Origin of the sequence: Noviherbaspirillum massiliense JC206, from assembly GCF_000312045.1 — a bacterium.
Lineage (GTDB): Bacteria > Pseudomonadota > Gammaproteobacteria > Burkholderiales > Burkholderiaceae_D > Noviherbaspirillum > Noviherbaspirillum massiliense.
On sequence record NZ_HE978635.1, the window covers coordinates 349,111 to 464,453 of the forward strand.

88 protein-coding genes (2 of these 88 only partly in view) are annotated in these 115,343 nt (G+C 61.6%); 53 read left to right on the forward strand and 35 right to left on the reverse strand.

Annotated elements, in window-relative coordinates:
- The 6 genes from HGHM_RS17270 to HGHM_RS22405 all read right to left on the reverse strand — a co-directional run.
- Window positions 1-44, reverse strand: partial view of an acyl-CoA dehydrogenase family protein gene (locus tag HGHM_RS17270; protein WP_019142815.1) — the beginning only. Its footprint begins 1,180 nt before the window's first position; only the first 44 of its 1,224 coding nucleotides appear in the window; it begins with the start codon at window positions 42-44; the stop codon falls past the left edge of the window.
- Between the two features lie 14 nt (window positions 45-58).
- A complete protein-coding gene (locus tag HGHM_RS17275; protein WP_019142816.1) occupies window positions 59-1,138 on the reverse strand; it encodes a phosphotransferase in 1,080 nt (359 codons plus the stop codon).
- 64 nt (window positions 1,139-1,202) lie between these two features.
- Window positions 1,203-1,976 (reverse strand): SDR family oxidoreductase, encoded by a 774-nt coding sequence (locus tag HGHM_RS17280; RefSeq protein WP_019142817.1) that lies wholly within the window; start codon window positions 1,974-1,976, stop codon window positions 1,203-1,205.
- A gap of 27 nt (window positions 1,977-2,003) precedes the next feature.
- A complete protein-coding gene (locus HGHM_RS17285; protein ID WP_019142818.1) occupies window positions 2,004-4,094 on the reverse strand; it encodes a 3-hydroxyacyl-CoA dehydrogenase NAD-binding domain-containing protein in 2,091 nt (696 codons plus the stop codon).
- Between the two features lie 530 nt (window positions 4,095-4,624).
- Complete coding sequence (locus HGHM_RS17295) at window positions 4,625-5,440, reverse strand: IclR family transcriptional regulator (protein WP_019142820.1); 816 nt, start codon at window positions 5,438-5,440, stop codon at window positions 4,625-4,627.
- Between the two features lie 196 nt (window positions 5,441-5,636).
- Window positions 5,637-6,350: a class I SAM-dependent methyltransferase gene (locus tag HGHM_RS22405; RefSeq protein ID WP_019142821.1), complete on the reverse strand. Its 714-nt coding sequence runs from the start codon at window positions 6,348-6,350 to the stop codon at window positions 5,637-5,639.
- Between the two features lie 446 nt (window positions 6,351-6,796).
- Between HGHM_RS22405 and HGHM_RS17305 the strand changes: the two genes are divergently transcribed.
- The 3 genes from HGHM_RS17305 (at window position 6,797) to HGHM_RS17320 (ending at window position 12,051) form a co-directional block, all read left to right on the forward strand.
- Window positions 6,797-8,917: an Ig-like domain-containing protein gene (locus HGHM_RS17305; RefSeq protein ID WP_019142822.1), complete on the forward strand. Its 2,121-nt coding sequence runs from the start codon at window positions 6,797-6,799 to the stop codon at window positions 8,915-8,917.
- 369 nt (window positions 8,918-9,286) lie between these two features.
- The gene (locus tag HGHM_RS17315) at window positions 9,287-10,876 is read left to right on the forward strand and encodes a GGDEF domain-containing protein (RefSeq protein ID WP_019142824.1); all 1,590 of its coding nucleotides are present in this window, start codon (window positions 9,287-9,289) and stop codon (window positions 10,874-10,876) included.
- A gap of 116 nt (window positions 10,877-10,992) precedes the next feature.
- Window positions 10,993-12,051, forward strand: a complete 1,059-nt coding sequence (locus HGHM_RS17320; protein ID WP_019142825.1) for an AI-2E family transporter — start codon at window positions 10,993-10,995, stop codon at window positions 12,049-12,051.
- 10 nt (window positions 12,052-12,061) lie between these two features.
- On the opposite strand, the gene HGHM_RS17325 is transcribed toward HGHM_RS17320, so the two are convergent.
- The 3 genes from HGHM_RS17325 to HGHM_RS23275 form a co-directional block, all read right to left on the reverse strand.
- Window positions 12,062-12,682, reverse strand: coding sequence for an LON peptidase substrate-binding domain-containing protein (locus HGHM_RS17325; protein WP_019142826.1), 621 nt, complete (start codon window positions 12,680-12,682; stop codon window positions 12,062-12,064).
- A 45-nt stretch (window positions 12,683-12,727) separates the two neighbouring features.
- A complete protein-coding gene (locus HGHM_RS17330) occupies window positions 12,728-13,957 on the reverse strand; it encodes a nucleoside recognition domain-containing protein (protein WP_019142827.1) in 1,230 nt (409 codons plus the stop codon).
- 140 nt (window positions 13,958-14,097) lie between these two features.
- Window positions 14,098-14,520, reverse strand: a complete 423-nt coding sequence (locus tag HGHM_RS23275) for a MerR family transcriptional regulator (protein ID WP_148415746.1) — start codon at window positions 14,518-14,520, stop codon at window positions 14,098-14,100.
- A gap of 367 nt (window positions 14,521-14,887) precedes the next feature.
- Between HGHM_RS23275 and HGHM_RS17340 the strand changes: the two genes are divergently transcribed.
- Window positions 14,888-15,175 carry a DUF378 domain-containing protein gene (locus HGHM_RS17340; RefSeq protein WP_019142829.1) on the forward strand — a complete coding sequence of 96 codons (288 nt, stop codon included), beginning with the start codon at window positions 14,888-14,890 and terminating at the stop codon, window positions 15,173-15,175.
- A 69-nt stretch (window positions 15,176-15,244) separates the two neighbouring features.
- Here HGHM_RS17340 and HGHM_RS17345 read toward each other — a convergent pair whose 3' ends face one another.
- On the reverse strand, window positions 15,245-16,114 hold the full coding sequence (locus tag HGHM_RS17345; RefSeq protein WP_019142830.1) for a LysR family transcriptional regulator: 870 nt from the start codon (window positions 16,112-16,114) through the stop codon (window positions 15,245-15,247).
- 131 nt (window positions 16,115-16,245) lie between these two features.
- Here HGHM_RS17345 and HGHM_RS17350 point away from each other — a divergent pair, with 131 nt between their 5' ends.
- The 7 genes from HGHM_RS17350 (at window position 16,246) to sorU (ending at window position 23,034) form a co-directional block, all read left to right on the forward strand.
- Window positions 16,246-16,860, forward strand: coding sequence for a glutathione S-transferase family protein (locus HGHM_RS17350; protein ID WP_019142831.1), 615 nt, complete (start codon window positions 16,246-16,248; stop codon window positions 16,858-16,860).
- A gap of 24 nt (window positions 16,861-16,884) precedes the next feature.
- The gene (locus HGHM_RS17355) at window positions 16,885-17,514 is read left to right on the forward strand and encodes a cysteine hydrolase family protein (RefSeq protein ID WP_019142832.1); all 630 of its coding nucleotides are present in this window, start codon (window positions 16,885-16,887) and stop codon (window positions 17,512-17,514) included.
- 88 nt (window positions 17,515-17,602) lie between these two features.
- Window positions 17,603-18,544, forward strand: coding sequence for a DMT family transporter (locus HGHM_RS17360; RefSeq protein WP_085940194.1), 942 nt, complete (start codon window positions 17,603-17,605; stop codon window positions 18,542-18,544).
- Between the two features lie 156 nt (window positions 18,545-18,700).
- Window positions 18,701-19,687, forward strand: coding sequence for a quinone oxidoreductase family protein (locus HGHM_RS17365; protein WP_026076154.1), 987 nt, complete (start codon window positions 18,701-18,703; stop codon window positions 19,685-19,687).
- Between the two features lie 239 nt (window positions 19,688-19,926).
- Window positions 19,927-21,141, forward strand: a complete 1,215-nt coding sequence (locus HGHM_RS22410; RefSeq protein ID WP_161603792.1) for a rhodanese-like domain-containing protein — start codon at window positions 19,927-19,929, stop codon at window positions 21,139-21,141.
- Between the two features lie 306 nt (window positions 21,142-21,447).
- Window positions 21,448-22,689, forward strand: coding sequence for a SorT family sulfite dehydrogenase catalytic subunit (gene sorT, locus HGHM_RS17380; RefSeq protein WP_019142837.1), 1,242 nt, complete (start codon window positions 21,448-21,450; stop codon window positions 22,687-22,689).
- 42 nt (window positions 22,690-22,731) lie between these two features.
- Window positions 22,732-23,034 (forward strand): SorU family sulfite dehydrogenase c-type cytochrome subunit, encoded by a 303-nt coding sequence (gene sorU, locus HGHM_RS17385; RefSeq protein ID WP_019142838.1) that lies wholly within the window; start codon window positions 22,732-22,734, stop codon window positions 23,032-23,034.
- A gap of 220 nt (window positions 23,035-23,254) precedes the next feature.
- Here the strand turns inward: sorU and HGHM_RS17390 are convergent, their stop codons facing one another.
- From HGHM_RS17390 to HGHM_RS17415, 6 genes are all read right to left on the reverse strand, one after another.
- Complete coding sequence (locus tag HGHM_RS17390) at window positions 23,255-24,421, reverse strand: M48 family metallopeptidase (protein ID WP_148415748.1); 1,167 nt, start codon at window positions 24,419-24,421, stop codon at window positions 23,255-23,257.
- 178 nt (window positions 24,422-24,599) lie between these two features.
- Window positions 24,600-25,115, reverse strand: a complete 516-nt coding sequence (gene pal / locus HGHM_RS17395) for a peptidoglycan-associated lipoprotein Pal (protein WP_019142840.1) — start codon at window positions 25,113-25,115, stop codon at window positions 24,600-24,602.
- A gap of 83 nt (window positions 25,116-25,198) precedes the next feature.
- The gene (locus HGHM_RS17400) at window positions 25,199-25,453 is read right to left on the reverse strand and encodes a DUF5985 family protein (protein ID WP_019142841.1); all 255 of its coding nucleotides are present in this window, start codon (window positions 25,451-25,453) and stop codon (window positions 25,199-25,201) included.
- A gap of 16 nt (window positions 25,454-25,469) precedes the next feature.
- Window positions 25,470-25,727, reverse strand: a complete 258-nt coding sequence (locus HGHM_RS17405) for a DUF5985 family protein (protein ID WP_019142842.1) — start codon at window positions 25,725-25,727, stop codon at window positions 25,470-25,472.
- Between the two features lies 1 nt (window position 25,728).
- On the reverse strand, window positions 25,729-26,118 hold the full coding sequence (locus tag HGHM_RS17410) for a hypothetical protein (protein ID WP_019142843.1): 390 nt from the start codon (window positions 26,116-26,118) through the stop codon (window positions 25,729-25,731).
- 103 nt (window positions 26,119-26,221) lie between these two features.
- On the reverse strand, window positions 26,222-26,632 hold the full coding sequence (locus HGHM_RS17415) for a hypothetical protein (RefSeq protein WP_148415752.1): 411 nt from the start codon (window positions 26,630-26,632) through the stop codon (window positions 26,222-26,224).
- A gap of 204 nt (window positions 26,633-26,836) precedes the next feature.
- Between HGHM_RS17415 and HGHM_RS17420 the strand changes: the two genes are divergently transcribed.
- The 7 genes from HGHM_RS17420 (at window position 26,837) to HGHM_RS17455 (ending at window position 40,186) form a co-directional block, all read left to right on the forward strand.
- Window positions 26,837-27,325 carry a MarR family winged helix-turn-helix transcriptional regulator gene (locus HGHM_RS17420; RefSeq protein ID WP_019142845.1) on the forward strand — a complete coding sequence of 163 codons (489 nt, stop codon included), beginning with the start codon at window positions 26,837-26,839 and terminating at the stop codon, window positions 27,323-27,325.
- Between the two features lie 314 nt (window positions 27,326-27,639).
- A complete protein-coding gene (locus tag HGHM_RS17425; RefSeq protein WP_218918058.1) occupies window positions 27,640-28,716 on the forward strand; it encodes a mechanosensitive ion channel family protein in 1,077 nt (358 codons plus the stop codon).
- 18 nt (window positions 28,717-28,734) lie between these two features.
- A complete protein-coding gene (locus HGHM_RS17430; RefSeq protein WP_019142847.1) occupies window positions 28,735-30,987 on the forward strand; it encodes an alpha,alpha-trehalose-phosphate synthase (UDP-forming) in 2,253 nt (750 codons plus the stop codon).
- A gap of 86 nt (window positions 30,988-31,073) precedes the next feature.
- Window positions 31,074-32,153 carry a hypothetical protein gene (locus tag HGHM_RS17435; protein WP_019142848.1) on the forward strand — a complete coding sequence of 360 codons (1,080 nt, stop codon included), beginning with the start codon at window positions 31,074-31,076 and terminating at the stop codon, window positions 32,151-32,153.
- A gap of 182 nt (window positions 32,154-32,335) precedes the next feature.
- Complete coding sequence (locus tag HGHM_RS17440; protein ID WP_019142849.1) at window positions 32,336-34,072, forward strand: ClcB-like voltage-gated chloride channel protein; 1,737 nt, start codon at window positions 32,336-32,338, stop codon at window positions 34,070-34,072.
- Window positions 34,073-34,445: 373 nt separating this feature from the next.
- Entirely contained in the window at window positions 34,446-37,136 is a 2,691-nt protein-coding gene (locus tag HGHM_RS17450; protein ID WP_081583605.1) for an AMP-binding protein, read from the forward strand.
- 197 nt (window positions 37,137-37,333) lie between these two features.
- Window positions 37,334-40,186, forward strand: a complete 2,853-nt coding sequence (locus HGHM_RS17455; protein WP_019142852.1) for an insulinase family protein — start codon at window positions 37,334-37,336, stop codon at window positions 40,184-40,186.
- A gap of 397 nt (window positions 40,187-40,583) precedes the next feature.
- Here HGHM_RS17455 and HGHM_RS17465 read toward each other — a convergent pair whose 3' ends face one another.
- Together HGHM_RS17465 and uraH are read right to left on the reverse strand one after the other, a co-directional pair.
- Window positions 40,584-41,771 carry a urate hydroxylase PuuD gene (locus HGHM_RS17465; RefSeq protein ID WP_019142854.1) on the reverse strand — a complete coding sequence of 396 codons (1,188 nt, stop codon included), beginning with the start codon at window positions 41,769-41,771 and terminating at the stop codon, window positions 40,584-40,586.
- A 69-nt stretch (window positions 41,772-41,840) separates the two neighbouring features.
- Window positions 41,841-42,194, reverse strand: coding sequence for a hydroxyisourate hydrolase (gene uraH / locus HGHM_RS17470; protein WP_019142855.1), 354 nt, complete (start codon window positions 42,192-42,194; stop codon window positions 41,841-41,843).
- Window positions 42,195-42,435: 241 nt separating this feature from the next.
- Between uraH and HGHM_RS17475 the strand changes: the two genes are divergently transcribed.
- The 6 genes from HGHM_RS17475 to HGHM_RS21745 all read left to right on the forward strand — a co-directional run bounded on the left by HGHM_RS17475 (window position 42,436) and on the right by HGHM_RS21745 (window position 49,197).
- Window positions 42,436-43,158 carry a GntR family transcriptional regulator gene (locus tag HGHM_RS17475; protein WP_019142856.1) on the forward strand — a complete coding sequence of 241 codons (723 nt, stop codon included), beginning with the start codon at window positions 42,436-42,438 and terminating at the stop codon, window positions 43,156-43,158.
- A 55-nt stretch (window positions 43,159-43,213) separates the two neighbouring features.
- The gene (locus HGHM_RS17480) at window positions 43,214-44,737 is read left to right on the forward strand and encodes a nucleobase:cation symporter-2 family protein (RefSeq protein WP_019142857.1); all 1,524 of its coding nucleotides are present in this window, start codon (window positions 43,214-43,216) and stop codon (window positions 44,735-44,737) included.
- Between the two features lie 19 nt (window positions 44,738-44,756).
- Window positions 44,757-45,701, forward strand: coding sequence for an allantoinase PuuE (puuE, locus tag HGHM_RS17485; protein ID WP_019142858.1), 945 nt, complete (start codon window positions 44,757-44,759; stop codon window positions 45,699-45,701).
- A complete protein-coding gene (gene uraD, locus HGHM_RS17490; RefSeq protein ID WP_019142859.1) occupies window positions 45,701-46,216 on the forward strand; it encodes a 2-oxo-4-hydroxy-4-carboxy-5-ureidoimidazoline decarboxylase in 516 nt (171 codons plus the stop codon). The genes puuE and uraD overlap by 1 nt, the downstream gene beginning before the upstream one ends.
- Window positions 46,217-46,315: 99 nt before the next feature.
- On the forward strand, window positions 46,316-47,425 hold the full coding sequence (locus HGHM_RS17495; protein ID WP_026076158.1) for a porin: 1,110 nt from the start codon (window positions 46,316-46,318) through the stop codon (window positions 47,423-47,425).
- Between the two features lie 173 nt (window positions 47,426-47,598).
- Window positions 47,599-49,197: a methyl-accepting chemotaxis protein gene (locus tag HGHM_RS21745; RefSeq protein ID WP_019142861.1), complete on the forward strand. Its 1,599-nt coding sequence runs from the start codon at window positions 47,599-47,601 to the stop codon at window positions 49,195-49,197.
- Between the two features lie 42 nt (window positions 49,198-49,239).
- Here the strand turns inward: HGHM_RS21745 and HGHM_RS22415 are convergent, their stop codons facing one another.
- On the reverse strand, window positions 49,240-51,423 hold the full coding sequence (locus tag HGHM_RS22415) for a hypothetical protein (protein ID WP_019142862.1): 2,184 nt from the start codon (window positions 51,421-51,423) through the stop codon (window positions 49,240-49,242).
- 168 nt (window positions 51,424-51,591) lie between these two features.
- Between HGHM_RS22415 and HGHM_RS17510 the strand changes: the two genes are divergently transcribed.
- The 5 genes from HGHM_RS17510 (at window position 51,592) to HGHM_RS17530 (ending at window position 62,495) form a co-directional block, all read left to right on the forward strand.
- Window positions 51,592-52,845: a type II asparaginase gene (locus HGHM_RS17510; protein ID WP_019142863.1), complete on the forward strand. Its 1,254-nt coding sequence runs from the start codon at window positions 51,592-51,594 to the stop codon at window positions 52,843-52,845.
- Between the two features lie 390 nt (window positions 52,846-53,235).
- Entirely contained in the window at window positions 53,236-54,600 is a 1,365-nt protein-coding gene (locus HGHM_RS17515) for an efflux RND transporter periplasmic adaptor subunit (protein ID WP_026076159.1), read from the forward strand.
- Between the two features lie 31 nt (window positions 54,601-54,631).
- Window positions 54,632-57,715, forward strand: a complete 3,084-nt coding sequence (locus tag HGHM_RS17520; protein ID WP_019142865.1) for an efflux RND transporter permease subunit — start codon at window positions 54,632-54,634, stop codon at window positions 57,713-57,715.
- The gene (locus tag HGHM_RS17525; RefSeq protein ID WP_019142866.1) at window positions 57,712-61,056 is read left to right on the forward strand and encodes an efflux RND transporter permease subunit; all 3,345 of its coding nucleotides are present in this window, start codon (window positions 57,712-57,714) and stop codon (window positions 61,054-61,056) included. Before HGHM_RS17520 ends, HGHM_RS17525 begins: the two co-directional genes overlap by 4 nt.
- Window positions 61,053-62,495 carry an efflux transporter outer membrane subunit gene (locus tag HGHM_RS17530; RefSeq protein WP_020693864.1) on the forward strand — a complete coding sequence of 481 codons (1,443 nt, stop codon included), beginning with the start codon at window positions 61,053-61,055 and terminating at the stop codon, window positions 62,493-62,495. The genes HGHM_RS17525 and HGHM_RS17530 overlap by 4 nt, the downstream gene beginning before the upstream one ends.
- Window positions 62,496-62,617: 122 nt before the next feature.
- Here HGHM_RS17530 and blaOXA read toward each other — a convergent pair whose 3' ends face one another.
- Window positions 62,618-63,451 carry a class D beta-lactamase gene (blaOXA, locus tag HGHM_RS17535; RefSeq protein ID WP_026076160.1) on the reverse strand — a complete coding sequence of 278 codons (834 nt, stop codon included), beginning with the start codon at window positions 63,449-63,451 and terminating at the stop codon, window positions 62,618-62,620.
- 155 nt (window positions 63,452-63,606) lie between these two features.
- Between blaOXA and HGHM_RS17540 the strand changes: the two genes are divergently transcribed.
- Window positions 63,607-65,223, forward strand: a complete 1,617-nt coding sequence (locus HGHM_RS17540; protein ID WP_019142869.1) for a hypothetical protein — start codon at window positions 63,607-63,609, stop codon at window positions 65,221-65,223.
- Between the two features lie 185 nt (window positions 65,224-65,408).
- Here HGHM_RS17540 and HGHM_RS17545 read toward each other — a convergent pair whose 3' ends face one another.
- Both HGHM_RS17545 and HGHM_RS17550 read right to left on the reverse strand, forming a co-directional pair.
- Entirely contained in the window at window positions 65,409-67,034 is a 1,626-nt protein-coding gene (locus HGHM_RS17545; RefSeq protein ID WP_019142870.1) for an HAL/PAL/TAL family ammonia-lyase, read from the reverse strand.
- Window positions 67,035-67,085: 51 nt separating this feature from the next.
- Entirely contained in the window at window positions 67,086-68,327 is a 1,242-nt protein-coding gene (locus HGHM_RS17550; RefSeq protein ID WP_019142871.1) for an allantoate amidohydrolase, read from the reverse strand.
- Between the two features lie 174 nt (window positions 68,328-68,501).
- Between HGHM_RS17550 and HGHM_RS17555 the strand changes: the two genes are divergently transcribed.
- The 4 genes from HGHM_RS17555 to HGHM_RS23280 all read left to right on the forward strand — a co-directional run bounded on the left by HGHM_RS17555 (window position 68,502) and on the right by HGHM_RS23280 (window position 73,088).
- Window positions 68,502-69,197 carry a GntR family transcriptional regulator gene (locus HGHM_RS17555; protein ID WP_019142872.1) on the forward strand — a complete coding sequence of 232 codons (696 nt, stop codon included), beginning with the start codon at window positions 68,502-68,504 and terminating at the stop codon, window positions 69,195-69,197.
- Between the two features lie 449 nt (window positions 69,198-69,646).
- The gene (locus HGHM_RS17560; protein WP_026076161.1) at window positions 69,647-71,380 is read left to right on the forward strand and encodes an ABC transporter permease; all 1,734 of its coding nucleotides are present in this window, start codon (window positions 69,647-69,649) and stop codon (window positions 71,378-71,380) included.
- Window positions 71,381-71,389: 9 nt separating this feature from the next.
- Window positions 71,390-72,691 carry an ABC transporter ATP-binding protein gene (locus HGHM_RS17565; RefSeq protein ID WP_019142874.1) on the forward strand — a complete coding sequence of 434 codons (1,302 nt, stop codon included), beginning with the start codon at window positions 71,390-71,392 and terminating at the stop codon, window positions 72,689-72,691.
- 256 nt (window positions 72,692-72,947) lie between these two features.
- Complete coding sequence (locus HGHM_RS23280; RefSeq protein ID WP_019142875.1) at window positions 72,948-73,088, forward strand: hypothetical protein; 141 nt, start codon at window positions 72,948-72,950, stop codon at window positions 73,086-73,088.
- Between the two features lie 53 nt (window positions 73,089-73,141).
- On the opposite strand, the gene HGHM_RS17575 is transcribed toward HGHM_RS23280, so the two are convergent.
- Window positions 73,142-73,474, reverse strand: a complete 333-nt coding sequence (locus tag HGHM_RS17575) for a hypothetical protein (RefSeq protein WP_019142876.1) — start codon at window positions 73,472-73,474, stop codon at window positions 73,142-73,144.
- Between the two features lie 645 nt (window positions 73,475-74,119).
- Here HGHM_RS17575 and HGHM_RS17580 point away from each other — a divergent pair.
- From HGHM_RS17580 to HGHM_RS17595, 4 genes are all read left to right on the forward strand, one after another.
- Window positions 74,120-74,872 (forward strand): peptidylprolyl isomerase, encoded by a 753-nt coding sequence (locus tag HGHM_RS17580; RefSeq protein WP_026076163.1) that lies wholly within the window; start codon window positions 74,120-74,122, stop codon window positions 74,870-74,872.
- A gap of 219 nt (window positions 74,873-75,091) precedes the next feature.
- Window positions 75,092-78,151 carry a peptidase domain-containing ABC transporter gene (locus tag HGHM_RS17585; protein ID WP_019142878.1) on the forward strand — a complete coding sequence of 1,020 codons (3,060 nt, stop codon included), beginning with the start codon at window positions 75,092-75,094 and terminating at the stop codon, window positions 78,149-78,151.
- On the forward strand, window positions 78,148-79,446 hold the full coding sequence (locus HGHM_RS17590) for a sigma-54 interaction domain-containing protein (RefSeq protein WP_019142879.1): 1,299 nt from the start codon (window positions 78,148-78,150) through the stop codon (window positions 79,444-79,446). The genes HGHM_RS17585 and HGHM_RS17590 overlap by 4 nt, the downstream gene beginning before the upstream one ends.
- 270 nt (window positions 79,447-79,716) lie before the next feature.
- The gene (locus HGHM_RS17595) at window positions 79,717-80,535 is read left to right on the forward strand and encodes a class I SAM-dependent methyltransferase (RefSeq protein ID WP_019142880.1); all 819 of its coding nucleotides are present in this window, start codon (window positions 79,717-79,719) and stop codon (window positions 80,533-80,535) included.
- A gap of 540 nt (window positions 80,536-81,075) precedes the next feature.
- On the opposite strand, the gene HGHM_RS17605 is transcribed toward HGHM_RS17595, so the two are convergent.
- Together HGHM_RS17605 and HGHM_RS17610 are read right to left on the reverse strand one after the other, a co-directional pair.
- Window positions 81,076-82,788 carry a methyl-accepting chemotaxis protein gene (locus HGHM_RS17605; RefSeq protein ID WP_019142882.1) on the reverse strand — a complete coding sequence of 571 codons (1,713 nt, stop codon included), beginning with the start codon at window positions 82,786-82,788 and terminating at the stop codon, window positions 81,076-81,078.
- A 76-nt stretch (window positions 82,789-82,864) separates the two neighbouring features.
- Window positions 82,865-83,341: a chemotaxis protein CheW gene (locus tag HGHM_RS17610; RefSeq protein WP_019142883.1), complete on the reverse strand. Its 477-nt coding sequence runs from the start codon at window positions 83,339-83,341 to the stop codon at window positions 82,865-82,867.
- Between the two features lie 550 nt (window positions 83,342-83,891).
- Here HGHM_RS17610 and ggt point away from each other — a divergent pair.
- A complete protein-coding gene (gene ggt, locus HGHM_RS17615; RefSeq protein ID WP_019142884.1) occupies window positions 83,892-85,517 on the forward strand; it encodes a gamma-glutamyltransferase in 1,626 nt (541 codons plus the stop codon).
- A 1,008-nt stretch (window positions 85,518-86,525) separates the two neighbouring features.
- On the forward strand, window positions 86,526-86,957 hold the full coding sequence (locus HGHM_RS17625) for a DUF3806 domain-containing protein (RefSeq protein WP_019142886.1): 432 nt from the start codon (window positions 86,526-86,528) through the stop codon (window positions 86,955-86,957).
- A gap of 90 nt (window positions 86,958-87,047) precedes the next feature.
- On the opposite strand, the gene HGHM_RS17630 is transcribed toward HGHM_RS17625, so the two are convergent.
- Window positions 87,048-87,806 (reverse strand): PP2C family protein-serine/threonine phosphatase, encoded by a 759-nt coding sequence (locus HGHM_RS17630; protein ID WP_019142887.1) that lies wholly within the window; start codon window positions 87,804-87,806, stop codon window positions 87,048-87,050.
- Window positions 87,807-88,179: 373 nt separating this feature from the next.
- Window positions 88,180-88,383: a hypothetical protein gene (locus HGHM_RS21755; RefSeq protein ID WP_019142888.1), complete on the reverse strand. Its 204-nt coding sequence runs from the start codon at window positions 88,381-88,383 to the stop codon at window positions 88,180-88,182.
- 393 nt (window positions 88,384-88,776) lie between these two features.
- Between HGHM_RS21755 and chrA the strand changes: the two genes are divergently transcribed.
- Window positions 88,777-90,030, forward strand: coding sequence for a chromate efflux transporter (gene chrA / locus HGHM_RS17640; protein ID WP_019142889.1), 1,254 nt, complete (start codon window positions 88,777-88,779; stop codon window positions 90,028-90,030).
- Between the two features lie 49 nt (window positions 90,031-90,079).
- Window positions 90,080-90,847: a hemerythrin domain-containing protein gene (locus tag HGHM_RS21760; protein WP_245549291.1), complete on the forward strand. Its 768-nt coding sequence runs from the start codon at window positions 90,080-90,082 to the stop codon at window positions 90,845-90,847.
- Between the two features lie 226 nt (window positions 90,848-91,073).
- On the opposite strand, the gene HGHM_RS17650 is transcribed toward HGHM_RS21760, so the two are convergent.
- The 3 genes from HGHM_RS17650 to HGHM_RS21765 form a co-directional block, all read right to left on the reverse strand.
- Window positions 91,074-91,361 carry a hypothetical protein gene (locus HGHM_RS17650; RefSeq protein ID WP_407635411.1) on the reverse strand — a complete coding sequence of 96 codons (288 nt, stop codon included), beginning with the start codon at window positions 91,359-91,361 and terminating at the stop codon, window positions 91,074-91,076.
- A gap of 101 nt (window positions 91,362-91,462) precedes the next feature.
- The gene (locus HGHM_RS17655; protein ID WP_019142892.1) at window positions 91,463-91,669 is read right to left on the reverse strand and encodes a hypothetical protein; all 207 of its coding nucleotides are present in this window, start codon (window positions 91,667-91,669) and stop codon (window positions 91,463-91,465) included.
- Window positions 91,670-91,732: 63 nt separating this feature from the next.
- Entirely contained in the window at window positions 91,733-91,933 is a 201-nt protein-coding gene (locus HGHM_RS21765; RefSeq protein ID WP_019142893.1) for a hypothetical protein, read from the reverse strand.
- A 543-nt stretch (window positions 91,934-92,476) separates the two neighbouring features.
- Between HGHM_RS21765 and HGHM_RS17670 the strand changes: the two genes are divergently transcribed.
- Entirely contained in the window at window positions 92,477-94,525 is a 2,049-nt protein-coding gene (locus HGHM_RS17670; protein WP_019142895.1) for a serine/threonine protein kinase, read from the forward strand.
- Window positions 94,526-94,530: 5 nt separating this feature from the next.
- On the opposite strand, the gene HGHM_RS17675 is transcribed toward HGHM_RS17670, so the two are convergent.
- Window positions 94,531-96,450, reverse strand: coding sequence for an SUMF1/EgtB/PvdO family nonheme iron enzyme (locus HGHM_RS17675; protein ID WP_245549292.1), 1,920 nt, complete (start codon window positions 96,448-96,450; stop codon window positions 94,531-94,533).
- A 407-nt stretch (window positions 96,451-96,857) separates the two neighbouring features.
- Between HGHM_RS17675 and HGHM_RS17680 the strand changes: the two genes are divergently transcribed.
- The 8 genes from HGHM_RS17680 to HGHM_RS17720 all read left to right on the forward strand — a co-directional run bounded on the left by HGHM_RS17680 (window position 96,858) and on the right by HGHM_RS17720 (window position 107,764).
- Window positions 96,858-97,277: a DUF4399 domain-containing protein gene (locus tag HGHM_RS17680; RefSeq protein WP_026076168.1), complete on the forward strand. Its 420-nt coding sequence runs from the start codon at window positions 96,858-96,860 to the stop codon at window positions 97,275-97,277.
- Window positions 97,278-97,297: 20 nt separating this feature from the next.
- Window positions 97,298-97,717: a DUF4399 domain-containing protein gene (locus tag HGHM_RS17685; protein WP_019142898.1), complete on the forward strand. Its 420-nt coding sequence runs from the start codon at window positions 97,298-97,300 to the stop codon at window positions 97,715-97,717.
- Window positions 97,718-97,941: 224 nt separating this feature from the next.
- Window positions 97,942-99,564 carry a hypothetical protein gene (locus tag HGHM_RS22960; protein ID WP_148415754.1) on the forward strand — a complete coding sequence of 541 codons (1,623 nt, stop codon included), beginning with the start codon at window positions 97,942-97,944 and terminating at the stop codon, window positions 99,562-99,564.
- Window positions 99,536-100,261 (forward strand): NHL repeat-containing protein, encoded by a 726-nt coding sequence (locus tag HGHM_RS17700; protein WP_026076170.1) that lies wholly within the window; start codon window positions 99,536-99,538, stop codon window positions 100,259-100,261. Before HGHM_RS22960 ends, HGHM_RS17700 begins: the two co-directional genes overlap by 29 nt.
- 190 nt (window positions 100,262-100,451) lie before the next feature.
- Window positions 100,452-102,389 carry an HD domain-containing phosphohydrolase gene (locus HGHM_RS17705; protein WP_051155359.1) on the forward strand — a complete coding sequence of 646 codons (1,938 nt, stop codon included), beginning with the start codon at window positions 100,452-100,454 and terminating at the stop codon, window positions 102,387-102,389.
- Between the two features lie 43 nt (window positions 102,390-102,432).
- On the forward strand, window positions 102,433-103,884 hold the full coding sequence (locus tag HGHM_RS17710; protein WP_019142901.1) for an efflux transporter outer membrane subunit: 1,452 nt from the start codon (window positions 102,433-102,435) through the stop codon (window positions 103,882-103,884).
- A gap of 6 nt (window positions 103,885-103,890) precedes the next feature.
- Complete coding sequence (locus tag HGHM_RS17715; RefSeq protein WP_019142902.1) at window positions 103,891-106,425, forward strand: FHA domain-containing protein; 2,535 nt, start codon at window positions 103,891-103,893, stop codon at window positions 106,423-106,425.
- Window positions 106,391-107,764: an HlyD family efflux transporter periplasmic adaptor subunit gene (locus HGHM_RS17720; RefSeq protein WP_019142903.1), complete on the forward strand. Its 1,374-nt coding sequence runs from the start codon at window positions 106,391-106,393 to the stop codon at window positions 107,762-107,764. Before HGHM_RS17715 ends, HGHM_RS17720 begins: the two co-directional genes overlap by 35 nt.
- Window positions 107,765-107,803: 39 nt before the next feature.
- Here HGHM_RS17720 and HGHM_RS17725 read toward each other — a convergent pair whose 3' ends face one another.
- From HGHM_RS17725 to HGHM_RS17740, 4 genes are all read right to left on the reverse strand, one after another.
- Window positions 107,804-109,219: a hypothetical protein gene (locus tag HGHM_RS17725; RefSeq protein ID WP_019142904.1), complete on the reverse strand. Its 1,416-nt coding sequence runs from the start codon at window positions 109,217-109,219 to the stop codon at window positions 107,804-107,806.
- Window positions 109,220-109,262: 43 nt separating this feature from the next.
- Entirely contained in the window at window positions 109,263-110,300 is a 1,038-nt protein-coding gene (locus tag HGHM_RS17730; RefSeq protein ID WP_019142905.1) for a hypothetical protein, read from the reverse strand.
- Window positions 110,290-113,181 carry a hypothetical protein gene (locus tag HGHM_RS17735; protein WP_019142906.1) on the reverse strand — a complete coding sequence of 964 codons (2,892 nt, stop codon included), beginning with the start codon at window positions 113,179-113,181 and terminating at the stop codon, window positions 110,290-110,292. Before HGHM_RS17735 ends, HGHM_RS17730 begins: the two co-directional genes overlap by 11 nt.
- A gap of 225 nt (window positions 113,182-113,406) precedes the next feature.
- Window positions 113,407-113,778 carry a CzcE family metal-binding protein gene (locus tag HGHM_RS17740; RefSeq protein ID WP_245549294.1) on the reverse strand — a complete coding sequence of 124 codons (372 nt, stop codon included), beginning with the start codon at window positions 113,776-113,778 and terminating at the stop codon, window positions 113,407-113,409.
- 394 nt (window positions 113,779-114,172) lie between these two features.
- On the opposite strand from HGHM_RS17740, the gene HGHM_RS17745 reads away from it, so the two are divergent.
- Both HGHM_RS17745 and HGHM_RS17750 read left to right on the forward strand, forming a co-directional pair.
- On the forward strand, window positions 114,173-114,697 hold the full coding sequence (locus HGHM_RS17745; RefSeq protein WP_019142908.1) for a superoxide dismutase family protein: 525 nt from the start codon (window positions 114,173-114,175) through the stop codon (window positions 114,695-114,697).
- A gap of 251 nt (window positions 114,698-114,948) precedes the next feature.
- Window positions 114,949-115,343, forward strand: partial view of an ATP-grasp domain-containing protein gene (locus tag HGHM_RS17750; protein WP_019142909.1) — the 5' portion only. 556 nt of this gene lie beyond the right edge of the window; 395 of the gene's 951 nt are visible here — the first part of the coding sequence; it begins with the start codon at window positions 114,949-114,951; its stop codon lies beyond the right edge, outside the window.

The window sequence follows — 115,343 nt, forward strand, 5'->3', positions numbered from 1 at the left end:
CGTTTCTGCAGGTCCTGGACCTTGTCGGAGTATTCGAATGCCATGGCTAGCCTTTCGTTCAAGTGTGGGATTCAATGCGTTCGACCAGCTGCCACGCCATCTCGGCGAGAGGGCGGGTGCGCTTGCCGGTTTCGACCGCATCGGCGCTGGCGGCATTGCCGAGCAACGCGCGCTTGGTGATGCCTTGCAGGATGCCGACCAGGCGGAACATGTTGAAGACCATGTAGTACTCCCAGTCGCTTTTCGAGATGTCGCTGCGGCCGGTGTGCTCGCAATACATGGCCAGGTATTCCTCCTCCGTCGGGATGCCGAGCTCGTTCAGGGGCAAGCCCGCCATGCCGCGCGAGGCACCCGGCAGCATGCGCCAGGTCATGCAGTGATAGGCGAAATCGGCGAGCGGATGGCCGAGCGTCGATAACTCCCAGTCGAGCACCGCAAGGATACGCGGCTCGGTCGGATGGAAGATCACATTGTCGATGCGGTAGTCGCCATGCACGATGCGGGTCTCGTCGCCTGCGGGAATGTTTTTCGGCAGCCAGTCGATCAGGTTCTCGACCGCCTCGATCCGTTCCGTTTCGGACGCCCGGTACTGCTTGGTCCAGCGCGCCACCTGGCGTTCGATGTAATTGCCGGGCTTGCCGTAGTCGCCAAGGCCGACTGCCTGGTAATCGACGCTGTGCAGGGCGGCGATCACGCGGTTCATTTCCCTGAACAGGGCGGCGCGCTCCCCCGGATTGAAGCCGGGCAGGGCGGAATTCCAGAGGATGCGGCCCTGGACGTAATCCATGATGTAGAACGCGCTGCCGATCACCGAATCGTCTTCACACAGCACATGAGTCCTGGCGACCGGCACATCGGTGTGCGCAAGCGCGGTGATGACTCGGTATTCGCGGTCCACCGCGTGCGCGGAAGGCAGCAGGGTGCCGGGCGGCTTGCGCCGCATGACATATTGCTTGCCGCCGGCGGTCAGAAGGAAGGTCGGGTTCGACTGGCCGCCCTTGAATTGCTCGACCTGCAGCGCACCGCGGAAGTCATCCACGTGCTGACGCGTGAAGGCGGCCAGGCGGTCGATATCGAAGGCATGCTGGGGAGCGACCGGCCGCGTGCCGGCAAATCTTTCTTGAGGATCCTGGGTCATGATGCGGTAATCGGGTTGCGAAAAGGGCCCTGACTTGCGTACGTTGATTTGCGTTGGCTGACGTTCAGACGGCGCTGACGCCGCCGTCCACTGCAATCGCTTGCCCGGTGATGTGGCGCGACGCTTCCGAAGCTAGGAACACCACCGTACCCTTCAGGTCTTCGTCACCGCCGATGCGATGCAAGGGGGCCCGCGCAATGACCGCTTCGCCGACCTTTTCCAGCAGGCCGGCCGACATCCTGGACGGGAAAAAGCCAGGGCAGATCGCATTGACATTGATGTTGTACTTGCCCCATTCGGACGCCAGCGCACGGGTAAGGTTCACCGCTGCCGCCTTCGAGGTATGGTAGGCGACAGTGGTGACGTTGACTGCGCTGCCGCGCAGGCCGGCAACAGAGGCGATGTTGATGATCTTGCCCGACTTGTTCGGAATCATGCAGCGGCGCGCGACTTCGCGCGACAGGAAAAACAGGGAATCCACATTCAGTCCCAATACCTTGCGCCATGCCTCGTCCGGATATTCTTCCGCCGGCGCGCTCCAGGTGGCGCCCGCATTGTTGACGAGAATGTCGATGGTGCCGAAGCGCTGCAGCACCTGCTCGACCATGCCCGGAATCTGCTCCGGCTTGGAGAGGTCGTTGACGACCGTCAGCACCTCGAAGCCCATTTTTTCCAGGTGGGCCTGCGCTTCCTTCAATTCATCCGCCTTGCGCGCGGTGATCGCAAGCTTGCAACCCATCTCGCCCAGCGCTTCCGCCATCTGCAGGCCGAGCCCGCGCGAACCGCCGGTGACCAGCGCAACCCGGCCATCCAGCTTGAACAAATCCCTGACGCTCATGATCGGTCTCCTCCGAGGATTGGAATATCAGTTGAAGGTTTTGCCTGCTTCGGCCAGGCGCACCAGCAATCGCGCCGGTTCCCAGAATGCCGCATCGGCGCTGGGCTGCGCGGCGAAGCCGCGCATCTTCGCCACCACATTCGGCAAGCCGGCCAGGTCGGCAACCAGCATCGGCCCGCCGCGATGCGCCGGGAAACCATAGCCATGCAGGTACACCATGTCGATATCGGAGGCGCGCGCGGCGATGCCTTCTTCCAGGATGCGCGCACCTTCATTGACCAGCGCATAGATGCAGCGTTCGATGATTTCCTCATCGCTCACTTCGCGCGGCGTGATGCCGGCTTCCTTGCGGGCGGCGGCGATGATGGCGTCGACTTCCGGGTCCGGCAGCGCATCGCGCCTGCCTGCTTCATAGCGATACCAGCCCTTGCCGGTCTTCTGGCCGAAGCGGCCGAGTCCGCACAGGCGGTCGGCGATGACCGAACGCTTCATGCCCGGGTTTTCCGCATAGAGCCGCTTGCGGATGGCCCAGCCGATGTCCAGGCCGGCCAGGTCACCCATGCGGAACGGCCCCATCGCCATGCCCCAGTTTTCCAGCGCGCGGTCGATTTGCTGCGGCGACGCGCCTTCCTCGAGCAATGCATTGGCCTGGTTGCGGTAAAACTTGAGCATGCGGTTGCCGATGAAACCGTCGCACACGCCGGAGACCACGGCGACCTTCTTGATCTTTTTCGCCAGCTGCATCACAGTAGCCAGCACGTCTTTCGCCGTCTTCTCGGCGCGCACGACTTCCAGCAGGCGCATCACGTTCGCCGGACTGAAGAAATGCAGGCCGATCACATCCTGCGGACGTTTGGTGAAGCCGGCGATCCGGTTCATGTCCAGCGTCGAAGTGTTGGAAGCGAGGATCGCGCCCGGCTTCATCACTTCATCGATTTTGCCGAACACCTGTTCCTTGACGCCGATATCCTCGAACACTGCCTCTATCACCAGGTCGGCATCCTTGATGTCGTCATAGGACAGGGTAGGTTGGAGCAGGGCCATGCGCGCTTCCAGCTGGTCGGCGCTGAGCTTGCCCCTCTTCATCGAGTTTTCGTAATTCCTGCGGATGGTCGCGAGGCCGCGATCGAGTGCTTCCTGCTTCATTTCCAGCAGCGTCACCGGAATGCCGGCATTCAGGAAATTCATCGCGATTCCGCCACCCATGGTGCCGGCGCCGATCACGGCCACGCGGCCGATGTGGCGGGTCGGTGTATCGGCGGGCACGTCGGGAATTTTCGCTGCGGCGCGTTCGGCCGTGAAGGCATGGCGCAGGGCGCGCGATTCGGGCGTGGTCATCAGCGCCAGGAAGGCTTCGCGCTCGATCTTCATGCCTTCGTCAAAAGGCTTCGTGTAGGCGGCAGCCACCGCATCCACGCATTTGAGCGGCGCCGGAAAATGCTTGCTGGAAGCAGCCACCTTGTCGCGGGCGGACTGCAGGAAGGCTTCGCCGCCCGCGTCCTTGATCTGCAGATCGCGCACCCGCCTGAGCGGACGGTTTTCGGCGACGACGCGTTGCGCGAATCTGATTGCGGCAGAGCGCACGTCGCTGTCCACGATTTCGTCGAACAGCGAGCTTGCCTTCAATTGCGCCGCCGGCACGATGCTGCCGGAGACGATCATGTTCAATGCGGTTCCCAGTCCCACCAGGCGCGGCAGGCGTTGGGTGCCGCCGGCGCCCGGCAGCAGGCCGAGCTTCACTTCCGGAAGCGCGATCTGCGCATCCGCTTTCGCGACGCGGAAATGGCAGCCGAGCGCAAGTTCCAGCCCGCCGCCCATGCACGCCCCCGCAATGGCGGCGACCACCGGCTTGTCCGAGGATTCGACGGTGCGGATCACCGACAGCAGGTTGGGTTCCGTGCTGGATTTCGGCGTGCCGAACTCCTTCACGTCGGCGCCGCCGGAAAAGGCCCGATCGGAACCGGCGAGGACGATCGCGTGCACCGCCGGGTCCTGGCCGGCACGGTCGATCGAGGCAATGACGGCCTTGCGCAAATCGAGCCCAAGGCCATTGATCGGAGGATTGTTGAGAGTGATGACGGCGATGTTGCCGGTGACTTCGTACAGTGCGCTTTCCATGAATGGTTCTCGGACCTGGGTGGCAAAGAGTGCTTAGAGCGGAATGGCTTGAAGGCGGCGCATCGATGCGCCGCCGCAGTTTTGCAGAGTGAAACTAGGTTCTGAAAAAGTGCAGGGAATGGTAGCAGTCACACTACACCCTGTAAAGCGCGCAGCAATGAATGGCATGAGGCCGATCAATCGATGCAGCAAGGCGACGGGACGAAGTGGAATCGGGTCAAATGACTGCTTCCGGGACCGCGTGTTCATCCAGATGAAATGTTTCGCCGTGCGGAACAAGATGGGATCGCAAAGGTCGGCGCATCGGAATTCCTGTACGTCCGCGGGACATGCGCTCTATCCGAACACATGCCGGCTATCGCCCGTAAAGGCGTTGATCCGGTGGACGGGAGCGCTCTGTTCCTGCCACTGTCAGTATCGACCGGCTGCAGGAAGGGCATTGAGCGCCGCCTCGTCATCGGCATGCGAATCCAGCGGAAGCACAACAATGCAAAAGAAACCGTGCGGCGGATCTTGCAAGCGGGGTGTGATTAACCCAGAGCCGATGACTCGAGTTTTTTGGCAAGCGCAAGCAGGCGTGGCCTGACTTCGCCCAGCAGGAAATCCTTGGGCAGGCTCGAAGACGGGCCGCCGCAGTTCATCACCATCAGGGGGATGGTGCCGCTCGACCGGAAGGCAATGGCGATCCCGTTGACATCCTTCTGCCATTCGCCGAAGGACGTGCTGCAGCCATATTCCTGGTAGTCCTGCTGTCCGCGCGCGATTCCGGTGCGGATCGCGTCGGCAGCCGAATCATCCAGTTCGGTTGCCAGCTTCAGGATGGCTGCGCGCTCGTGTTCGGTCGCGCTGGCAAGATAGGCACGGCCGATCGCCGAGGTCGCAAGCGAAATGCGCGAACCGATCTGCAAGGTCAGGGCCAGGGTGGCAGTGCTGCGTGCAACTTCCGTGTAGATGACGGACAGCTTTTCGCGTACGCCCAACGCCAGCGTCGCGCCGGCAAAATCGGCCAGGTCCTGCATCAGGGGCCGCGCCATCTGGCGGATATCCATGCGTGCCAGCATGGAGCTGCCCAAAGCCAGCGTGGCGGTTCCCAGGGCATAACGGCCGCCGGGCTCGAGCTGAATCAGGTAGCCGCGCTTGAGGAGCGTATAGACAATGCGGGTGACGGTCGACTTGGGCAAGCCGCAGCGTTCCGAAATTTGCTGATTGCTGAGCGAGACATCTCCCGAGCGGAAGCAGGCCAGCACATCGAGCCCGCGCGACAGCGCCGTGATGAAATAGCGGTCCTCCCCGGTCCTGTATTCGCCGGAAGACGTGTCCTTCATCTCGCTGTCGGAACCTATCATGTGGGCACCATGGCTAAGGCGGGGATGGTCGCGACCGGCAGCTACCCGGAGTGGCCGCATGCAGGCAAGGGCTGCTTCATCCTGCAGTCGCGATGCGGAACTTTACAGGATCTGCCTGTGCGTATCAAATCAAAAGGGATTGCGACATGCACAGGCCAGCCATGTGATGAGCGAAGTCGTTCGTCCCGCAACGCGCTCAGCTTGCCGCAGGCTTCTTTTCTATCATCAGGAAGAAATGAGCCTTGATGCCGAATACCCGCTTGTGGCCGACATCATGTTGCGGCTTGCCGGGCAGCCTGGACGCGAACTCATACAACGCGCGGGAATCGAGCAGCCGCAGCCCCGGGGCCGCAGCCCATGCGCCTTTGCCCATCAGTTTCAGGAAGCGCCGCCACCACATGGCAGGCAGCCAGTGGAGGAAGGGCAGGCCGGTATGGAACTCAAGCGGGTGACGCCGGTTGGAGGTGGTGACGAACACGCCCTTACGCGCCACCCGCGTCAGTTCTTCCAGCAGGAGATATTGCTGTTCCGCGCTCCCCATGTGCTCGATGATTTCATCGCAAAACACCCAGTCGAAGGAAGCATCGGCAAACGGCAAGCGCAAGTCCTCGCTGCGCGGCTTCCCAGTCGCGGCAGCCGAATGCGCGCGATGCTTGCCAAAGCCGGGGCGTTCGATTTCATAGGAGAGGATGCGCGCTCTTTCCTGCGCATCCGACCAGGCCATCAGGTAATCACCGTTGTCGGAGAATGGTGCAGGCAGCATGCCGACATTGAGCACCGTATCGTTCGCACCGCCGCGCCGGAAGGCGGTGAAGGCATCGAACAGCCGGCGGCGCTGGGCGTGCAGAATCCTGTCGATCCAGCCCTCGGCGGGCGCGATGCGGTAATCGGTGCTGGCGGCGTTTTTCAATTTGCCCCTCCTGTCTGAGCTAAGGCATTCCGACCGGTTCGCCCTTGCAGCCTTGCTTCCATGAGAGGAAACGAGAGGGCGTTTTTCTTGCAATGCGTATTATTCCTGTGCCGGTCAGCATGCCAATTGTGAAAAAACAAGGCGAGAGTATGACCGGGAACAAAAATTACTTCGAATCAATATTCTGTTCTCCAGATACTCCAACAAATTGCGACACGGAAACTTTGTTGAGATGGATCAACTCTTAACAACTAACAAGCTTTCCCGAGGAAAAATGCATTAGGCTACCGGAGCATCGCTACTGCACGATCGTTCCCTGTCAGGAGCACCCGTGCGCGGGCGAATCGCGAACTGCGATTGCACAAAGGTGCAGCATGCGAGGCGATGCGGAAAGCTTTTTCCAACAGCCCGAACAACATCACAACAACTCAATCGAGGAGACCCACATGCCCGGATTCCATGGCCGCCGCCTGGCGACAGCCCTTGTCTTCATGAGCGCTCCGCTCGTCGTGCTGGCGGCTGGCGTCAGCGTGAAGTTCGATCTGTCCAATCCCGACGGAAGTCCTTTTCCCACTGACCGCTTCACCGTGAGGGACTGGTCGCAAAACACTTATCGCCGCGTCAACCTGCCCAAGCCCAACTGCGCCGCGCGCCCGAGCGACTGCGCCGACATTGAGGTGCTGAATACCCTGGACGGCTTTTCCACGCAGCCGCGCATCACGGTGCCGTTCACCGGCGACATCGATGTCGGCAGCGTCAACAGCGACACGGTGTACCTGGTGAACCTGGGTGACACCCAGACCTTCGAAGGCATAGGACAGAAGGTCGGCATCAACCAGATCCTGTGGGACCCGGCCACCCGCACCCTCGTGTTCGAGCCGGATGCCTTGCTCAACCAGCATTCGCGCTATGTGCTGATCATTACTGACGGCGTGCGTGATGCGAGCGGCAAACCGATCAAGTCGGATGGCTTCGGCGAGGAGTTCGGCGTCGGCCAGGACCGCGACACCAGCGAATACCGGCGCGAGCTGCGCGACGCGATGCGCACGCGCCAGGGCAGCAAGTACCGGCCGGTGGCTGCGAGCCTGTTCAGCACCCAAAGCATCACCGCAGACCTGTACAAGATCATGCGGCAAATCAAGCAGAGCAGACCGGCGCCGGCGAATTTCATCGTCGGCAACAATGGCACGGTGCGCGCAGTGTTCCCGGCTGCCGGCACCAATATCCAGTTCAATCGCCAGACCGGCAGTGCGCCGAGCTTCACGTCATCCTTCCTGCCAACCCCGGCGCTGAATGTCATTCCCGGTGCAGTAGGTCAGATCGCTTACGGCAAATTCAGCTCGCCGGATTACCAGACGCCCGAGAAATACATTCCCGCGACTGCCACCCTGAACGGGCAGCCGCGACCACAGGGCAGCAGTGAACTGGTCTTCCAGCTGTTCCTCCCCGCAGGCCCCAAGCCCGCCACAGGCTGGCCGGTAGCGATCTTCGGTCACGGCTTCACTGACAGCATGTATGGTGCGCCATGGACGGTGGCTTCGGTATTTGCGGCGCGCGGCATCGCGACGCTGTCGATCAATGTGGTCGGCCATGGCGGCGGACCGCTCGGCAGCCTGACAGTATTGCGCTCCGGTACTGCGCCGGTGGTGATCAATGCCGGTGGTCGTGGATATGACCAGGATGGCAACGGCTCCATCGATTCCACCGAAGGTGTGAATGCCATGCCGCCGCGTTCCGTGCTCAACAACCGCGACGGCCTGCGCCAGACCGTGGTCGACTTGATGCAACTGGTGCGGGAAGTGGAAGTTGGGATGGATGTCGATGGCGATGGCAGCGCCGATCTCGATGCGCAGCGCATCTACTACGCGGGCCAGTCCTTCGGCGGCATCTACGGCACCATGCTGCTCGGCGTCGAACCAAACATCCAGGCTGGCGTGCCGAACGTGGGAGGCGGTTCGATCACCGAAGTCGCAAGGCTGGGCGGATTCCGGCCGCTGACCGGCATTTCCCTGGCATCGCGCGTGCCCTCGCTGATCAACGTCGCCGATTCGAGCGGCATCGCGTTCAATGAAAACATCCCGTTGCGCAACCAGCCGCCAGTCATCAACAACGTGCCGGGCGCAATGGAAATCGCCAAGGTGCTGGACCGTTCCGAATGGGCACAGCAATCAGCCAATCCCGTTGCCTATGCCGCCTTCATCCGCAAGCAGCCGTTGCCGGGCAATGCCGCCAAGCCGGTGCTGTTCCAGTTCGGTAAAGGCGACCAGACGGTGCCGAATCCGACCACCACGGCCATCCTGCGCGCCGGCGACCTGGCGGACCGCGCGGTACTCTACCGCAATGACCTTGCGTATGCCGCCAATCCGGCCGTACCGAAGAATCCGCACACCTTCCTGACCAACATCAGTGTACCGGCGGCAGCGCCGTATGCCATCGGTGCCCAGCAGCAGATCGCGGAATTCTTCGCCTCGCATGGCACCAACATCATCGACCCCGACGGTCCTGGTCCGATCTTCGAAGTGCCGGTGAAATTGCCGCTGCCGGAAGAATTGAACTTCATCCCCTGACGGGAAGTACGGCATCAGTGCAGCGAAAGGCGCGGCCCGGCCGCGCCTTTTTTCATGGCATTTTTTGGGGCGTGCTTGGAACGCATTTCAATATGCCATGAGCAAGAAGGGCGCGCAGCGCGCGCCATGCGATCCCGGTGCGCATGGCGCACGCTACCTTCTTTTCTTTCAGGCCTGTGGAACCCGCTTTCCCGCTTGCCGGATGGGGTTGATGCCTTCCTGTCTGCTCAAGCCCCTGATCCAAACGATACCCTGCAAGCGTGTGGCAGGCAGCAACACCCCTGTGGATTTTTTCATCCGAAATGCCTTCCGTACGCTGGGCGCCGGCGGCCTGCGGCTATAATCGCGCAGGTTCTCGGAACATCTCGCATGCCATTTTTCCGCACACCTGACCCATCCCCTACCACGCTGGACGGCAAGAAGCGACCCATCCTGGCTCGCGCCGTCGCGTTCGTCATCCTCGTCTGCGTCTCGCTGGTCGCGGTGGAGGCATGGACTAGCTGGCGTGCCCGCGACAACTGGCTGCGTGAAACGGCCAGCATAACCTCCAACATGGCGCGCGCGCTTGCGCAGCATGCGGATGATACGATACGCACGGCCGACACCATTCTCGTCGGCCTGGTGGACAGGCTCGAAGTCGAGGGCATGGATGCCGCTTCCCTCGGGCGTCTGCACAGCTTCCTCCGCTTGCAGGTTGCGCAACTGCCGCAACTGCACGGCTTGTTCGTGTACGACGAGAGCGGGCGCTGGCTGGTGAATTCCCGCGAAACGGTCGCGAAGGGCCTCAACAATGCGGATCGCGAGTATTTCGTCTACCACCGCACTCATGCCGACCGCGGACCGCATATCGGAACGCCGGTGCGCAGCCGTTCCACCGGCGACTGGATCCTCCCGGTATCGCGCCGGCTGAACCATCCTGATGGCAGCTTTGCCGGCGTCGCGCTTGCCACCATCCGCTTGGCGTATTTCAAGGATTTCTATGACAGCTTCGACATCGGTCGCGCCGGCGCAATCCTCCTGATGACGGAAGACGGCTTCCTGGTCATGCGCCGCCCCTTCAACGAGGCCGTGCTGGGAATGAGTGCTGCAAACGGTCCGGTATACCTGGAATACCGCACCAAGGGGCCGGCCGGCACCGCCATGCTCAAGGGCCGCGTGGACAACGTGGAGCGCCTGTATTCCTACCGTCACCTGGAGAACTATCCTCTGATCGTCGCCACCGCACTGTCCAGGGAAGAAATTCTCGGCAAGTGGCGAACGGACACTTACCGGATTTTCATCGCCATCGCCTGCCTGAGTGGCATGCTTGGCTTGATGGGATTGCGCCTCATTCGCCAGATCAGGATCCGCGAGAAAATGGGGGTTGAACTGCGCGAATCGAAAGCTGCCCTCGAGAGCCTTAACCGGTCGCTGGAGCAGCTGGCATTGCACGATGTCCTTACCGGGCTTGCCAACCGGAGGCATTTCGAAGTCGCGCTGGAGAATGAATTCGCCCGGGCGAGGCGGCAGCAAAGCCGGCTTGGGCTGGTGATGTTCGATGTCGACCGTTTCAAGCAGTACAACGATCGCTATGGCCATCCTGCGGGCGATGAATGCCTGCGCAGGATAGGGCAGGCGATCAAAGGAGTGCTCAATCGCTCCGGTGACCTTGCGGCACGCTATGGCGGGGAAGAGTTCGTGGTACTGCTTCCGGCTACCGACCTGGCTGGCGCACAGGCGGTCGCCGAACGAATCCGCGCCGCAGTGCAGGACCTCGGCATTGCGCATACCGCGAATGAAGGAAATGTCGTGACCATTAGCGCCGGAGTCGAGGCTTGCGTGCCGGACAGGGAAGGGATGCTGCCTTTCGGCCTGGTCGAAGCCGCGGACCGTGCTCTGTACCAGGCGAAATCCCGAGGTCGCAACCGTGTCTGCAGCGCCGGCGCGACATCCGGGGAGCGTATCCTGCCTGTCGCCTGAACGGGCAAGGGCAGGCAGGACGGGGCCTTGCCGTTCCGCCTATCCGGCTGCCTGAAGCAAGTTCGGGTAGCATTGCCTTGCCAACCTCATACCTTATCTTGCCACCTGGATTGCCGATGAATCATCCCGAGCTTCAACAAAAAACATTCCTGCTTCTGCTGATCGTGGTCACCATCGCATTCGGATGGATCCTGCTGCCGTTTTACGGTTCCGTGTTCTGGGGAGGGGTGCTGGCCATGCTGTTTACGCCCTTCTATCGGCGGCTGCTGGCCGGTATGAACCAAAGGCGCAACCTTGCTGCGCTGACCACGCTGGTAATTTGCCTGGTGTTGGTGATTTTTCCCTTGACCGTGATCGCGGCCTCCCTGCTGCAGGATGGGGCGGTCATCTACCAGAGGATACGGTCCGGCGAACTGAATTTCGGTGCCTATTTTCAGCAGGTAATCGATGCCTTGCCGCCATCTGTGGTGCGCGTGCTCGATCGCTTCGGCTTCAGCGACTTCGCCTCGCTGCAGGACAAGCTCTCCGCCGGAGCCTTGCAGGGCAGCCAGGTCGTCGCGAAGCAGGCTGTCAATATCGGACAAAATACATTCCAGTTCCTGGTCAGCTTCGGCATCATGCTCTACCTGCTGTTTTTCCTGCTGCGTGATGGTGCCGGCCTGGCAGCAAGAATCCGGGAAGCGATCCCGCTCAGCGCAGAGCATAAGCGCCATTTGTTCGGCAAGTTCACTACGGTCGTGCGCGCTACCGTGAAAGGCAATATCGTGGTGGCCGCAACCCAGGGTGCGCTCGGCGGCGTGATGTTCTGGATCCTCGGCATCCAGGGAGCCCTGCTGTGGGGCGTGCTGATGGCTTTCCTGTCGCTATTGCCGGCCGTCGGCGCCGCCCTGATCTGGGCGCCGGTTGCCATCTACTTCCTGCTGACCGGCGCCGTCTGGCAAGGCGTCACCCTGATCCTGTTCGGTGTGCTGGTGATCGGCCTGGTCGATAACCTGCTGCGTCCCATCCTTGTCGGCAAGGACACGCAGATGCCGGATTACGTGGTATTCATTTCAACGCTGGGCGGCATGGCCTTGTTCGGCCTGAACGGATTCGTCATCGGGCCGGCGATTGCTGCCCTGTTCATCGCTGCATGGGACCTGTTTTCATCGGCGCCGGAGACACACATCAAGTGATGCCGCGGAATTACAGGCCGCGCTCCGCGAGCAGATCCTGAATCAATTCCAGCCGCAGCATGGGGTTGTCGAGTTCCAGCAGCCGCAGCTTCTGCGCGAGCGGCATGGGTAGCAGTTCCGCCCAGCGGTTTGCGACCCAGCCGCAGTCGTCGAGCTGAAATGGGGGAATGACCGGCATCTCGTGCGGCTGCATGCCTTCCTTCTGCAGGGAATCGAGCAGTTTCTCGAGCACATCGACAGTGTTTTGCAATTCGGCCGGGACTGGAATGACAACATCGTCCTCGATCGCGGTCGTCTCCGCCATCCATAAGCCATGCCTGAGCTGCATGCTCGAAGCAATCCGGAAGCGGGCGCTGCCGCTGCAGGCGATCTGCAGCAGGCCCGGCATGGGCGCCTGCCAGGCATCGATCTTGGCCATGGTGCCCACATCCGCGAAACTTTCCGTCACGCCCGGCTGGCGTACTTCGCTTCCTTCCGTGAGCGCAACGACACCGAACTGAGTGCCGTCAGCGATGCATTTATTGATCATGTCGAGGTAGCGCACCTCGAAAACCTGCAAGGGAAGATAGCCGCCGGGAAACAGCACGGTATTCAGCGGAAACAAGGGCAGGGATGTCGTAGTCGTAGCCATGCCCGATGATGACACGAAGGAGGGATGCCTGCACGGACGCACAAGCTATCCGAAGAACCAGTAGCACACCGCGATCGAAGCCAGCACGCCGGCTGCATCCGCCAGCAGGGCGCAGGCGGCAGCATGCCGCGCGCGCTGGATGCCGACTGCGCCGAAGTACACCGCGAGCACGTAAAACGTGGTCTCGGTACTGCCCTGCACCGTGGCCGCGACCAGCGCAGGGAAGCTGTCGACTCCATGGGTGTTCATGGTTTCGATCAGCAGGGCACGCGCCGCGCTGCCGGAGAACGGCTTGACCAGGGCAGTCGGCAAGGCATCGACGAAGCGGCTGTCCCAGCCGGCAGCATCGACAAGGTGTCGGAGTGCGCCGAGGGCAAGATCGAGCGTGCCAGATGCGCGCAGTACGCCGACCGCGCACAGCATCGCCACCAGGTAGGGCAGCAGATTTTTCGCCACCTCGAATCCTTCTTTCGCCCCATCGACAAAGCATTCATAGACCGGCACTCGCCGCAGCGTGCCGAACAGCAGAAATAACAGAATCAGGCCAAACAGCACCAGATTGCCGAGCAGCGAGGAGAGCGCAGCCAGTGCACTGGCGGACAAGCCGGCGAGCATCGCCATCAGCCCGCCCAGCAGCAAGACTATGCCCGCCAGCCAGGCAAGGACTACCGGATCCCACAGCTTCAGCCGCTGGACCAGGGCCACTGCCAGCAGGCCGGCCACGCTGGACGCGCTGGTGGCAATCAGGATGGGCAGAAATACAAGGGTGGGATCGGTAGCGCCCTGCTGCGCGCGGTACATGAAGATCGATACCGGCAGCAGCGTCAGCGATGAGGCGTTCAGCACCAGGAACAGGATCTGCGCATTGCTCGCAATATGCGGCAGCGGATTCAATTCCTGCAAGGCGCGCATCGCCTTCAGGCCGATTGGCGTGGCGGCATTGTCCAAACCCAGCACATTGGCGGTGAAGTTCAGGGTAATCAAACCGAGCGCCGGATGGCCGGCCGGCACTTCCGGCATGAGCCGCCGGAACAGGGGAGACAGCAGGCGGGCCAGCGCTTCCACCAGCCCGGCCTTTTCCGCAATGCGCAGGAAGCCCAGCCATAGCGTCAGGGTTCCGAACAGCAGGATCATCACTTCCACCGACAGCTTCGCCATCGAAAACAGGCTCTCCACCATCGCGGCAAAGACGCCGGCATCGCCGCCGATCAGCCAGCGCCCGAAGGCACTGACCGCAGCCACAACAAAAAACCCCAGCCACAGGCCGTTCAACATGTCTATTTTCCTAAATGGTGCTTGTCGCCGTCAGTGCTGTTTTGATAATGGGTGCGGCACGAGTGCCGGCCGGCGCGACGGCCGCCTATTCTATTCGGTAAATCAGGAAAAGAGCCGGGCTGGAGGAGGTTTGAAGCTACTCAGATGGCGAATGGCGCGTCGTGCCTGGTGCGCCATTCCGCGACCGCACGATGGATGTCGGGAAGATCGACGGCGAGGACGCCTGCCCAACCTCGGTGCAAACCGTGATCCTGGAGCACAGTCCTTGAACGCTTTCGAGGACATCCCTGAAATTCTGCGCCGATGAGTACGACAACGCGATGACGTCCACGACCTGCGACGTTGCCGCATGCGCGAGGTCCATCACTGGTCGGTGCATAGACAAGGTAGCCAGCCAGTTTCCGCAATTCGGTGATGCTCAAGTGCATCAGCTTGCCCGGACGCTGCCCTTGATCGAGCAGGCACTTGTTCAGGTGCAGCTTTTCAACTTGCTCCACCGGGTAGCTGCGTTCTCCAGATCCGTCGAGGCAGAGCTGCGGAAAGTGATGGCGACGTTCCCGCATTCGCAGCGCATCCTTGCGGAGCCCGGTGACGCGTTCGGCATCCCTGATGCCCGACGCTGCAAACGCGGATGAAAAGAAATGCTCCCTGCCAATACCAGGTTCGTACCCGGCAATACATTGAATCGATCGACCCCGGTTGCGCTTTCAATTGCTTGTGCCAGAGTGTGCGCCCATCATCGCTATGGACGATTCCTTGACTTTGACAGTTTGGTGTACGAAATTGAGGTGAAGCTCAGAAGATGTGGGAACGGCGTCCAGGACCAAATATGCTGGAACTTTCGCTCACGTTTCCTTTCGATGTAAGTGCCCCGTGCAGCAAGGGGCAGAAGCGATTTTCCGGTTCCTCTCAATTCCTTAGGAGAACGTCATGGCTACCATGGACACCCATATCACGGAACGGCGTCATATTCCGGACAGGCGGGCGAGCAACACTGGCGCGACTGCCAAGCGGATGAATGCCGTCGACTGGATTGCGATGGTGCTCCTCATCATTGGCGGCATCAATTGGGGCCTGGTGGGCTTGTTCGACGTTGACTTGGTCGCCACCTTGTTCGGTGACATGAGCCCGCTGTCGCGCATCATCTATGTCATCGTTGGCCTGTCCGCCCTGTACTCGATCTATACCAGCATGAAAATGTCGAGCCGACGTCCCTAGCAAGGCGAAGGGCTTTTTTGAAGCATGCGGGCCGCATAAATCGGCGGACCGTGCAAGCCGGCGACATCTCTAGATCGCCGTGCGAAACAGTTCCTGCTCGGACGAAGCCACGATGTCCGCGACGATGTCCGCAATCAGGCGGACCCGGGGCGAACGTCTGACGTCCGGATGGATTACCAGCCAGAGCTCGCGCGCCTCCATCGGCTCGACAGTAAGCTCCGCAAGATCGGGGATGGTGGATGCGAGGAAATGGGGAAGCGCCGCGACTCCCAGGCCATGGCGGGCAGCTTCGCAGAGCGAAGAGAGCGTATTGCTCCGGAAGGCAAATGCCCGGCCGGCGGCAAACTTCTCCAGCCATTGCTGCTCGGGTGCGTGGTGCAGGCTGTCGTCATACCCGATGAATCGCCAATTCTGCGGCGGGTGCCGTTCCAGATAGGAGTGGTGGGCAAAGAGCCCGTAGCTCATGGTGCCGAGGCGGCGCGCAGCCAGTCCCGGATCCTGCGGACGGCCGAGGCGCAGCGCCAAATCGGCTTCGCGCCTGTTCAGGCTTGCGACCCGGGTCTCGCCTACCAGTTCCAGCGTGATCGGAAACCACTTCTCCTGAACCGAGGCGAATTTCGGCGCGAGGAAGGCGCTTGACAGGGTAGGCGGCGCCGACACCCTGACCGCTCCCGAAAGCCGCCCGCCGTCAGCTGCCTCGCGCAGGAATTCATTCGCCTTTTCTTCCATCTGTTCCGCCCGCACGAACAGCTGCTCGCCTTCAGCGGTCAACTGCCAGCCGCGGGGAAGGCGGTCGAACAGCCGCAGCCCGAGCGCCTTTTCCAGACCGTCGATGCGGCGTGCCACCGTGGAATGCTCGACCCGGAGCATGCGTGCCGCCACGCTCAGGCTCTCCGCCCGCACGAGTGTCACGAATATTCTTACATCATCCCAGTTCATTCCAGCCTTCTTATCCGCGCACATCTGATGTGCAAATTTTTCGGGTTCCTCTCCGAGCTTGCGAATGTTACCGTCGGGTCACTGCATTGGCAAACACCGCCGCGCACCAACCAGACTATGAAAGGAAGCCCGTGATCCTGTACTACTCCCCCGGCGCATGCTCGCTGGCGCCTCACATCCTTCTCGAAGAAACCGGCGTGCGCCATGAGCTCGTCGAGGTCAATGTCCAGCAAGGCAAGACTCAAGAGCCGGAGTTTCTGAAGCTGAACCCGAAGGCGCGTGTTCCGGTGCTGGTGACAGGTACGGAGGTGCTGACGGAAGTTCCGGCGATCTGCTGGTACATAGGATCCACGGCTGGCCGCTTCATCCCGGCCGATGTCTTGCTGCAGGCGCGGATGCTTGAATGGTTCAACTGGCTGTCGGGCACGCTACATGCCGTGGCTTTCGGCGGGAAATGGCGTCCGCAGCGCTTTGTCACCCAAGCCGATATGTTCCGGGATGTACAAGCCATGGCGGACCGCAACCTGCGCGACGGGTTCGCCCATGTCGAGCAATGGCTGGCCGATAAACCGTGGGCCATTGGTGCTGAATACACCCTGGTCGATCCCTATGTGTTCGTGTTCCACAACTGGGCCCGTTCGATAGGCGTGGACGTGCGCAGCGATTATCCGCGCTGGCATGCGCATTCCGCGCGCATGCTGGCCAGACCGGCGGTGCAAAGGGCGCTGCAGCGGGAAGGTTTCTGACTTATTTTTATTGGAGGATTGGTCATGCCGAATACACCGCGTCGCGCGCTTGTCGTCATCGATGTACAGAATGAATATGTGTCCGGGAAGCTGCCGATTGGCTATCCCGATGTCCAGCTTTCCCTGCGCCAGATCGGTCAGGCCATCGATGCGGCGCGGGAGAAGGATATCCCGGTAGTCGTCGTGCAGAATACCGCTCCTGCCGGAGTGCCAATTTTTGTGAAGGGAACGCCTGGCTGGGAATTGCATGAAGTGGTCACGCGCAGGAAGTTCGATCATTACGTCGAAAAGAACCTGCCCAGTGCATTCACAGGAACTGATCTGGCTGACTGGGTTGCAGCGCACGGCATCGATACCCTGACGGTTGCCGGTTACATGACGCATAACTGTGTCGATTCGACGATCAAGCATGCTTTGCATGCAGGCCTGGCCGTCGAATTCCTGCACGATGCGGCCGGATCGCTTCCGTACGCAAACCGGGCCGGGCAGGCAAGCGCCGAGGAAATTCACCGTGTGTTTTGCGTAGTACTGCAGTCACGGTTCGCGGCGGTATTGAGCACGGCCGAATGGATCGCTGCATTAAGGATGGAGGCAACGCCCGAACGCGACTCGATCTTCAGTTCCTTCCGGCGCACTTGCGGCAGCAGACTGTAAGGCTGGCTGGTATATTCGTGAGCTGTGCTCCGGCCAAAGCCGGGGCGTCATTTTTTTGTAGCCCATGCCTGACCGAATGACCGCCCATATGCCAGCTTCTCCCGCCAAGCCTCTATCCGCCCAATCCACTACAGCGCAAGCCATTTCACCCTGGGTATATGTCAGATTGGTGCTGGTCGCATTCCTTTGGGGCGGCACCTTCATCGCCGGTCGCGTCGTTGCACAACAGGTGCCGCACTTGATTGCCGCCGCACTGCGCTTCGCCATGGCGGTGCCCCTGCTTCTGCTGCTGGCATGGAAGATGGAAGGCGGCCTGCCGCGGCTCACCCGGTCACAGTTACTTTCCACGTTCGCATTGGGGCTGACCGGAATATTCCTGTACAACATCTGCTTTTTCGCGGCGTTATCCAGAATGCCGGCCGGACGCACCGCACTCTTCGTCGCCCTGAATCCGGTCATGACTGCGCTCTTTCTTGCCATGTTCTTCCGGGAGCGCATCGGTGCCTTCAAGTGGGCAGGCATCGTCATGGCGTTCATCGGCGCTGCCATCATCATCACCCGCGGGGACCTGGCAGGTGCATGGCGTGATATCACGCAATCAATCGGATATGGCGAAGCCCTCATGTTTTGCGCAATCTCTGCCTGGGCTGGCTACACCATCATCGGTCGTCATGCGCTCAAGGGCCTGTCGCCTGTTGCGGCTACTACCTATGCGGCGCTGTGGGGACTGCTGCTGCTTGGAACATGCGCGGTGTTTGAAGCCGCTGCCGGCGGACCGACAAGATTCGCATGGCACATATGGGCGGCAATCGCCTACCTCGGCATATTCGGCACGGTGGTCGGATTCATCTGGTACTACGAAGGCGTGAAGGCGATCGGTCCGGCACGTACCGCTGTCTTCAACAACCTGGTACCGGTGTTCGGCATCCTGCTCGCCGCCTTGCTGTTGTCGGAGCCGGTTCTGGTTTCAATGATCGTCGGCGGTGCTCTGGTGATAGGCGGCGTCACGCTGACGAACTGGCAGCGCTGACAGCGCATCCGTGCGTCAGCATGCCCTTGGGCCATCGGGGGCGTCGCTCTGTCAGTCCGGCCGTGAATTTTTGCACAGCAAGTGCCGATTTATTCGGATTCCGGAACCGCCCTCGGCTCGGTAAGCTTTCTCCGTGATTTTTCCCAGGAGAACAGCATGATGAAAACCTTGTCCGAGCAGGTCCGCATCCACGCATTCGGCGCCGCTTGCGAACTGCGAGCCGAAACGATCGAATTGCCTCCTCTCGCAGCGGAGTGCGTGCGCGTGCGTCACGCCGCGGTCGGCGTCAATTTCGTGGATGTCTATCACCGCACCGGGCTGTATGCCTTGCCCTCGCTGCCCGCGACATTGGGAGTGGAAGGCGCGGGCGTGATCGAGGAAGTCGGTGCAGGCGTGAGTCATCTCAGAGCGGGACAACGCGTGGCCTATGCCGGACCTCCCGTCGGCAGCTATGCTTCGGTCCGCGATCTTCCCGCAGAGCGGGCGATTCCCCTGCCCGACGGGATACCTTGCGACCAGGCAGCGGGCGCCATGCTGCGCGGGATCACGGCGCACATGCTGTTCAGGTACGTAAGGCCGATTGCGGCCGGCGACACCGTGCTGGTGCATGCCGCCGCGGGCGGCCTCGGGCTGGTGCTGGTTCAATGGGCGAAGGCACTCGGCGCCCGCGTGATCGGCACCGTCGGAAGCTCCGCCAAGGCCGAGCTGGCGCTGGCACACGGACTGGATTGCGCCGTCTTGTACCGGGAGCAGAATTTCGTCGCCGCCGTAAAGGAATTCACCAATGGCGAAGGCGTGCATTTCGCCATCGACGGCATCGGTGGCGAAACCGTGCTGCGTACGCTGGAAGCAGTGCGGCCATACGGCATGGTGGCGAGTATCGGCCAGGTCGCGGGCGACATCGCTTTGCTCGACACAGCTCTGCTCGGTCCTTCCCGCTCCATTGCCTTTTCGCGCCCGGGCGTGTTCCGCTTCATGTCCGACCTGCAGCGCTATCGCGAGGGTGCGAAGGCGACGCTGGAACGGCTCGCTGGCGGCATGAAGATATCCGTTGGCATGGAACTTCCCCTGTCTCGTGCCGAAGAAGCGCACCGCATGCTGGAAGCGGGTGCAACGACAGGATCTCTCCTGCTGCGTCCGTGAAGGTTCGATGTGCCGGGTGACATGCAGTCGCAGCAGCGAAGGCGCTCCCATGAATATGGGACGTGTTGCGAATTTGCCGCTGCATCTGCAGCCAAATCTCACATAGATATGGTAGACGGCACGAAACAATGTGTAACGCCCTTTAATAACCGCGGAACCGCCTGTATAGAGTGACTCCAGCGACGCCAAGTGGAGCCGCACCTGCAGTCATCCTTAGCATGTTTTCCGAGGGGGTCATCATGCGTTACTACGAATCTGCTTTTGCAAGCGCGGTACGGATCCTGCTGGTCGGCGCGCTTGTGTCATTTTCTATGCCTGCCGTCGCCGAAATGCGCGTGCTGGTTGCAGTCGATCCCTCCGATGCCGTCAGCAACAATGTGATTGGCATCGGTTCGCTTGATACCTTGTCCAAGTCCTTGAACACCAAGGCAATCGTCACCAAGACGCAAAACCTGAGCGATGCGATGCGCGCCAGTCGCACGGTTGAGAACGACGTCATCATCGGGCCAGCCCACGTAACAGCCTCCGCAGTGAGCCACGCCTACAAGCTGCTGGCGACGACTGGCTCCCAGCAGGAGTATGCGCTGGTCGCGCGCAAGGAAATCGAGTCGATCGAGAAGCTGAAGGGCAAGCATGTCTACCTGCCGCAACAGGATTCCCTACCGACCTATCTCGCCAAGGGTCTGATCAGGGAAAGCGGACTGTCCTTCAAGAGCCTGGGCAAGGTTACGTATGGCCGTACCAGCGGCGCTGGCTTGCTGTCCGTGTCATACGGCATGGCGGATGCGGCAATTGCGAGCCTTGCGGATGTGAATGAATGGATGAAATCCCATCCCGATGCCGTGCATATTCTGAAGAAGACACGGCCGGTGCCGGATGGGATGAACCTGATGGTGCGTAAGGATATTTCCCCGATCGATGAAGACAATGTCCTGAAGTGGATTTCCTCCGCCGAAGGCATGGCATCCGGGCTCGGCCGCCTGCAGGTGGCGGCGAACGGCGACAGTGCCAAGTTTCACTATGTTGCTTCGCTGGGTATCTTCACACCCAATTCACTTCCGAACGTCACCATCGTGACTGCTGAACAGGTCATGGATCTTGCCGCAAAAGGCGCGGTTATTTATGACACCCGCTCGCCCAAGGAATATGCGCTGGAGCACATCAAGGGCGCGGTAGCCATGCCCTACCAGGAAAAAAGCCTGAAGGACGTCGATTACGACGCGTCGCTGGACGATTTCAGCGTAGCCAATTCGGCTCCCAGGCAGGCTCCGGCCATCTTCCTGTGCAACGGCCCGGAGTGCTGGAAATCCTACAAGGCATCGAGGGCCGCCTTGGCCATGGGCTTCGAAAAGGTTTACTGGTTCCGTGGCGGCATGCCGGAGTGGCGCGAGAAGACCTTGCCGGTGATGAGTTCCCTGCCTGCCAAGACCAACCTGGCTGCCGCAAAAAGATGAAAGAAAGTCAGGCGGCCCTTTGGTTCATGCGCGGATAAGCATTTTCTTGTTGTCTCCTCCATCCTCCAGGGATGGTCTTGGCCCGCTGATGAAGCGGGCCTTTTTTGCAGTTCAAGCGATGCCGCCCCAAGAGCAAGACTGGCAGGCGTTGCAGACCTTCCGCCAAGCTGTCGCATTGAAGGAAGAGGTTACAACTATCTGGGCCGTTCCCGGCGATTTGATGAATTTCCAATTCGAAATATGGCAACATTCAATCCGCATTCCTCGGTATGTATAACCCATAACACAAACCAACAGGAGGTAAAGATGGCAGACAAAACGATGAGCAAGCGGATCATCGGTGTAAGCGATCCGCAGCGCCGCAACTTACTGGCTGGCGGAGCCACGGCCCTGGCGGCAGCCGGGCTGGGCAGTTTCACCAGGACGGCTGCAGCTCAGGCGGCATCCGCTGCTGCCGGCAAGCCCTTGCCGACCTATGTGGCATGGAAGGATCCGAGTGCAATGATCGTGCACAGCTCCAGCACCGTGGAAACTCGGCGCAGCGCATTCGGCACCAGTATCGTCACGCCGGCTGAACAACTCTATATCCGCAACAACCTGCCGGCTCCCGATGCCTCCATCGTTGCCGATCGTGACGCCTGGGAAGTGACGGTTGAAGGCGTCAGGAATCCGCGCAAATTGAGCGTCAAGGAGCTCAAAGGTATGGGCTTGGAAACCGTCGCCACGGTATTGCAATGCTCCGGCAATGGGCGCGGCTTTTTCCCGAGCAAGCCGAGCGGCACGCCCTGGAATGTCGGTGCCGCCGGTTGTGTCGTGTGGAGCGGCGTACCTGTGAGGGCAGTGGCGGAAGCCCTGGGCGGCACCGTGGATAGTGTCAGCTATATGACGGGTACGGGTGGCGAAAAGCTGCCGGAAGGGCTGGACCCGAAGAGCGTTATTGTGGAACGTTCCGTGCCCATCGCTGCAATGGCGGATGCGCTGCTGGCCTGGGAAATGAACGGTGCGCCCATTCCGCTGGCACACGGCGGCCCGTTGCGCCTGATTGTGCCGGGATATGCCGGGGTCAACAACATCAAGTACGTCAAACGGCTGGCCTTCACGGCGCAGCAAAGCGACGCGAAGATCCAGCAGACCGGATACCGTATCTCGCCGCTCGGGCAGAAGCATGAGCCGGATCACCCCTCAGTATGGGAAATGAACACCAAGTCCTGGATCAATTCACCCGGTACTGATGGCGCCTCGGTTCCGGCGGGCGTGGTGCAGGTCAAGGGAGTGGCGTTTGGCGGCATCAATGCCGTCAAGGCGGTAGAAGTGTCCGTCGATGGTGGAAAGACCTGGAAAGAGGCGAAGTTCGTTGGCCCCGACCTCGGTCGTTATGCATGGCGGCAATTCGTGCTTGCAGTGAAGCTGCCACCGGGTACACATACCCTCGCCAGCCGCGCCATCGATTCCAAGGGTAATCGGCAGCCGGAAGAACGCTTGGAGAATTCTGGCGGTTACAACAACAACAGCTGGCGTGACCATGCAGTGCAAGTGACCGTGGTCTGAGGGCGGGGCATGACAAGACTCTCAACATGCGTTGCACGCGCCTTGGGCACAGCATTATTCGGCCTGGCAAGCACCGGCGCACTCGCCCAGGGCGCAATCGATGAAGGCCAAAAGCTGTTTACGCAAGCGGCGGTGCCGGCATGCGCCGTTTGCCACACGCTGCGACACGCGGGGGCGAACGGGGAAGTGGGGCCGGATCTGGATGAGCTCAGGCCGGATGCTTCGCGCGTGGAAAAAGCTGTTCGCACCGGCATCGGTCAGATGCCGGCCTTTACCGGCCTGACCGATGCACAGGTGAAGTTGCTTGCGAATTATGTGTCGACGGTGGCCGGAGCGGGGCGGTAAGGCTCCCGATACCGGTGACCGTGAGGCGACGGGACACATCCCGCGCCTTGCAGCACGATGCTCCTTCGGGCGGGCAGCGTTGCACCTAGGAGCACTGTCCAGAGCGAGCCCCGCCAATGCAGGTGGCGCGGGGTCGCAGCCGAAGATGCGATTGCAGCCTGAAAGGCCGCCAGACAACGATTGTCACGCAACGGTTGTCTGGCGGCTTTTGCCTTTGAAGTCAGGGTACGAGCGGCAGGCGGTTCTTTTGCTTGAATCTGATCGTTTTCACGATCTCGCTCATGACGGAGAAACGGTATGTCGAGGACGGATGCAGGGCAGTATGACCAGCCTGCACTTCTTCCGGGACTTCCTTGGCCAGCCGCTTCCAGAAGGGAAGTGCGTTGTCGATGTCATAACCGGCGCGTACCAGCATGTATAGAGCCAGTTTGTCGGCGGTTGCATCGAGCACCGGCGTGTAAGACGCGAGGTCGGCGGCGCCTGTCCGGACGGCTGGACTGCTACCGAAGGACCGCAAGCGGTCGATGACGGCCCCGATGTCGGCCCGGGGCTCAGGCGCGAGCACGTTGTGCGCAAGCTCTTTCGCCAGTACATAGGCCAGTTCTTCATCCGACCTGACGAAGCGGAGCATGCCGCGGGTGACCAGTACACGGTGGCCATCGGCGTAGCTGTTCACGTCGTCGGTATTGCCGAGTTCGATGCCGAATGCGCAGGCGCGCGTCAGCGGTACGTCCAAGGTCGCGCGCTTGCCGTCACGCAGTACGGTAAGGCCGACGCTGGTGCGGCCGCTCATGGCCATCCTGACGAGCCGTGCACTGTCGCGCTCGGCATTCGGGCCCTGCGGCAGCGATTGCGATTCCACGGCGATCAAAATGTCGCCCTTGCGCACGCCAGCCTGATCCGCGCCGCTTCCGGCCAGTACATTCATCACCCGCAAGCGGTCGCCGAGTCCCAACGCGGCGTGCGCCACGCCGACAAAATCGCCGGAGAAGGAATATCTGGTTTTTGCGGACAGCCCCAGCAGGTTGTGCGCATGGCGGTTGCACAGGTCCGCATTATTGATCAATAGCGGTGCCGCAATTCTATTCAGGCGGTTCTGCTGGTCCACCCATTTTTGCAATGCGGCGATATTGTCTTCCGATACCGGAGCAGGTGGTTGCAACGGCGGTGGTGCGGCGTCGGGAGCCGGAGCATCGGGTGCTGCCGGTGGCTCTGGCTGTTGCACGGACGGCGGCACCTGTGTTGGCTGCACCGCGCAGGCGACCAGCCATGTCAGCGGCAATATTGCCAGATAGCGCCGGCAATACCTGCGTATGTTCGCTATCCGTGGATCAGACGGGGAAACCTTGTCTTCAATGCGTTGCGTGAAAATTTCTGTGTGTGACATCAGTGGTGCTTCATGAATGCGCGGCACGGCATGCCGCGCACGAGTGAACTGCGGTGGGGCAGGGATGGCGCGCCTGCTGCGGCGCGCCGGAATTCCTGCTAAGGAAGGGGTCGAAGCCGGCACCATAACCCGCTGCCTTATGCACTACGTGAACTTCGTGCGGAAGGCAGATGCGCGTTTATTTGTAGACGATGTCGGCGCGGCGATTTTCAGCCCACGAAGCCTCGTCAGCACCGAGGGCTTTCGGTTTTTCCTTGCCGAAGGACACGGTTTCCATCTGGGCTTCGCCCACGCCTAATGCGGACAAGGATTTTCTGACAGCTTCCGCGCGTTTCTGGCCGAGCGCAAGATTGTATTCACTGCCACCGCGCGCATCGGTATTACCCTCGATGACGATCTTGCGGCTCTTGTGGGTCGTCAGGTACTTCGCATGGGCTTCGGCGATTCGGTTGGCGTCGTCTTTCGGCATGTAGCTGTCGAAATCAAAGTAGACGCTGCGTTTTGCCAGTGCGCCCTTCGGATCGTTCAGCGGGTCGGCTGCAGTGTTCGCAGTGGCAACCGGCTGCGCGTCGGTGCCCGTTGCCTGAGTGGCCTGGCTGGCACTGGCCGTCTTGTTGTCGACCGGCGTGGATGAGCAGGCGCTCAGGATGGCGGCGCTGAAAGCGATCAGAGCGAAGGCTTTGGATGGATGCATGGTTTTTTCTCCCTTGTGAAAATGAGTCAAGCAGTCAGTCTTTTGGTACGACGAGGATTTTGCGTGTATCAGGGTCGCCCGCATCAAGTCTTGTTGCGCCGCCGGTTCTTGTCCACGATGGCATACAGGATCAATCCGTAGGAGATCAGCCGGATCAAATAATAGGTCGGCAGCTCTTCGTTTTGCAGCGAGGTCATGCCCAATGCGAGCCGATTCAGGCATTCAATGAAGAAGGAAAGGGCAAAGTAAAGGAAAAAGCGGTCGCCCGTGCTCCTCCAGAAGCGCAGGAAAAACAGGCTTACCACCAAAGATCCCATTGCAATTGCGCCTGCAAGCATTTCGTTCACGGTTTCCTCACTCTTCTTCCCAGATAAGACCGTACAGCAAGGGCAGCAGCGCAGCCAGCGCAGTGCCGAGACGCCAGATCGACAGGTCGGTGCCAGGAACGAGCAGCCTGTCGATGACCAGCAGCAGATTGTTTGCAGCCATGCCCACGAAACACAGCCCGCTCCATAGCAAAAGCCTGTGCCGGTGCCTGATGTAGCTTCGGAGGATCAGGAAGGCGCAGGCGAATGCGGTCAGTGCGCACAGCGAGTATATGAGGCCAGCCATATCAGGAATCCTTTCGCCAGATGAAAGCGTCAGCGAACTGCTGGGCCTTCTTGCTGTTCTTGGAATGGATGAGATTGCTTACGTCAATGAGATTCTTGGCATAGACGTCCGCCAGTCGGTCGATCATTTCCCTGATGCCTTCGGTCCCGGGATGATAACGGTACAAGGGAGGCTCTCCATCCTCTTGCGCGAGGAAGCCTGCCGCATGCAGGTCGGTGAGCAGTCCGTGCGCTGCCTTTTCGCTCATGTAAAGTCGCTGCGCCACCCGCTTGCTATCCCATTGCACGCTATGCTCCCGACGCAGCAGCAGCATCGCTTCCAGGTGCGGCACCGAGGGAATGCTGAGCAGGATGAAGCGGATGATGTCTTCAGGGATCTGCGGGCGCGTCATGGTTCTTCCCTGCGCTGACCCGGCTCTGCGGGATGGAAGAAGCAAGGCATGACTCGTGACGACTGATGCATGTGTTCGGTTCGTGGAAAGTCAGGTTGTTCGTTCATGCGCCGGTTCCGGGAGCGAGGCAGCGGCGACTACGGCCGGCGCGGATTTTACCGCATGCGCCCGATAGAGCGAATAGAGCGGCACAGCGGGCGATAATTTTGAAGATGCAGGCTGCCACCACCGGAGCGACGACCAACGGGTACAGCGCAGGGTGCCAATCCGTCACGCGTCCTAGCCTGAGGCCAGAGAAAGTGCCGTGCCCGTAAAAGGCGTGCAGGGCCGAGACGCCGGTTCGGACTTTCCGGCCTTCGCGTCCCACGGATGCGCCTATTGACAGAGCGGCGAGCGTTAGCGCAAGCTTGCCGACGACGATGTGCAGGAATGGCAGCTGGTTCATCCACATTGCATATGCACTGTCGGTAGCGAAGAAGGCGGCAGTCAGTCCGACCGGCAATGGCCTGGCCATCCGCGCCGCCCCGCGGAGACAGAAGCCCGTCATGTTCGGCATGGGAGCGACTCGGCTCTTGCGGTCTTGCCTGAATGTTCTGCGCTTTAAGAGGGTCGGCATCTTGCTGTGCTGTTGGAAACACATTTGAGCAAAACATATTGCACCAAATATAGTTTTGGGGCAATATAGCGATGGAGTCATTGAATGACAGGAAAGACCCCAGTGGGCAAGAAGAGCAATGCGGAAGAGCCTGCCCATCTGCATACGCTGAAAAAATTGCGGATCGTGATCCGCGCAGCGCAGCGGCATTCGGCCTGGATTGAAAAGCAGTGCGGCGTCAGCGGCGCACAGCTATGGATAATGAGGGAGTTGAGTGAGACACCAGGGTTGCGTGTCGGTGAAATAGCAAAAAAACTAGCAATTCACCAGACCACTACGAGCAATCTTCTGGATTCCCTGGAAAAGCGAGGCTACATCATCAAAGCCCGCGACCCGAACGACCAGAGAGTCGTCAAATTGGCCCTTTCCGAGCAAGGCGAGGGCTTGCTGAAAAAAGCCCCGAAACCGGCAAGGGGATTGTTGCCGGAAGCCCTGCGCAAGCTGGACGAACAGGGTTTGCTTCAATTGAATGAAGGATTGCAGGCCTTGCTGGAAGTGATCGAGCAGGTCGACGAGGCCTACGGCTTGCAGCCGCTGCCCTTCACCATGTAGGCGCTAATTGTAAAGATCAACAGTGAGGCTTTACCGGGCCTCTTCACAGCCCCCAGCACGGGGGTTTTTTTCCAACCGTTGGCAGGTTCTCGCCTGCCAACCCCGTCATCCCGCCGGCGCGGGATGATATCGAGCCGGAGCATGCGCTCCGAAGCGAATGCCTGCGGCGCTGATGCGCGTCCGCGGCATTCGTCCAGCTTAAGGCGACATCTCGCCGTCGACGCATCCTGCAGGAAGCCGTACGGAAGGCTTGCTTGACCTGCAGGGCACTCTTGATCAATCAGCCGCAGCGGCGGCATCTTCGGGAGCAGCCATTGATCGAAAAACTATCTTCTTACGATGCCATGCTGGCCGGCATGACATTCCTGCTGACGCTGGCCATCCTGCTTGGCTTGAAAGCCTTCGTCTCAGGCCAGTTGCGCCGGTTCATATCGCAAGGCCGCCTGCGTTTTCTCAGCTATCCGGAACAGATCGTCGATGCCACCCGCGTGCTGTTTCTGCTGGGGGCAGCCATGCTTGCCGGCGTAAGCCAGCTGGATCTGTCGCCGCGCCAGGAAAAGTGGCTCCATTACGCATGGATCATCATCCTGGTTTCGCAAATTGCATTGTGGGCAAACCGCATGGTGACGGTGGCAGTGGCGCGCGCATTTGAACGGCACAGGCAAACCGATCCTTCCGGTGCCACCCACCTGATGCTCGCCAGTCTGGTGGCGCGCGTCGTGCTGTGGTCGGTGGCCGTGCTTGTCGCGCTCGACAACCTTGGCTTCAATATCTCCACGCTGATGGCCAGCCTTGGGATCGGCGGCATCGCCGTTGCGCTCGCCGTGCAGAACATCCTTGGCGACATCTTCTCGTCGGTGTCGATCGCGCTCGACAAGCCTTTCGTCATCGGCGATTTCATCGTCGTCGATTCCTACATGGGGACGGTCGAATACGTCGGCATGAAGACCACGCGCATTCGCAGCCTCGGCGGCGAGCAGATCATATTCTCCAATGCCGAGCTCCTGAAGAATCGCATCCGGAATTACAAGCGCATGCAGGAGCGGCGCGTCCTGTTCGAATTCGGCGTGGCGTATGAAACCACGGCGGAACAGTTGGAGCGCATTCCCCGGATGATCAAGGAAATCATCTCCTCCGGCCGCTTCGAAACCCGCTTCGACCGCGCACATTTCAAGTCTTATGGGGAAAGCGCGCTGCAGTTCGAGGTGGTGTATTACGTCCTCGATCCCGACTACAACAAGTACATGGATATCCAGCAGGCGATCAATCTCGCCTTGTTCCGCGGCTTCGAGGAACAGGGAATCGCGTTTGCCCATCCGCTGCGCAAGCTGTACATGGCGCCCGCCGCCAACCAGACCGCGTTGCCGCAGGCGCTGCACGCCAGCCGCTGAAGCAAAAGGGAGGACACCATGCAATTGCGCTCATTCCGCCTCTCCCTGCGTTTCATCCTGCCGCTCGCATTCGTGCTGAGCGCATTCGCGTATGCGGTCGTGCCGCTCATGGATAACCTGACCCTGCACTGGTTCATCCGGGACCTGGATATCCGTTCCCAGCTGCTTGCCAACACGCTGCAGGAGCCGCTGCTGGACTACGTGCCGCAAAAGGCGCGGAAAAAGATTACCCAACTGTTCGACCGGGCCATCCAGGATGAGCGGCTGTACGGCCTGGCCTTTTGCGAACCGGGCGGCGCACTGCTGTACAAGACCGGCAACTACCCGGAATCGATCGGCTGCTGGATGCCCCAGTCTAGCGATGAGAAACGTGCTTCCCTGGTGAACCTGCCCACGGGACCGGTGCATGTGGCGGAAAGCCTGCTCAATCAGGATGGCCAGTACCTCGGCAAGCTGATCCTGGTGCATGACATGAGCTTCATCGAGCGCCGCAGCGCCGATACCCGGAAATACGTGATTACCCTGTTCGCACTGCTTGCGATCGTGATTTCCCTGATTACCGTCTTCATCGCTCACCTGAGCTGGCGCGGCTGGATGAGCGGTGTGAAAGGCCTCCTGCGCGGCGACTTCCTGCTGCGGCCGGAATCGCGCACCCCGCCGGAAATGCGGCCTTTGCTCGGCGATCTTCGCGCCCTGTTCAATGAAATGAATCGGGAACTGGAAGCGCGCGGCGATGCATCGCAGCTGTGGACGCCGGACAAGCTGCGCGCCCTGCTGCAGGGAGAACTGGCAGGCGACCAGGTGCTGGTGGTATCCAATCGCGAGCCGTATATCCATGTCTCCACGCCGAAGGGCATCGAAGCGCGCCGTCCTGCGAGCGGCCTGGTGACCGCGGTGGAAGCCGTGATGCGCGCCTGCTCCGGCACCTGGATTGCGCATGGCAGCGGTTCTGCGGACCGGCAGGTGGTGGACCGCAATGATTGTGTCAGGGTCCCGCCCGACAATCCGAGCTATTCATTGCGCCGGGTGTGGCTTTCGAAGGAAGAAGAGCAGGGCTACTACTACGGATTCGCCAATGAGGGCTTGTGGCCGCTGTGCCATATTGCGCATGTGCGTCCGGTGTTCCGCTCTTCCGACTGGGAGCAGTACGTCAGTGTCAACCGGCGCTTCGCAGACGCGGTCATCAGGGAGGCGCGAACCGACGATCCGGTGGTGCTGGTGCAGGATTACCATTTCGCGCTCTTGCCGCGCATGGTGCGCGAAGCCTTGCCCAAGGCCACCATCATCACGTTCTGGCACATTCCCTGGCCCAACCCGGAATCCTTCGGCATCTGCCCCTGGCGTGAAGAAATCCTGGAAGGCTTGCTCGGCAGTACCATCCTCGGCTTCCACACGCCTTTCCATCGGAAGAATTTCCTCGAAACCGTCGATCGTTATCTGGAAACCCGGATCGAGTCGGAGGCGTCGACAATTTCCTATGGCGGCGAGCTCACGCGCGTCGAGCATTATCCGATTTCGATCGCCTGGCCGCCGGAACCGGCGTCCGCGGAAAGCATTGCCGAAAACCGCGCCGACATTCGCAGGGAGCTCGCCTTGCCTGCCGATCACCTGCTCGGCATCGGCGTCGACCGCCTCGATTACACCAAGGGCATCATCGAACGCTTCCAGGCAGTGGAGCGCATGCTGGAGCTGCACCCGGAATTCATCGGCAAATTCAGTTTCGTCCAGATCGCCGCGCCCAGCCGCTCCTCCCTGGACGAATACCAGAACTTCGAAGCCCGGGTGCGCAATCTCGCCCAGCGCATCAACCGGCGCTTTGCAAGCGGCAGCTATCAGCCGATCATCCTCAAGGCAGAGCATCATGAGCAGGAAGAGCTCACCCGCTATTACCGCGCCGCCGATGTCTGCCTCGTCACCAGCCTGCACGATGGCATGAACCTGGTATCGAAGGAGTTCATCGCTGCGCGCGACGACGAACGCGGCGTTCTGATCCTGAGCCAGTTCACCGGTGCGGCGCGCGAACTGCACGAAGCCCTGATCGTGAATCCCTACCATATCGAACAGGGTGCCGATGCGCTGCATCGCGCGCTGACCATGCCGGAAGTCGAACAGCGGGAACGCATGCGCAGCATGCGCACCCTGGTGCGGGATTTCAATGTTTATCGCTGGGCCGGCCGCATGCTGCTCGATGCCGCCCAGTTGCGGCGGCGCGAACGGGTGATGTCGAAAATACGGCTGCACAGCCGGCGGTCGCTGCGCCGGGTGTCATGACGCGGAAATGGAATCGGCATAGCAGGCTCTAGTAGAATATGCCGTCGCGCCGGCCCGGTAGCCTCGGCGCTCCAGCCCGAACGGATATGACCCGATACCATTTCGCCAAAACCCTCGGACGAAGCGCGCTGCTGCTGACCTTCCTGTGCGCGCTCCCGGGATGGATGTACGCGAAAGACAGCCTGACCAGGCTCAAGCGGATCACGCAATCGCTGCCCGATCTGGCGGAACCGGGCAGCGGGCAGGCGGGCTATTTCAGTCTCGACGACCGCGAGCTGACCGTCGGTTATGACACCAGCCTCAAAAAGTGGTCGGCGAGCGCGTACTACAGTCCCGGGGAAAGCCCGGTGTTCAACGCCAATTACGGACTGGCATTCAACAAGCGCCTCGCCAGCGGGGCGAGCTTCGCGTATGGAAAGGACTACCAGGAAGTATTCCTGAGCGAAGTCTTTTCGCCGCAAAGAGACATCCGCCTGCGCTTTGCCGGCGGCCAGCTGTTGCAGAACAATTTCCAGCTGACCGATTACGACGAGATCGGGACTGTTTCGCAAAACAGTTATCTGGTCGAACTCCGGAAATCCTGGGACAGGACCTCGATGCTGTCCGGCGTCGGCCTGAGCCTGTTCGATGTGCGCGCCAACGTGCGCCCGCGGGATGTCACGGTGCAGGACGAGGCCGATTCCGCTTCGGCCTGGCCCGGATATTCGCGGGGATGGATGCAGGGCTACGCCTTCAATCTCCGGCTCGAGCCTTCCACCCGATCGCGAATCGAGCTCGACCTTGGCGCGCATCGCCGCACCTCCTTCTTCGGGGAACTGTCCCAGCGACAGCAGACCGACGGGTCCTATCGCGTCCATCTCACCCACTACCTGAACAACTGCAGCCGCCTGCAAACGGAATACAGTGCGAGTTCGAGCGAGGAATCGGTCAATGTGATGATGGGAAAGGGCGCATGGCGCATCGGCTTTTCCAGCGCCCTGGCCGCGACCGAGAGCACACGCGATTATGCTTTCAGCCTGAGCTATGCGATTCCGCTCGATGGCTGGGGTAGTACCCGCAGTTCGTGCGGCTTCGGTTCGCAGACCGCCTATGCCTTCAGTCCAATGGTCGATGATGCGATTTCACGCCCCGCCCTGATTCCGACGCAGCCGCTGCCTCTGGAGTGAGCAGCGGGCGCGATCAAACCGCCAGTTGTTGCAACCGGTGTCGCCCTTCTGCCGGCGCTTTTATAATCTCAGCTTTCCGTAGCCCTGCGATCCAGGGTATTGCCCCTTGCCAGCACCCGGTCCGGAGAATCGCATCCTGCGGGTATTGCTGACATGGCCCCGAATTTCATGGAGTCCCGAGCATGCTGACCGCGCTTCTCAAGGCAAGAATCCGATTCGCGCGCCTGTTCGGCTTTTTCGACACCAATTCAATCTTCCTGTGGGCGGGCGCCGTCGGCGTAGCCGCGGCCTTCACGACCATTGCATTTCGCGACAGCATCAGCTTCATTCAGCAGATTCTGACCGGACATAGCGGATCCCTGGTTGCCATGGCCAAAAGCCTGCCGTGGCATATGCGCCTGATTCTGCCGGCCGCCGGCGGCCTCGTCGCCGGCCTGTTGCTCAGCCTTGCGCGCCGGTACTCCTCCGGTGCGGCGTCGGATTACATGGAAGCGATCGGCATCGGCGATGGCCGCATTCCCGTGCGCCAGACCCTGCTGCGCAGCGCTTCCTCATTGGGCACGATTGCCACGGGCGGATCAATCGGCCGCGAAGGCTCGATGGTGCAGCTGGCTGCGCTGTGTGCTTCGGCGCTGGGCCGCTTCATGCGCTTCGACACCCAGCGCCTGCGCCTGCTGGTCGCCTGCGGCGCTGCCGCCGGGATCACTTCCGCCTACAACACGCCGCTGGCGGGCGCCTTCTTCATCACCGAGATCGTGCTCGGCTCGATTTCCATGGTCAGCTTCGGCCCGGTGGTGGTTGCCTCGGTGGTCGCCAACATGACGATGCGGGCGTTCCCCGACTACCGCCCGGCCTACGAGATGCCCGAATTCCCCCTGATTTCGGGCTCGGAGACCCTGCTCTTCGCCTTGATGGGCGCGATCGCCGGCCTCGTCGCGCCGCAGTTCCTCGGCTTGCTCGACTTTAGCAAGCGCCAGTTCCAGAAACTGCCACTGCCCCTGCCGTTGCGGCTGGCCCTCGGGGGCCTGCTGGTCGGGGCCGTGTCGATCTGGGTGCCCCAAGTCTGGGGCAACGGTTACAGCGTGGTGAATTCCATGCTGCATGAACCGCAGATGTGGTCGGCCGTGCTGATCGTATTGCTCGCCAAGATCGTTGCGACGGCGCTGACCACCGGTTCCGGCGCGGTAGGCGGCGTGTTCACGCCCACGCTCTTCGTCGGCGCCGCGCTCGGCTGGCTGTTCGGCTCCGGGGTCGACATCCTGTTCCCGGGTTCGGCATCGGCGCCCTTCGCCTATGCCGCCATCGGGATGGGCGCCTTTCTCTCCGCCACCGCCTATGCGCCGCTGATGGCGATCCTGATGATTTTCGAGATGACTCTGAATTACCAGGCCGTGCTGCCGCTCATGCTGGCCTGCGTGGTGTCTTACCTGGTGGCGCGCTCGATTTCGGATCGCTCGATGTATGAAATCACCCGCAAGCGCAATCGCGACGAACAGGAGTGGCTGCGCCTGCGCGGGCTGCAGATGCGTGACCTGATCCGGCCGCCGGAAACGGTCTTGCCGCTGACGGCTTCCTTCGCCGAGCTGACGCGGATGTTCTTCGAGCATCCGGTGAAGTACATCTATATCGTCGACGAGGCGCAGCGCTTTCAGGGCGTGGTGGCCCTGCAGGACCTGGCCTCGGTCCTGTCGGGCAAGGATGAGACGGGATCCCGCCGCGCGGCCGACTTCCTGCGCCGCGGTCACCTGCATGTATTGACACCCGGTATGTCGCTCGGCGAGGGCTTGCAATTGTTCATGCAGCACCAGGGCGAGCGCCTGCCGGTGGTCGAGAGCATGGAAGATCCGGTGTTGCTGGGCGTGGTGTACAAGACGGCCTTGCTGGATGCCTGCTTCCAGTTGAGTCGCCCGAATCAATAGAAATCAATAAGGGAAGGCGCGGGCTGCAAGCCCGCAATTGATCTGCCGCATGGCTGCCGAGCACGCGGATTGACATAGGCCGCTGCCATGAGCGCATCAATGTCCGGGGAACATTCTTTCGGCACCGCCATTGAGCGTTCACAAAACTTCTTCATCTGCTGCCTCCTATCCTTGAACGCCCTAGCTTCCTGGCCGCTCTATGCACCAGAGCATATCGATGTGAGGTCCCATGTCGTCCACGCCTGAAATACTGTCGCACACACTCCTTCGCCTGCAGGCATCGCGCCTGTAACAGTCACAGTGTCCCAGCAAACCGTCACGGCCACCTTGCATTCGCCGGGGACGGTCCAGGGAGTTCTTCCGGAGGCAAACAATGACATCATGGTTTAGTGCGAGCAGCATGGTTCCGCTGGATTTCCACGGACCAACCGACATTCCCTTCGAGCCGTTCGAAGACAAGTGGATTGAACGTCCCATCGTGGAGCGCTTCGAACAAACCGCCCTGCGCCATGCAGAGCGAATCGCTGTTACTGACAGTAAAAGAAAACTGAGTTACCGGGAGTTGCGAAGCCGCGCCTGGGCGCTCGCGCGGAACATCGATGCCATGGCGGCACCGGCGCGTCCGGTCGGCATCCTGCTGCCGCATAACGCCCTGTTTCCGCTGGCTGCCTTGGCCTGTCTCGCGGCCGGCCGGCCTTATGTGCCGATCGACCTGAAATACCCGGCGGCGCGCATCGATGCCATCATCCGCGAAGCGGGGCTGGATGCCGTGATCGTGGAAACTTCCGCCGCATCCCTCCCGCTGCCCGCACAGGTCAAGCGCATCGGCCTCGATACGGTCGAACCGGGCGACGATGCGCTTCCTGCGGTGACTGCATCGGTGGATGATCTGGCTCTCATCCTCTACACCTCGGGCAGCACCGGCAAGCCGAAAGGCATCTGCAACAACCAGCGTGCCATCCTGCAGCGGGTATCGGAAGCGACCAATTCCTGCCACGTCCATGCCGACGACCGCTTCATGCTCCTGAGTTCGCCCGGCACCATCGCCGGCGAGCGTGAAATGTTCGCGGCGCTTCTGAACGGTGCCATGCTGCATGTCACCGATCCGCAGCAGGATGGCTTGCACAGCGTCCTGGCCGCGATGGGCGAGCGGCGCATCACCATCTGCTATGCCGTGCCGTCGCTGCTGCGCATGCTATTGCGCCTGCCCGGCGCCAACCAGTCCTTCGCCCACCTGCGCGTGTTGCGCATCGGCGGCGATATCACGCTTTCCAGCGACCTCGAACTGTTCCGCCGCGTCGCGCCCGCATCCTGTCATTTCTTTGCAAGCTTCAGTTCCACCGAGACGCCGGCCGTCTTCCAGTGGTTCGTGCCGCAGGACTGGCGCACGGAGGGCGCCCGCGTACCGATCGGCTACCCGCGCCCCGGCATCGAGTTCAAGGTGCTGGGCGAGGATGGGCAGCCGGTGCCGGACGGCGAGATCGGCGAACTGGTGGTGCGCAGCCGCTACCTCGCGGTCGGCCAATGGCAGGATGGACGCCTGTCGCCAGGGCCGTTCATCACCGATCCCGAGGATCCGGCGCTGCGCATCCTGCACACCGGCGACATGGTCCGGCAGAGTGCCGGCGGCTTGTGGGAATTGTTCGGACGCAAGGACCGGCAGGTCAAGATCAGGGGCCAGCGCATCGACGCCGGCGAAGTCGAGGCCGCGCTGCGCAGCTGCAGCGAAGTGAGCGATGCCGCAGTGATTGCACGGCGCAGCGGAGAAGAAGTGACGGCGCTGGCGGCCTTCGTCGTCGCCCCGGAGCGTCCGGGATTGATGGACGAACTGAAGCGCGCCCTGGCGGCGCGCGTGCCGCAATACATGCACCCGGCCGATATCCGCGTGGTGGAAGCTATCCCGCAGCTGCCTGGCTTCAAGCCCGACATGCGCGCGCTGGAAAAGATCGACCGGGAAATGCTGGAACGCGATGCCTCCAGAGTCCCTGCAGACAAACAGGCTAAAGTGATCGATGCCAGCAGAGGCGAGCGCAGCTTCGGCATCGATGTGCGCGTCCGCGACGCCGTCAAGCATGCCTGGTCCGCGGTGCTCGGCGTTAGATCCTATGAAGCCGACCAGCCGTGGAACGAAGCCGATGGCGATTCCCTCAAGGCCATGGAACTCTGGTTCTACATCGAGGACCGGCTGGGCTTCAAGCTTCCGCTCGATGCGCTCGATGAAGACACCACGCCCAGCGGCCTGGCCGCGGCCATCAGTGAACATCTCGGCCATGGCGGCGCGCGTCGCGAGAAGGAAGATTCCGGTGCGCCGGTGGTGTTCCTGCTGCCCGGTATCCAGGGCGACGATCCGGCGCTGGCGCGCTTTCGCGGCGCGTTCGGAAAAAGCGTGCGTTTCAAGATGGTCGACTACCCCAGCTGGCGCCAGACTGTCGCGGCAGGCTGCGGATTTGACAGCATCGTCGACGATGTGTTCGCAAAGATCTGTGCCGAGCCCGCCTGCGAGGTTTACCGGCTCGCGGGTTATTCCTACGGCGGCATTGTCGCCTTCGAAGTGGTGCGCCGGCTCGTGGCGTCCGGCCGCCGCGTCGGTTTCCTCGGCCTGCTCGATACGCGGCGCTGGGACCTGACGCCGCCGAATCCGGCGCTCGGCTTTCATACTTTCCTCGATGAGCTGCCCAACTGGAAGGCGGACTGGGCCAAGTGGTCGATTGCCACGCTGATCCGCAAGCGTCGCTTCGGCGTGCTCGGCATGCTCGAACGGATGCTGATGGCAGCGCCGACCAAGCTTGCCTTCTGGTACAAGCGACGGGTTACCCGGGAATTGCGCTACCAGGCTTTCCTCGGATGGAAGCCGGCTCCGCTCGCCGTGCCCACTGCCTTGTATCTGTCGGACGACCGCTGGCCGGGCGAACCGGAGGATTATGGCTGGGGTGAAATCTGCACGCCCCTGACCAGGGTGCATATCGGCGGCGACCATGCCACCGTCATCCAGCCGCCTCAGCGCGACCTGCTGTGCGCGCGCTTCCTGCAGGCGGTGCAGCAGGATTACTCAAGGGCAGCATGATACAAGCCGGGCGGAGCCCCGCTATCCCCCGATCGGCCCGGAAAGGCGCTGTGGAACAACGGCGTCTTTCCGCTATCCAATAACCCCGTCCCAAGCGCATCTGACCGCAGGCACGCTTATGCGCGACAATGCGGAATGACCGCGTATTGAAATACCATTGCGTATTTCACTGCCTTATTGCCCGAATTTAATCATCGATGACTTTCACGAAATTGCGCAGCCGGGATATTCCTGCGATGCAGGCCCAGGTGCAGGAATATGAAGAGACCGCGTCCGGCGCGCGCCACATCCATCTTGCCACCGACAATCCGGAACGGGTTTTCCTGGTGGCGTTCCCCACCGTGCCGGGAGCCAGCGACGGCCGCGCCCATATCCTGGAACACCTGGCCCTGTGCGGGAGCGCGCGCTATCCGGTGCGTGATCCCTTCTTCGCCATGCTCAGGAGGTCGACCGCGCATTTCATGAATGCGATGACCTATCCGGACAAGACCGTCTATCCCTTCGCCAGCACCGACCGGACCGATTTCTTCAACCTGCTCGATGTGTACCTCGATGCGGTATTCTTCCCGCGCCTCGATTACCTCGACTTCCTGCAGGAAGGCTGGCGCCTGGAACTGGATGGCAACAGGCTCGCCTACCAGGGCATCGTATTCAATGAAATGAAGGGTGCATTCGCGGATCCGCTGCGCGCGCTCGACAGCGGCATCGCTGCCATCCTGCTGGCCGGCACCACTTATGCGGTGGAGTCCGGTGGCGACCCGATCGAGATCCCGTCGCTGACGCATGCGGCACTGAAGGATTTCCATGCGCAGCATTACCATCCCTCGCAGGCAGTCTTCATGACGGCAGGATGCCTCGACCCGCGCGAAGTGCAGGACGTCATCGAGCAGCGGGTGCTGGCAACCCTGTCCGGCCGCATGCCGCGCAAGATGCCGCAACTCGCGCCGCAGTGGACAGTGCCGCAGGCGGCCACGATACCGGTGCCCACCAGCGAGCATGGCGTGCAGATGTCCTGGCTGCTGGGCGAATCGGCAGACCCGCATGCGTATTACCATGCCGAGCTGCTGGAGGCGGGCTTGCTGGGCAACGCTTCCGCGCCGCTGATGCGCGCAATGGAATCGGCCGGCTTCGGCCGGCCTTCCTCGCTCAATGGCACCGATGCAGGCGGGCGCCAGATCGTGTTCCATCTCGGCATGGAAGGTTTGACCCGGGGGCAGGTGGACGATGCGCGCCGGCGCATCCGTTCCGCCCTGGAACAGGCCGCGCGCGAGGGCGTGCCGCAACCGCTCCTGCAGGCAGCCCTGCGCGACATGCGCTTTGGCCAGCGGGAAATCGGCGGCGGCGACATGCCGGATGCGCTGGACCGGCTGCTGCATGCGCTGCCGCTGGCCATGCATGGCGGCGACATCATGGACGGCTTCGATGCCGACGCAATCCTCGAAGACTTGCAGGACAGGATTGCCGACCCGCGCTTCTTCAAGGAACTGGTGCAGCAACTCCTCGATACGCCGACCCGGCTCGACGTCATGGTCGTCCCGGACCCGGCCTATCTGCAAAAGCGCCAGCAGATCGAAGACGAACGCCTGGCTGCCTTGCAAGCGGCGCTGGAGGACGCCGAGAGGCAGAGACTGCGCGCCGAGTCCGCCGCTCTGCTCGCGCGCCAGCGCCAGCCGGTGAACAATGATGCCCTGCCACGCATCCGGCCTGCCGATGTCAGCCCTCTGCCACAACCCTCGCTGCCGCTGCAGGCATCCGACGACGGCGTCATCGCGGTTTCGATCCCCTCCAACGGCATATCCTACGCACACGTGCTGTACGAGGTTTCCGGCATGGACGCTGCGACATGGCCCTGGCTGCGGCTGTATGCCGACCTGTTGCCGGACCTCGGGCTGGGCGACAAGTCCTATGAAGAAGCGGACGCCTGGCGCCACGACCGCGTGCCGCATTTCGATGTCGACCTGCACGTCCTGCAGACCCAGGAAGCCGAGCCTTCCCTGCGCATCCATGTCGACTTCCACGCCCGGGGCTTGCGCGAAGAAAACAAGGCAATCGCCGAAGTCCTGTCTGCATCGATCCGGGCTCCCCGCTTCGACGAGCATGAGCGCCTCGCCTTCCTGATCGACAGCATGGTGCAGGACATGCGCAACAATCTTGCGGACGAGGGCGACGACTATGCCCGCCTGGCGGTTACGGCGCCCTTGTCTGCGCTGCGCAATTTCGAAAACCGGGTAGAGGGCCTGGCGGCAATCACGTTCTACCGCGAGCTGCATGCAAAGGCACAGACGGAAGAGGGAATAAAGGAGATTGCGCAGCGCCTGGCCGAACTGCACCGGCGCATCATCGGCTGTCCGGCCTCCATCATTGCCGCCGGCGTGGACGATGATGCGCAGGCGCTTGCCGCGGCCCTCGATGTGCCACGCGGCGGCGAGCGCGCACCAGGCACGGCACAGCTCGCACCGGACGGGCGCTGGGGCAATGCCGCCCTGCACGCACCGGCCCAGGTCAATCATTGTTACGCTGCATGGCAGGTGCCGGGTCTTGCGCATCCGGACGCGCCGGTTCTGGCCGTGCTCGGCGAAATCCTGACGAACCTGGTATTGCACCAGGCCTTGCGGGAAGAGGGCGGCGCCTATGGCGGGCATGCCAGCTATTCCGCGAGCGCAGGCATCTTCGCCATGATGTCCTATCGCGACCCGCGCCTTGCCGCCACTTACGCCGATTTCGGGCGCGCGCTTGAATGGCTGAAGACGGCGGAACTGACCCGGGAACAGGTCGAGGAAGCGATCATCTGCGTGATCCAGCACCTCGACCGGCCGCGCACGCCCTATGAGGAAGTGATGCAGAGCTGGGAGCGGCAGCAGCAGGGCATCAGCGAAGACATGCGCCGGCGCTTCCGCCAGGGCGTGCTGCGCTGTAGCGCGCGGGACATCAAGGCCGTCGCTGCGAGATGGCTGGACGGCAATCCGCAGAGCCGCGCGGCTTTCGTGGGCAGCACGGAGCAGGACCTGGCGGGGCTGGAAGTCGTCGATCTGGTAAAGCTGGCGAATTGATGGCGCGCATGACACGGGCGCGCACCGCTGACAATGCTGATGTTCTCTGCGCCGGGGAAAAGTCAAAGGTCGTCAGGATTCCCGAAGCCGGTTCCGCCTTTGCCAGCTAGACGCGATCTGACAAGCCGGTAAGGCCGGATACCGGGGCGCCCAGTTCCACGGGCGGAGTGACATGCGGAATGAGGGGGAATGGTGACGGCTGGCCACCGAGGACGTGAGGCGGCGCCGGATCAGCTTGCCATTACTGCTCGAACGGTTGGTTGAAAGCGCGACTTTCGCGAGGTGCGATGCATGCGCGGCACGGCATCGCGCGATGCCTGCATTCCCTCGGCACCGGGCCGGACGCAAAGCTGTGTTCGCATCCGGCTCCGTTACGTAAGGCAGCTTACTTGCGGATTTACTTCGCCCCCGCCTCGAACCACTTCCCGATCACGCTGCGTTCTTCATCGGTCATGTGGGTGAGGTTACCGAGCGGCATGGCCTTTTGCACGACCACTTGCTGGTAGATCAGCTGGGCGCTGGCCTTGATGGCATCCGGCTGGTCGTACATCAAGCCTTTGGGCGCCGATGGCATCAGGGTCGGCTGCGCCGAATGGCACTGGACGCAACGCGCCTGCACGATCTGCTGCACCTGGCCGAATTCCACGCCCTTGGCGGCTTGCGCGTCCGTCTTTGCTGGCGACGCCGGCGCGATCCAGGCTGCTACGCCGGCGAGAATGGCGATGGCCACCGCCGGATAGGCGAAATTGACCACGCCCTTGTGGCGCAGGATGAAGAACTGGCGAACCAATACGCCAGCCACCATGATCATTACCAGCACCAGCCAGTTGTGCGGATGGCTGTAGGTCATGTTGTAGTGGTTCGACAGCATGGCAAACAGCACCGGCAGGGTGAAGTAGGTGTTGTGCACGCTGCGCTGCTTGCCGCGCTTGCCATGAATGGGGTCGACCGGCTGGCCGGCCTTCATCGCGGCGACGACCTTGCGCTGCCCCGGGATGATCCAGAAGAACACGTTGGCGCTCATGATGGTCGCGATCATCGCGCCGATGATCAGGAAGGCGGCGCGGCCGGCAAACAGGTGGCAGGCAGCCCAGGAAGCGGCGACCACATAGAGAACGACCAGCACCGCCAGCAGCTTCTCGCGGTTTTGCAGCAGGCGGCACAGGCTGTCGTAGACCAGCCAGCCGACCGCGAGGAAGGCGAGGGCGGCGATCACCGCGACCGCCGGGGAAATGTTGGCGACGCTCGGGTCGATCAGGAAGACTTTCGGATTGAACAGATACAGCACCGAAAACAGGCCGAATCCCGACAGCCAGGTGCTGTAGGACTCCCAGTAGAACCAGTGCAGGTCTTCCGGCAGCTTGGGCGGCGCGCCCAGGTATTTCTGCGGGTTGTAGAAGCCACCGCCATGCACGGCCCACAGTTCGCCGCCGACGCCCATCTTTTTCAGCTCTTCCGATACCGGCGCCCTGAGGCTGTTGTCCAGCCAGACGAAATAAAACGAGGACCCGATCCAGGCGATGGCGACGATTACATGCGTCCAGCGCAGCAGCAGGTTGACCCAGTCAAGCAAATAAGCTTCCATAACTGTATGTCTCTTCCTTGAATATGGTGGCGGCAAAGGCGCCGATCTTTTATATAGAGCGGTTCCTGATCAGCTGCCGCGATAGGTGGAGTAACTCCACGGGCTGACGGTGAGCGGCACATGGTAGTGCTGGGCCGGGTCGGCCACGCCGAAGCGCAGGGTCACCACATCGAGAAAGCTCGGCTTGGGAAGCGCGACATTCATCCGTTCGAAATAGTTGCCCACGTGAAAATCCAGTTCATAGACGCCGGCCTGGAATGCCTCTCCTTCAAGCAGCGGGTGATCGCAGCGTCCATCCTGGTTGGTTGTCGTCGACAACAAAAGCTTTCTCTGATTGTCGACAATCTTGTAGAGAAAAACTTGAATTCCGCTTCCGGGCTTGCCATGCGCGGTATCGAGTACGTGGGTAGTCAGCCGGCTCATGATGTCTCCATTTCAGGTGGGGCTGCAGTGGGCCATAGAGGGATGCGGGTACAGGAAGTCGGTCGCTGTCCTGCAAGCGCAAGGGTGATTGAAATGTTCGGCAAAGTGAAAACAAAACTGTTGACAATGCTATGGGCGCTAGGCATGCTTGTCAACAATCACGCATGAATGTTTTGATCGGAAATATCTAATTGCTGTCGACGTTCCGGATGCCGTCCCCCGACTTTGCAATGGAGTAGGAATGAGTACGCGCCCCAAGCTGACCGTTGCCGCGCCTGCTTCGCAAGAAGCCCGGATGGGCGCGGAAGAGCGGATGTACTTCGAGATTTACGACGCGATCATGGAGCATCGGTTGCCGGCCGGCACCAAGCTGACCGAGCAGGCCCTCGGAGAAATCTATGACCTCGCGCGGCACAAGGTCAGGAAGGTGTTGATCAGGCTTGCCGCCGACGGCCTGGTCGATCTGGAACCGAATCGCGGCGCCTACATCGCCAGCCCGTCGGAGCAGGAAGCGCATGACATGTTCGAGCTGCGCCAGATCCTCGAACAGGCGGTGACGCAGAAAGTGGCGCAGCACGCCAAGGCGGCGGATTTCGCGAAGCTGCGTCACATGATCGAACGCGAGCGCGATGCCTACATGCAGGGCGACCGCCCGTTATGGGTGCGCCTGTCGGCCGACTTCCACATCGAGCTCGCCAGACTGAGCGGCAATGCGTTGCTGGTCGACATGCTGCGCCGGCTGGTATCCCGCACCACCCTCCTGATATCGACCGCCGAAACCTCGGGTCAGCAGCCATGCTCCTTCGACGAGCATCTGCGGGTGGTCCAGGCGCTGGAACAAAAAAATCCGCAGAAAGCATTGAAGGAGATGAACCACCACCTGGAACAGTGCGTATGCCGCATGTTGCGGCGGCCGGAGAAGAAATTCGATTTGCGCGCGGCCCTGGGCAAGCCGAGCGAGTAATGCAGACCGCCTGACAAAAACATTTAAAAAATACAAATTCCAATTGGAGACAAACATGTCGAGTACCGATCTCGCCGCTTCCCCCGCCGCAGGCGGCACAAGCTCCGCCGCCACCACCGCCAGTCCCGACCCATCCTTGCCCTGCGCCGTGGACGAACGGCTCCCGCTCGGGAAGCTGACGACGCTCGGGCTGCAGCATGTGCTGGTCATGTATGCCGGAGCGATTGCGGTACCGCTGATCGTCGGCCGCGCATTGAAACTGGACCCGGAACAGGTCGCCGCCCTCATCAGCGCCGACCTGTTTTGCTGTGGACTCGTGACGCTGATCCAGTCACTCGGCTTCGGAAAGCTGTTCGGCATCCGCCTGCCGGTAATGATGGGCGTCACCTTCGCCTCGGTCAGCCCGATGCTGGCAATGGCGAACAATCCCTCGCTCGGCATCACCGGCATCTTTGGTGCGGTGATCGGCGCCGGCATCATTGCAATCCTGATCGCGCCTTTCGTCAGCCGCGTGCTGGCGCTGTTCCCGCCGGTGGTCACCGGTTCCGTCATTGCCATCATCGGCATCTCGCTGATGAAGGTCGGCGTGGGCTGGGCGATGGGCGGCCAGCCGTTCATGGCGAAGATCGCCGATCCGGCGTTTGCGAAGGCAGTCGAAGCGGCCAAGGCAGCCGGCACCGCGCTGCCTGCCGGCCCGGCGCCGATGATCCCGAACCCCGCGTATGCGGCACTGGACAACCTCGGACTCGCGATGTTCGTGCTGGTGGTGATCCTGCTGATCGCCAAGTACGGCAAGGGCTTCTTCTCCAATATCACGGTCTTGTGCGGCATCGTGATCGGCACCACGGTCGCCTTTTTCCTCGGCAAGGTCAGCTTTGCCAAGGTGGCAGCCGCTAAAGCCTTTGCGATTGTCACGCCTTTCCATTTCGGCATGCCGACTTTCGATCCGATTGCCATCCTGACGATGGTGCTGGTGATGATCGTGGTGATGATCGAATCGACCGGCATGTTCCTCGCCCTGGGCGAGATGACCGGCAAGAAGATCGACCAGACGGATATCGCCCGCGGCCTGCGCGTGGACGGTCTCGGCACCCTGATCGGCGGCATCTTCAACACCTTCCCGTACACCTCGTTCTCGCAGAACGTCGGCCTGGTCGGCGTGACCGGCGTCAAGAGCCGCTGGGTCTGCGTCGCCGCCGGCCTCATCCTGGTGATCATGGGCGTGATTCCCAAGATCGGCGCGGCAGCCGAAGCCATCCCGCAGTTCGTGCTGGGCGGTGCCGGCCTCGTCATGTTCGGCATGGTGGCGGCAACCGGTGTGCGCATCCTGTCCGGCGTCGATTACACGAGCAACCGCAACAACCTGTTCATCGTCGCCATTTCGATCGGCTTCGGCATGGTGCCGCTGGTCGCCGAGAACTTCACCCAGCACATGCCGAAATCGCTGTCGACCCTGCTGCACAGCGGCATCCTGCTGACGGCGATTTCCGCGGTGCTGCTGAACCTGTATTTCAACGGCCTTGCATCCCGAGCGGATGCCGAGGCAGCTGCCAAGGCGAACACCCACGGCAGTGAATAACCCAAGCAAACCCAAGGAAATGCAAAAAGAAAAATTGTATCCACGCGACCTGGTCGGCTACGGCCGCCAGGTCCCCCATGCGCAATGGCCCAACCAGGCACGGATTGCCGTCCAGTTCGTCCTCAACTACGAAGAGGGCGGCGAAAACTGTGTGCTGCACGGGGACAAGGCGTCCGAGCAGTTTTTGTCGGAAATCGTCGGTGCCGCCGCCTATGAGGCGCGGCACATGTCGATGGAATCCATCTACGAGTATGGATCGCGCGCCGGCGTCTGGCGCATCCTGCGCGAGTTTGAACAGCGCAAGCTGCCGCTGACGGTATTCGGCGTGGCAATGGCCCTGCAGCGCCATCACGAGGTCACGCAAGCTTTCGTCGACCTCGGTCATGAAATCGCCTGCCACGGCTGGCGCTGGATCCACTACCAGAACATGGACGAGGCCACTGAGCGCGAACACATGCGCATCGCGATCGAGATCCAGCGCGAGCTGACCGGCGCCGCGCCGCTGGGCTGGTATACCGGGCGCGATTCTCCCAATACCCGCAAGCTCGTGGTGGAGCAGGGCGGTTTCACTTACGACGCCGACTATTACGGCGACGACCTGCCGTTCTGGACCGAGGTCGAGCTTTCCAACGGCAGCAGCAAGCCACACCTGGTGGTGCCGTACACGCTCGATTCCAACGACATGCGCTTTGCCACGCCGCAGGGCTTCAACACCGCCGAGCATTTCTACCAGTACCTGAAGGACAGCTTCGACGTGCTGTATGCCGAAGGCGACCCGAACGGACTGAACCAGCCGAAGATGCTGTCGATCGGCATGCACTGCCGCCTGCTTGGCCGCCCGGGACGCTTCCGCGCCCTGCAGCGCTTCCTCGACTACGTGCAGTCGCACGACAAGGTCTGGATCTGCCGCCGCATCGATATCGCCAATCACTGGATCAACACCCATCCCTATCAGCCGAAATAATGAGCAAGCAATTCTCGATCGACGCATTGAATGCGATGAGCGCGGAAGAATTCACGGCCGCGCTCGGCGCCATCTTCGAACACTCGCCCTGGGTGGCGCAGCGCGCCGCCGCGAAGCGGCCTTTCCGCAATCTGCAGCAGCTGCATGAGGCCATGGCGCAAGCCGTGCGCAGCGCCAGCCAGGAAGAACAGCTGGCGCTGATCCGCGCCCACCCCGAGCTGGCGGGAAAGGCCGCGGTGCGCGGCGAACTCACGGAAGAATCCACCCGCGAGCAGAAGGGCGCGGGACTCGACCAGTGCAGCCCGGAAGAGTTCGCGCGCATGCAGGACCTGAACCGACGCTACAACGACAAGTTCGGCTTCCCCTTCGTGATCGCGGTGAAGGGGCACAACCGGCAAAGCATCCTGGACAACTTTGCGAAGCGGCTGGAAAACGACCGCGCTACCGAAGCGAAGGAATGCATCGAGCAAATCATCAGGATCGGTGGCTTCCGGCTGGCGGACGCGATCCGGTAGTTTGGAGAGCGCCATGCTGAATTCAAACAAGAAAGGCATGGCGACCTTTAAGGAGTGCTTGAGACAAGCACGATGATTGAAGTACAGCAGGGAGACATAATGAAAAAAGCAACAGCCGTCCTGGGGACGCTGGCATTCCTCGGTGCAGGCAGCGCGCTGGCACAAACCAACGTGCAGGTCATGGGGGCGGTGGACATCTTCGCCGGTTCCATGCAGAACAGCGGCGACAAGGACCACCAGGCCGTGATCAACAGCGGCGGGATGACCACATCCTGGTTCGGCTTCAAGGGTAGCGAGGACCTGGGCGGCGGCCTCAGGGCGGAGTTCGCACTGACCGGCTTCTTCCGCGGCGACACCGGTGAATCCGGCCGCTTCGGTGGCGACAACCTGTTCTCGCGCGACGCCAATGTCGCCATCGCCGGCGACTTCGGCCGGCTCCAGCTGGGCCGCGCGCTTGCCCCGAGCTTCCTGCCCACCATCCTGTTCAATCCCTTCGGCGATTCCTTCACCTTCTCGCCGCTGGTGCTGCATGCCTATGTGCCGAGCGGCCGCAGCTTCGGCGCGCGCAGCTGGGCGGCATCGAATGCGGGCGACAGTGGCTGGAGCAACCAGATCATCTATACGACGCCGACCTTCGGCGGGCTGAAGGCGAACGTGCACTACCAGTTCGGCGAAGTGGCAGGCGAGACAGGCAAGAACAATATCGCGGTGAACGCGCTGTACAACAATGGCCCGCTGGCCCTGGCTGCGTTCTACCACGACGTCGAGATCGGCAATCCGAATTCGACGAACAGCGTTCTTGATGCAACCAAACCGACCGCCTCCCTGCCTGGCCTGATCAATTACGCATCCATCGATCGCCAGAAGGGATACTTCCTCGGCGCCAGCTATAACCTCAACGTCGTGAAGCTGTTCGCGACCTTCCAGCGCAACAACGACGATACGGCGACAGCCCTGAGCATGACGGACAAGACCTACAGCGTCGGCCTGAGCGCGCCGCTCGGCCAGGGCGCGGTGCTGGCCGACTTTGCAAGCACTCGTCGCGACGGCAGCCTGGTGGGCGACGACCTCAAGCGCGACACCCTGTCGGTCGGCTACGACTACAACCTGTCCAAGCGCACCGATGTCTATGCTGTCTACATGACGGACAAGGTAACGGATCTCGACCGCGGCAACAGCTTTGGCGTCGGCATCCGGCATCGCTTCTGAGCTGATCCGGATTTGCATGAGCCAGCCGGTGACGGGAACTCCCGCCGCCGGCTTTTTTTATCTGTTGTCGCGAGGCCGACGGTTAAAGTGCTGGCGCAACTTGTCGTTAATCATTTATTCATGCAGGCAGCAGACCTGCACCTGATAGAGAACCCCGGAATGAAGAGGAAAATATGTTTCGCAATACAAGCGTAGGCATGCGGCTTGTCTACCTGATGGCCTTCAACAGCGTCTTGCTGATCCTGGCCGGCATCGCAGCTCTCGTGTCTCTTGAGCGGAGCAATGAAGTTGCACGTCATATCTATGAAGATCAGCTTGGCGCCAGTGTCCTGCTGGCCGACACCCGGTCCAACCAGGTCCTGGTGCGGGTCCTGCTGGACCAGGCGGCGTTCGCCCCGGAATCGGCGGAAGCGGGGAAACGGATCGCCGGCGCCGAAAGCTTCATGCAAAAGTCGCACGACGCCTGGAATGCCTACCTGAAGCTGATGCGCGGGGCAGAACAGCAGCGCCTCGCACAAGAAGTGGCAGTCAAGCGTGATGCGTTCTTCAATAACGGGGTTGCTCCCCTGATCAAGGCGCTGCAGGGCGGCGACAAGGAAGCGATCCGGCGCTATGTCATGGAAACCGTTCCCGCGCTCGACCGCGAGCTGAATACGAGCAATACCGAGTTGAACAAGCTCCAGCTATCGATTGCGAAAAACCAGTACGACGCGTCCCAGCAGGATTTCAGCCGCTTCCTTACAGGCACCATCGGCTTCATACTGTTCGGCCTTCTGTCGGGCTTCTGGGCTGCATGGCTGATCCGCAAATCCATCGTGCGGCCGTTGGGAACGATGATGGCGCAGCTCGAGCAAATCGCTGCCGGCGACCTGAGCGCCGATCTTGCCGCGCTGGGCCGCAATGAAATCGGTCGCCTGATGGAAGGCTTGCGCCGGATGCAGCACAGCCTGGCGGCGATCGTGAGCGACTTGCGCTCCGGTTCGAGCCAGATTGCCAGCGCAAGCCGCCAGATCGCCACCGGGAATGCCGATCTCTCGCAGCGCACCGAGGAGCAGGCATCCTCTCTGGAAGAAACTGCAGCCAGCATGGAAAGGCTGACCAGTACCGTTAAACAGAATACGGACAATGCCGTGCGGGCAAGCCGGCTCGCCATGGACGCTTCGAGCGTTGCCCTTGAAGGCGGGGACGCGGTGAACCGGGTGGTCTCGACCATGGATGAGATCAATGCCGCATCTGCCCGCATCGCCGACATCATCGGTGTCATCGAAGGCATCGCTTTCCAGACTAACCTGCTCGCGCTCAACGCGGCGGTGGAAGCGGCGCGTGCCGGCGAACAGGGGCGCGGATTCGCGGTGGTCGCCGGCGAGGTGCGCAATCTTGCCCACCGATCGTCCGCCGCAGCCAAGGAGATCAAGGAACTGATCAACAGTTCGGTGGACCAGGTCCGCAGCGGCGCGGCACTGGCGGCGCAGGCCGGCAAGACCATGGAAAGAGCCGTCGAGGCAGTCGAGCGAGTCAACACCATCATGGCGGAGATCAGTGCGGCATCGACCGAACAAAGCGAAGGCCTGGGCGAGGTGAACCAGGCTGTGTCGCAGATGGATGCCGTAACCCAGCAAAACGCCGCGCTGGTCGAGCAAGCCGCTGCGGCGGCGGAGTCACTGGAAGATCAGGCGCGCAAGCTGAACGATGCCGTGGCCGAGTTCCGGCTGGCTTCCCACAATACGGGGAAGGAAGCGGCACGGGCAACGCATCTGGCGCTTCGCGGCTAACGGTGCACCGACGGGCGCAGCGCCTGGCAGGGCCAGACGACTTCACCGCCCGTCTTCCACCAGCCGCAGCCGCCCGTCAAAATCCCAGACGCGCCGAATCTCGATGACGTCATAGCGGCGTCTGAGGTCGGGCGGGAAAGCCGGATAGCGCTTGCGCTGCCCGAGAATGTTGCGCACTGCTGCATCCAGCTCGGGCGACCCTGAGCGGTGGATGGAAATGCTTTCGGTGCGGCCGTCGCTGCGCAGCGCGACAGTGACCAGCGCCATGCCGCGCAGGCCTTCCATGCCAGCATGCATGTCATCTGCGCTGCGCTCGACAGCCTGGCGCCAGTCGTCGATATACATCTTGAGAACGATATCGTCATCGGCGCCGCCGAAGATCGTCCGGCGTCTCGATTCGGGCGCGGCCTCGGCCAGTTCGCGCGCGACCTGTGGGGCGGCGCGTGTCAGGTCGATCTTGCGCTCCTGCCGGATCGTCACCGATTCCATCTGGCTCTCGGAAAGAAGGAAGGCGCCGTCGTCGCTCTCCGTGTGCGCAGGCGCATTTTCCCTTGGTGCGGCAGGCGGCGCCGGCTCGCGCACCGAATCCGGCTCGCGCGTGTTTCCCGGAGCAGGCCTGTCCCCGGAACGATTTCCGCCGGCCGCTTCCTGACTGCCGCCGCTGCTGGCGAGTTCGCGGGGCACGCCGTCGCTTGCCGGCAAGGCCGCCTGTGCTTGCGCCTGCCCGCGCGCTTCGCGCTCCTGCGCCTCGGCTTGCGCACGGACTTCCCCCTGTCTCTTCGTTTCGGCCAGGCGTGCCTGTTCCTGCTGTTCTTCGGCCAGCCTTTGGGCAGCCTGCTGCCGCGCAAGCTCTTCGGCTTGCCGGCGCGCCTCCAACTCGGCGGCTTCGCGCCGCGCATTGTCTTCCGCCAGCCGGCGCTCTTCCAGTTGCTGCGCCCGAAGCCGCTCCTCTTCTTCGCGCAGTTGCGCCACGCGCTGTTGCTCGGCTTCCTCCACCTGAAGCCGCTGTTCCAGTTCGGCAGCTTCGCGCCTGGCGTTTTCTTCCGCTTGTCTGCTTGCTTCCAGTTGTTGCGCTCGTTGCAGTTCTTCTTCCGCACGCCGTTGTTCAGCCAGTTGTCGGGCAGCTTCCTCGGCTTGCCGGCGCGCCTGCAGCTCGGCTGCTGCCCGTTGCGCATTTTCTTCTTCCGGCCATCTTGCTTGCAGTTGCGCCTGGCGCAGCTCTTCTGCCGCGCGCTGTGCTTCCAGCCTCTGCTGGGCGGCCAGCTGTTGTGCCGCTTCTTCTGCCTGGCGCTGCGCCTCGCGCTCTGCCGCGGCACGTTGCGCGCTTTCTTCCGCAAGCCTGCGCGCTCCCATTTCCTGCGCCTGCTGCCGTGCAATTTCTTCCGCCTGCCGCACCTGTTCCGCGGCCTTGAGGCGCGCAAATTCTTCCTCGAGGCGCATCGATTCCGCCTGTATGGCCTGGCGCAGCCGTTCTTCCCTTTCTTCATTCTCTACCTGTTGCTGTGCCGGCTCGGGTGGCGCAGGAAGTGAACGGGACAGCTCTTTGGCCGGTTCGGCAGCGAGGGGTGGTGTCTCCGGGACCGGCGGTTCAGGCCTTTTCGCTGCGGGCGCCACTTCCGGTTCCGGTTCGGAGGGCGGGACGACGAATTGCTCCTGCGGGGTCGGAGCTCTGGCGATAATGGGCGGACGTGGTTTTGCCTTGGCCAGCTTGCGGCGCCTGGGGGCGCGCGCCCGGGCTTGGCGAGGGGGTTTTGTGCTTGCCGCGGCAGCATCAACGGATTTTGACGGTGGACTGATTGCTTGCGGTGGCTGCACCAGCTTCATGCCCGGGCTGGCTGGCGGCGGCTCGGCGGTGGAATGCGCAGGGACTTCGGGCAAGGCAGGGCGAGGCGGGTCCGCCGTGATTGCTTCCGGTGCAGGTGCTGCGGGCGCGACAGGGGCAGACGGTGCGGAAGCGCCTGGTGGAGAAGCGGGCTCGGCTTGCGCTGGAAGTGCCGGGGTGGACGGCATGGGTCTGGTGTCGGCATTTGCGATGCGCACGTTCAGTTGCGGCACATGCGCGCGACGTTCCTCCCATGGCAGCTGCAGCCCGGGCAGGCCCAAGCCGCGCAGGCCGAATTGCAGCGACAGCAGCAGTCCGTGGATCAGGAGTGACAGCGTCAGGGCGATGGTGAGGCGTGCCTGGTCGCGCTTAATGGTGGCGGCTGGGCGAGGGCGCACGCTCATCTGGACTCTGGGATCTCGGGCGGTGGAATGGAGGAAGCTGTTCCAAAACTAACCCAGCGGCACGTTGCGGTCTTGTGAAAGCGCAAAACGGCGCAGCCGTGCCTGCAGTGCCGAGCGGCATGGCGCGTTGCGGACGTTCAGCGCAGCCGGGCAATATGACCTGAATCAATGACTTCTGGCAGTTCCGGCATATCGTTGATTTCGCCGTCCGGCGCACAGCGGCAAAACCAACAAGAAGGAGCCATCATGTCACGTCACCAGCTTTACAGCAGCCTCATCCTGATTTCCGGCGCAATTTTCATCTCGGCATGCACCTCGGTCGCGCAAGCGCCGCAGTCCAGTCAGCAGGCAACGACCCAGCCGGCGCCAGTCCAGGCTGCACCCGCCGCTCCCGCGGCCCCGGCAGCGCCGGCAGCCGCGCCGCAAGCCGGTCTGCCGAACGTGATGATCCTCGCCACCGGCGGAACGATCGCCGGCTCGGGTGCCACCAGCACTACCACGGTCGGCTACACCGCCGCCACGGTCGGCGTGGATGCCTTGATTGCTGCCGTGCCAGAACTCAAGAAAGTCGCGAATGTGAGGGGCGAGCAGGTGTTCCAGATCGCCAGCGAGAACATGAACAATGATTACTGGCTGAAGCTGGCCAAGCGCGTCAATACCCTGCTGGCACAGAGCGATGTGGATGGCATCGTGATCACGCACGGCACCGATACCATTGAGGAAACCGCCTATTTCCTCGACCTCGTGGTCAAGAGCAGAAAGCCGGTCGTGGTGGTGGGCGCGATGCGTCCTTCCACTGCATTGTCCGCCGACGGTCCGCTGAATCTGTACAACGCCGTCATCCTTGCGGGAAGCAAGGAAGCGGTCGGCAAGGGTGTGCTGGTTGCAATGAATGACCAGATCAATGCCGCGCGTGAAGTGACCAAGACCAATACTTTCACAACAGACACGTTCAAGGCGCCGGAACTCGGGATGCTGGGCTATATTCAGGGTGGCAAGGTATTCTTTTATCGCTTACCGACCCGCAGGCATACGGCTGATACCGAATTTGACGTATCGAATCTCAACGCGTTGCCGCAAGTCGATATCGTCTACGGTTATGCAAACATGAACCCGATTGGCCTGAATGCATTCGTGGCAAATGGCGCCAAGGGAATTGTCCACGCCGGTGTCGGCGACGGCAGTCTTGCCAATGCCGTCAAGCCCGCCCTGATCGAGGCGCGCAAGAAAGGCGTGATCATCGTGCGTTCCAGCCGCGTTGGTCAGGGCATCGTGGCGCGCAATGGGGAAGCCAACGATGACCAGCTCGATTTCGTGGTATCCGACACGCTCAATCCGCAAAAAGCGCGCATCCTGCTGATGCTGGCCTTGACCAGGACCAATGACACGCGGGCGATACAGCGGATGTTTTACACTTACTGAATTGATACACCCTTGTGCCATTCCGTTGCCGGTCTGGCATATCTGAATGCAACGTTAAATCCGCCAGCATCGGGGCATGCGCTGCATCGACGCGCATGCCCGCTTGCCACTTCATTATCTGTTTCCGGTTGCCAGGCTTTTAATCGGCAGCAAGACACTCCGATACAATTCCCTGCAGGCCCGACACTTGCGTGATACATTTCGCGCTCAAAATACGGTTGATGCGAGGACATAGCACTTCGCCAACCCGTCCCAATTCTTGCTCGCCGCAACAGCCTTGATACAGGTGCAGCGGATGCCGCCAACCGGCGACTGATGCCCGTTTCGCGAACCAATTGCCATCGACTGTTGCCCAAACGCCAAAACCTTTTACACTCAAGGGAGAAATGAATGGATATGCAAGCCGAAGAGCCGCGCATCCGCACTGCTTCCGAATCTAGCCGTACTAGCCGGCAGGTTTCCCGCCGCAAGTCGCTGATCGGCATCGTGCTTGCCCTGCTCGGGCTGGCAGCACTGGGCTGGCTTGCCTGGTATCTGACCCACCAGTCGGCCGGGAAGGGCGGACCCGGTGCCGGACGAGGCGGCCCGCCAGCAACGACCGTCGGGGTGGCGATGGTCGAGCGCGCGAACATTCCGGTGGAACTGGAAGCCCTGGGCACCGTCAGCGCGGCTGCCACGGCAACCGTGCGCCCACAGGTATCGGGCGTGCTGAAGCAGGTCCTGTTCGAGGAAGGCCAGGTGGTCAAGGCTGGCCAATTGCTGGCTACGATCGATCCGCGCCCGTTCGAGATCGCTCTCATGCAGGCTACGGGCCAGCGCCAGCGGGATGAAGCGCAACTGCAAAATGCGCGCCTCGTGCTGGAACGCTACCGCACCTTGCTGTCCCAGGATTCGATCGCGCGCCAGGATGTGGATACCCAGGCGGCGCTGGTCAAGCAACTGGAAGGCACGGTGATGACCGATCGCGCCGCCGAAGGCACGGCGCGCCTGAACCTGAACTACAGCCGCGTCACGGCACCGATAGCCGGCCGGGTCGGCTTGCGTACAGTCGATGTCGGCAATGTGGTCAGCACCGGCGATACCAACGGGATTGCCGTCATCACGCAAGTCACGCCCATCGATGTGCAATTTGCCATTCCGCAGGAAAGGATTCCGGAACTGCAGGCGCGCATCAGGGAAGGCGCCGCCCTGCAAGTCATTGCGCTCGACCAGTCGCGCCAGAACGTGCTGGCAACCGGCCAGTTCCTGGCGCTCGACAACCAGGTCGATACCCAGACCGGCACGGTGCGCGCCAAGGCGCGCTTCAGCAATGAAAAGCTGTCCTTGTTCCCCAGCCAGTTCGTCAACGTGCGGCTGCTGCTGCGGACCATACAGGATGCATTGGTCGTGCCGGTATCCGCGCTGCGTCACGGCAACAACGGCGACTACGTCTATGTATTGAACCCTGCCGAGCGCACCGTCGCCTTGCGCACCGTGAAGCGCGGGCAGGGCTCGGTGGACAGGATCGAGATCCTCTCCGGCGTCTCGGCCGGAGAACAGGTGATCACCGAAGGCGCCGACCGCCTGAAGGATGGCGCACGCGTCACCTTGCCGGGCGACAGGCCAGGCATGCAGGATGCAGGCAAGCGCCAGGGCGGACGCACCGGTGCGGCAGCGGCCGCCAACGCGACCGGCACACAGCCTGCCGCAAGCGGCGAACGCGCTGCACGCAAAGGCCAGGGCCAAGGTCGCCGCACGGAGGCAAGCCAGCAATGAGAATCCGGCAGCCTGAAGCGGGAGGCAAGTCATGAGCCCGTCCCGTCCCTTCATCATGCGCCCGGTGGCGACCTCGCTCCTGATGCTGGCGATCGTGCTGGCCGGCGCCATTGCCTTCCGCTTCCTGCCGCTGTCGGCATTGCCGCAGGTCGACTTCCCGACGATCCAGGTACAGACCCTGTATCCCGGCGCCAGCCCGGAAGTGATGGCCCAGACCGTCACCGCGCCGCTGGAGCGCCAGTTCGGCCAGATGTCGGGCCTGCAGCGCATGAGTTCGACCAGCGCCGCCGGCGTATCCATCGTCACCCTGCAGTTCGCGCTCGGCGAAACGCTCGATGTCGCCGAGCAGGAAGTGCAGGCGGCGATCAATGCCGGCAGTTCGCTGCTGCCGGCCGACCTGCCGGCGCCGCCGGTTTATGCGAAGGTCAATCCCGCCGACGCGCCGGTGCTGACTCTCGCCATCACTTCCGACACCCTGCCTTTGACCGAGGTGCAGAACCTCGTCAACACCCGCCTGGCGCTGAAGATCAGCCAGGTGTCCGGCGTCGGCCTGGTCACCCTCTCGGGCGGGCAGCGCCCGGCGGTACGGATCCAGGCCAATACCCAGGCGCTCGCTTCCTACGGGCTCGGGCTCGACACCCTGCGCACCGCGATCACCGCCGCCAATGCCAACAGCGCCAAGGGCAGCTTCGATGGTCCGACCCGTTCCTATTCCATCAATGCCAATGACCAGCTGCTCACCGCGGACGATTACAAAAACCTGATCGTTGCCTACCGCAATGGTGCGCCCGTGCGCATGACGGACGTGGCGCAGGTGGTCGACAGCGCGGAAAACGTCCGGCTCGGCGCCTGGTCGGGACTGAAGCCGGCGATCATCCTGAACGTGCAGCGCCAGCCGGGCGCCAACGTGATCCAGACGGTCGACGCGATCAAGGCGCGCCTGCCGGAACTCCAGGCCGGGCTGCCGGCGAGCGTGCGGGTTGATGTGCTGAGCGACCGAACTAACGGCATCCGCGCCTCGGTCGAGCACGTGGAGCTGGAGCTGGTGCTGGCAGTGGTACTGGTGGTGCTCGTGATCTTTGCTTTCCTGCATGACCTGCGGGCGACGGTGATTGCGAGCCTGGCCGTGCCGATTTCGCTGATCGGTACCTGCGGCGTGATGTACCTGCTCGGCTACAGCCTGAACAATCTCAGCCTGATGGCTCTGACGATCGCCACCGGCTTCGTGGTCGACGATGCGATCGTGATGATCGAAAACATCGCGCGCTACATCGAGGAAGGCGAAAAGCCGATGGCCGCCGCGCTGAAAGGCTCGAAGCAGATCGGCTTCACCATCATTTCGCTCACGGTGTCGCTGATCGCGGTGCTGATTCCCCTGCTGTTCATGGGCGACGTGGTGGGACGGCTGTTCCGCGAATTCGCCGTGACCCTGTCCATCACCATCCTGATTTCGGCCGTGGTGTCGCTGACGCTGGTGCCGATGATGTCGGGCCGCTGGCTGCGCGGCCCGGGCGAGCATGGCAAGAAGGAAAGCAGGCTGCAGCGTGCGTTCGACCGCGTGATCGCGCGCTACGACACTGCGTTGCAGACGGTGCTGGCGCACCAGGGGGTGACGCTGGTGGTGGCCGTTGCCACGCTGGTACTGACCGCGCTGATGTACGTGATGATTCCCAAGGGCCTGTTCCCGGTGCAGGACACCGGCCAGCTGCAGGCCCGCATCGAAACCGCGACTTCGGTTTCCTATGCGCGCATGGCCGAGCTGCAGCAGGAAGCCGCGCGCGCCATCCTCGAGGACCCGGACGTCGATACCCTGAGTTCGGTGGTCGGTGTGGATGCGGCCAACAACACCATGCTGCATACCGGCAGCATGCTGATCAACCTCAAGCGCGAGCGTACCGGCTCGCAGCAGGAAACCATGGACCGGCTGCGCGAGCGCGTCGGCCACATCCCGGGCCTGACGATGTATCTCCAGCCGACCCAGGACCTCACCATCGATGCCGAATCCGGTCCGACCCAGTACCGGGTCTCGCTCGAAGGTGCCGACAATGCGACTGTGGTGCAATGGGCCGACAAGCTGGCGCAGCACCTGCGCGCCGTCCCGCAGTTGCGCAACGTGGTGTCGGATGCCGGCGCGACCGGGCTGGCTGCCTATGTCAACATCGACCGCGATACCGCTTCGAGGCTATCGGTCACTGCAGCCTCGATCGACGATGCGCTCTACAGCGCCTTCGGCCAGCGCATCGTGTCCACCATCTTTACCGAAACCAACCAGTACCGCGTGATCCTCGAAGCCCGCCCGGATCTGCTGACCACTCCGGAATCGCTCGGGCTGCTGCCGCTGCGCACCGGCTCCGGCAAGGCGACGCCGCTGTCGGCGCTGGCCAACATCAGCGAACGCCCGGCGCCGCTGCAGATCACGCACGTGGCGCAGTATCCGGCGACCACGCTCGGCTTCGACACCGCACCCGGCGTGTCGCTTGGCAATGCCGTCGATGCGATCCGCCAGGCGGCGAAAGACATCGGCATGCCCTCCAGCGTGTCCCTGACCTTCCTCGGCGCCGCCGGTGCCTACCAGGCGTCGCTGACCAACCAGCTGTGGCTGATCCTCGCCGCTGTGGTATGCGTGTATATCGTGCTCGGCGTGCTGTACGAAAGCTACATCCACCCGGTGACGATCCTGTCGACCCTGCCGTCGGCCGGCGTCGGCGCCTTGCTGGCGCTGATGGTCAGCGGGCAGGGCCTGGGCGTGATCGGCATCATCGGCATCATCCTGCTGATCGGCATTGTGAAAAAGAATGCCATCATGATGATCGACTTCGCCATCGATGCCGAGCGCAATGAAGGCAAGTCGCCGCGCGAAGCCATCCACCAGGCGGCGCTGCTGCGCTTCCGGCCGATCCTGATGACCACCTTCGCCGCCCTGTTCGCCGCGGTGCCGCTGATGCTGGGCTGGGGCGAGGGCGCGGAACTGCGGCGGCCGCTTGGCCTGGCCATCTTCGGCGGACTGATCGTCAGCCAGATGCTGACCCTGTTCACCACGCCGGTGATCTATCTCGCCTTCGACCGCCTGACGCGGCGCCGGGCGGGCAGGCTGGAAAGCGGAGTGGCACAGTGAACCTGTCCGGACCCTTCATCCGACGGCCGGTGGCCACGGTGCTGCTGACCATCGGCCTCGCGCTGGCCGGCATTGCCGGCTTCTTCGTGCTGCCGGTATCGCCGCTGCCCCAGGTCGATTTCCCCGTCATCTCGGTCAGCGCATCGCTGCCCGGCGCCAGCCCGGAAACCATGGCGACCAGCGTGGCCACGCCGCTGGAGCGGCGGCTGGGGGTGATTGCGGGCGTGAATGAAATGACGTCGAGCAGCGGCACCGGTTCGACCCGCATCAGCCTACAATTCGACTTCAGCCGCCAGATCGATGCCGCCGCGCGCGAGGTGCAGGCAGCCATCAACGCCAGCCGCGCCGACCTGCCGGCCACCCTGAAAAGCAATCCGACTTACCGTAAGGTGAATCCCGCCGCTGCGCCCGTGATCATTCTTGCGCTCACGTCGAAGACGCGCTCGCCCGGGCAGGTGTACGAGGAAGTGTCGAATCTGGTGCAGCAGAAACTTGCACAGGTGCCGGGCGTGGGCGATGTCGAGATCGGTGGCGGCTCGCTGCCGGCGGTGCGGGTGGAAATGATTCCCTTTGCACTCAACAGCTATGGCCTGAGCATGGAAGACGTGCGCGCCGCGATCCAGGCAAGCACTGCGAACCGGCCCAAGGGCGCGCTCGAAGGCAACGGGCGCCGGCTGCAGATCTATACCCAGGCGGGCGCCGGTAGCGGCCGCCCGCGCGCCGCGGATTACCGCGGGCTGGTGGTGGCATGGCGCAACGGCGCGCCGGTCCGTCTGGCCGATGTGGCGGAAGTGGTCGACGGGGTGGAAGACACGCATACCCTCGGCTTGTTCAATGGCGAGCCGGCGGTGATCGTGCTGGTCACCCAGCAGCCGGGTGCGAACGTGATCGAGACTGTGGATGGCGTGCGCGCGCTGCTGCCGGAACTGCAGGCGCAGCTGCCGCAGGATGTGCAGCTGCGCGTGGCGTCCGACCGCACCAATTCGATTCGTGCTTCCCTGCATGAAATCGAAGTCACCCTGCTGATCTCGGTGGCGCTGGTGGTGCTGGTGGTGAGCGTATTCCTGCGCAGCCTGCGCGCGACCATCGTGCCGGCGGTGGCGACGGTGGTATCGCTGCTGGCCACCTTCGGCGTGATGTACCTGCTCGGCTTCAGCCTCAATAATTTCAGCCTGATGGCGCTGACGGTGGCGACCGGCTTCGTGGTCGACGACGCAATCGTGGTGCTGGAGAACACCAGCCGCCACATCGAGCAGGGCATGGATCGCTTCCGCGCCGCTCTGCTCGGCGCGCGCGAGGTCGGCTTCACCGTGCTGTCGATCAGCCTGTCGCTGGTGGCGGTCTTCATTCCGCTGCTGTTCATGGGCGGGCAGGTCGGCCGGCTGTTCCGCGAATTCGCGGTGACCCTGTCGGCGGCGGTCCTGATCTCGATGGTGATTTCACTCACCACCACGCCGATGATGTGCGCCTGGCTGCTCAAGCGCGGCGGCGAGGGCAACGAGGCACGCCGGCCCGGCCGCGTGGCGCGCTTCTTCGAGCGCAGCTTCGGCCGGGTGCAGCGCAGCTACGAGCACAGCCTGGACTGGGCCTTGCATCATCGCTGGCTGGTGCTGTTCATCCTCGTCGCGGTGGTCGGCCTGAACGTCTATCTCTTCATTGCCGCGCCCAAGGGTTTCTTCCCGCAACAGGATACCGGCCAGCTGAGCGGCGGCCTGCGTGCCGACCGCAGCATTTCCTTCCAGGCGATGCAGGGCAAGTTGCGCCAGATGGTCGACATCATTCATCGCGATCCGGCGGTCGACACCGTCGTGGGCTTCACCGGCGGCAGCCGCGCCGGCGGCGGCTTCCTGTTCATCAACCTGAAGCCGCTTGACCAGCGCAAGGAGAGCGGACAGGCGGTGATCGCGCGCCTGCGGCCGCAACTTGCCCGCATATCGGGCGTGAGCCTGTTCCTGAACCCGGTGCAGGGTGTGCGCATGGGTTCACGCCAGAGCAATTCCACCTACCAGTACACGCTCAAGAGCGACAGCAGCGCGGACCTCAAGACCTGGGCGCTGAAGCTGGCCGATGCGATGAAGCAGCAGAGTGCGCTGGTCGATGTCGACACCGACCAGGAAGACAGCGGCGTCGAAACCTTCGTCACCGTCGACCGCAATGCGGCGGCGCGGCTGGGCCTGAGCGCGCGCGACGTCGACAATGCGCTCTACAACAGCTTCGGACAGCGCCAGGTGGCGACGATTTACGACGAGCTCAACCAGTACCACGTGATCATGGAAGTCGCGCCGAAGTATGCGCGCAGCCCGGAATCCCTGAACGATGTGTATGTCCCGGCCAAGGGCACTGCCGCCACCGGCCCGACGGGAAGCGGCACGGCCGGCGCGGCCACTGGAGCGGCAGCCAACTCTGCAACCGGCACCGGCTCCAGCGCGGTGGTGTCCAGCACCACTGGCGCGAACAGCACCGGCAGCACCAGCGGTACCGCGGCCGCGAGCGGCAATGCCGTCATCAATCCCGGCCTGCGCGACCAGTCGAGCGGGCAGGCCCTGAGCACCGCGCCGACTACCATGGTGCCGCTGTCCGCCTTCGCCCGCTTCGCCGAGAGTTCCACCTCGAGTTCGATCAGCCATGAGGACGGCGAGCTGTCCACCACCATCTCCTTCAACCTGGCCGAAGGCGCGACGCTGAGCGATGCCCAGGCGGCAGTGCGCGAAGCGGAAGCTGCGATCGCCATGCCGACCAATGTGCGCGGCAGCTTTGCCGGCACGGCGCGCAGCTACCAGGAATCGCAGGGCCAGCAGCCGCTGCTGATCGCCGCCGCCCTGGTGGTGATCTACATCGTGCTCGGCGTGCTGTACGAAAGCCTGGTGCACCCGGTGACAGTGCTGTCGACCTTGCCGTCGGCCGGCGTCGGTGCGGTGCTTGCGCTGCTGCTGTTCAAGATGGAATTCTCGATCATTGCCCTGATCGGCGTATTCCTGCTGATCGGCATCGTGAAAAAGAATGCGATCCTGATCATCGATTTCGCGCTGCAGGCGGAGCGCGCGCGCGGCCTGTCTCCCTTTGAAGCCGTGCGCGAAGCCTGCCTGCTGCGTTTTCGCCCCATTCTCATGACCACGCTGGCGGCCGCCCTCGGCGCGCTGCCGCTGGCGATCGGCTTCGGCGAGGGTTCCGAGCTGCGCCGGCCGCTCGGCATCGCCATCATCGGCGGCCTGATCGCCAGCCAGGTCCTGACACTGCTCACCACGCCGGTCGTCTATCTCCTGCTCGACAAGCTGCGCCGGCGCAGCCCGAGCGAACAACAATTGAGCCGCAACGCGGCCGAAGGCTTACAGACTCCATGAATCGATCCCTGCGCTTGCCTGCATCCCTGTCCCTGCGTCCACGGTCCCTGGTGCTGGCCCTCTGCCTGTGCGGCATGGCCGGTTGTGCCGTTGGCCCGCAATACCAGCAGCCCGCAGCTGCCGTGCCGGCCGCCTTCAAGGAAGCCCAGGGATGGGTGCAGGCTGCGCCCGCGGATGCATTCGACCGCGGCGAATGGTGGACGCTGTTTGGCGACCCGGCATTGAACGAGCTGGCGGCTGCCGTCGAAGTCTCCAACCAGAATGTCGCCGCCGCCGCCGCCGCGTATGCGCAGGCGCGCGCGCTGGTCGGACAGCAGCGCGCGGCGCTGTTCCCGGAAGTGTCGCTGAATGCGGATGCCAGCCGCTCGGGCACCCGTGGCGGCACCGGCACGGCAACGGCGAGCAGCCGCAGCGGCACCAGTTACCAGGCGAGCATAGGCGGCAGTTGGGAACCCGACGTCTGGGGCCGGCTGCATCGCGCCGTTGCGAGCGCCGGCGCCAGCGCCCAGGCAAGCGAAGCCGATCTCGCGTCAGCCCGCCTGTCGGCGCAGGGAGAACTCGCACTGAATTATTTTTCGCTGCGTGCGGCTGATGCACAACTGACCCTCCTGCGCGACACCATCGCCGGCTACCAGCGGGTATTGCAGATCACGCGGAATCGCTACAACGCCGGCATTGCGCCGAAGACCGATCTGTTGCAGTCGCAGACCCAGCTGGCGAGTGCGCAGGCCGACTATGAAGACGTATCCCGCCAGCGCGCCCAGCTCGAGCATGCCATCGCGGTATTGGTCGGGAAGGCGCCGGGCGATTTCACGCTCGCGCCTGCCGCATGGAATATTTCGGTGCCGCAGGTGCCGGTCGGCCTGCCTTCCGCGCTGTTGCAGCGGCGGCCCGATATCGCGGCCGCCGAGCGCCGCGTGGCCGTGGCCAACGAGAACATCGGCATTGCCCAGGCCGCGTATTACCCGAGTTTCCTCCTGAGCGCTTCCTACGGCAGCACGGCCAGCCGCGTCGCCGACCTGTTCTCGGCGCCGACCAGCCTGTGGTCGCTGGGGCTGTCCGCGGCGCAGACGCTGTTCGATGCCGGCGCCACTCGGGCGCGGGTGGCAGGCGCGCGGGCTGCGCACGAGCAGGCCGTCGCTATCTACCGGCAGACCGTGCTCACCGCATTCCAGGGTGTGGAAGACCAGCTGGCTGCCATCCAGACGCTGGCACGGCAGGAGGAATTGCGGCGCGAGGCGTCGCGCGCAGCCGACGAGGCGGAAGCGCAGATGCTGAACCGCTATAGCGCCGGCCAGGTGGTGTACACCGATGTCGTCACCGCCCAAGTGACGGCGCTGTCCGCACGGCGCGCCCTGGTGCAGGTCCAGGCCAACCGCCAGGCAGCCGCGATTGCCCTGATCCAGGCGCTGGGCGGCGGCTGGCAGGTGGCGCAGTAGCCGTTGCCGGACCGCGCATTGTCCGACATGGCGACAAACGCAAGGCCGTGTGCCGATGGCATGTGGTGAAGTCGAAATCGCATCAGCGGCCACCGTGCGGCGAGCCTGCTGCGATATCCGCTTTACATCAGTCCCAGGTCGTGCAGGATGGCCTTCGTGATCGAAAGGCGTGCAGCAGCATCTTCGTTATTCCTGATCTCCACATTGGTGGCAAAGAAATGCACCTGTCCCTCCCGCTCCAGATAGCCGACAAGCCATCCGACCTGCGGTGCGGAAGGATCACCTAATCCGGCCCATCCGGTCTTGCCGCTGAGTCGGTACGAAGGGGTTTCTTCCAGCACCAGCATGTCCTTGACGATGCGGGTTGTGCGTTCGGACACGCCCAGTTTCCCGAAATAGAAGCGCCGTAAGAAATCGACTTGCTCATCGGCGGAAATGCGCAGGGCGCCGGTGAGCCAGAACCGGTCAATGCCGCCGGATATGTTGCGGTTGCCATATCCGAACTGGTCGACATATGACTGCATGCGCTCCGGTCCGATGCGTCGTGCAAGTTCCTGGTAGTACCAGACGACCGAGTCCTTCAGCGCCGTCCGTAGGGTGTGGTCCCGGTTCCAGGCGGCCGGCCACCACGGCTGGCGAGGAGCGACCGCCTCGTTTCGGCTGAGCGCGAACTCCGGCCCGGTGGCGACTCCGGATTCCAGTGCGATCAGGGAATTCGGGATCTTGTAGGTGGACGCGGGCAGAAACCTCGTCCTCGCCCGTTCCCGGTTATGACGCAGGTAGTGTCCTGTCTGCGCGTCCAAGAGGACAAAGGTGCCTTGCACATGCGCCTTGTCGAATATGGCTGCGATATCAACACGATGTTTCGCCGCTACGCCGTCCGCATTGGCGGTCGAGGCAAACAGTGTGATGCCAGTGGCAGCCATTGCAAGCAAGAGCCGAATTATTCGTTGCATGTCATTCCCTTTCAAAAATGCTGTTCCATAGGACGAAGCGCTTGAGCTTAATGCGACGGAAAGGATAGAACGCGAACCGCAACCGGCCAACCACCGAAGCGTAACCACTGTAACATCACAAGCTGCTCGAATTCGGACTTGCCATTGCCATAGTGATGATGTCTTCCATCAAGATCGACCTCTTGCCCCCATGCCGGGTGAACGGCAGACCTGCTCGATACCAGTCGCTCTGGCTGCTTCTCGCCGTCTTTTATGCACAGCGAACTGACAATTCCAGCGTGCCGGCATCGGCGGTACTGGCGCGCTTTCCGGGTAATGCCAATCTGCGCATGCTGGTCTCCCGGGCCTTTGCGGATTTTGCAGCATGGGGAGTCGCGATCGGGTGGGGCCATGACCGTACGCGTACGCCTGCGCTGCTCTCTCCAATGCGGCGCAGTCAAGGCCCATTCTGGATGGACGCAGCCAGTGCGGGACGGTTGCGAATCCAGGTCAGCGGCAAGGATGCAGACTTGTCCGCTATAGCCAGGTTTCTGGGTCGCGACCCGGCAGAACGGAGGAGGCCCGACCCGGTCAGCTATGCGATGCAGGATGTCACTTATTGGAACCATCTGACCCACGCGATGCGGGTGGCACGGGATGGCTTCCCGATTGTGTCGGAAGCCAATGTGGCGGACAGCTTCCGCGCAGCGCAGCAGTCCGCGCAAGACGATTTCCAGGCAGCGCTGTCGGTATTGAAGGAAAGCCTTGCATGGCGCAAGCAAGGTGTCCTGGAGCGTAGCGAGCAGGCCCTTGATCGCCTCGGCCGGCATCTCGGGAGGTCCGAAGTGTCCGCGTCGATGCCAACTCTTGCCGCGATGGCGCACATCGCGCGCGGATGGAATTCGTATAACCGCGGCAAGCTGGTTGCTGCCCATGCCGAACTGGACCGTCTCACGGCAGATTCGGAGCTGTGCCTAGTCATTCGCTATAACCCTCGAGTACGCTTCGAGTATCTCAATCTTCGAGCGCTGCTGCATAAAGCCACGGCCTTGAATCAGCGGCGCGCCGATCGGGATGAGCGGGTACAGTCCGCGGCCCAGGCGATATCCGGTTTTTCGGAAGCGCTCCAGGCAGCTTATGAGGCTGATTCGATCGAGGCCGCGCAGGATGTCGCCGCCAACATCGGCCTGACGCTATGGCTATGCTGGCAGAACGGATTGATCGAAATGCCGCAAGGGCAGAGTGCAGAGGCAGTCCAGACGCAGGCATTGCGCTGGCTAGGCCTGTCGGAGTGGATCTGCGATCGATTTGGTGTCGGCGGGGATTCGGCTTGGAATACGATTTTCCTGTTGCGGATCGTGCGCGGCTGTTGTCGGATCGGAAAGCAGAAAATCGCCGTGGAAGACTTTCGCGCACAGTCGCCGCTGACAGTGAGGCAGGTCCTGGATGCGACACGCCCTTTCCATGCACCATTCTCTCCGGCGAAGGGCTATGTCGATTGGTCTCGTGTCGCAGCTTTTGCTCTGGAAGAGCATGAGGCTGGCCGTGCCATTTATGGTCCGCTGCAGCTTGCCAATCTGCTGCTGGAATTCGCCTGGTATTCAGTGCATGAGCAAGGCTTGTGCAAGGAAGCTTATTTCGCTGTGGAACAGCTCGCAAGGCTGTTGACGACGCTGCAGCCGACGGAGCGGCGCTTCTTCAGCGAAAACCTGAAGACCTTCCCGGACGTTTTGCAGATGGCTGCGAAGGAAGCAATGAAGTCCGTGACGGAAAGTGGCAGCGACAAGCGCTGATCTATAGCCTTGGCCACGTGGTGTACACCGGTGTCGCGACTGCCCAAGTATTGGCACAGTCCGTATGGCGTGCCCCGGTTCCTGCCGTTTAACAAGGTGCCTGAATGAAAAAGCGGGTGCAGGGACCCGATCCCCGCACCCGCTTTGCTCTTCCGTGCCGGAACTAATGGTCCTGCAGGGATCGATCAGGCGAACTTGCCGATCTTCTTCTCCACCGCAGCGCGCACCGAGCCGCTGGTGACGAAGGATCGTGCCACCTGGATGTCGTTGTGGAACCAGCGGTCGCCGTCGAGGCAGGCCGGGATCTGGCGCCGTACTTCATCGTAGGCGGCCTGCGTGCCTTCCCCGAGCACGAAGCCCGGCAGCAGGGACTCGGTCATGGTCAGGGCCTGTGCGGCGAACAGCATCTCGACGCCGATGATGTACTGGGTGTTGGCAACGATGGTCGCTGCCTTGCGCGAGCACCAGGTCGAGTTCGAGATGTGGTCTTCGCTGTTACCCTTGGCCGGGATGCTGTCGACGCTGCCCGGCATGCAGAGGGTGCGGTTTTCCATCACCAGCGCGCTCATCGAGCATTGCACCACGGGATAGCCGGTGTTGACGCCGCGGATGCCGCTCATCAGGTTGCGCGGCAGGCCCCAGGACAGGGTCGGGTCGATCAGGCGGGCAATGCGTCGCTCGCAGATGCTACCGAGGTCGGTAACGGCCATTGCCAGCAAGTCCATCGCCTGCGCCAGGTACTGGCCGTGGAAATTGCCGCCGGAGATGATCTCGAAGCCGCCGCCTTCCTTGGAAAAGATCAGCGGGTTGTCAGTGGCGGAATTGATTTCCCGGCCGACGATGGTATCGATGTAATCGAGCGCGTCGAACACCGGGCCGTACACCTGCGGCGAGCAGCGCAGCGAATAGACGTCCTGGATGCGCGGCGTGTAGGGGATGTCGGTGCGGCGCAGTTCTTCCGGGAATTGCACGGCACGCGCTTCATGCGTGGTGCGGGTCGAACCCTTCAACAGCTTGCGGATGATCGCCGCGGTCTTGATCTGGCCGGCATGGGGACGCGCCTGCTGGATGCGGTCGTCGAAGGCCGACATTTCCGCGCGCATCGCTTCCAGCGTCAGGCCGAGCGACAGGCAGGCATCCGACAGCAGGTTGCGCGCATCATGTGCGGCGAGCACCGCGACCGCGAGCGACACGGTGCAGCCATTGATGATGGCCGAGGCATCCTTGGCCTTGAGCTCGAACTTGACCGGGCCGATCCTGGCTTCGGTGATCGCCTGCGGCGCGCTCATGCGCTTGCCCTTGTACATCACCTCGGCTTCTTCGAAGCCAGCCAGCGCCGCGCCCAGGTAAGCCAGCGGCGCCAGGTCGCCGGACGCGCCGACCGAACCCTTCTGCGGCATGATCGGATGGATGCCGGCATTCAGGAAGGCGAGCAGGCGATCCACTACTTCCGCGCGTGGCGCGGAATAGTTGGAAGCGAAGGCGTTGGCGCGCAGGAGCATGGTGGCGCGGCTGACTTCTTCCGGGAACGGCTCGCCCATGCCGGCGGCGTGGGCCTTGATCATCTGAGTCTGGAACAGTTCGATGTTCTCGACCTTGATGCGGGTGTCCTTGAGCAGGCCGACGCCGGTGTTGAAGCTGTACATCATCGGCGCTTCGTCATGCATCCAGGTCGCTTCGATGTAGTCGCGGCTTTGCTTGAGCGCATCGCGCGAGGATTGCGCCAGCCCGACTTTCACGCTTGGGTCGCGGGCGATCTGGATCACTTGTTCCGCAGTGAGGGTGAAGCCGTCGATGAGGATGGTGGTCATTGTTGTTCCCGAGTGTCTGGTTGATATTGATGGTTTGGTACGGTTGCGGCTTTAACGCTTCGCCGCAAAATGCTCGACAAAGCGGCTGAACACATTCGCAGCGATCTGCGCGTCTTCCGCCGTCATGGTCTCGTCCGGATGGTGGCTGATGCCGCCGTTGCCGCAGCGTACGAACAGCATCGCGACATCGGTGATGGACGCGATCGCCATCGCATCGTGCCCGGCACCGGAAGGCAGGTGCCGCACTGGCAGGCCGAAGCTGCCGATCGCCTTGCCCAGCTGCTCCTGCAGCCAGGGTGCGCAAGGCACACTCTTCGCTTCGTGGGTGGGATTGATGTCGAGTGCGACCTTGCGGCGCGCGGCGATGTTCTGCATTTCCGCCAGCACGTCGCGCACCGCAGCCAGGCGAACGTTGTCGGTTTCGGCCCGGACGTCGATGGTGAATACGGCCTTGCCCGGCACCACGTTGGCAGCGCCGTTCGGCACATCGAATTGGCCGACGGTGCCGACCAGCCCGGGAATGCCGGAACAGCGCTTTTCGATGTAGAGGCCGATTTCGGCGGCCGTCATCGCCGCGTCGCGCCGCAATCCCATCGGCACCGTGCCCGCGTGGCCGGCGAGGCCGGTCGCGGTGACCAGGAAGCGCGAAGCGCCGGAAATTGCGGTGACCACGCCGACCGGCAGGTTTTCGTCGAGCAGCACCGGTCCCTGTTCGATATGCACTTCCATGAAGGCCAGCACGTTTTCCGGCTTGTGCGCAGCTTGCGGCAACCCGGCCGGATCGAAACCGGCTTCGCGCATCACTTCGCGCATCGTCTTGCCCTGATCGTCGCGCTTGTCCAGCACGGTGTTATCGAAGGTGCCGGCGATCGCGCGGCTGCCGAGCAGGGTGGCCTTGAAGCGCACGCCTTCTTCCTCGGCGAAGCCGATGACTTCGATGGCGAACGGAAAGCGCTTGCCCTGGCGGTGCCAGTCGCGGATGCAGGCGATCGGCAGGAGGATGCCGAGATTGCCGTCGTATTTGCCGGCGTTGCGCACGGTGTCGAAATGGGAGCCGGTCAGGAGCGCGGGCGCATCCGGCGTCAGGCCTTCGTAGCGGCCGATGACATTGCCTGCGGCATCGCGCCGCACGATCATCCCTGCTTCCTGCATCCAGGCAGTGAGCGTGGCGGCGGCGCCGTGATGGGCATTGGTGAGATAGGTTCGGGTGAGCCAGTCCGGGGATTCGCTGTGGCGGGCGAGTTCGTCCGCCCATTGCATGATCAGTGTGCCGCGCGAGTTGTCGCCATCCATATGCGCTCCGTCAAGAGAGTGATTCGGTAAATTGGATTCTAATATCGTATCCAATTATTGTATACAATAACGACCGTGTGCGCGTCGAAAAGTGGCTTCGACAGGCATCATGGCGGAGTATGATGACTGCCTTTGCCGTCATGCTGCGGAAAGTTTGAAAGGAATTTTGCTGGTATGGCTAAGCCGGATTCAGAAGACAAGCCGGGGAGCTCGAAAGAGATCGCGGAGGATATCGCCGCCGCCATCGCGGCGCGCAAGCTGCCGCCCGGAACGAAGTTGCGCGAAGAAGCGCTGAGTCGCCTGTATTCCGTGAGCCGCACCAAGATCCGCGCCGCCCTGCTGATCTTGTCCAAGGACAAGCTGATCGACATCATTCCGGACAAGGGCGCCTTCGTGAGCCAGCCGGGCGAAGCCGAGGCGCGCGAGATCTTTGCCGTGCGCCGCATCATCGAAGCGGCGCTGGCGCGCGAGTTCGTTGCCACGGCCCGCCCCGCGGACTACCGCAAGCTGGAAGCCCATCTGAAGGCCGAGCATGCCGCGCTCTCGGGCGACGACTCGCAAGTGCGTTCCCGCCTGCTCGGCGATTTCCACCTGTTGCTGGCCGACGTGGTCGGCAACCAGGTATTGAAGGATATCCTGAGCGAACTGGTCGGCCGCAGTTCCCTGATCACCATGCTGTACCAGTCGGAGCGGGACGCGGCTTGCTCTTCCGACGAGCATGTGCGTTTCCTGAAGGCGGCGAAGACGGGCGATGCCGACGCCGCAGTGCAAGTGATGCTGGAACACCTGAACCATGTCGAGGCGGCGCTGCAATTCGACGGGCCCGTCGAAGACAGGAAGAAGGATCTGGTGGCCGCTCTGCTGGCCTGACGGCCTGATGCAGAAGCACGCGATGCGCAAGCGTTCATGTTGACGAGGCAAGATGCACCGTTCACCGCAGATTTTTTCGTACTTGTCGTCTCGATCCCTGTTTCGGGCGACACCCCGGGTGTAGAATCCGCAGCTTATTTCAACGGAGTTTTTTGATGGACGGTTCCAGTTGTCGATCTTGTATCGGCGGAACGCGAACAAGGTAATCAGCAGGTTCCTTCCTGCCGCTGCCTTGCCGCAATGGCAGGTGGTGGCATCGGGCTCGGCCGGATCGCGCCCGTTCTTTCCCCCACTTCCTTATTCGATCGGGCCACACACCGCCGCCACGGCGCAGGCTTGCCGACGGCTGCATGCGCAAGCTCCCGGCACAAAGCGTCCGTGCCTGCGAGACTGAGCGTCCGACAACGGTTCCCGCGAAGAACCGGATCGTCCCCGAAAGGGATATGCAGATGTCCGAAGTGACGATGCCCCGGCAGCCGGGTCATTCCCTGCTGCGCACCGCCCCCAACCGCTGGGACTGGATACTGCTGCCGCTGGTGCTTGGCGTGCTGGTCGCGCTCGCCTATGGCGCAATGCAGATGAGCCGGCCTTTCGTGATCGGCGTGCCGACGCCGATCTCTCTCGCTCCGGAGAACCTGCCTTACTATCTGCTGCGCACCATCCTGCGCATGTTCACGGCGCTCGGCTTCGCGCTCCTGTTCAGCTTCATCTTCGCTGCCGTTGCGGCGAAATACCGGGCTGCGGAAAAAGCGCTGATCCCGCTGCTGGACATTCTGCAGTCGGTGCCCATCCTCGGCTTTCAGGCGATCGCGATCGCGCCTTTCATCGCGCTGTTTCCCGGCAACGTGCTGGGCGTGGAATGCGCGGCGATCTTCGCTATCTTTACTTCCCAGGCCTGGAACATGGCCTTCAGCCTGTACCAGTCGATCCGCACCGTGCCGCCGGAACTCAGCGAAGCGGCCCGCATCTTCCGCCTCTCGGCCTGGCAGCGCTTCTGGCGGCTGGAACTGCCGTTCGCCATGCCGGGGCTGCTGTGGAACATGATGATGTCGATGTCCGGCGGCTGGTTCTTCCTGGTCGCGGCCGAAGCGATTTCGGTGGCCGGGCAGGACATCAAGCTGCCGGGCATCGGCGCCTATATCGCGGTGGCGATCGAGGACAGGAATGGCACCGCGATCGCCTGGGCGATCGGCGCCATGCTTGCCGGGATCCTGCTGTATGACCAGCTGTTCTTCCGGCCCTTGCTCGCCTGGGCGGACAAGTTCCGCTTTGAGGAAACCCAGGGTGATACGGCGCAGCGCTCCTGGCTGCTGGACTGGGGCCACCGCAGCCGCTGGTTCCGTGCGCTCGCCGACCGCTTCTGGGCCATGCTGCGCGGCGCCCTCGGCTGGTTCGGCCGCCGCACCGACGGCACCGCGCCCGGGACGGCGCCACGCGCGCCGCATCCATTCTGGGCGCGCGCCTGGGATGGGCTGCTGGCAGCCGCCGCCGTGCTGGCGCTGTACCGGCTGGCGATCTTCGTGCATGCCGATGTCGGCTGGGCTGAAGTGGTGCACGTGATCGTACTCGGCATGATCACGCTGCTGCGGGTGCTGCTGCTGATCGCCCTGGCGTCGGTGGTGTGGGTGCCGATTGCCGTCTGGCTCGGCCTGCGTCCGCAATATTCGCAGCGGGTGCAGGCGGTGGCGCAATTCCTCGCCGCCTTTCCGGTCAACCTGTTGTTCCCGCTGGTGGTGTACGCGCTGGCGCGCCTGAAGCTCAATCCCGATATCTGGCTCAGTCCGCTCATGGTGTTCGGCACCCAGTGGTACATCCTGTTCAACGTGGTGGCTGGCGCATCGACCATCCCGAGCGAGCTGCGGCTGGCGGCCGACAATCTCGGCCTGAAAGGCTGGCTGAAATGGAAGCGGGTCTACCTGCCGGCGGTGTTTCCGAGCTATGTCACCGGGGCGATCACCGCCAGCGGCGGCTCGTGGAATGCCAGCATCGTGGCTGAGTACGTAACCTGGGGCAAGACGACGCTGGTTGCCGCCGGCCTGGGCAGCTACATCCGGGAAATGACCGATGCCGGCGATTTCCACCGCATCGCGCTCGGCATCGGCGTGATGTGCATCTTCGTCATGTTGTTGAACCGGTTTTTCTGGCGCAAGCTTTATCTGCTGGCAGAAGACCGCAGCCGTTGAGGAGGCATCGTGACCCCCAAGGTCCTGATTGAATTGAAAGGCGTGTCGAAATCCTTCCGTGCCGCCGACGGCGCGCCGCGCACGGTGCTCGACCATGTCGACTTTTCCCTCGCCGAAGGCGAGATCGTTGCGCTGCTCGGCAAGTCGGGTTCGGGCAAGTCCACGCTCTTGCGCATCATGGCCGGCCTGATCCCGGCCGATGCGGGCCGCGCGGTCTATCGCGGCCAGGCCATCTACGGGCCGGCAGCCGGAATTGCGATGGTGTTCCAGTCCTTTGCCCTGTTTCCCTGGCTGACCGTGCAGCAGAACGTGGAACTCGGGCTGGAAGCGCAAGGCGTGCCACCGGAAGAGCGCGCCAGGCGTGCCGATGCGATGCTGGAACTGATGGGCCTGGCCGGGTTCGGCGGCGCCTTGCCGCGCGAGCTGTCGGGGGGCATGCGGCAGCGGGTGGGCATTGCGCGCGCGCTGGTGACCGATCCCGACGTGCTCTTGATGGATGAAGCCTTTTCCGCGCTGGATGTGCTGACCGGCGAGACCCTGCGCGACGACATCCTGGAATTATGGGAGAGCAAGCGGATGCCGACCCGGGGCATGCTGATCGTCTCCCACAATATCGAAGAAGCGGTCATGATGGCGGACCGCATCATCATCCTCTCCAGCAGTCCGGGCCGGGTGCACAACGAAGTCAGGGTCGAGTTGCCGCGGCCGCGCGACGTCGATTCGATCGAGGTCCGGGCCCTGGTCGACGAGGTCTACGGTCTGATGACGATGCGTCCCGTGGTGGAAGCCGCCGGCAGCGCCGTCCCGGAGACGCACCTGGGCTACCGCCTGCCGGAGACGGATATCAGCCGCCTCGAAGGCGTGCTCGAATTGCTGGCCGACGAGCCCTTCGGTGGCCACGCCGACCTGCCGCGGCTGGCGGAGGAAGCGGAGCTGTCGGACGAGGAATTGTTCCCGGCATGCGAAGCGCTGGCCCTGCTCGGGCTGGCGCAGGTGGAAAAAGGGGATATCACGCTGACTCCGCTCGGCCAGCGGTATGCGGAAGCGCATCAGGCGCTCAAGCAGGAAATCTTCGGCCAGCAATTGCTGACCCATGTGCCGCTGGCAGCGCACATCCGCCAGGCCCTGGAACAGGATCCAGCCGGCAGCCTGCCCGAAGAGCCGTTCCTGCAATTGCTGGAAGAATTCATGAAGGCGGATGAAGCCAAGCGCGTGCTGGAAGTCGCCATCGAATGGGGGCGCTATGGAGAAGCGTACGAATACGATTTCCACACTGGCCGCCTGAAGCTGCCGGACGAGGAGGAGGAGTAGCCCTTGCCGCTCTCCCGAGGCAAGCGGTTTCCCGATCAGGACCGGCCGGCATGCCGCGAAAACAAGAACCTCGCGAATCAGCCAGATCTCGCGCAGGCAGTAAAAAAACTTGCGCGCTCAGCGGAACTCTTGCGAGGCAGATCCTACCAAGCAAAACAGAGATGAGTTTCCCAACAGGGCAAAAATGGCGCGTGTCGATGTCAGGGTTCAACAACTCGAACTATTGGTTGAAGCTGCATGTCGATACGGCGTCGTCATGGAGCTGCTTCTGACTATCCGCGAGATGTACAACGGAAATGAACTGGAAGCGGATGCCAGCGAGCTCATCGAGTCGGCATCGGTTGCTGCTCTGCTGGCCAAGGCCGAGCGGCTGAACCAGGGAATCGACGCGCAATAGGGACGGCGGCAGCCTGACCGCGATTGAGGGTTTTGTTCCATCAACTGACACCGCTAACTCAGTCGCGATACGGTCATCGAAGGCAGCGAGCGGACGCAGTCCAGCTCATTGCCTTCGGGATCCTTGGCCGCGACCAGGTGCACCCAGGCCAGGACTTCATCGATGCTGGCGATTCCGCTTAACAAGGTCGTTCGCGCCCTCTGGTAAACCTCTAGAGGTTTTTCCCCTTCCATTTCTTCGCCTTCAGCCTCCGCGCCATTCCCCGGAATTTGCAGAGTCCGGCGCAGCAGGCGCTCCACATCCTCCAGGTCGGACGTCAGGATCCCGCGCAGCGCCATCATGCTGGAGACGGCATCATCGGTATCCTGCACACTCAGTATCCCCATTTTCTTGATCCCTTTTCAATTCTCGGTAAAGACAACAGGCTAGAAATCAAAATACCGGATTTGCTCCCCGATTCAAGCGATAGCTTGAGCGTGCTCAAGCGAACGACGAGGCCTTCGCTTGAACGCAATTTCCCTCCGTCGAACCGCTTGCGAGATCGCAATTCCACAAGAGCGGATCCGCAAAAAGAAGGGGGGAACGTGTACGGAAACGAGGGTGGAAAGAGAGCCGGTTGCGGCTGCTGTTTCCGGGGGGCAGGCAAAAAAAAGCCCGCTGTCCATGTGGCAGCGGGCTGAACCCACTTCTTGGAGATAGTGGAGGAGACAGGGCGTATAGTGACAGTTCCGCCGGGAAGGAAAAACCGTGCCAGCGGCAATGCTTTATCTCCGAAACGGCAACAATTGCCTTTCGACACGTTTCTGCCATCCGTTTGCTTCCCCTCATCCTCGGCAAAGTTTGATAATTATCTAGCCAGGCTGCCCGATTCGGCGAATCATTGACGACTATACTGAGTTTGCATTTGTCGCGGTCGGTCGAGCGAGATGGCCAGGTATTTTCCGGAGATAAAGCAGTTCTTGGCCCGGAAGCCGGCATCGTGAATGAAGGAAAGTCCCGGCCTGCGCATGCTGTCCCGAGGAGCGGGTGAAATGACGGCAATTGTTCGAATCGACGATGAAGTCATCGGCACCGAAGATTTCGTCCGGCTGCTGAAATTGTCAGGCCAGTTCGACAGCCTGATCGAGCAACTCGTCCGGGACAAGCTGACGGTGCGTGTGGCCAAGAAGCAGGGGATCAGTGTTTCGCCGCAGGAAATACAGGACCGTGCCGACCAGTTCCGCAGGGTGCAGGGACTGCATCGGGCGGCCGACATGAACCAGTACCTCGATGCGCTCGGTGTCAGCCTCGATGAATTCGAGGCATTCATCACCGACAACCTGTACCAGGAAAAAATGATGGCGCAGGTCTGCAGCGACCAGGCCGTGGAAGACTACTTCAAGCTGCATTCCCCCAGGTTCGACAGCATCGAGGTGAGCCATATCGTCCTCGATGCCGAAAACAAGGCGAAGGAAATGATCGCCGTGCTGCAGGATGACCCTGACAGCTTTGCCGAGATGGCCCGGGAACATTCCATGGCCGATACCCGCGAACAGGGAGGCGTCATCGGCAAGGTGTTGCGCGGCTCCCTCAAGCCCGATATCGAAGCCAGGATCTTCAACGCCGAGCCCGGCGACCTGCTCGGCCCGTTTCCTTCTCCCGACCGGTCTTTCTATGAAATCTTTGCGGTGAATGGCAAACATCCGGCCAGTCTGGATGAGGAAACCGCTACCGAAGTGCGGCGCCTGCTGCGCGAGGATTGGCTGATGGCGCGGGCGCAGGAACACATCATCGAGGCGAAGTAGTGATGCTGGCACCGTTCTTGTTCCCACCCCTTCAAGGGGCGCAGCGGCTTTTTCGCAACGAAAGCCTTGTACCCGCGGGGTCCGAGCGGCTTGCAAGCTGCGAGGTGGAGGCTAGCCCAGGGATGGGTTGAACATTGGCGATGCTGAAACCGCCAAAACCCATTTCCAGCCTAAGCTCCACCGTGAAGTGGAAGAGGCGAACATCCAGCCGACAAGTACATGGACGCATCACCCAAACCGCAGTCCCTTGCCGATTTCCTGGCGTCCGTGGAAATCCTGTCGCCCTTCACGCGCGAACAGATCGAGGCGCTGGCCGCGCATGCCCAATCCAAGTCTTATGCATTCGGCGATACGGTGTGCAATGCCGGCGAACCCGCCGGCGGACTGTACGTCATCAAGTCCGGTTCGGTCCGCATCTTCACCGAAGAGCAGGGCAAGGAAATCAGCATGGGCGTGCGCAAGGCGGGCGAGGTATTCGCCGAGCTCGCCATGCTGCGCGAGCACTGGCATGAATCCTCGGTGCGCGCCTCGGTCAAGACCGAGCTGCTGTTCATCGCGCGCGAAGCAATCGCGCCGGTGATCGCCCAGAACCGCGCCGCCCTGGATTTCATCACCAGCTATGTCGCAATCAGCTCGGCCGGCGGCTTCGTCACCCGGCTGTTCGACCTGCGCGGCAAGGTGAACAAGGGCGAGCTGGAGGAAGTCATCCGCAGTGTCGGCGTCAAGCGCGTGCAGGCCGGCAAGGAAATCCTGCAGCAGGATGCGCGCGACGATCGCCGGCTGTATGTGATCCGCCAGGGAGAAGTGCGGGTGGTGCGCCGCGAGGATGGTACGGAATATCCGCTGGCGACCTTGCGCCAGGGCGAGATTTTCGGCGAGAAGGCGTGCCTGATGCGCCAGGAACAGATGGCGACCGTAATCGCCAGCACCGATACCACGCTGCTGGTCATCCCGGAAAAGACGGTGCACCAGGTCCTAGAGCGCAATCCGAAGCTGCGCGAAGTGCTGGAAGACCGCATCCGCTTCATCGAGCGGGAATTGCAGCGGCAAAAGAAACTCGCGGAACGGCGCAAGCGGCCGGTCACGCTCGACCTGAAGTCCAACCCCGAGTTCGGCGAAAGGCTGATCAAGCGCTTTGCCTGGGTCGAGCAGGCCGAGGAAATGGATTGCGGCGCGGCCTGTCTCGCCATGCTGTGCCGGCACTACGGCATTTCCATGACCCTCGGCAAGCTGCGCGAACTGGCGAACGTCACCACCCAGGGCGCGACCCTCGACAGCCTCGCGCGCGCCGGCGAAGCGCTCGGCTTCATCACGCGCGGTGTCCAGTGCACCTATGAAGCATTGCTCGGCTTCGAGCTGCCCTTCATCGTGCACTGGGAGGGCTATCACTATGTCGTGGTGTATGGCATTTCGAAGCAGCAGGTGTGGGTGGCGGACCCGGCGGTCGGGTTCAGGAAGATGAGCGTGGAAGAATTCGAGCGCGGCTGGAACGGCACCTGCCTCGTGTTCACGCCCGGCCAGAACCTGGTGCAGCTGGCGGCGTCGCGCTCGCCCTGGATCCGCTTCGCGGCTTACCTCAAGCCTTACAAGAAAATCCTGGCGCACCTGTTCCTCGCCACCTTCGTGATCCAGATGCTCGGCATCGTGCCGCCGCTGATCATCCAGAACATCCTCGACGGCGTCATCGTGCACCAGAACGTCGGCCTGCTGCACCTGCTGATCGCCGGCCTCATCATTTCCAACCTGTTCACCCAGCTGATGACGGCAATCCGCGCCTTCCTCGCCAACTTCATGGTGCGCAACATGGACTTCGCGATGATGTCGCAGTTCTTCAAGCACACCATGTCCCTGCCGTTTTCCTTCTTCGCCAAGCGCAAGGCGGGCGATGTGCTGGCCCGCTTCGAGGAAAACCTGACGATCCGCGCCTTCCTCACGGAATCGACCGTCACCACGCTGCTGAACCTGCTGATGGTGTTCATCTATTTCACCATCATGTTTCTGTACAACGTGAAGATGACCCTGGTGCTGATCGCCTTCGTGCTGCCGATCCTGGCACTCACCGTGCTCGCGACGCCGCGAGTGAAGAACTATGCGCGCGAAACCTTCACGTCCGGCACCGATGCCAAAGCCTTTCTGATGGAAACCCTGGGCGGCGTGGAAACGGTCAAGGGCATGGGCATCGAACGGCCGGTGCGCCTGAAATGGGAAAAGAAATATGCGAAGGCGCTGGACGTGCAGTACCGGGCGCAAGTCTTCAATATTCTTGTCACCTTCGCCGGCCAGCTGCTCAATGCCGCCACCACGGTGGCCATCCTGTGGGTCGGCGCCAGTCTGGTGCTGGCGCATGAATTGACCATCGGCCAGCTGGTCGCCTTCAACGCCCTGATGGGCAGCGTGCTGGCGCCGCTGATGGGGCTGGTGAGTCTATGGAGCCGCCTGAACGATGCCATCGTCGCCATGGAGCGCCTGGGCGATGTGCTCGAAATGGAGCCGGAGCAGAAACCGGAAGACTTGCCGTCACGCGTGCTGCTGCCCGACCTGCAGGGCGAGATCCGGCTCGAGAACATCTATTTCCGCTATGGCGGCAATGAAACGCCGTATGTGCTGGAAAACATCAGCCTCGATATCAAGCCGGGTGAGCTGGTCGCCATCGTCGGCCGCAGCGGTTCCGGCAAGACCACGCTGGCGAAAATGCTGGTCGGCTTTTATCCGCCCACCGAGGGCAGGGTGATCGTGGACGGCTATGACATGAGCGTGATCGACAAGGATTACTACCGCGCCCAGGTCGGCTATGTCATGCAAAGCAACCTGCTGTTCTCCGGGACGATTGCGGAAAATATCGCCAGCGGCGACGAGAGCCCGGATCGGCGCCGTATCGAGGAAGTGGCGAAGATGGCGGATGCGCATGCCTTCATCAGCAAGATGCCGCTCGGTTACGAACAGGTGGTGGGGGAGCGCGGCATGGGCTTGTCCGGCGGGCAGATCCAGCGCCTGTGCATCGCCCGCGCGCTCTACCACGATCCACGCCTGCTGGTGTTCGACGAAGCTACGTCCGCCCTCGATACCCAATCCGAGAGCAACATCATCGGCAACATGAGCGAGATCCTGCGCGGGCGCACCGCCGTCATTATCGCGCACCGCCTGTCCACCATCATGCGCGCCGACAAGATCCTCGTGCTGTACGAAGGCGCGGTGGTCGAGCAGGGCCGGCACGAGGAACTGGTGGGCAGGCGCGGCATGTATTACCAGCTGGTCCAGAAACAATTGAGCGCAGCATGAAACTCTACAATCCCGGCATCAAGAGCGGCTCCGCCATGTCCTATGCGGGCCTGATCGAAAAGATCGAAATCCTGCGCTCGACCCTGCGCTGGGCATCGCGCCTGGAGCGGCCGGAAATCGAAAAGCTGCTGCGGCAAACCGGCGCGCTGCGCGACGAAGTGATGCAGCTGTCGCACAAGGAGCGCTTCGTGCAGGCGGCGACCGCCGAACCGATTGAGATCGAACTATCGGCAAGCGCGCGCCGCCAGGCTCTGCTGGAGCGCAGCTTCGCGTTCGAGGGGACCTTCGGCGACAACCCGAAACTGCTCGATGCCCTCGAGATCGCGGAAAAGGCCGCACCCACCGACCTGCCGGTCCTGATCGACGGCGAAAGCGGCACCGGCAAGGAACTGATGGCCAAAGTCATCCATGCCAACGGTGCGCGCGCCGACATGCCCTACATCTCCGTCAACTGTGGCGCGATTCCCGACAGCCTGATTGAATCCGAACTCTTCGGCCACAAGAAGGGCGCTTTCACCGGCGCGGCCAATGACCGCAAGGGCAAGTTCGAAAGCGCGCACAAGGGCACCATCTTCCTCGACGAGATCGGCGAGTTGCCGCTGACCGGGCAGGTGAAGCTGCTGCGCGTGCTGCAATCCCATGAAATCCAGCGGGTCGGATCGGATGAGGCCATTTCCGTCGATGCCCGCATCGTTGCCGCCACCAACAAGAACTTGCGCCGCCTGAGCGAAGAGGGCAGGTTCCGGGAAGACCTGTTCTACCGGCTCAGCGTCATCCACGTGACGCTGCCGCCGCTGCGCGAGCGCCGCGACGAGATTCCACTGCTGGTCCAGTACTTCGGCGACGAAGCGGCCGAGGCGCTCAAGCGCCGCCCGATCAAGATGACGCCGCGGCTGCGTGACTTTCTGTTGAATTATGCCTACCCGGGCAACATCCGTGAACTGCGCAACCTCATCTACCGGATCTCCTGCCTCGCCGGGGAAGTGGCGGATCTGGGGCATCTGCCGGAAGACATCCGGCCGCGGCCAACTCTCCCTGCGACACCCGATGGCGCGGCAGTCGGAAACGGCATGACGATTCCCGTTTCGCTGAGCGATGCCAAGCGCGCCGCCAGCGACGAGGCGGAACGCGCCTTCCTCGAGCGCGGCTTGCAGGAAGTCGGCGGCACGGTGGCGGAACTGGCAAGGCGTTGTGACATGAACCGGTCCCACTTGCAGATGCTGTTGAAGAAGCACGGCATCCATTCCAAGGACTTTCGCAAGCAGGCGGCGACGCAGGGCGGGAAGGGCGGCTGATTGCGACGGTTTTCACGAGCGTGAAAGCGAAACAGGGAGGTAGGGTGCGCCGTGCGCACCGGAATTGCATGGTGCGCACGGCGCACCCTACCTCCGGACAAAACCGGGATATTTGGCCGTGAAGATCTGCGCAGCCTGTTCAGCAAGGGCGTATCTAGTGGCGTTTGAGCGATGGGAATGACTCTAGGCGCTCCTGGATGCAGCCGGCCTTTTTCCGCAGCGCCGATTGCGAGCAAGAATGTCCCCTAAGCCATCCTCAAGGAAGTCGCGATGAACAGCACCGACACCGACAAAGCCTTCAGCGGCTCCATCCCGAAGCTGTATGAAACCCATCTCGTTCCGCTGATCTTCCAGCCTTACGCCGACGACATGGCGCGCCGGCTGGCGTCAAGACCTCTCGCGCGCGTGCTGGAGATCGCCGCCGGCACGGGTGTCGTGACCCGCGCCCTGGCGTCCGTGTTGCCCGAGCAGGCCGCGATCATCGCCACCGACCTGAACCAGCCGATGCTCGACATGGCGTCTTCCATTGGGACCAGCCGCCCAGTGGAATGGTGTCTCGCGGATGCGATGCAACTGCCCTTCCCGGACGAAGCATTCGATGCCGTCGTATGCCAGTTCGGCGCCATGTTCTTCCCGGACAAGCCGAAGGCGTTTTCCGAGGCGCGCCGCGTGCTTAAACCGGGCGGAACCTTCATTTTCAGCGTCTGGGACAAGATCGAAGAAAATGAATTTGCCGACATCGTGACGGCAGCCCTCGCAACCCTGTTCCCCGACGACCCGCCGCGTTTCATGGCGCGCACACCGCACGGCTATCACGACCTGGCAGCCGTCGCCCGTGATCTCGCGGGCGGCAGCTTCACCCGAACGCCCGCATTCACCACGCTCGCGGCCCGCAGCCGGGCCGACTCGCCCAGGATGCCCGCGTTCGCCTATTGCCAGGGGACGCCGTTGCGTAACGAGATCGAGGCACGCGATGCCTCGCGGCTGGACGAAGCGACCGACGTCGCGGCAAATGCCATTGCCGCTCGGTTCGGAAACGGTATTGTGAACGGAAAGATACAGGCGCACGTCATCACTGTCGAAAAATGATGGCTCGGCAGGGCAGGCCATGACAGCGGACATAACATCTGCAATGTTCGCGGCCCCCTGGTGTCAGTCGAATATTGACGACGGCGGGTTCGATCCGTGTTTCTCAAACAGCATCGGAGTACCGGCGCCGCGGAGCGAAGAAGCTTTTTGCGTAATTGGCATGCCGCAGACCGCAACGCTGAGCGAAAGCGCCATGGCAGTTTTTTGCGGATCGTAGCCGCGTGACCATGGCGACTGAAAAATAGCGTTGGAGTCCGGCAGGGAAGCAAGTGAAGTCGACGGGACCGGCCCGTTCAAAGATCTGAATAAGTCGTTGTTCGCATTCGTAGAATCAGAAGATGATGGGTTCGTTGCAGCAGCGGACAGCTATGCAGCGTCAATCAGCTGACAATTCGCCGCGGCAACGCCGCTCCACGGAAAGACTATCACCCTTATAAAGACGATCCATAAAAAAACCGCCCTATGCGGGCGGCCTTTTTTTAACGCTTTCCTATCCAAAGACGGTTTAGTATTTGGCGTTCGCAAATTGAGATAGGCAAGTCAAAACTGCTCCCACTCTTCATTAGTGGCGGGATCAACCCTGTTCGGACGATGGGGCGGCAAAGCAGCCAATACAGTAGAACTTGACTTCTGATTCAACGGCGTCGCCGATGTGACAGAAAATTGTGTCTTCTTCGGCGCTTCTGCAACGGCAGCAGCTTGCGTGGCATGAAGCTTAAACACGCTGACAACTTCAGCGAGTTTTCCGGCTTGATCTTGCATGGCTTCCGAAGCCGCAGCCGCTTCTTCGACCAATGCAGCATTCTGCTGTGTTACCTGATCCATCTGGCTGATAGCCTGATTGACCTGTTCGATACCCGCGGTCTGTTCCTGACTTGCGGCGGCAATCTCGCTCATGATGTCTGTCACGCGCTTGATACTGTCCACGATCTCTTCCATCGTGGTTCCTGCCTGATCCACCAGCTTCGCGCCGATATCGACTTTGTCCACGGAGTCGCTAATGAGAGCTTTGATTTCCTTGGCTGCCGCAGCCGAGCGCTGGGCAAGATTACGCACTTCACTCGCCACAACTGCAAAGCCGCGCCCTTGTTCGCCAGCTCGTGCCGCTTCGACAGCAGCATTCAAGGCCAATATATTGGTTTGAAATGCAATACCATCGATCACGCCAATGATGTCCACGATCTTCTTCGATGCCTCATTGATAGAGGCCATGGTGCCGACTACCTGACCTACGACTGTTCCGCCCTTGGCGGCAATGTCAGACGCAGAGGCAGCCAGCTGATTGGCTTGACGCGCATTGTCGGCATTTTGCTTCACGGTCGAAGTCAGCTCTTCCATTGAGGAGGCAGTCTCTTCCAGCGAGCTGGCTTGTTCTTCGGTACGCGACGACAAATCTTGGTTGCCGGCTGCAATCTGGCTCGACGCCGTCGCGATGGTATCTGTGCCAGACCGAACCTGCGCAACAATCTTATTCAGGTTCTCATTCATCGTCTTGAGCGCCTGCATGAGTTCGCCAGTCTCGTCTTTGGACGCGACGACAACATTGCGGCTGAGATCGCCGTCGGCAACGGTGCGAGCGACTTCCACCGCTTCACGCAATGGCACGGTAATACTGCGCGTCAGCAGCCACGCCAGCAAGGCACCAAGGGCAAGCGCTACGCCACCGCACACCATCAGAAATGCTTTACCCGAATCGACCGCCTCATCCACTGCCGCTTTTGCGTCTTCGAAAATGCCATCTTGGAGTTTAACCAAGTCCTGAACCGATTTGTCATACGCGGCCATAGCGGGGCTCATCTTGCCCTCAATGAGCGCTTTGAAGGCTGCCGGATCCTTGCCTGGATTGTCTCGCATGGCAAAGACCTGGGTTCGAATGTCTATATATTCTTTGCGGCGCTCCCCAATGGTGGCGAGAATCTTCTTGCCTTCCTCACTTTGAATCATGGGTTTCAGCTCTTCCTGGATCTTAGTGATCTCGGCGCTTCTCGCCTTCATTCTGGCAGCGATTTCTTCATCGTCCTTGGCATCGGTGGCTCTCAGTCTGGCTTCAGTCAGACCATCATTCCCGATATTCCCGGCATACCACCTCTCGCTGAGCCGCGCTTTATGGATAGCGATATCCATTTCATTCTTGGCTTTTGCAACATCCTGAAGCCGCATTATTCCGATCAAGGTTAGAAACAAAGTCAGTACGAGTACGGCTGCAAAGGCCATGCTAAGGCGCATGCCGATTTTCATATTGGTGAAAAACATTATTGATTCCAAAACTAAGGTGTTGATGAATAGGCTTTAGGGTTTCCCCGTCAACTAATTTGCGTACAGTGACAAATCAAGCTGCCAGTTTCTCGATGAGCCCCATTTCTGCAGAGGACATGAGCTGGTCGATATCCAGCAAGATGACCATGCGCTCATCGATAGTGCCCAGACCGGTGATGTAATTGGTGTTGAGTGCGGTCCCCATTTCCGGTGCCGGCTTGATCTGTTCGCTGGTCAATGTAATGACATCCGACACGCTGTCGACCACCATACCGATGACCCGATCGCCGATGTTAAGGATGATGACGACCGTGAACTGGTCGTAGCTGGGCGTGCCCAGCTGAAACTTGATGCGCATGTCGATGATCGGCACGATCACCCCGCGCAGGTTGATCACGCCCTTGATGAAATCCGGGGCATTGGCAATCCGCGTCACCGCTTCATAACCGCGGATCTCCTGCACTTTCAAAATATTGATGCCATATTCTTCTCCGCCGAGTCGGAAGGCGAGAGATTCGACGGCAGAACTGCCTTGTTGCTCATTTTGCATGACACAGCTTCCATTCTGAAAATCGTAAAGTCGTAGCGAAGGCGTTCCGCTTGATTGCAAAGAACTCGATCCCACTGCAGCCGTTAACGACGGCGCGCGCATGGACTTTAGGTCCTTCTTCAGATTAATTGGGGGAAACAGAAATAGGATAGTCGCTTCAACACAGTGGCGATCCAATGAGAAGTTGGGAGAAAGCGGTGTTGTCTGGTGCTATGAGTGAGTACGAGCGAGCGACCTGCGCCTATCACACTGACAATTGGGAGAGTATTTCAGCGAGCTCATCCCGATTCGTAAGCGACAGAGTTGTTACCGTTTGTTTCAAATACATGTCAGCGAGACATTACTAATTGACCTGTTTGTAATGAATAAAGCGTAATATTGCCGCGCGGCATCATTTGTCTTGATGCGCGCTTTATTTATTAAGGAGAAGTAGTCAATGTTGCACCCGAAGTCAGCCCCATTCCCCGCACTGCTGGCGCTAACACTAGCGGCGGCCAGTGCACAGGCAGTCGAGCAAACCGGTAAATATTGCGATACGCCGTCGCGCTGCATGAATCCGGCCACGACGCAAGCCATGGTTACCACTTCCAACTACCAGGCGACTCAGGCAGCTGTCCAAGTGTTGAAGGAAGGCGGCACGGCAGTTGACGCCGCCATCGCGGCAGCCTCGACCCTGGCAGTGGTCTATCCGCAAATGAATACCATTGGCGGCGACAATTTCTGGCTGATCTACAACGCAAAAACGGGCGAGCTGCGCGCGCTGAATGCAAGCGGTCGCGCTGGCGAAAAGGCCACCATCGCTTTCTACAAGAACCAGGGATTTTCCAAGATTCCGTCGCGAGGCTATCTGGCAGCCAATACGGTGCCCGGCGCCGTATCCGGCTGGGACGCGGCCTATCGCTACTCGCAAGCGAGCATGGGAAGCAAGATGAAATGGCGCCGCCTGCTCGATTCCGCTATTGGCTACGCCGAAAATGGGTTCGTGGTGACACCCTCCCTGGAAATGTGGGGCAAGATCAACGTGGATCCGAAGGACTCGGAGTTCCGCAACCTGCAGCGCTTCGAAGGATTTAAAAAGACTTACCTCAAAGCCGATGGCTCGCCCTACAATGCTGGCGAAATCATGAAGCTGCCAGAATTGGCTGCGTCACTGCGACTGATCGCCAAGGATGGCGCGAAGGCGTTTTACCAAGGACCGATTGCCGACAAGATCGTGCAAGACCTGCAGGCGCATGGCGGTGTACTGACCAAGAAAGATTTCGCGCAGCATACCGCTAACTGGGTGCAACCGCTGCATGTGAATTATCGTGACACCGTCGCCTATAACTTCCCGCCCAACACGCAAGGATTTGCATCCTTGGAAATCCTCAACATCCTCAACAACTTGGATGTCAAGGCTGCTGGCGAAGGCAGTGCTGATTATTACCACATGCTGATCGAAGCGACCAAGGAAGCTTTTGCCGACCGCGATCAGTACCTGTCCGACCCGGATTTCGTCAAGATTCCGTTGGACTACCTGCTGTCACCGAAGCATGGTCAGGAACAGGCTGCCCGCATCAAAATGGCCCAAGCCGCTGCCACAGTCAAGCCGCTCGAACCCAAAGGCGATACAGTTTGGTTCGGCATTGTGGATAGCCAGGGCAACGCCGTGTCCCTGATCCAGAGCATTTACCATGACTTCGGTTCGGCCATCGTTCCGGCTGGTACGGGCGTGTTGCTGCAAAACCGCGGCAGCTTTTTTTCACTCGACCCGCAGCACGTGAATCATTTAGAGCCAGGCAAGCGCACATTCCATACGCTTAACCCAGCCATGCTGATGAAAGGTGGAAAGCCTTACCTGGTGTACGGCACCATGGGTGGTGAAGGGCAACCGCAGACGCAAGCGGCAATTGTCACTCGTATCGTCGACTTTGGCATGAGCCCGCAAGACGCGATCAATGGTCCACGCTGGCTGCATGGCCGCACCTGGGGCGTTTCCACCAACGACTTGAAGATCGAAGGCAGGGTGCCGGCAGCAGTGACCGAGGAATTGAAAAAGCGCGGCCATCCGGTCAAAGTCGTCGACAACTTTACGGATGCGATGGGGCATGCAGGCGCCATTCTGATTGACCCAGTCACCGGCGTGCGCTACGGCGCGACCGATCCGCGCGGCGACGGCTTGGCTGCCGGCTTCTAAGGCCTCCGAGCTACCGCAAGGGTACTCGGTGGCCGGATCACCGGGTACCCAGCAATGTTGCTTGAAACGTCGCGCAATGTAGCGACAAAAGTTGACCCTGCATTTGAACAACTTCGGCAAATGCAACCTGCGATCCTCAACTGCACAGTTGAGCAGTTGGGGCTCGCTGGAATACCTGCAGCAAAATTTCGGTGTCGCGACCGGATTCTGGCAATGTAGCCGAGTCCTGTCCTGGCTATCTGGCGCGCCAATCCGGCGGCCGTGCCCATCTTCCCAATTACGTCGAATGCCGCTGTTCGCAAAATTCACTCATCGATAAATCGATTGAGTGCGCTTCCGGTTTCAAGGAATAGACTGATGAAATACTGGACCAAGCGAAGACTATCCATTGACTGAGGGCGCATGCCAGCGCGATATAGCAGACGGGCAATTAGCAGGTCCACATCTTCCAATTGAGCAAAGCTACGCTTTAGCTCTCCTATGGCGCCAGTACAGTGGGTCGCCCCAGCAGCTTGGAGCTGGCGCAGGTTGGCAAGTCGAGGCAAGGCCACCCGCAACACATTCTCGTAAAAAAAGGCAGCGCGCAAAGTGCCTGACGACGCGTCGTGACCGATACCTGCTGCTCATCGGCCAGATACGTAAGATCAGCGTGCACTGCGAACGGACCCACGATGGCCGGATGGCGCAGGGGTGAAACCGGATATAGCATTTTTTGGTGTCCACGTTCTGGCAATCGCGTCAAAGGGCATTGAATTCGCTTGAGGGTAATTTCGCCGGCACATTGGTTTCGTATCCCGGAGCTCGCACGTTACAGTTGTTATCAAGAATGGCGAGCGCATCGGCGAGATTGGTGCGCATGACAGAGATCTGAGCAATGCCGATGCGATGTATACGAACGACGATGCTAGTCTAGAACACGTTCTCTACCAAATGTAGACGCGGTATTTCGAATCGTGCGGACCTGCACCTATCTTAGAAAACCAATGCACCGCTTAAAAGGAGACAATCTTGGCGGAAGTCCCATCCATCTTTTCGCTTGCAGGCGAAGACCGGGCACAGCTGGACAAGCAAAGAGCCGTTGTCGAGCACTACCTTGCCGATGAAGAATCAAGGAAGAGGTACCAGACGGCAGCAGGAAAGCTAGGGACCCTGCGAGCCCTGCTGGAGGCCAGGGTATTCAAGCCGGAGCAGAGCTATGAACTGCAGTGCATGGGCGTGGTGCCGGGCGATGCATTCGTGCAGGACATGGTTTTTGAATGGGTGATTGTCGAAGATGAGCAGGGCCGGGACCCGGCCATCCGATATCGGGACACGAGCATCATTCTGTACCCGTTTACGATGATTTCCAAGCGGATCGAGCGTGGGGACGAGGTCGACATTTTCGATCTCTACAACGGCATTGCCGGCAGGGTAGAGGAGATGGCCGCAAACGGATTTTGAAGAGCGATAAGCCACTTCGTGCAATACAGGCGGCAGGCTGGCGCATGAACGATGCAGCGAAAGCACGCTGAGCGTATCTTGCGCATCCGTTCACAGCGCCGGATTCAGCACCGTCCTCTCGCCATGGTCCGCATCTTCCGCACGCACCACCACCGCTGAAATATTGTCGCGCCCGCCATGCCGGAGCGCCAGGTCGACCAGTGCCGAGGCGGCCTGATCGCAGTCGCCGGCCGCCAGCACATCGCGCATTTCCTGCTCGCTCACTTCATTGCTCAGGCCGTCGCTGCACAGCAGGAACATGTCGCCATCCTTGGCCTGAGTCGTTTCTTCTTCCAGCTCCAGCAGGTCATCGGCGCCGATGGCCCGCGTGATCAGGTTGCGGGCAGGGTGCTGCAGGGCTTCTTCGGGAGTGATCCTGCCGCTGGCCATCAGTTCTTCGACCTGGCTGTGGTCGCGCGTCAACTGCTTCAGCCGGCCATTGCGCAAGCGATAGATGCGGCTGTCGCCCACCCACAGGTAGCCGCAATGGTGGCCACATGCAAGCAGCACGACGACGGTGCTGCCGATGATCGGCACGTTCCGGTTGACTGCTTCGGTGCGAAGCTGATGGTTTACGGCCTGCAGGCCGTTGCGTGCAGCAGCAAGGAATTCCAGCAGGTCATTCGGGGGAGGAAGCGCGTTCAGGGTATCGACAATCATGCGGCTTGCGAGATCGCCGGACGCATGCCCGCCCATGCCGTCGGCCACAGCCCATATGCCACGGTCCGGCTGGTCGAGGCACGCATCCTCGTTGCGCTGGCGGACCCGGCCTGTGTGGGAAAGGGAAGCTGATGTCCAGCGAAATTGCATTCGTTGAAGGCGCTGCTTGGAGTTCGTTCAATAACAGGGGACCACCTCAGTCGGCGCAAGGCCAATGCATGGCGACGTGAACATGGTTGACGGATACCAGGAGCTGCATGGGCAGCCTGTCGTATTGTAGGAAATTCCAGCCTCTGCGGAGAGGGGATCGTGTGCGGAGTGTGACCTGGCTCACGCCTTGCAGCGTCTCAAGATGGAATGCTGACAATGCGCGATTGTTGAGCGGCATGGCAGCGTTCATTGAGCTGTTGAGACAGGGAGAAGCAGGTGGTGCCGACATCGTCACGGCCGGTACGCAAAAGCCGCGCCGCAGCGGGGAATGTTTCTCCCGCTGCGGCACGCTTGCAGGCTTATGAGGGCCTGATCAGAACGCCCACATCGGAACCTTGGGGAAGTAGCCGTTGTTGACGGTAACCACGCTGGACAGATCGACCTGGGTCACGGAAGCGACATTGCCGATGCCGTTCTGGCCGATGACGGACACGTTGGTGCCGCCACGTACGGCGCGCATGGCTTTGCGGTCGAGGTCCTGGCTGAGGGGCAGGTCTTTGATCATGAGTGCGGACATGGTGATTCTCCTTGAGTAAGTTGGGTTGAGAGTTGTGAGCATTTGATTGCACACGCCAGACATACAGCAGGGACTGTGCCAGTCGCGGCCCTGCCTTCGCTGGCATGACCCAAGTCTTTGAATAAAAAGGGAAATAGAAGAACGTCAAGCGCGCGAAGTGGCGTCGTTGCTTGGCGAGGCGCCATGGAGATGATGGGCGGTGGCCAACAGCTTGCAGCGCACTGTCTGGCACAGTGCGACATCTCGGTGCCTGTGGCGCTGCGGGCCACGGTAACGTGCATTCATGCTTAAGTGAAGCAGGAAATTTGCTAAATCGTTCCGGATGGAGGTGACTGTCCTCATTCTTTTCATTACCCTTAGTGCGTTCGATAACAATCCCGCAAGTGATACCTGATGAGCCAATTGAAGCAGACCGAACAACACCGCGACACGGGACCCGCCGTTAACGATATCCGGTCAGAGGCCGGAAGCGGTTCGGTCGGCGAAGTCTTTCTCGCCTTCCTGAAACTGGGCCTGACTTCGTTTGGCGGGCCGGTCGCCCATCTGGGTTACTTTCGGGCCGAATTCGTGCAGCGCCGCAAATGGCTCGACGACAAAAGCTTCTCCGATCTGATTGCGCTCTGCCAGTTTCTGCCGGGCCCGGCAAGCAGCCAGGTCAGCATCGCGCTCGGCCTCGGACGGGCGGGATGGCTCGGCGCATTCGCAGCCTGGGTGGCATTCACCTTGCCATCCGCCATCGCCCTCATCTTGTTTGCCTCCGGCGTGACACATTGGGCAGGCCTTTCGCAGTCGGGCGCTGTTCATGGGCTCAAGGTGGTCGCGGTGGCGGTGGTGGCGCAGGCGGTATGGGGCATGGCGAAATCGCTTTGCCCCGACCGCCCCCGGGCGGGAGTCGCCATCGGCGCTGCCTTGCTGGTGCTGGCCGTGCCTTCCGCGGCAGGGCAAATCGCCGCTATTGCAGCGGGCGGCGTGATCGGCCGCTGGGTATCGAAGGTTAATCATCTGCCTGCCGCCACGCACCGTGACTACGGCGTCAGCAAGATCACCGGAGCTGTTTTGCTGCTGGTCTTCGTAGCATTGCTGGGCATCCTGCCAGTCGTTGCCGCAACCTCGCACTCAACTGTGCTTTCCGCCATCTCCGTGTTCTACAAAGCCGGTGGGCTGGTATTCGGCGGCGGGCATGTCGTGCTTCCCTTGTTGCAGGCCGGAGTCGTTCCGACCGGCTGGGTCGGCAATGACGCTTTCCTTGCCGGATACGGGGCGGCACAGGCGGTGCCCGGTCCTTTGTTCACGTTCGCAGCGTATCTTGGGGCCGTCATGCCCAGCCCCCTGGGTGGATGGGGCGGCGGATTGATCTTGCTGGCCGCCATCTTCCTTCCGGCATTCCTGCTCGTCGTCGGCGCATTGCCATTCTGGGAACTACTGCGGCAGCGTGATGCCGTGCAACGGGCAACGGCAGGCGTCAATGCCGCCGTTGTCGGAGTGCTGGCCGCAGCGCTCTACGACCCGGTCTGGACCAGTGCCATCCACATGCGCAGCGACTTCGGCCTGGCCCTGGCAGCGTTTGGCTTGCTTGTATACGGGCGGGTTTCGCCGGTCATTGTCGTCATCCTCTCTGCGCTCGCGGGCTGGGCAATGGCGATCTGACCGGGCGAACCGGAACCAGGCCCATACCGCAGTCGTCGAATTCCTGGTCGTGCAAGCATTGCTCGCCGTGGACTCCCGCGGCGCAAGGCTCGCCGCTATGCACCCGGGAGGCATGACGATGTTCAAGCGCAGGGATTTTTTGGTCACGACGATCGCGAGCAGCGGTCTCGCAGTCGCTGAATTGCCGGGCACCCCGAGCTTCGCTGCAGAGCAGGAGAAGAAGGTGACGGCCAACGAAGACTTGATGCGTGAGCACGGCGTGCTGCGCCGCGCTTTGCTGGTCTACGCTGCTGCAGCCGAGCTGCTGCAGCAGAAGCCCGGATCTGTTCCCGCGGCGGCGCTGACGAAAACCGCCAGGCTGTTCCGCAACTTTGGCGAGGATTATCATGAACGCCGCCTCGAAGAAAAAATCATCTTCCCCGCCGTAAGAAAGCTCAAGGGACCCGCGGCCCGCTATCCTGATGTACTGGAACAACAGCATGACCGCGGCCGCGAGCTGACCGACTATGTGATGCAGGTTTCCAAGAGTGGAACGATCGGCAGCGCTACCGCTCCGGTGCTGGCCAAGGCATTACAGCAATTCAATCTGATGTACGACCACCATACGGCACGAGAAGACACGATTGTCTTCACTGCATGGAAGGATTCGCTGTCCGGGAATGCCTATGACGAAATAGCCGAGCAGTTCGAGAGCATCGAAAAGCAGGTCTTTGGCCATGACGGCTTTGAGGAGGCGGTCAAGCAAATCACGAGCATCGAAGAAGAGCTTGGCTTGTCCGATATCGCAAAATTCACCATGCCCACGCCGCCGAGATAACGCGGAAATTTGTTTCCGGTAGCACTTACCCGGACCGATAGTCGTTAAGTTCCACTGCCGCTGCCAGGTTCCGGCTCAACCGCTTGTATCGGAACAAGAGTCGCGAGCCGGCCGTACGCTGTCGGCGCGCAAGCCGGCATTGCCCGGGAGAGAGCGGTACCGGACAACGCCGGTGCTTTGCGCTTTCCTGACGCGCTGTCCCTCTTTGAGAAAGGCGTCTGCGGATTTACTTCAGCAGCTTGCTTCTCGTCGTCAGCCTGTCGGCATTCGACAATGTGCTGGACGCAAAGCCGGTGGGATAGGAGACGATTCGCGATCCTCGGGATAAGGTGCTGCGGGGGGCAACGGAGTGACCACGGGTACGGGCACCACCCGTAATCGCACGCATCGCTTCGCGATCCAGTTCGATGCTGTCCGGCAGGTCCTTGATGACGATATTGGCCATGACATGGTCCTTTGGAGAAGGATGGTCTGATGCGACCATCGGGGAGGAAAGGGAAGATGGGATCGGCATGAATCCGCATCCAGTATAGGTCAGTCAGCAATCAACGCATCGCATCCCGGGGAGGAATACTTCCTCCCCGGGATGCGGAACGCAGGCTTATGCTGGCCTGATCAGAGCGGCCACAGAGGTCCCTTGGGGAAGTAGCCGTTGTTGTTGACGGTGAGTACGCTGGACAGGTCGACTTGAGTCACGGAAGCGACATTGCCGATGCCGTTCTGGCCGATGACGGACACGTTGGTGCCGCCACGTACGGCGCGCATGGCTTTGCGGTCGAGGTCCTGGCTGAGGGGCAGGTCTTTGATCATGAGTGCGGACATGGTGATTCTCCTTGAGTAAGTTTGGGTGAGAGTGATGAGTATTGGACTCGATTGCTATTTCATTTAGCAGGGCAGATGCGGCCGCTTGAAGAAGTCGTTGTTGATGGTAACCAGGTGCGACAGGTCGACCTGGGTCACGACAGCCACGTTGCCGATGCCGTTCTGGTCGATCACGGATACGTTGGTGCCGCCGCGCACAGCCAGCATGGCTTTGCTATCGAGGTCTTTGCTGACAGACAGGTCTTTGATCATGAGGGTGGACATGGTGATTCTCCTTAAGTAAGTCGGGTTGAGAAGATTGAGCATTTTGTTGGGCTCGCCAGACATACAGCAGGGACTGTGCCAGTCACGCCTTCGGCTGCAGAGTCAACGCTTAAGCCTTTGAATGCAAAAGGAAATAGAAAAACGTCAAGCGCCGGCGACAATCAGAGCACTCATGCCGGGCCCATGCGGATGACGGGCGCGGACCAACACAATGCAGTCCTCTGTTCGGCGCGTCACGACAGGCCTCGCCCGCCGGGATTGCGCATGAATACGTGCACGTTACACAGTGCAAATTGACGCTCTGCATCGATGCATGCCGGCGCGTATCCACACTGAAAAGCGACCGCGACACGACCGGATATTCGCCCGCCGGCATGCCGGCCATCATGCTTGACAAAGCCATCAATGAGGCAGTGAATTTACAAGTACCGCCTGTGTCTGAACCAGTGTGGTCTTGCATGAAGAAGCATGGGAGCGGGGCGGTCGCGACACATAACAACTGAAGCAAGGAAAGAGCGACCGGGAAACTCGGTGTGAACAACAATGGCTAATCTGGCGCACGCGATTCGCAGCTTCCAGAGCGGCGGCCTGTCGCCCCGGGAGTTTTTCGCGCAGGTTGATCGTGCATTGGCGGCAGAACAACCCAATCCCGCGCGCCTGCTGGAAATCCTGAGCGACGAACACACGCGGACCCAGCTGCCGCCCGACGTATATACGGAGTTGCAGAGGCGGATCGAGCACGCAGTCAAGGCCAAGCAGGACGCGAGCGACGACGCGACCCGGGTGCAGCCCCAGCCCGCCTATCGCGCTGACCCGCAGCCGGCTTCGCCGGTACATGCTGAAGCCAGGCAACCGGAGCCGGACCGGATGAAGGGCATCGGCGATACCCTGAACGGCCGCTTCGTGCTGGAAGAATGCATCGGCTTCGGCGGCATGGGGACGGTGTACAAGGCGCTCGACCTGCGCCGGCTGGAGGCTTCCGACCGCAAGCCGTATATCGCCATCAAGGTGCTGAATGTCCAGTTCCGCGGCCATCCGAAATCGCTGATCACCCTGCAGCGGGAAGCCAAGAAGGCGCAGACGCTCGCGCATCCGAACATCGTGACGGTGTACGACTTCGACCGCGACGGGTCGACGGTCTATCTGACGATGGAATATCTCGCCGGCAAACCACTGAGCCAGACGCTCAGGATGCCAGGATTCGAAGGCATGCCTTATGCGCAAGCCATTCATATCGTCAGCGGCGTTGCCAAGGCTCTGTCCTATGCGCATGAGCGCGGGTTCGTGCATTGCGACCTCAAGCCGGCCAATGTCTTTCTTACGGATACGGGGGACGTCAAGGTCATCGATTTCGGTATATCCCGCGTATTCCAGAAGCCGGCGGAGGATGCGGAAGCCACGGTGTTCGACCCGGGCAGCCTCGGCGGACTGACGCCGGCCTATGCCAGCCCGGAAATGCTGGAACACCGCGCGCCGGATCCGCGCGACGATATCTATGCCCTGGCTTGCATCACTTATGAGCTGCTGACCGGGAAGCATCCCTTCGACCGCCGTTCCGCCATCGATGCCCGCGCCGCAGGCATGAAGCCGCAGCGGCCGAAGAATCTCGACCAAAGGCAATGGCGCGCCCTGAAAGCGGCCCTGTCCTTCGATCGCGACAGCCGCACGCCCACGGTGACGCGCTTTCTGCAGGAAATCAGCGGGGAGCGACGGTCAAGCAAGTATTTGGCGCTGGCGGGCTCGACGCTGGCGCTTGCGGTGCTGCTTGCCTTGGGCGCCGGCTATTACTGGACATCGCGCCATCCGGAAGGCGGGGAGCAGGCCACCGAAACTCCGACCGCCGAAGGCGCGGCACAGAACAATGCGGCGACCAATACAGCGAACAATGCCACGCGGGCCCCGGCACCCGCACCTCCACTCTCGCTCGCTGCCGTGCAGCCCGTCCTTGAGCGCGTACCCTGTTCGGCGCTCGCGCCTTCGGTAGACGGCGACGCCTTGCAAGTCCGGGGGTATATTCCGGCGAGTTTTGGCGCGGCGCGCCTGAAGGGCATGCTGGAGGCGGTGCCCGGTGTGCAGACGCTGAACCTCGACGTGCAGCAGGTGAGCGATGAGAAATGCAGGGTGATCAATGCCTTTGCGCCGTACTGGAAGAGCAACCGGCAAGCCGGGGGCGCTGCATCCATCCATACCAAAGCACCCAATGCAGAATTGAAGGAAGGGGATGCTCTGGTCGTTGACATCACGACACCCGGTTACGATTCCTTTGTCTATGTCGATTACTATGCGCTGGATGGCAGCGTGGCCCACCTGGTGCCGAGCCGGCGCGCCAGGGCCAACCAGGCGCCGCCCGATTACAAGGCGACGGTGGGAGGGCTCGGGAACTGGGTGATTGCCGGGCCGTTCGGCACCGAACTCATCGTGCTGCTTGCCGTACCCGCGCCACTGTTCGAAAGCTTGCGCCCGGACTCTGAAGCGGGGGGCGATTACTTGCAGGCAGTGGAAAAACAGCTGAAGCAGATCGCGGCCAAATACGGAACGGACAAGATTGCCGCCGACTTCGTGCAGATCAGTACCCGCCCGCGCAAGCCCTGAGTTTCTTATTTGAGGTCCCGCGCCACCCGAAAGCCATTCTGCGCCTGGCGGACGCTGGCGTCGTACTTGAAGCGCGTCGTCACGGGCATGTAGCTTGCCCCTTCGCGCCAGGAGCCGCCGCGGATCACCCGCACCCGGCAATTCGGATCATTCCACGCGCGGCCATCGCCGGGCGCGCCCTTGAAGGAATTGTGCCAGCAGTCGCTGACCCATTCCCATACGCTGCCGTTCATGTCGTAAAGACCATAGGGATTGGGTGCGAAGGAGCCGACGTTCTCCGGCCCTTCCGGGTGCCACGGCCCGCCGCATTCCTTGCAATTGGCCTTGCCCTTGCTCATCTGCTCGCCCCACCAGTAGCGCGTGGAAGTGCCGCCCCGTGCCGCGAATTCCCATTCGGCTTCGGTCGGCAGGCGGTAGGGCTTGCCGCTGACTTTGCCCAGCCATTTCATGTACTGCTGGGTATCGTCCCAGCTCACGTTCCGCATCGGCATGTTGGCGCCCTGGCTCGTATCGCCTGCTATCTTCGGGCAGCCACCGGCGTCCGCGCAGGCATTCCATTGCGCGACCGTGACTTCATATTTTCCGATCGCAAACGGTGTCCTGATCGTTACCTGGTGGGCCGGCTTTTCACTCGGATCGCTGGCATTGCTTCCCATGGTGAATGTCCCATGCGGCAAGCCGATCAGTGCCGGGCATTCGGGACAGTCCTTGAGTTCGCTGACGCGCCCCGCTGTCGACGGCGGGGCTTCCGCCTGAGACGGTGCGGCGGGAGCCGGGCTGGCGCGCTCAGGAGCAGCCTTCCTTGCAGGCGCGGAGCGGGCGCGTTCAGCCGGCTTGGGCGCGGGCTGGGTGGGAGGGGCGGCTTTGGTGGCAGGCTGCGCTTCTTCCTGCGGCGTCTCGGCTTTCGGGGCAGCCGCGCGCAGGCGGGCGATGCGGGCCTTGGCCAGGGCGGCAAAGCGGCCGTTCGGATAGGCTTGCAGATAGGCTTCGTAATCGCTCGCGTGGGTGCTGTCCTTGATCGAGTCCCAGAAGGTGAGCTCGTACTGCTCGGCACTGTCCTTCGGGATGACGCCGCGGCTGCGCAGCGCGGATGCGGCTTCCTGCCCCGTCAATGCGAGTGTCTGCACCTGCTTGCCTTGTGCGGCCCCGGTGAACGCGAAGCGGCTCGACAGCGATGATGCCATCCAAGGCAGCTGCCGCTGTTTGCTCCTCTGCAGCACTGTCCCTGCAGCCAGATGCAACATGGCTTCAATATCCAGATCGGGATCGGCGATGGCTTGCAGCAGAGCCGCCGTATAGAGCCCGTGGCGCGCATCTTCGGCAGCCGGCGCACCGGGACGGGTGGCATAGGCGACGATCGTCTGTTGCGCCGTTTCCGGCAGGCTTGCTGCCGGTGTTGCGGAGGGTGTGCCAAAGGGATTGCCAAAGGGATTGTCCAGGCAGGCGTCGAGTATGACGATATTCAGCTTGTCCGGCCGGGGCCTCGACATGGCTTCCAGGATGGCATGCAGGTCCATGCCATGCGTCAGCAGGCGGGCGGGGAAGCGCTCATCCGCATCCACAGGCACCAGCAGCGTCCTGTCGCGGACCTGCAGGCCATGGCCCGCGAAATAGAACAGGCCGATGCCGCCGGCATCGAGGCGCCGGCTGAATTCACGCAGTGTTGTCTGCATACCCTGCGCATCCAGGTTTTCCTGGCGCATGACTTCAAAGCCCCTCGATTCCAGCGCGGCACTGATCGCACGCGCATCGTTGACCGGACTGGCGAGCGGATCATCGCGGTAATCCTCGTTTCCGATTACGAGTGCGACGCGCCTGGGTTCGATTCCGGTTTCGGCATGCCCGGTACCCGACGCAACAGGCTCAACCGGAACACGGTCCGGCTGCGCGTTCGCGTCGAGACCAAGGGCCGGGACCAGGGGCATGGCCCCGAGCATCCAAACGATCAAAAGTTTCCGCCACACAGCCTGGCCTTTAGAAGTCCGCCGATGCGCCATGGCCCGATTCATCCCGGCGTGATGGCGTTGATGTCGATTGGCTCATGAAAACGCCTGCGCATAAGGACAAGCTGGGCTGGAACGCAGGCATATGCATCCCAATGTATCTTTGATCCCGCTCACACAATTCTGTTTATATCAAAGTATCTACGCGTCGCTTTGATAAATTCATACAGTGTCTCGCACAGAGTTCTAGCGCGAGCAGCGAGCAATCGCGCGCGCTGCCCCCTTTGCTCCCTCTACTGCCTGCCCGCATGTCCGCCCCGGCGGACACTGGCACCAATTCCATGCACGCATTCGAGGCGGGTCATCTTCAGGAGGTGCATGGCATGATGATGCAAAGAACTGTAGTGCTCGCTGCCATACTCGCGGCGGCTTCGGGATTCGCCTCCGCTGCCGGGACGCCCGCTCCGAAGAATGCGGAAGTCTATGTCATCTGGCCGCCGAACGGCGCCGTGATTCAAGGCGGCAAATTCTGGGTACGCATGGGCTTGCGCAACATGGGCGTGTGCCCGAAAGGCATCAATCTTCCCAACGTGGGCCATCATCATTTGCTGATCGACACCGAGCTGCCGGCAATAAACGAGCCCATTCCGTCGGACCGCAATCACTTGCACTTCGGTGCGGGAGAAACCGAGGCGCGCATCGAACTTCCTCCGGGGAAGCACACCTTGCAATTGCTGCTGGGAGACCACGATCACGTGCCTCACGATCCTCCCGTGTATTCGAAAAAGATCTCGATCACGGTGCGATGAGGGACAGCTCCGGAGGAACCATGACCAAGGCTTATGCGACTGCCGCCTTTCTTCTTTTTTCCGGAATGGCCTATGCCGGTCCCACTCCGGCGCCGGCCAATGCCCACCTCTACATCGGCTGGCCCAACGACGGGCAGGTGATTGCAGCCGGCAAGCCTTTCCGGGTATGGTTCGGCTTGCGCGACATGGGCGTGGCACCGAAAGACGTGAAGTTCCCAAATACCGGCCACCATCATCTCCTGATCGATACCGAGCTGCCCCCCTTCGACCAGGAAATTCCATCCGACCGGAACCACCTGCATTACGGCATGGGCGAGACCGAAACCCAGCTGGAACTGCCGCCGGGAAAACATACCCTGCAACTGCTGATGGGGGACGACAAGCATATTCCCCACAACCCGCCGGTCTATTCAAAAAAGATCACGATCACCATCAAGTAAATCCGTCTGGCATCCTGATAGGGGGCATTAATGATCCCGCCCTGCCTTCCTCGTTTGGTTTGATCCCGATTAAGTAACCGATAGTTGATGCGCTGACAGGGATGCATGGCAGGCCTAGGCTGAACGAAAGGCGTCCGGTCCCGGCCCTTGTCTTCGATCCGTCCCTGACAGCTCGCGGTGCAACCTGGCTGCCCTTCATTTCCTGATTGCGCAAGAGGTTCGCGATGTCTTTCCACGTCTTTTGCAACAGATATGGCCTTGCCAGCCTGCTCGCTGTCATTCTCGCCGCCTGCGGCGGTGACGGAAGCAATGGTCCGGCAAATGCATTATCGGGCGGCACGCAATTGGCCACCACGACGATCGTGCCGGGTACGGCCGATCCGGAAACCAGTCCGTCGCCCTCGAGCGGAGCGACAAACGGCACAACACCTGCAGCCACGGATACCGTACCGACAGGCACTGCGCCGGGCGACACCACAGGTACGACGCCAACAGGAACCGCTTCCACGCCTGCTGGCACAAGCACGACGCCGGCCGGTACCGGCACAACACCCGCCGCGACCGGAACGACGCCGGCAGGCGGCACCACACCCACCGGCGGTACCGGCACGGCAGGAACAGGCACGGCACCCGGAAGTGCCGGCACGACACCTGCGACTACCGGCACTCCCTCAACCGGCACCACGCCCATAACGACCGGCACGACGCCGACCATTCCCGGAACGACAGTGACGCCGCCCCCGACGGGGACAGCACCGCCGACAAGTCCGAAAGCACCGGTCGATTTCGTGCTGCGCACCACTCTGCCGGTCAATATTGCCGGCCAGCCGGTTACCTTTCTGGCGATAGTGACATTCAACTCCGGCTCCGGCTTTTCGCCGCGGCCGACCTCCCCGCCGACAGGCACGGTGAAAATCCAGCTCGATGACCAGCAATGCGATGCAGTGCTGCAGCCGTCGCCCACCGGCCTCGCTGCCACAGGACAATGCACCATCCAGAAATCGCCGGCTCCCGGAATCGCGCAAGTGGCGCTCTCGTACTCCGGCGATGCCGTCTATGCACCGGCAAGCACCAGGCAACCGGTCAATTTCGTTGCGCCGGATTCGGGTACGGCGCCGGTGGATTTCAATCTCAGCACCATGAAGCAGGTGAATGTCGCTGGCGATCCGGTGACTTTCATCCTGTCGCTCGGCTTCGACGCCCGATCGAATTTCTCCCCGAAGCCGACGGTGGCGCCGACCGGCACGGTGAAATTCCAGTTCGAGGGGCATCAGTGCGAGGGAATGCTGAGCCCGGTGCAGCAAACGCCCTTGACGTCGACCGCCCAATGCACGTTTCAGAAATCACCGGTGCCCGGCGTGGCGGAAGTGGCGCTGGCTTACTCGGGCGACACGGTGTATGCGCCCGCGAGTGACCGGAAGGGCGTGAACTTCATCGCGCCCGAACAGAAAGCGCCGCCGGAACCGGTGGTCGTGCAGCCGCCGCCGTCGAGCACGATCATCGTCACCGTCGTCAATACCGTCAATGTCACGGTGAGCGGCAACAATAACGGCGGCAATGCCGGCGGAAACACCAACACCGGTGCACAGCCGACCAGCCAGGCCGGGCAGCCTGCCCAAGCGCCATTGCTGGACGCCACCGCCGCGCGGTTCAACGGGCCGTTCGGCATTGCGCGCGACAGGCAGGGCAACCTGTATGTATCCGACCAAAATAATTTCACGGTCCGCAAGATCGCGTCCAATGGCGCGGTCACCACGCTGGCCGGCAAGGCGGGCGAAAAAAGGAAACGTCAACGGCATCGGTTCCCAGGCCAGGTTCATGGCGCCCGGGCCGATTGCCGTGGATGACAAGGGGAATGTCTATGTGATCGACAACCGGGATTTGCGCAAGATCACCGCGCAGGGTGTGGTCACGACCCTGGTCGCCACGCCGACGACAATCCTGTTTGACCCGAACATGTTCAACCTGCCGAATGGTCTCGTGGTGGATACCACGGGCAACATCTTCGTGACGGACTATCTTGCCGCCGTGATCTGGAAAGTCACGCCAAATGGCCAGATGTCCCGGTTTGCCGCAATCGGCACCGGCCCGTCCGATCCGACCGGCTCCGGACCGAGCGGCATTGCCATCGATGCCTTGAACAACCTGTATGTCACCGACTTGCCTTATATCCAGAGCGCCGGAGGCTTCAGCCTGGTGCGCAAGGTCACGCCGGACGGCAAGGTGAGCACCCTGGTGGATGCGTCGACCGGCCTCGTCAATGCGCGCGGCATCGCGATCGACAACGCCGGCAACCTCTTCATCAACGAAAGCCTGCTGATCGTGAGAGTCAATGTTGCCGGCGCGCTGGTCACCTACCAGCTCCCGGCGAGCCCGGCGGGCGGCACGATCACGGCCACGGGCATTGCACTGGATACGGTCGCGGACAGGCTCTATTTCACGGATGCAGCGCGGCACACGGTGGATCGGCTCGATCCGGGCGGTGCCATCAGCGTCATTGCCGGCCGGGCCGGGGAAGTGGGCAATGCCGACGTCACGCAATAAGGCAATGCAAGATTGTACAGAAAGGAAGGAAGACAGATCGCTGCGACTGATCCCATGCGGGTCTTGGTCCATATCAAACTTGCTGGAATAAATGCAGCCGGAAACACCAGCATTGCTGGCGTTTCCGGCTAACGTCAAACATACTGAGATGACTAATCCGCATCCCGGCTCCGGGATGAACGGAGGCGCGATGGAAACCCCAGCAAGTATTGCCGGTTCAGCCGGCGCAGAGATGGCCTATCTGGAAGTCATCGGGGATGGCACGGGCAAGCCGATCGTCTTTCCTCTCCATGATGAAGTCGTCATCGGGCGTGACCCGCAGGATTCGCTGGCCTCCGACAAATTCCTCTGCATCCCCGAGCACACGGTGAGCCGGCGCCATGCGCGCATTTCGCGCCGGGGCGATATCTATTTCGTGGAAGACTTGCATTCATTCAATGGCACATACGTGCTCGGCAAGCGGCTCGCGCCCGGTGCATGGCATCCGCTGCGGGATGGGGACGAACTCAGCGTCTCGTCCGCCCAGATCGTGTTCCATTCGCTGATCGAACCCGACCGCGACAGCATGCCGACCATCATCACCAAGGCCGTCGACGCGACGGAGTACACGCGGGTTTCCGAAGCGCCGGCCGAGGCGGCCCAGGGCGACATGCAGCGCACGGTGCAAAAGCTGCATGCCATGGCACAGGTGAGCATCGCGCTGGGCGTGGTCACCGACCGCGCGACCCTGATCGAAAAGATCATGAACTTCATCTTCGACCTGTTTCCGCTGGCCGAGCGTGCCTTCATCCTGCTGCCGAAAAGCGAGGGCGAAGCACCGGCGCCGGTGGCGGCCCGGCGGCGCGACGGCACAGTCGAAGACCCGGACAAAGCCAGGATGTCGCGCACCATCATCGAGGAAGTGCTTAACCGGAAGCAGGCGATCCTCTCGGTCGATACCTTGTCCGACCGTCATTTCGGTTCGCGGGATTCCATCATTTCCCAGGCAATCCGCAGCGTGATGTGCGTGCCTCTGCTGCTGGAAGACGAGTGCCTCGGCCTGATCCAGGTCGATACTTCTTCCGATCCCTATGCCTTCAAGGAACAGGACCTGGAGATGCTTACCGGCGTGTGCGCGGAAGCTGCGGTGGCGCTGAAGAATTTCCAGCTGTATTCCGACATCGAACGCCTGCTCGATGGCTTCGTGCGCGCATCGGTGCAGGCGATCGAGGAACGCGATCCGGTGACGGCGGGCCACTCCTTCCGCGTCGCCGGCTATGCTGAACACCTGGCGCAGGCGGTGGACCGGGCCGATGCGCCCGGCCTGCGCCAGATCGTCTTCAGCAAGGACCAGCTGCGCGAGATCCGCTATGCCGCGCTGCTGCACGACTTCGGCAAGGTGGGCGTGCGCGAGCATGTGCTGCGCAAGGAAAAGAAGCTGCACCATGCCGACATGCGCCTGCTGGAACAGCGCTTCAAGTATGCCCAGGCTTGCCTGGAGCGCCAGGCGTACCGGCGGCTGGTCGAACTGCATGCCCGGCATGAGCTCAGCATGGCGGCATTCCGCGAAGCCAAGCGCGGAATCGAAGAAGGCTTGCGCGAAGAAGTCGACCGCCTGGAGCGCTTTCTCGATGCCATCCGGCGCGCGAACGAGCCCGCGGTTTCCGCGAGCGCGGGTCTGCCGGACTTGAAGGAAGTCATGGATTATGCCTACGGCGAATCGGATGACGCCATGCTGCCCTTGCTGGTGCAAGCGGAGTTCTCGGCACTGAGCCTGCCCAAGGGATGCCTCACGCTGGAGGAGCGGCGCCAGATCGAATCGCATGTGGCCGATTCCTACTCCTTCCTGATCCTGATTCCGTGGACACGCGATCTTGCCAGCGTGCCCGCGATCGCCCATGGCCATCACGAGAAGCTGGATGGTTCCGGTTATCCGATGGGCTTGCGCGGCGACCAGATCAGCGTCCAGACGCGGATCCTGACCATTTGCGACATCTTCGATGCGCTCACCGCCGGGGACCGGCCCTACAAGAAAGCGGTGCCGGTGGAACAGGCACTGGACCTGATCGGCCTGGAATGCCAGGCCGGCCATCTCGATGCGCGCCTGTTCGAAGTGTTCGTTGAATCCAGGGTGTGGACGCCGGCGTAAGCGGCAAGCATTGCCGCATTATCGACATTCAGATCGTCACGACATGCATACCTCAACTTTTTCCGCAGCTTCCGGCGAACGCAGGCACGATTGCCGCATACCGCCTGCACGCCTGGCGACGGCTGCCGTGTGCGCCTCCCTGCTGTGCGCCTGCGCCGATGTCCGCATGCCGAACTATCGGCAACCCGACACCCCGGTCAAGGCTTCGTGGTCCGGGCAGGCGACCCCGGTGTCGGCCTCCGAGGCGATCACGCCGGAGTGGTGGAAGGAATTCCGCGACCCTTACCTCGACAGCCTGGTGACGAAGGCGATCCAGGGCAACTTCGATGTCAAGGTGCTGGCCGCGCGCATCCGGGTGGCCGAAGCCGCGATCGGCGAAGCCCGGGCCGGCGCGCTGCCGACGCTGAATGCCGGTGCTGGCGCCAGCTTCGAAAAAAGCACCGGGCAGAATTTCGCGCGGCAATTCAACCTGAATACCCAGGTCAACTGGGATATCGATATCTGGGGCAAGGTCGAGAAGGGCGTGCAGGCGCAGACGGCGGAATACCGCGCGAGCGAGGCGGATTGGCGCGCTGCATACCTGACACTGGTATCGGATGTCTCCACCACCTATTTCCAGATCCTCCAGCTCGACGAGCAGATCGACAGCCAGCAGCAAGCCCTGGACAAGGCGAAGCAGATACTGGCGATTTATGAAGCGCAGTACAGGAATGGCCTGTTGCCCAATACCCGGGTGCTGCAGCAGCGCGCGGAGATCAACCGCCTGACCACCGATCTGCTGGAACTGCGCCGCGCGCGCAGCCTGTCCGACAATGCGCTGGCGACGCTGATGGGCGTGCCGGCCGGTGAATTCAAGGTGCCTTCCGGTCATTTGCAGGAAAAAATCGAACTGCCGGACGTGCCGTCCGGCTTGCCGTCGGAACTGCTCAAGCGCAGGCCGGATATCGTCGCGGCGGAATACCGGGTGCTGGAAGCCTACGATCTGGTGGGGCAGGCCAAGCTGGCGCAACTGCCTTCGGTCAGCCTGACTGCGAGCGGAGGAACGTCCAGCCTGGCTCTGTCCGGCTTGCTGAAGTCGTTCACCTTCGGCCTGGCGCCCGCGATCAACATTCCGGTGCTGGACCCGGGCGTCAGAGCGCGCGTCAAGACCAGCGAGGCGCAATCCGAGGTGATCGAACAGCAGTACCGGAAAACCGTGATGGCCGCGTTCGAAGAAGTCGAAAACACACTCGTGAATCTGGATGCGCACAAGAAGCAGAGAGCCGAACTGGAACAGCAGATCGAACATCTGCGGGTGGTCGCGGCCCAGGTGGAAGGGCAGCTGAAGGAAGGCATGGTGTCGCAGCTGGATGTGTTCGAGGCGGAGCGCTCGCTGCTCGGCACGCAGCTCGCGCTGCTGGCCAATCATCAGCAAATCCTGTCGGACACGGTCACGCTGTACAAGGCGCTGGGCGGAGGCTGGCCGCCGGTCGAGGTCAGCAATGCGCGCAGGTAAGCAGCAATGAATGTCGCGTCACCCCCTGTTCCCGATCCAGCCCTGAACGGCAAGGGGCGTGCGCCAGGCGGGCAGGAATCCGAAATCCTGCTGGAGCCCCTGTCCCATCCGGAACTGGGCGAGATCCGGATCGAGGAAAGCCTGTTCGCCGTCGGGCGAACCGAGCATCCTTTTGCGTCCTGGCAGCCGGACCTGGTGGCTGACTTGTCGCGCCGCCATGCACGAATCTTTTCCCAGTACGGCACCGTCTATCTCGCCGATCTCGGCAGCAAGAACGGCACGACCGTGAACGGCGTCGAGGTGCGCCAGAAAACCGTGCAGCTGCATGACGGCGACGAAGTCTGCTTCGGCGGGCGACTGCTGTACCGGGTACGGCTTGGCGTGCGCACCCGCTCGCCCAAGCCCGCCGCAAAACTCCTCGGCCTGACGCTGCAGCCGGAACGCGGCGATCACGGGCTGCAAGCCATCGTGGTTACCCAGTTTCCCTTCCTGGTCGGCAAGGCCGATGCCGCATTTTCACGCTACAAGGAAAAATACCCGCAACAGGTGAATTACCTTTCGCGGCGCCACGCCCATGTCTTCCTCAAGGGTGGTGCGCCCTACATCGAAGACCTCGGCAGCACCAATGGCACTTTCCTCAATGGCAAGCGGCTGGACGAACATGCGCTGCCCTTGCAGGAAGGCGATGTGCTCGGATTCGGCGGTCACCATTTCGTCTACCGGCTGAGCTTGCAGCAGGAGGATGCGCCGGCCGACCCCACCCTGACCCGGCTGGGCGTGCCCCAGCGTCCTGCCGCGGTCGGGACCGCCGATGCCGACAAGACCACCTTCGTTGCGGCTGCCGATTCTTTCCTCGATATCTTTTGCGTCGATCCGGCTCCGCAACAGGAAGACGAGGTAAACGAGGAAGCAGCGCGGCAGGCAGGGGGTGTTGCGGAAGCAGGCCAGCGTCGGCCGCGCGGCAAGTTCGCAGCCTTCCTGTCCGAACTGCGCGCAGTGCTTGGGGAAGGCGAGCGCAGGAGCAGGCGGCGCGCATGGTGGGCTGGTGGGGGATTTGTAGTCATCCTCGGCGCACTGGCATTCGCGTTCTACCTCAAGGCCGCGCCGGAGCGCGAGTTGCAGGACATGCTGGACCGCGGCGAAGCCGCGCAGGCGGCGGCGAGCGCCGACCATTACCTGGAACAGGCGCCCGACGATGCGCAACTGCAGGCACTGGGCACCGAGGCGCTGCTCAAGGCAAAGCTGCCGCAGTGGCTGGCCCATCTGAAGGCACGCGAGTTCGATGCGGCGAATGCCGACCTCGCCCACCTGCAGCGCCTCGGCAGCCACAATGCCGATGCCCGGCCCTTGCTGGGCGAGCTGGCGTGGATGACGGAACTGGAACGATTCATGGCTGGCAGGGAGGGAACGGATGCGCCGATCCGGATCTTTGCGGACGAGGACAGGATCAGCGCCTTCCTCAAGCGCTGGAATGAAGACACCCGGGAACATCAAAGGATGTTCTCCCGCATCGCTTCCTATGTGCCGGAATTCAGGGACAGCTACGCCGGAACGCTCAGCCACCTGCGCCGGCTGCAGAGCGACGACGCGGTTTATGTGGCCGCCATCGACCGCCTGAAGACCACGATCCGGAGCGAACTCGATCGCGACCGGCCGGAAGCTTTGGAAGACGTGCTGAAGGACTATGCCGAGAAATATCCGCGGCTCGCCGGGCTGGACAGCCTGCGCCAGGACCTGCGCCAGTATCTGGAAATCGATCGTGCCATGCGCGCACGCACGCTGGTCCCGCTCATCCGGCTGCTGGCCGCGACTCGGCTTGCCACTCCGCCGTTCCAGGCGAAGCTGCAAAGCCTGATTGCGAGCCGCCAGCTTCCTTCCGCCGACATGGTGGCGCAGTACCAGACGGTATCACGGGACTGGCGCGCGGGCAGGGGAGAGCAGGCGCTTGCCGGCCTGGAACGAATGGATGCCGGCACTTGGCGGGATGCGGTGGCGCAGCAGCTGGAGCACAAGCGAGCGGTGCTGCAGCAGTTCGCGCAATTGCAGAAGGCGCGCGGCACCAAAGGCTACGACGACCGGCTTCTCGCATTCTATGCCTCGCTCGATCCGCAAGAAGATGCCTATTTCGTGCGCGCGACCGAGGCCGATGTGAATGCCTACCGGGGCAAGGCGCTCAAGCGGGCGCAGGATTTGCTGGCGCGGGCTCAGACGCTGTGGAGCCGCTACCGGGAGAATGGCGCCATCGGCGGCGGGCAACGGCTCGAAGCCGGCATCTCCGGCCAGTTCCGTACCCAGGCCCGGCTGCTGTCGGAAGCGCAGGATAATGCGCAGCAGGGCATGCGCATCTATACCCAGCTGAAAGCCGATTATCCCGTGCAGTCGGGCAAGCTGCGCGATGACATCAATGCGGAAACCGAGCTGCAGCGCCGCTCGCTGCTGGAATTGCGCCGGGTGCTGGAACCCGGGCTGTTGAAGGCCAAGCTGGATTTGCTGGGAGGTCCAAGCGATGAAGAGCGGAGATCGTCTAAAACCCCTAACTGAGGCGCTCGAAGACCACAGCGCCGAAGGCATTGCACTCCTGACCGCCGAGCCGTCGCGCTTCACGGGTGCCGCGGTGATCGCGATGGTGGCGCTGGTGCTGGCTGGACTGGCCTGGTCGTTTTTCGGCCATGCGGACGTGATCGTGACGGCACCGGGCACGCTGCAGCCGGAATCGGATGTACGGCGCGTCTATGTGCCGGTGGATGGCGAGCTGGCCAATCTCTATATCGCCGAAGGCCAGCCGGTATCGAAGGGCGATGTGCTGGGCCGGCTGAATGCGCGTGGCGCGATCGAGGCCGCCACCAATGCGCTCGAAGCCCAGCTGAAACTCGAGGATGCGGAGCGGGAGTGGCGCCAGTTCCCGGAACGGAAGGCGCTGATGGAACGCAAGGCGCAGGCCCTGCAACAGCAGATCGAGGCGGAAGAGCGCCTGCATGAAAAGCGCATGTCGGAAGGGACGAGCAAGCTGGCGGAAGGGCAGAAGGCGCAGCTGCAGGAAGCACGCAGCAATCTCGACAATGCGCGCCGCGCGCGCGACCTTGCCAAGGAAGAGGCAGACAAGTTCGCGCGCCTGTTCGCCATGCCCGGCGGCGGTGGCGTGTCGCAGTCGCAGGTCGAAGCCAAGAAGAATGCCTTGCAGGCTGCGGAAAACGCGCTGCGGGTGGCGCAGTCGAAGCTCGGCGAATTGAATTTCCGGCTGAGCCAGGAATACCGGGAAGCCACCGAGAAGGTCGAGGGCAGCGGCCAGCAGCTTGCCAAGCTGCGCCTGGATTATGACGCGGCTTTGAAGGAGATCGCGATCGCGGAAGACAAGACGCGCCTGCAGGTGCAAACCGCCCGCCTGGTCGCCGACGCTGCCGCGCGAATCCGCTTCGAGAACATCGACAAGGATAATTTTCTCCTGATCGTCGCACCGGTGGACGGCGTCGTCACAGACGTGACATCCACCCAGCCCGGCGACAAGATACAGGCCAACGCGCCGCTGGGTGGCATCGCACCGAAAAATGCCCGGCCCGTGCTCAAGATCGCGATTGCCGAACAGGACCGCGCTTTCCTGCGTGAAGGCCTTCCGGTAAAGATGAAGTTCAATGCCTTCCCCTACCAGCGGTACGGCCTCATCGATGGCACGCTCGAATACATTTCACCGGCCACCAAGCCCGCGGGGCAGAACAAGCAGCCGGTGTACGAGGGACGCGTCACGCTGCAGCGGGATTATTACCAGGTGGCAGACAAAAGATATCCCTTGCGTTACGGGATGACGGCAAGCGCGGAAGTCGTGGTACGCGAGCGCCGGCTGATCGATCTTGCGCTCGATCCTTTCCGCGATATCGGCGGATGAGGGTTTCCCGGTATGGCATAAGAATTTCGATCACCCGGCTCAGCCTCCGGATTGCAGCGATGCCGTGAATGCCTTGAGATCCTTGGGATTAATGAACGGAATGCGCCAGGAGTTGAGCATGGCTAGGCATACCGGGCAGGCGTTATTCGAAGGCATGACCAGCAGCACCGCGTCGCCATTGCTCCAGATGCCAGTGATTCCATTGACTTCGGCGTGATGGAGATTGTTCTTGTCCAGGCCTTTGATCTTGTCTATGCCGCGCAGGTGCTCATCGCTTTCCAGCCAATCGCGGAATTTTTTCGGTACCAGCGATTTGTTCGCGGAAATCGGGATGTACGCCTTCTTGGTCCGGGGATCGTAGGCGACAAAGACGGCCACGGTATTGAATTTCTTGCTGGCCCCATCCAGGTAGGCATTGAGCTGCGCGCTTCGCTTCGCGGCTTCCTTCAAGACCTTTTTCGGAACTTCGACCTTCTTCGGTCCGTCCGGGAAATGCGCATCCATCTTTACATTCTTGCCTTTCCTCGAAGTGAGCTTCTTGATCAGCAAGGAAGCGGCGACGGAACCCGCCGTGGTGAGGACTGTCTTTGCATCGCCCTTGTTGGCGGCATCGACCATGGTTCCGGCCGCGTCGACCAGGTCGGAAGCGGTCAATACGGCTGAAATGACTTTTACCGCTTTTCCCTGTGGCAGGACATTGACCACCCGGCCCAGGTCTTCCTTCACGCCTTCCCAGGAGCCTTTCTTGACGCCTTCGCCCAGGTTCCGGACATCCAGGATGCCTGTTGCCGTCGACCCGGCGAATCCCATCGCAAGGTTCAACGCGTCCAGGCCGGTTGCACCGAGCGCCGCAAGCATGGGGTTGCCGCCTTCATTCACATACTCTTCCAGTTGGCCCTTCAATGTCGCTGCGGCTTGCTGGCCCTGACCAAAAAATTGCGACACGGCTTCCTCGGCCTGATCGCCGACCGATTTGCTTTTATCATCTTCGGTGGCAGGCGTGGTGTTTTGTGCGCGCTGGTTGTGATCATCATTGCCAGAAATGCCGCTGATGTTCTCCTGCAGTTTTTCAGGACGGTTGTTGTCGGATTTCGCCACATTGGACCTGTCCTCGTTTTTGATATTCGGTTCCGTCGGTCTGGCATTGTTGAGCTGGGTATTGCTTTTCTCGGCCGTTACGGAGATGACATCTTGAGGATCGATGGATTCGATATGGAAGGCGTAGTCGCTATAGATCGGGTGCGTCTCGATGTAATTCTTCAACACTTCCAGAGCTTTCACGCCCGATGGGTAATCACCCCAGCGCGCATCGAAAGTCGGTCTTTGTTCGACGATATGAAAGCGTCCGGCGGCGTCCTTTTCAATGTCAAGGAGCACCCAGTTGCGCGGATTGGTGCTTGACCTTCCTTCCAGCCATGCTTCGTCTTGCAGGACATCGGTTGGCAGGTTATCCATGGGATTTCGGCGATACTTTCCTTGGCGGCGACGTGGCCCATGCTCATCCGAACTGCGGCCGGATCATCACTTCCGCGACCAGTCTCGCTTCCAAGTTCGTGAACTTGTTGGTCATGACGTCGATCTCGATGAATTCATACAGGCTGCCGGCGTCGTCCGGATCGTTATTCACGATCCGCTCATAGTCGCTGTGCACCAGAGTGGCCGACAATTCCAGTGTGACCAGCATTTTCCGCAAGGGCGTTCCCTGCGGCTCGAACAAGTGGTATGCCGATGCCAGGCTCAGGAGTTCATGCAGCGAATGAATATCATGGGCCGGCTCGACCGGTTCCAGCAGATTGACTGCCCGCAGCAGCGGCGTGCCTATGGATTCGCTGAGCAGAGTGCTGTGCTTTTCGTAAAGTGCGGCATCCTTTCTCACATCGGCCGTGAATTCCACTTGATAGAAGGCGACATCTTTCAAGCCCAGATTTTCTGCCTTGCGCGGGGCGGTGGGATCGAGGTTGCCGGCTTGGCCCATGTTCTGCGGGTTGGCAAGAAACACCGTCCGGAGCAAATTCCGGTTGCCGTCGAAGGTATCGAGTTTCAGGCTGTATTCGAAATTTCCCTTGGCCGTCTTCCTGGAAGCTGCCAGTTCCCAGGCGGCGTGGACCAATGCCATTGGCTCCGGCATGGGGTAGAGGGGAGAGGTCCATTTGCACAGGCCGGTGCCGATCGAGACAATGGTCGGGATGCCGTCGACATCCAGCGCCCGCGCATTTTTGAATTTGCCGCGCTTGAAATCCTCGAAGCCCGCGATGTTGTGGACGCGATGCCGGAATGGGTCGGCAAACAGGGAGGGAAACATTTCCTTCATCACGGTGATCGAAAGGAGCGGCTGCGCCTGCCGCCTGAACAGGTCGAGCAAGTCGACCGTGTCGGATTCGATCAGCAATTCGATGGAAGACACGTCCAGCTGCTTTCCCTTGCCGAGTGGTTCTGTCCGCGATCGAACCTGGTTCGCGAGGTTGATTTGCCCCGCATTACCCGGGTCCTGGAAGTAGGCGGCGAGACCTGCAAGGCGGGTTTTGTCAATAATCATCTCTCACCCTCTCTTCGGTCAGATCGAACCAGAAATCCACCGACACGGATTTGCCCACGCCGCTGCCGAGGCGGACCCGCAGTGAGTCGTCGGCTGTGCGGAAATGCGTCCGGGTGGAAGTGGCAGGCAAGGTGAAATTCAACGGAATACTGCCGGTGATGATGTCGGCCAGTTCTCCCTGCCACATCACTTCCGCGCCATTGATGCGTTGCCGGTCGGTGCCCGGGACCGCCTTGCGCATCACCACGCGGTTCTGGTTGCCCTCGTCGCCATAGCTCACGGTGCGCGCATCGTCGAAGGACTTGTTCAGGGATTGGGCATAGGAATATCCCTCTTCCGATGCAAGGGTGCTGCGGTTGCCGACTGATCCCACCGAATAGGAATAATTGACCGTGGGCGTCGGCTGAATTCCAAGTGACACGCCTACGCCGCCCGGACTGACGGAGAGCGAGGAGTTACCACCGCCGCTCAGGAGCAACGGAACAGTGCCGGTTGCCAGAAATCCCAGGTTGATTGCGTTGAATGGCCGGTTGTTGATTACGTCATCGATCATGTTAGTCACATCGACGATCGGTGCCAGAGGGTTGACGCTGACGTTCATCGTCCCGCTGACAATCGGCACGGATGAGCGGCCCAACCAGGCGCGCGTATTCCAGCCGCCTACCCCCAGACCGGCAGCCGGGGGCGCCGGTACCAGCACACCCGGTTGCCCGATGTTCTGGATTTCCCCCAGCAGGTTGAGATAGCTGCGGATGGCATTCCATTCATTGGAATTGCCCTGAGTATCGGTCAGGCGAGGATACTGGTTGGCGCTGTGGGTGCGGATTTCCCGGTTGCCGAGGGTGCTGAATCCGAAAGCGCTGCCCTGTTCGCTCGGTGCATCCGGCGCCTGCTGGCCTGACCAGTGCGGCAGTGGGCCGTACCAGCGCTCCGGGCCGCTGATGAAGTCCTGATGGCCAGCGGTCGTTCCGGTTTCCGTGCGCCGCCAGGAATCGGAATAGGCTTCCATACGGCGGATGTCGTAATTCCTGCGGCCTGCGCCCAATGCCTTATCGGCGCTGATGGCGTCGTTGTAGCTGCTTTGTTCGAATTCGACCGCCCGGCGCCTGACGTTGCTGTAGATTTTCGCGACGCCTACCTGCAACAGGTCAACGAGGCTGTTGGCGCGGAACAGCACGCTCTTGCGTTCGCCGGCAATGAAGCGCTCGATGCTGAAATTGAAACCATTGTCTCCCAGCAGACTGTAATCCTCGGCGAGGTTCGACCCGACAAGCCGGAAATTGAGGCTCTTGACTTGCTGGGTAACGGCCGCCCGCGGATGAACCGAGACGTGGGCCGACTGGATGCATTTGCACGCCTTGACGGCAAACTGGCCAGCCTTGTCGTCGCGGTTGGAAAGCTCGATGGCAAAGTAGCGCGAATTCGACGGCCTGAGGAATTTGACGCCATCCAGAGTGAGGCTGAGGAGCAGTTCCGACAGGTCGTCGATCTGGACGTCCGCCAGCAGCGTCGCATGCTTGCCGTCGAGCGGAACGCTGACCGGAGACACGCCTTCCAGCGGATCGAGTTCGAAAATCCGGATGCCTATCTTTTCGCAGAAATCGACGTCGAGCGGTACGCTCAGGAACAGGCGCAATGCCTTCTCCAGCTCTTCGCGCGGAGCGTTTTCGTCGAAGGAAAAACCGGGGAAGAAGGTGGCCAGGTTTTCGAGGACGCGCACAATGTCTTCGGCGGAAATGGATTCCGGCACGAACGGCAGGAAGATCTTGATGCCGGCCACGCTGCGCTCGTATTCCTCCGCCTGCTCGGTACACAGCAGTACTGATTCGCCGGATGCGATCATGGAAGAAACGAAACATTCCGTAAGCCTAGTCTGTGGATGTTCCCGGTCGAGGAATTCTCTTTTGGGAAGATAGTCCCTCTGCTGCCCGAACATGCTGGCGGCGGTGAAGTCAAAGTATTCACCGTTGCTGCCGCTGCTGTCGGTCAGGATGTACTTGTCTTCGATGTCGGTGGAAAAGGCATTCTCGACGCTCGGATGGCGCGACGGCTTCAGGCGTCCCGTCCTGCCGGCTCCTAGCAGACCCGCACATACCGGCGGCCGGTAACGGGTTTTCTCTCTGTACTGGAACACATAGAAATAAGGAATGATGAAGCCGTATCTTTCCTCGATGGCAATGTTGTCGCCGGAGGACTTCATGCGCCTCAGTATCCGCGGGTAATCGGAAAGATGCACCGTCACCACATTGGTCAGGGTAGGGTCGATGCATAGATAGTGGAAGCTGGAGTGCGAAATGATGTCCTGCTTCGTGGCCGAGATTTCCGCGTCGAGAAATTCAAAGGCCGCGCTTGAATCCTTTTCATCGCCCGTCAGCCCAAGGCAGGTCAGGCGCACTTCACGCGGTAGGCCGAAGTTGGCGGAATTCTCGCCTTCGTCCTGCATGCGCGAGCGGGAAAACGGCAGATAGGGATAGCCGCCGAAACAGATGCCGCCAACCAGGAATTTGTCAGGCAAGAGGATGGAAAACTTTGCTGACAGCTTTCTGGAGACATCAGTCGTTGCCGTCGTCTTGCTGAGCGCGAACAGGGACAGGACTTGCGCATCCGGGCCAAATGGCAGCGGCGCCGGCGGTACTGGCAAGGTATCCATGCCTGCGCCCGGTACGAGGCTGGTGCCACCGATGTCATAAACCGGCAGGTAGTTCCGGTAATGCGGATCCGTTATCGTTGCCGTGATGCCTGGCTTCGCCACGACCTCGTATTCGATTTGAAGCTGCTTCGACTCCTGCGATTCGAAAGTCTGGCTGATCTTGGGCGTCTTTCCAAGTGGAATAGCGTCGCCAAGTATGGTACGCAAGGGAAAAAGCGAAGTCTGAAGCATGGTTCACCTTCCGGCCTAGTCGTTCAATTTGGCGCAATGGTCTGCTCCCTGAATCGGCCGGAAAGATGGCGAACTCTTATGGCTCTAATAGTGTTTGCTCAAGCGCGGCATTCCTTGAATATTGGTCGATCTCGCTGTGTAACCATTGATGCAGCTCAAGGCAGCTATGCCTGGAATCGCGGCGATGAGCAGGTACGGTGCAACGTTGCGTACTTGTGACCTGCTTTATCTGTGCCTGTGCCCGCCGTCACCAATGTAGCGCGGGTCGGGCGTGAGGTAGACGCGCACCCGGTGGTTCAGCATGCCGGGCGGCGCCACTTCGTTGAGATCGAAGGCGTGGATGGTGCGCGCGACAAAGAAATTCCAGGCGAAGGACTGGTCGCCGACGTTAAACCTGACGATCTGCCCGCCTTCGATGTTCACGTACTTCGTCTCGGGCGTGATGACGATCGTGCGCTGGGCTGCGTCAAGCGGCGCCGGCTGGCCCAGGAGGTCGGTGTACTTTGTCGCGCAAGCGGCCATGGCCCCGACAGACAGCACGAGCGGGGCAAGGATGGAAACTCTCCGCTTCATTGTCGGCAGGCGCCTGGTAAGCATGGGAGGCTCGCGTGTGCTCGTGTAGATGCAGTAATGACCGGAGAACGGCCTCTGCGGTTCCGCATGCATGACATCCTGCGCTGCTGCCGGCACGCAATATGGGAGTCGTCCTTGTGCGCGAGCTTCGCTTGATCAGCAAAGGGACTGATGGTCCCTGATAATTCTCAACTCCACGTCGTGCCCTCATGCTGTAATGGGACATCACTTTGCGCACAGAAGAGGTGGACCGCCATGGTCGTAATCATCGTGCTGGGAACCGTATTAATCAGCGGCCTCGTTACAGGTGGCTTGATCGCCGTATTGACCCGGCTTACCGACGCCAACCGGTAAACAGCGAGGCAAGCCGGGCATCGGGAGACGGCATCTCGAATCAATGACAAGAAAGGATGAAACCATGAAACTGCTGATCGCACTGGCGTTGGGGACGGCTGTCCTTTCCGCTTGCGCCAACATGTCGAAGTCCAACCCGGTTGCCGTGGCGCAGCTCAAGCCGACCCAAGGCAGCGAGGTCAGCGGCACCACGAGCTTTACGCAGCAAGGCGACAAGCTGATCGTGAAAACCGAGGTCCGGGGTTTGAAGCCCGGTGCGCATGGATTCCATGTGCATGAGAGAGGCGATTGCAGCGCACCGGATGCCAGCAGCGCCGGCGGGCACTTCAATCCGACGAAGGAAGCGCATGGCAGTCCGACTTCCGTGCCGCATCATGGCGGCGACCTCGGCAACCTGGAGGCCGATGCCAGCGGCAAGGCGGTCGCGGAAGTCGCCATTCCCGTGGGCAGCGTGAACATGAAAAAAGGCGATCCGAACAGTGTGATTGGACGTGCGCTCGTCGTGCACGCCGATCCGGACGATTATGTCAGCCAGCCGGCCGGCAATTCCGGCAAGCGCGTCGCCTGCGGGGTCATTGCCTTGCAGTAATTTGGAGCAAGGCATGCCCGGCCCATGCGAGGGTGGCATGGGTGAATCCCTTCCTTGCAGGGCGGGCACTTTTGCCGCGTAGCCGATTGCGTACCGTGTTCCCTATAGCCGGACAGTGGGCGCGCCTTCTCTTCCATGAAAGAAAGCTTGAGTTAAGAGCTGGCGTCGACCAAGATGAATGAATAGGAAATTCATCCTGATATGTCCGATGAGGAACGCTCCGGACCCTGCCGGTTGGTGCAGAAGTGAACATGGCGCCGAAAATCTATGTCATCCATGAGAATGAACTCTGGATGGAGCCGCTGCGCGCGGCATTCGCGGAACTGGGCCTGCCTTATGAGGAATGGTACCTCGACCAGGGAGTGCTCGATTTTTCTTCGACTCCGCCGCCGGGCCTGTTTTATAACCGGATGAGCGCTTCCTCCCATACGCGCGGCCACCGCTATGGGCCGGAATACGCAGCGGCGGTTCTTGCCTGGCTGGAATGCCACGGACGGCGGGTCGTCAACAACGGACGTGCGCTCCAGCTGGAAGTCAGCAAGATCGCGCAGTATGCGGCCCTCACACAGCATGGCATCCGCGTGCCGCGCACCGTAGCGGCAGTCGGACGGCACCAGGTGATCGATGCGGCGCGCTCCTTCGATGG

Bases quoted from the DNA above. Each gene is read 5' to 3' on its own strand.
- HGHM_RS17555 (WP_019142872.1), top strand. From the start codon at position 68,502: ATGGCTAAGCCGGATTCAGAAGACAAGCCGGGGAGCTCGAAAGAGATC.
- HGHM_RS17725 (WP_019142904.1), bottom strand. From the start codon at position 109,219: ATGGATAACCTGCCAACCGATGTCCTGCAAGACGAAGCATGGCTGGAA.
- HGHM_RS21765 (WP_019142893.1), bottom strand. From the start codon at position 91,933: ATGTCCACCCTCATGATCAAAGACCTGTCTGTCAGCAAAGACCTCGAT.
- HGHM_RS17295 (WP_019142820.1), bottom strand. From the start codon at position 5,440: ATGATAGGTTCCGACAGCGAGATGAAGGACACGTCTTCCGGCGAATAC.
- HGHM_RS17575 (WP_019142876.1), bottom strand. From the start codon at position 73,474: ATGGGGATACTGAGTGTGCAGGATACCGATGATGCCGTCTCCAGCATG.
- HGHM_RS17610 (WP_019142883.1), bottom strand. From the start codon at position 83,341: ATGCAAAATGAGCAACAAGGCAGTTCTGCCGTCGAATCTCTCGCCTTC.
- chrA (WP_019142889.1), top strand. From the start codon at position 88,777: ATGAGCCAATTGAAGCAGACCGAACAACACCGCGACACGGGACCCGCC.
- HGHM_RS17700 (WP_026076170.1), top strand. From the start codon at position 99,536: ATGGCGCCCGGGCCGATTGCCGTGGATGACAAGGGGAATGTCTATGTG.
- HGHM_RS17465 (WP_019142854.1), bottom strand. From the start codon at position 41,771: ATGGAAGCTTATTTGCTTGACTGGGTCAACCTGCTGCTGCGCTGGACG.
- HGHM_RS21745 (WP_019142861.1), top strand. From the start codon at position 47,599: ATGTTTCGCAATACAAGCGTAGGCATGCGGCTTGTCTACCTGATGGCC.
- HGHM_RS17685 (WP_019142898.1), top strand. From the start codon at position 97,298: ATGACCAAGGCTTATGCGACTGCCGCCTTTCTTCTTTTTTCCGGAATG.
- HGHM_RS17530 (WP_020693864.1), top strand. From the start codon at position 61,053: ATGAATCGATCCCTGCGCTTGCCTGCATCCCTGTCCCTGCGTCCACGG.
- ggt (WP_019142884.1), top strand. From the start codon at position 83,892: ATGAATCCGGCCACGACGCAAGCCATGGTTACCACTTCCAACTACCAG.
- HGHM_RS17520 (WP_019142865.1), top strand. From the start codon at position 54,632: ATGAGCCCGTCCCGTCCCTTCATCATGCGCCCGGTGGCGACCTCGCTC.
- HGHM_RS17730 (WP_019142905.1), bottom strand. From the start codon at position 110,300: ATGATTATTGACAAAACCCGCCTTGCAGGTCTCGCCGCCTACTTCCAG.
- HGHM_RS17510 (WP_019142863.1), top strand. From the start codon at position 51,592: ATGACTTCTGGCAGTTCCGGCATATCGTTGATTTCGCCGTCCGGCGCA.
- puuE (WP_019142858.1), top strand. From the start codon at position 44,757: ATGCAAAAAGAAAAATTGTATCCACGCGACCTGGTCGGCTACGGCCGC.
- HGHM_RS17580 (WP_026076163.1), top strand. From the start codon at position 74,120: ATGACGGCAATTGTTCGAATCGACGATGAAGTCATCGGCACCGAAGAT.
- HGHM_RS17315 (WP_019142824.1), top strand. From the start codon at position 9,287: ATGCCATTTTTCCGCACACCTGACCCATCCCCTACCACGCTGGACGGC.
- HGHM_RS17435 (WP_019142848.1), top strand. From the start codon at position 31,074: ATGACCCGATACCATTTCGCCAAAACCCTCGGACGAAGCGCGCTGCTG.
- HGHM_RS17630 (WP_019142887.1), bottom strand. From the start codon at position 87,806: ATGCAATTTCGCTGGACATCAGCTTCCCTTTCCCACACAGGCCGGGTC.
- HGHM_RS17590 (WP_019142879.1), top strand. From the start codon at position 78,148: ATGAAACTCTACAATCCCGGCATCAAGAGCGGCTCCGCCATGTCCTAT.
- uraH (WP_019142855.1), bottom strand. From the start codon at position 42,194: ATGAGCCGGCTGACTACCCACGTACTCGATACCGCGCATGGCAAGCCC.
- HGHM_RS22960 (WP_148415754.1), top strand. From the start codon at position 97,942: ATGTCTTTCCACGTCTTTTGCAACAGATATGGCCTTGCCAGCCTGCTC.
- HGHM_RS17400 (WP_019142841.1), bottom strand. From the start codon at position 25,453: ATGCTTGCAGGCGCAATTGCAATGGGATCTTTGGTGGTAAGCCTGTTT.
- HGHM_RS17585 (WP_019142878.1), top strand. From the start codon at position 75,092: ATGGACGCATCACCCAAACCGCAGTCCCTTGCCGATTTCCTGGCGTCC.
- HGHM_RS17715 (WP_019142902.1), top strand. From the start codon at position 103,891: ATGAATGTCGCGTCACCCCCTGTTCCCGATCCAGCCCTGAACGGCAAG.
- HGHM_RS17720 (WP_019142903.1), top strand. From the start codon at position 106,391: ATGAAGAGCGGAGATCGTCTAAAACCCCTAACTGAGGCGCTCGAAGAC.
- HGHM_RS17325 (WP_019142826.1), bottom strand. From the start codon at position 12,682: ATGGCTACGACTACGACATCCCTGCCCTTGTTTCCGCTGAATACCGTG.
- HGHM_RS17650 (WP_407635411.1), bottom strand. From the start codon at position 91,361: ATGCCGATCCCATCTTCCCTTTCCTCCCCGATGGTCGCATCAGACCAT.
- sorT (WP_019142837.1), top strand. From the start codon at position 21,448: ATGGCAGACAAAACGATGAGCAAGCGGATCATCGGTGTAAGCGATCCG.
- HGHM_RS17330 (WP_019142827.1), bottom strand. From the start codon at position 13,957: ATGTTGAACGGCCTGTGGCTGGGGTTTTTTGTTGTGGCTGCGGTCAGT.
- HGHM_RS17480 (WP_019142857.1), top strand. From the start codon at position 43,214: ATGTCGAGTACCGATCTCGCCGCTTCCCCCGCCGCAGGCGGCACAAGC.
- HGHM_RS22410 (WP_161603792.1), top strand. From the start codon at position 19,927: ATGCGTTACTACGAATCTGCTTTTGCAAGCGCGGTACGGATCCTGCTG.
- HGHM_RS17740 (WP_245549294.1), bottom strand. From the start codon at position 113,778: ATGCTTACCAGGCGCCTGCCGACAATGAAGCGGAGAGTTTCCATCCTT.
- HGHM_RS17285 (WP_019142818.1), bottom strand. From the start codon at position 4,094: ATGGAAAGCGCACTGTACGAAGTCACCGGCAACATCGCCGTCATCACT.
- HGHM_RS17710 (WP_019142901.1), top strand. From the start codon at position 102,433: ATGCATACCTCAACTTTTTCCGCAGCTTCCGGCGAACGCAGGCACGAT.
- HGHM_RS17455 (WP_019142852.1), top strand. From the start codon at position 37,334: ATGACTTTCACGAAATTGCGCAGCCGGGATATTCCTGCGATGCAGGCC.
- HGHM_RS17345 (WP_019142830.1), bottom strand. From the start codon at position 16,114: ATGAACTGGGATGATGTAAGAATATTCGTGACACTCGTGCGGGCGGAG.
- HGHM_RS17560 (WP_026076161.1), top strand. From the start codon at position 69,647: ATGTCCGAAGTGACGATGCCCCGGCAGCCGGGTCATTCCCTGCTGCGC.
- HGHM_RS17495 (WP_026076158.1), top strand. From the start codon at position 46,316: ATGAAAAAAGCAACAGCCGTCCTGGGGACGCTGGCATTCCTCGGTGCA.
- HGHM_RS17605 (WP_019142882.1), bottom strand. From the start codon at position 82,788: ATGTTTTTCACCAATATGAAAATCGGCATGCGCCTTAGCATGGCCTTT.
- HGHM_RS17540 (WP_019142869.1), top strand. From the start codon at position 63,607: ATGATGTCTTCCATCAAGATCGACCTCTTGCCCCCATGCCGGGTGAAC.
- HGHM_RS22415 (WP_019142862.1), bottom strand. From the start codon at position 51,423: ATGAGCGTGCGCCCTCGCCCAGCCGCCACCATTAAGCGCGACCAGGCA.
- HGHM_RS17670 (WP_019142895.1), top strand. From the start codon at position 92,477: ATGGCTAATCTGGCGCACGCGATTCGCAGCTTCCAGAGCGGCGGCCTG.
- HGHM_RS17365 (WP_026076154.1), top strand. From the start codon at position 18,701: ATGATGAAAACCTTGTCCGAGCAGGTCCGCATCCACGCATTCGGCGCC.
- HGHM_RS17680 (WP_026076168.1), top strand. From the start codon at position 96,858: ATGCAAAGAACTGTAGTGCTCGCTGCCATACTCGCGGCGGCTTCGGGA.
- HGHM_RS17360 (WP_085940194.1), top strand. From the start codon at position 17,603: ATGCCAGCTTCTCCCGCCAAGCCTCTATCCGCCCAATCCACTACAGCG.
- HGHM_RS17280 (WP_019142817.1), bottom strand. From the start codon at position 1,976: ATGAGCGTCAGGGATTTGTTCAAGCTGGATGGCCGGGTTGCGCTGGTC.
- HGHM_RS17440 (WP_019142849.1), top strand. From the start codon at position 32,336: ATGCTGACCGCGCTTCTCAAGGCAAGAATCCGATTCGCGCGCCTGTTC.
- uraD (WP_019142859.1), top strand. From the start codon at position 45,701: ATGAGCAAGCAATTCTCGATCGACGCATTGAATGCGATGAGCGCGGAA.
- HGHM_RS17390 (WP_148415748.1), bottom strand. From the start codon at position 24,421: ATGTCACACACAGAAATTTTCACGCAACGCATTGAAGACAAGGTTTCC.
- HGHM_RS17450 (WP_081583605.1), top strand. From the start codon at position 34,446: ATGACATCATGGTTTAGTGCGAGCAGCATGGTTCCGCTGGATTTCCAC.
- HGHM_RS17320 (WP_019142825.1), top strand. From the start codon at position 10,993: ATGAATCATCCCGAGCTTCAACAAAAAACATTCCTGCTTCTGCTGATC.
- HGHM_RS17675 (WP_245549292.1), bottom strand. From the start codon at position 96,450: ATGCCCCTGGTCCCGGCCCTTGGTCTCGACGCGAACGCGCAGCCGGAC.
- HGHM_RS17595 (WP_019142880.1), top strand. From the start codon at position 79,717: ATGAACAGCACCGACACCGACAAAGCCTTCAGCGGCTCCATCCCGAAG.
- HGHM_RS17705 (WP_051155359.1), top strand. From the start codon at position 100,452: ATGGAAACCCCAGCAAGTATTGCCGGTTCAGCCGGCGCAGAGATGGCC.
- HGHM_RS21755 (WP_019142888.1), bottom strand. From the start codon at position 88,383: ATGTCCGCACTCATGATCAAAGACCTGCCCCTCAGCCAGGACCTCGAC.
- HGHM_RS23275 (WP_148415746.1), bottom strand. From the start codon at position 14,520: ATGCGGGAACGTCGCCATCACTTTCCGCAGCTCTGCCTCGACGGATCT.
- HGHM_RS17475 (WP_019142856.1), top strand. From the start codon at position 42,436: ATGAGTACGCGCCCCAAGCTGACCGTTGCCGCGCCTGCTTCGCAAGAA.
- HGHM_RS17550 (WP_019142871.1), bottom strand. From the start codon at position 68,327: ATGGATGGCGACAACTCGCGCGGCACACTGATCATGCAATGGGCGGAC.
- HGHM_RS17305 (WP_019142822.1), top strand. From the start codon at position 6,797: ATGCCCGGATTCCATGGCCGCCGCCTGGCGACAGCCCTTGTCTTCATG.
- HGHM_RS17735 (WP_019142906.1), bottom strand. From the start codon at position 113,181: ATGCTTCAGACTTCGCTTTTTCCCTTGCGTACCATACTTGGCGACGCT.
- blaOXA (WP_026076160.1), bottom strand. From the start codon at position 63,451: ATGCAACGAATAATTCGGCTCTTGCTTGCAATGGCTGCCACTGGCATC.
- HGHM_RS17515 (WP_026076159.1), top strand. From the start codon at position 53,236: ATGGATATGCAAGCCGAAGAGCCGCGCATCCGCACTGCTTCCGAATCT.
- HGHM_RS17275 (WP_019142816.1), bottom strand. From the start codon at position 1,138: ATGACCCAGGATCCTCAAGAAAGATTTGCCGGCACGCGGCCGGTCGCT.
- pal (WP_019142840.1), bottom strand. From the start codon at position 25,115: ATGCATCCATCCAAAGCCTTCGCTCTGATCGCTTTCAGCGCCGCCATC.
- HGHM_RS23280 (WP_019142875.1), top strand. From the start codon at position 72,948: ATGGAGCTGCTTCTGACTATCCGCGAGATGTACAACGGAAATGAACTG.
- HGHM_RS17410 (WP_019142843.1), bottom strand. From the start codon at position 26,118: ATGACGCGCCCGCAGATCCCTGAAGACATCATCCGCTTCATCCTGCTC.
- HGHM_RS17430 (WP_019142847.1), top strand. From the start codon at position 28,735: ATGCAATTGCGCTCATTCCGCCTCTCCCTGCGTTTCATCCTGCCGCTC.
- HGHM_RS17545 (WP_019142870.1), bottom strand. From the start codon at position 67,034: ATGACCACCATCCTCATCGACGGCTTCACCCTCACTGCGGAACAAGTG.
- HGHM_RS17405 (WP_019142842.1), bottom strand. From the start codon at position 25,727: ATGGCTGGCCTCATATACTCGCTGTGCGCACTGACCGCATTCGCCTGC.
- HGHM_RS17355 (WP_019142832.1), top strand. From the start codon at position 16,885: ATGCCGAATACACCGCGTCGCGCGCTTGTCGTCATCGATGTACAGAAT.
- HGHM_RS17340 (WP_019142829.1), top strand. From the start codon at position 14,888: ATGGCTACCATGGACACCCATATCACGGAACGGCGTCATATTCCGGAC.
- HGHM_RS17415 (WP_148415752.1), bottom strand. From the start codon at position 26,632: ATGGCCAGGCCATTGCCGGTCGGACTGACTGCCGCCTTCTTCGCTACC.
- HGHM_RS17655 (WP_019142892.1), bottom strand. From the start codon at position 91,669: ATGTCCGCACTCATGATCAAAGACCTGCCCCTCAGCCAGGACCTCGAC.
- HGHM_RS17745 (WP_019142908.1), top strand. From the start codon at position 114,173: ATGAAACTGCTGATCGCACTGGCGTTGGGGACGGCTGTCCTTTCCGCT.